General features: G+C 70.8%; 75 protein-coding genes and 4 pseudogenes. 38 read left to right on the forward strand and 41 right to left on the reverse strand.

From position 1 onward, the window contains the following. Positions 1-134 precede the first annotated feature (134 nt). Positions 135-359 (reverse strand): hypothetical protein, encoded by a 225-nt coding sequence (locus tag EAO75_RS27865; protein WP_147997748.1) that lies wholly within the window; start codon positions 357-359, stop codon positions 135-137. A gap of 245 nt (positions 360-604) precedes the next feature. Here EAO75_RS27865 and EAO75_RS27870 point away from each other — a divergent pair, with 245 nt between their 5' ends. From EAO75_RS27870 to EAO75_RS27880, 3 genes are all read left to right on the forward strand, one after another. Then, positions 605-1,525, forward strand: a complete 921-nt coding sequence (locus tag EAO75_RS27870) for an LLM class F420-dependent oxidoreductase (protein ID WP_147997749.1) — start codon at positions 605-607, stop codon at positions 1,523-1,525. A 184-nt stretch (positions 1,526-1,709) separates the two neighbouring features. After that, the gene (locus tag EAO75_RS27875) at positions 1,710-3,194 is read left to right on the forward strand and encodes a 3' terminal RNA ribose 2'-O-methyltransferase Hen1 (RefSeq protein WP_147997750.1); all 1,485 of its coding nucleotides are present in this window, start codon (positions 1,710-1,712) and stop codon (positions 3,192-3,194) included. Continuing rightward, complete coding sequence (locus tag EAO75_RS27880; RefSeq protein WP_147997751.1) at positions 3,191-5,731, forward strand: polynucleotide kinase-phosphatase; 2,541 nt, start codon at positions 3,191-3,193, stop codon at positions 5,729-5,731. The genes EAO75_RS27875 and EAO75_RS27880 overlap by 4 nt, the downstream gene beginning before the upstream one ends. A gap of 3 nt (positions 5,732-5,734) precedes the next feature. Here EAO75_RS27880 and EAO75_RS27885 read toward each other — a convergent pair whose 3' ends face one another. Continuing rightward, positions 5,735-6,634 (reverse strand): NAD(+)/NADH kinase, encoded by a 900-nt coding sequence (locus EAO75_RS27885; protein WP_147997752.1) that lies wholly within the window; start codon positions 6,632-6,634, stop codon positions 5,735-5,737. Further along, positions 6,631-7,668, reverse strand: coding sequence for an SPFH domain-containing protein (locus tag EAO75_RS27890; RefSeq protein WP_147997753.1), 1,038 nt, complete (start codon positions 7,666-7,668; stop codon positions 6,631-6,633). The genes EAO75_RS27885 and EAO75_RS27890 overlap by 4 nt, the downstream gene beginning before the upstream one ends. Positions 7,669-7,790: 122 nt before the next feature. Between EAO75_RS27890 and EAO75_RS27895 the strand changes: the two genes are divergently transcribed. Both EAO75_RS27895 and argF read left to right on the forward strand, forming a co-directional pair. Beyond that, the gene (locus EAO75_RS27895) at positions 7,791-9,014 is read left to right on the forward strand and encodes an arginine deiminase (protein ID WP_147997754.1); all 1,224 of its coding nucleotides are present in this window, start codon (positions 7,791-7,793) and stop codon (positions 9,012-9,014) included. A 100-nt stretch (positions 9,015-9,114) separates the two neighbouring features. Further along, positions 9,115-10,122 carry an ornithine carbamoyltransferase gene (gene argF, locus EAO75_RS27900; protein WP_147997755.1) on the forward strand — a complete coding sequence of 336 codons (1,008 nt, stop codon included), beginning with the start codon at positions 9,115-9,117 and terminating at the stop codon, positions 10,120-10,122. A gap of 15 nt (positions 10,123-10,137) precedes the next feature. Here the strand turns inward: argF and EAO75_RS27905 are convergent, their stop codons facing one another. Then, complete coding sequence (locus EAO75_RS27905; RefSeq protein ID WP_147997756.1) at positions 10,138-10,590, reverse strand: ATP-binding protein; 453 nt, start codon at positions 10,588-10,590, stop codon at positions 10,138-10,140. Between the two features lie 336 nt (positions 10,591-10,926). Between EAO75_RS27905 and EAO75_RS27910 the strand changes: the two genes are divergently transcribed. Together EAO75_RS27910 and EAO75_RS27915 are read left to right on the forward strand one after the other, a co-directional pair. Beyond that, complete coding sequence (locus tag EAO75_RS27910; RefSeq protein ID WP_147997757.1) at positions 10,927-11,754, forward strand: enoyl-CoA hydratase family protein; 828 nt, start codon at positions 10,927-10,929, stop codon at positions 11,752-11,754. A 4-nt stretch (positions 11,755-11,758) separates the two neighbouring features. Further along, on the forward strand, positions 11,759-14,152 hold the full coding sequence (locus EAO75_RS27915; protein ID WP_147997758.1) for a bifunctional salicylyl-CoA 5-hydroxylase/oxidoreductase: 2,394 nt from the start codon (positions 11,759-11,761) through the stop codon (positions 14,150-14,152). Positions 14,153-14,179: 27 nt separating this feature from the next. Here EAO75_RS27915 and EAO75_RS27920 read toward each other — a convergent pair whose 3' ends face one another. The 5 genes from EAO75_RS27920 to EAO75_RS27940 form a co-directional block, all read right to left on the reverse strand. Further along, on the reverse strand, positions 14,180-15,385 hold the full coding sequence (locus EAO75_RS27920; protein WP_147997759.1) for a sulfate adenylyltransferase subunit 1: 1,206 nt from the start codon (positions 15,383-15,385) through the stop codon (positions 14,180-14,182). Positions 15,386-15,387: 2 nt separating this feature from the next. Beyond that, on the reverse strand, positions 15,388-16,290 hold the full coding sequence (cysD, locus tag EAO75_RS27925; RefSeq protein ID WP_147997760.1) for a sulfate adenylyltransferase subunit CysD: 903 nt from the start codon (positions 16,288-16,290) through the stop codon (positions 15,388-15,390). Further along, positions 16,287-16,838, reverse strand: a complete 552-nt coding sequence (gene cysC / locus EAO75_RS27930) for an adenylyl-sulfate kinase (RefSeq protein ID WP_147997761.1) — start codon at positions 16,836-16,838, stop codon at positions 16,287-16,289. The genes cysD and cysC overlap by 4 nt, the downstream gene beginning before the upstream one ends. Positions 16,839-16,954: 116 nt before the next feature. Then, complete coding sequence (locus EAO75_RS27935) at positions 16,955-17,767, reverse strand: PaaX family transcriptional regulator C-terminal domain-containing protein (protein ID WP_147997762.1); 813 nt, start codon at positions 17,765-17,767, stop codon at positions 16,955-16,957. 15 nt (positions 17,768-17,782) lie between these two features. Then, a complete protein-coding gene (locus tag EAO75_RS27940) occupies positions 17,783-19,396 on the reverse strand; it encodes an AMP-binding protein (protein WP_261989429.1) in 1,614 nt (537 codons plus the stop codon). Positions 19,397-19,554: 158 nt separating this feature from the next. Between EAO75_RS27940 and EAO75_RS27945 the strand changes: the two genes are divergently transcribed. Then, a complete protein-coding gene (locus tag EAO75_RS27945; protein WP_147997763.1) occupies positions 19,555-20,724 on the forward strand; it encodes an acyl-CoA dehydrogenase family protein in 1,170 nt (389 codons plus the stop codon). Then, on the forward strand, positions 20,721-21,119 hold the full coding sequence (locus tag EAO75_RS27950) for a RidA family protein (RefSeq protein WP_147997764.1): 399 nt from the start codon (positions 20,721-20,723) through the stop codon (positions 21,117-21,119). Before EAO75_RS27945 ends, EAO75_RS27950 begins: the two co-directional genes overlap by 4 nt. A 7-nt stretch (positions 21,120-21,126) precedes the next feature. Here the strand turns inward: EAO75_RS27950 and EAO75_RS27955 are convergent, their stop codons facing one another. After that, a complete protein-coding gene (locus EAO75_RS27955) occupies positions 21,127-21,324 on the reverse strand; it encodes a DUF5999 family protein (protein WP_147997765.1) in 198 nt (65 codons plus the stop codon). 236 nt (positions 21,325-21,560) lie between these two features. Between EAO75_RS27955 and EAO75_RS27960 the strand changes: the two genes are divergently transcribed. Then, on the forward strand, positions 21,561-22,025 hold the full coding sequence (locus EAO75_RS27960) for a DUF6299 family protein (protein ID WP_147997766.1): 465 nt from the start codon (positions 21,561-21,563) through the stop codon (positions 22,023-22,025). Positions 22,026-22,117: 92 nt separating this feature from the next. Here the strand turns inward: EAO75_RS27960 and dmpG are convergent, their stop codons facing one another. From dmpG to EAO75_RS27975, 3 genes are read right to left on the reverse strand one after another with little or no spacing between them, the layout of a single operon-like run. Beyond that, positions 22,118-23,137 carry a 4-hydroxy-2-oxovalerate aldolase gene (gene dmpG / locus EAO75_RS27965; protein WP_147997767.1) on the reverse strand — a complete coding sequence of 340 codons (1,020 nt, stop codon included), beginning with the start codon at positions 23,135-23,137 and terminating at the stop codon, positions 22,118-22,120. Next, a complete protein-coding gene (locus EAO75_RS27970) occupies positions 23,134-24,075 on the reverse strand; it encodes an acetaldehyde dehydrogenase (acetylating) (RefSeq protein WP_147997768.1) in 942 nt (313 codons plus the stop codon). The genes dmpG and EAO75_RS27970 overlap by 4 nt, the downstream gene beginning before the upstream one ends. Next, the gene (locus EAO75_RS27975; protein WP_261989430.1) at positions 24,072-24,908 is read right to left on the reverse strand and encodes a 2-keto-4-pentenoate hydratase; all 837 of its coding nucleotides are present in this window, start codon (positions 24,906-24,908) and stop codon (positions 24,072-24,074) included. Before EAO75_RS27975 ends, EAO75_RS27970 begins: the two co-directional genes overlap by 4 nt. Before the next feature lie 158 nt (positions 24,909-25,066). On the opposite strand from EAO75_RS27975, the gene EAO75_RS27980 reads away from it, so the two are divergent. Continuing rightward, positions 25,067-25,789, forward strand: coding sequence for an IclR family transcriptional regulator (locus EAO75_RS27980; protein WP_147998110.1), 723 nt, complete (start codon positions 25,067-25,069; stop codon positions 25,787-25,789). Positions 25,790-25,855: 66 nt separating this feature from the next. After that, positions 25,856-28,081 (forward strand): SpoIIE family protein phosphatase, encoded by a 2,226-nt coding sequence (locus EAO75_RS27985; protein ID WP_147997769.1) that lies wholly within the window; start codon positions 25,856-25,858, stop codon positions 28,079-28,081. Positions 28,082-28,143: 62 nt separating this feature from the next. Here EAO75_RS27985 and EAO75_RS27990 read toward each other — a convergent pair whose 3' ends face one another. Genes EAO75_RS27990 through EAO75_RS28000 form a run of 3 tightly spaced genes read right to left on the reverse strand, consistent with a single transcriptional unit; the run spans position 28,144 to position 30,744 of the window. Further along, the gene (locus EAO75_RS27990; RefSeq protein ID WP_147997770.1) at positions 28,144-29,193 is read right to left on the reverse strand and encodes an amidohydrolase family protein; all 1,050 of its coding nucleotides are present in this window, start codon (positions 29,191-29,193) and stop codon (positions 28,144-28,146) included. A gap of 34 nt (positions 29,194-29,227) precedes the next feature. Next, positions 29,228-30,112 (reverse strand): 2-keto-4-pentenoate hydratase, encoded by an 885-nt coding sequence (locus tag EAO75_RS27995; protein ID WP_261989431.1) that lies wholly within the window; start codon positions 30,110-30,112, stop codon positions 29,228-29,230. Continuing rightward, on the reverse strand, positions 30,109-30,744 hold the full coding sequence (locus EAO75_RS28000) for a TetR/AcrR family transcriptional regulator (RefSeq protein WP_147997771.1): 636 nt from the start codon (positions 30,742-30,744) through the stop codon (positions 30,109-30,111). Before EAO75_RS28000 ends, EAO75_RS27995 begins: the two co-directional genes overlap by 4 nt. A 167-nt stretch (positions 30,745-30,911) precedes the next feature. Here EAO75_RS28000 and EAO75_RS28005 point away from each other — a divergent pair, with 167 nt between their 5' ends. The 4 genes from EAO75_RS28005 to EAO75_RS28020 all read left to right on the forward strand — a co-directional run bounded on the left by EAO75_RS28005 (position 30,912) and on the right by EAO75_RS28020 (position 38,508). Next, complete coding sequence (locus EAO75_RS28005; RefSeq protein WP_147997772.1) at positions 30,912-32,594, forward strand: bifunctional 3-(3-hydroxy-phenyl)propionate/3-hydroxycinnamic acid hydroxylase; 1,683 nt, start codon at positions 30,912-30,914, stop codon at positions 32,592-32,594. Beyond that, entirely contained in the window at positions 32,591-33,463 is an 873-nt protein-coding gene (locus EAO75_RS28010) for an alpha/beta fold hydrolase (RefSeq protein WP_147997773.1), read from the forward strand. The genes EAO75_RS28005 and EAO75_RS28010 overlap by 4 nt, the downstream gene beginning before the upstream one ends. Then, positions 33,460-34,494 carry a VOC family protein gene (locus tag EAO75_RS28015; protein WP_147997774.1) on the forward strand — a complete coding sequence of 345 codons (1,035 nt, stop codon included), beginning with the start codon at positions 33,460-33,462 and terminating at the stop codon, positions 34,492-34,494. The genes EAO75_RS28010 and EAO75_RS28015 overlap by 4 nt, the downstream gene beginning before the upstream one ends. A 450-nt stretch (positions 34,495-34,944) precedes the next feature. Further along, positions 34,945-38,508 (forward strand): SpoIIE family protein phosphatase, encoded by a 3,564-nt coding sequence (locus EAO75_RS28020; RefSeq protein WP_147997775.1) that lies wholly within the window; start codon positions 34,945-34,947, stop codon positions 38,506-38,508. A 155-nt stretch (positions 38,509-38,663) separates the two neighbouring features. Here EAO75_RS28020 and EAO75_RS28025 read toward each other — a convergent pair whose 3' ends face one another. From EAO75_RS28025 to argG, 3 genes are all read right to left on the reverse strand, one after another. After that, positions 38,664-40,193 carry a helix-turn-helix domain-containing protein gene (locus EAO75_RS28025; RefSeq protein ID WP_147997776.1) on the reverse strand — a complete coding sequence of 510 codons (1,530 nt, stop codon included), beginning with the start codon at positions 40,191-40,193 and terminating at the stop codon, positions 38,664-38,666. A 64-nt stretch (positions 40,194-40,257) separates the two neighbouring features. Further along, complete coding sequence (locus EAO75_RS28030) at positions 40,258-40,455, reverse strand: DUF4236 domain-containing protein (protein ID WP_147997777.1); 198 nt, start codon at positions 40,453-40,455, stop codon at positions 40,258-40,260. 168 nt (positions 40,456-40,623) lie between these two features. Then, complete coding sequence (gene argG / locus EAO75_RS28035; RefSeq protein ID WP_147997778.1) at positions 40,624-42,078, reverse strand: argininosuccinate synthase; 1,455 nt, start codon at positions 42,076-42,078, stop codon at positions 40,624-40,626. A 369-nt stretch (positions 42,079-42,447) separates the two neighbouring features. Here argG and acnA point away from each other — a divergent pair, with 369 nt between their 5' ends. The 4 genes from acnA to EAO75_RS28050 all read left to right on the forward strand — a co-directional run bounded on the left by acnA (position 42,448) and on the right by EAO75_RS28050 (position 47,359). Further along, entirely contained in the window at positions 42,448-45,162 is a 2,715-nt protein-coding gene (acnA, locus tag EAO75_RS28040; protein WP_147997779.1) for an aconitate hydratase AcnA, read from the forward strand. 146 nt (positions 45,163-45,308) lie between these two features. Next, on the forward strand, positions 45,309-45,443 hold the full coding sequence (locus EAO75_RS47670; protein WP_261989432.1) for a hypothetical protein: 135 nt from the start codon (positions 45,309-45,311) through the stop codon (positions 45,441-45,443). Beyond that, positions 45,440-46,936 (forward strand): HAMP domain-containing sensor histidine kinase, encoded by a 1,497-nt coding sequence (locus EAO75_RS28045; protein ID WP_147997780.1) that lies wholly within the window; start codon positions 45,440-45,442, stop codon positions 46,934-46,936. The genes EAO75_RS47670 and EAO75_RS28045 overlap by 4 nt, the downstream gene beginning before the upstream one ends. 180 nt (positions 46,937-47,116) lie before the next feature. Then, entirely contained in the window at positions 47,117-47,359 is a 243-nt protein-coding gene (locus EAO75_RS28050; protein WP_147997781.1) for a DUF397 domain-containing protein, read from the forward strand. A gap of 268 nt (positions 47,360-47,627) precedes the next feature. Here the strand turns inward: EAO75_RS28050 and EAO75_RS28060 are convergent, their stop codons facing one another. Next, positions 47,628-48,059 (reverse strand): hypothetical protein, encoded by a 432-nt coding sequence (locus EAO75_RS28060; protein WP_147997783.1) that lies wholly within the window; start codon positions 48,057-48,059, stop codon positions 47,628-47,630. A 46-nt stretch (positions 48,060-48,105) separates the two neighbouring features. After that, positions 48,106-48,966: a helix-turn-helix domain-containing protein gene (locus EAO75_RS28065; RefSeq protein ID WP_147997784.1), complete on the reverse strand. Its 861-nt coding sequence runs from the start codon at positions 48,964-48,966 to the stop codon at positions 48,106-48,108. A 604-nt stretch (positions 48,967-49,570) separates the two neighbouring features. Here EAO75_RS28065 and EAO75_RS28070 point away from each other — a divergent pair. Together EAO75_RS28070 and EAO75_RS28075 are read left to right on the forward strand one after the other, a co-directional pair. Then, positions 49,571-50,671: pseudogene (locus tag EAO75_RS28070) on the forward strand (lytic polysaccharide monooxygenase). 373 nt (positions 50,672-51,044) lie between these two features. Further along, positions 51,045-54,338, forward strand: a complete 3,294-nt coding sequence (locus EAO75_RS28075) for a GH92 family glycosyl hydrolase (protein ID WP_261989433.1) — start codon at positions 51,045-51,047, stop codon at positions 54,336-54,338. Positions 54,339-54,421: 83 nt separating this feature from the next. On the opposite strand, the gene EAO75_RS28080 is transcribed toward EAO75_RS28075, so the two are convergent. Beyond that, positions 54,422-58,222: a GH92 family glycosyl hydrolase gene (locus EAO75_RS28080; protein WP_187284591.1), complete on the reverse strand. Its 3,801-nt coding sequence runs from the start codon at positions 58,220-58,222 to the stop codon at positions 54,422-54,424. A 353-nt stretch (positions 58,223-58,575) separates the two neighbouring features. Here EAO75_RS28080 and ngcE point away from each other — a divergent pair, with 353 nt between their 5' ends. The 9 genes from ngcE (at position 58,576) to EAO75_RS28125 (ending at position 70,682) form a co-directional block, all read left to right on the forward strand. Beyond that, positions 58,576-60,039 (forward strand): N-acetylglucosamine/diacetylchitobiose ABC transporter substrate-binding protein, encoded by a 1,464-nt coding sequence (gene ngcE / locus EAO75_RS28085; protein ID WP_147997785.1) that lies wholly within the window; start codon positions 58,576-58,578, stop codon positions 60,037-60,039. Positions 60,040-60,096: 57 nt separating this feature from the next. Next, positions 60,097-61,023 carry a carbohydrate ABC transporter permease gene (locus tag EAO75_RS28090; protein ID WP_147997786.1) on the forward strand — a complete coding sequence of 309 codons (927 nt, stop codon included), beginning with the start codon at positions 60,097-60,099 and terminating at the stop codon, positions 61,021-61,023. Between the two features lie 3 nt (positions 61,024-61,026). After that, positions 61,027-61,950: a carbohydrate ABC transporter permease gene (locus EAO75_RS28095; protein ID WP_147997787.1), complete on the forward strand. Its 924-nt coding sequence runs from the start codon at positions 61,027-61,029 to the stop codon at positions 61,948-61,950. A 194-nt stretch (positions 61,951-62,144) separates the two neighbouring features. Further along, the gene (locus tag EAO75_RS28100) at positions 62,145-63,344 is read left to right on the forward strand and encodes an ROK family transcriptional regulator (protein WP_147997788.1); all 1,200 of its coding nucleotides are present in this window, start codon (positions 62,145-62,147) and stop codon (positions 63,342-63,344) included. A gap of 133 nt (positions 63,345-63,477) precedes the next feature. Further along, positions 63,478-64,581, forward strand: a complete 1,104-nt coding sequence (locus tag EAO75_RS28105) for a substrate-binding domain-containing protein (RefSeq protein WP_187284617.1) — start codon at positions 63,478-63,480, stop codon at positions 64,579-64,581. A 203-nt stretch (positions 64,582-64,784) separates the two neighbouring features. Beyond that, complete coding sequence (locus tag EAO75_RS28110; RefSeq protein ID WP_187284592.1) at positions 64,785-65,576, forward strand: ATP-binding cassette domain-containing protein; 792 nt, start codon at positions 64,785-64,787, stop codon at positions 65,574-65,576. Next, positions 65,573-66,865: a sugar ABC transporter permease gene (locus EAO75_RS28115; protein WP_147997791.1), complete on the forward strand. Its 1,293-nt coding sequence runs from the start codon at positions 65,573-65,575 to the stop codon at positions 66,863-66,865. Before EAO75_RS28110 ends, EAO75_RS28115 begins: the two co-directional genes overlap by 4 nt. Positions 66,866-67,087: 222 nt before the next feature. Next, a complete protein-coding gene (dxs, locus tag EAO75_RS28120; protein WP_147997792.1) occupies positions 67,088-69,016 on the forward strand; it encodes a 1-deoxy-D-xylulose-5-phosphate synthase in 1,929 nt (642 codons plus the stop codon). Positions 69,017-69,158: 142 nt separating this feature from the next. Next, entirely contained in the window at positions 69,159-70,682 is a 1,524-nt protein-coding gene (locus EAO75_RS28125) for an amino acid permease (protein WP_147997793.1), read from the forward strand. A gap of 19 nt (positions 70,683-70,701) precedes the next feature. Here EAO75_RS28125 and EAO75_RS47675 read toward each other — a convergent pair. From EAO75_RS47675 to EAO75_RS28140, 3 genes and pseudogenes are all read right to left on the reverse strand, one after another. Then, a pseudogene (locus EAO75_RS47675) lies at positions 70,702-70,800 on the reverse strand (NTP pyrophosphohydrolase); the annotation flags it as partial. A gap of 167 nt (positions 70,801-70,967) precedes the next feature. Further along, positions 70,968-71,243: pseudogene (locus EAO75_RS47680) on the reverse strand (NTP pyrophosphohydrolase); the annotation flags it as partial. A gap of 19 nt (positions 71,244-71,262) precedes the next feature. Continuing rightward, positions 71,263-72,156, reverse strand: coding sequence for an NAD(P)-dependent oxidoreductase (locus tag EAO75_RS28140; protein ID WP_147997794.1), 894 nt, complete (start codon positions 72,154-72,156; stop codon positions 71,263-71,265). Positions 72,157-72,254: 98 nt separating this feature from the next. Here EAO75_RS28140 and EAO75_RS28145 point away from each other — a divergent pair, with 98 nt between their 5' ends. Then, a complete protein-coding gene (locus EAO75_RS28145) occupies positions 72,255-73,271 on the forward strand; it encodes a hypothetical protein (protein WP_147997795.1) in 1,017 nt (338 codons plus the stop codon). A 279-nt stretch (positions 73,272-73,550) separates the two neighbouring features. Here EAO75_RS28145 and EAO75_RS28150 read toward each other — a convergent pair whose 3' ends face one another. The 5 genes from EAO75_RS28150 to EAO75_RS28170 form a co-directional block, all read right to left on the reverse strand. Further along, positions 73,551-75,680 carry a 3-hydroxyacyl-CoA dehydrogenase NAD-binding domain-containing protein gene (locus tag EAO75_RS28150; protein WP_147997796.1) on the reverse strand — a complete coding sequence of 710 codons (2,130 nt, stop codon included), beginning with the start codon at positions 75,678-75,680 and terminating at the stop codon, positions 73,551-73,553. After that, positions 75,677-76,897, reverse strand: a complete 1,221-nt coding sequence (locus EAO75_RS28155) for a thiolase family protein (RefSeq protein ID WP_147997797.1) — start codon at positions 76,895-76,897, stop codon at positions 75,677-75,679. Before EAO75_RS28155 ends, EAO75_RS28150 begins: the two co-directional genes overlap by 4 nt. A gap of 182 nt (positions 76,898-77,079) precedes the next feature. Beyond that, positions 77,080-78,369 (reverse strand): ribonuclease D, encoded by a 1,290-nt coding sequence (locus EAO75_RS28160; RefSeq protein ID WP_147997798.1) that lies wholly within the window; start codon positions 78,367-78,369, stop codon positions 77,080-77,082. Positions 78,370-78,559: 190 nt separating this feature from the next. Beyond that, on the reverse strand, positions 78,560-79,222 hold the full coding sequence (locus EAO75_RS28165; RefSeq protein WP_003997051.1) for a response regulator transcription factor: 663 nt from the start codon (positions 79,220-79,222) through the stop codon (positions 78,560-78,562). Between the two features lie 230 nt (positions 79,223-79,452). After that, positions 79,453-80,088, reverse strand: a complete 636-nt coding sequence (locus tag EAO75_RS28170) for a DUF3000 domain-containing protein (RefSeq protein WP_261989434.1) — start codon at positions 80,086-80,088, stop codon at positions 79,453-79,455. A 146-nt stretch (positions 80,089-80,234) separates the two neighbouring features. On the opposite strand from EAO75_RS28170, the gene hemE reads away from it, so the two are divergent. After that, positions 80,235-81,302: a uroporphyrinogen decarboxylase gene (hemE, locus tag EAO75_RS28175; RefSeq protein ID WP_147997800.1), complete on the forward strand. Its 1,068-nt coding sequence runs from the start codon at positions 80,235-80,237 to the stop codon at positions 81,300-81,302. 7 nt (positions 81,303-81,309) lie between these two features. Here the strand turns inward: hemE and EAO75_RS28180 are convergent, their stop codons facing one another. Beyond that, positions 81,310-82,134, reverse strand: coding sequence for a rhomboid family intramembrane serine protease (locus EAO75_RS28180; protein WP_147997801.1), 825 nt, complete (start codon positions 82,132-82,134; stop codon positions 81,310-81,312). Between the two features lie 125 nt (positions 82,135-82,259). On the opposite strand from EAO75_RS28180, the gene EAO75_RS28185 reads away from it, so the two are divergent. Next, the gene (locus tag EAO75_RS28185) at positions 82,260-82,589 is read left to right on the forward strand and encodes a hypothetical protein (RefSeq protein ID WP_147997802.1); all 330 of its coding nucleotides are present in this window, start codon (positions 82,260-82,262) and stop codon (positions 82,587-82,589) included. A 12-nt stretch (positions 82,590-82,601) separates the two neighbouring features. Here the strand turns inward: EAO75_RS28185 and EAO75_RS28190 are convergent, their stop codons facing one another. Continuing rightward, entirely contained in the window at positions 82,602-84,002 is a 1,401-nt protein-coding gene (locus tag EAO75_RS28190) for an FAD-dependent oxidoreductase (RefSeq protein WP_147998113.1), read from the reverse strand. A gap of 33 nt (positions 84,003-84,035) precedes the next feature. After that, positions 84,036-85,028: a DUF4349 domain-containing protein gene (locus EAO75_RS28195; RefSeq protein ID WP_147997803.1), complete on the reverse strand. Its 993-nt coding sequence runs from the start codon at positions 85,026-85,028 to the stop codon at positions 84,036-84,038. 160 nt (positions 85,029-85,188) lie between these two features. Here EAO75_RS28195 and hemG point away from each other — a divergent pair, with 160 nt between their 5' ends. Together hemG and hemQ are read left to right on the forward strand one after the other, a co-directional pair. Continuing rightward, on the forward strand, positions 85,189-86,649 hold the full coding sequence (hemG, locus tag EAO75_RS28200) for a protoporphyrinogen oxidase (protein WP_147997804.1): 1,461 nt from the start codon (positions 85,189-85,191) through the stop codon (positions 86,647-86,649). A 4-nt stretch (positions 86,650-86,653) separates the two neighbouring features. After that, positions 86,654-87,385 carry a hydrogen peroxide-dependent heme synthase gene (gene hemQ, locus EAO75_RS28205; protein WP_147997805.1) on the forward strand — a complete coding sequence of 244 codons (732 nt, stop codon included), beginning with the start codon at positions 86,654-86,656 and terminating at the stop codon, positions 87,383-87,385. Positions 87,386-87,474: 89 nt separating this feature from the next. Here the strand turns inward: hemQ and EAO75_RS28210 are convergent, their stop codons facing one another. The 5 genes from EAO75_RS28210 to EAO75_RS28230 form a co-directional block, all read right to left on the reverse strand. After that, a complete protein-coding gene (locus tag EAO75_RS28210; protein ID WP_147997806.1) occupies positions 87,475-89,094 on the reverse strand; it encodes an alpha/beta hydrolase in 1,620 nt (539 codons plus the stop codon). Positions 89,095-89,217: 123 nt separating this feature from the next. Beyond that, positions 89,218-90,015: a TIGR04222 domain-containing membrane protein gene (locus EAO75_RS28215; protein ID WP_147997807.1), complete on the reverse strand. Its 798-nt coding sequence runs from the start codon at positions 90,013-90,015 to the stop codon at positions 89,218-89,220. 101 nt (positions 90,016-90,116) lie between these two features. Further along, positions 90,117-90,905: a DUF4142 domain-containing protein gene (locus EAO75_RS28220; RefSeq protein ID WP_147997808.1), complete on the reverse strand. Its 789-nt coding sequence runs from the start codon at positions 90,903-90,905 to the stop codon at positions 90,117-90,119. 272 nt (positions 90,906-91,177) lie between these two features. After that, a complete protein-coding gene (locus EAO75_RS28225) occupies positions 91,178-92,515 on the reverse strand; it encodes a DUF692 domain-containing protein (RefSeq protein ID WP_147997809.1) in 1,338 nt (445 codons plus the stop codon). 225 nt (positions 92,516-92,740) lie between these two features. After that, positions 92,741-93,472 (reverse strand): aminoacyl-tRNA hydrolase, encoded by a 732-nt coding sequence (locus tag EAO75_RS28230; RefSeq protein WP_261989435.1) that lies wholly within the window; start codon positions 93,470-93,472, stop codon positions 92,741-92,743. A gap of 106 nt (positions 93,473-93,578) precedes the next feature. Here EAO75_RS28230 and EAO75_RS28235 point away from each other — a divergent pair, with 106 nt between their 5' ends. Beyond that, positions 93,579-94,451 (forward strand): ATP-binding cassette domain-containing protein, encoded by an 873-nt coding sequence (locus EAO75_RS28235; protein ID WP_147997811.1) that lies wholly within the window; start codon positions 93,579-93,581, stop codon positions 94,449-94,451. After that, positions 94,448-95,119 (forward strand): ABC transporter, encoded by a 672-nt coding sequence (locus EAO75_RS28240; RefSeq protein ID WP_147997812.1) that lies wholly within the window; start codon positions 94,448-94,450, stop codon positions 95,117-95,119. Before EAO75_RS28235 ends, EAO75_RS28240 begins: the two co-directional genes overlap by 4 nt. On the opposite strand, the gene EAO75_RS28245 is transcribed toward EAO75_RS28240, so the two are convergent. The 3 genes and pseudogenes from EAO75_RS28245 to EAO75_RS28255 form a co-directional block, all read right to left on the reverse strand. After that, on the reverse strand, positions 95,111-95,290 hold the full coding sequence (locus EAO75_RS28245) for a hypothetical protein (protein ID WP_147997813.1): 180 nt from the start codon (positions 95,288-95,290) through the stop codon (positions 95,111-95,113). The genes EAO75_RS28240 and EAO75_RS28245 overlap by 9 nt on opposite strands. Before the next feature lie 18 nt (positions 95,291-95,308). Further along, a complete protein-coding gene (locus tag EAO75_RS28250) occupies positions 95,309-96,169 on the reverse strand; it encodes a polysaccharide deacetylase family protein (RefSeq protein WP_147997814.1) in 861 nt (286 codons plus the stop codon). A gap of 90 nt (positions 96,170-96,259) precedes the next feature. After that, a pseudogene (locus EAO75_RS28255) lies at positions 96,260-96,755 on the reverse strand (serine/threonine protein kinase); the annotation flags it as partial.

Consider the following 96,755-nt stretch of genomic DNA (forward strand, 5'->3'; position numbering starts at 1 on the left):
CCCCCTGCTGGGGCTCGGTGAAGATGCGAAGATCCATGACTCCATCCTGCACGGCGGGACACCTGTCAACCGCACCGGTCCCCCTGGCCTCCACAAACCCGGTCGAGTGAATTCCGTCAACGCCGCAGCCGCCGTCAGCCCAGGCCAGTGACCGCCCCCGACGGTGATCGTTGGCTCGGTCGGAGCCGGAGCGCCCGGCCCTCGCCCCGGCCGGGACCACCGGTCGACTGCAGGTCCGCGTCCAGCGCCGACAGGTCCGCGTTGAGGGCGGCCATCAGCTCCTCCATCTGCTGGAGCAGCCCCTTCGGCTGGCCGCTGCCGCTGCCGCCGCTCTGCTGTGGCGCGAATTCCTCGGACATGACGGCCTCCTCGGGCCTCCGGCCCCCCCCAGTGGCAGTGGGCCGACACGGTGACGCTCCGGCGTTGACCGGCCGGGGCGAGGGCCGGGCGCTCCGGCTCCGACCGAGCCAACGATCACCGTCGGGGGCGGTCACTGGCCTGGGCTGACGGCGGCTGCGGCGTTGACGGAATTCACTCGACCGGGTTTGTGGAGGCCAGGGGGACCGGTGCGGTTGACAGGTGTCCCGCCGTGCAGGATGGAGTCATGGATCTTCGCATCTTCACCGAGCCCCAGCAGGGGGCCACCTACGACACCTTGCTCACCGTGGCCAAGGCCACCGAGGACCTCGGCTTCGATGCCTTCTTCCGCTCCGACCACTACCTGAAGATGGGTTCCGGGGACGGTCTTCCGGGGCCCACCGACGCATGGATCACGCTCGCCGGCCTCGCCCGTGAGACCAAGCGGATCCGCCTCGGCACCCTGATGACCGCCGGCACCTTCCGGCTGCCCGGCGTGCTCGCCATCCAGGTCGCCCAAGTCGACCAGATGTCCGGCGGCCGGGTCGAACTCGGTCTGGGTGCGGGCTGGTTCGAGGAGGAGCACAAGGCGTACGGCATCCCGTTCCCGACGGAGAAGTTCGGGCGGCTGGAGGAGCAGCTCGCCATCGTCACCGGCCTGTGGGCGACCGAGGCAGGCCAGACCTTCGACTTCCACGGCTCCCACTACGACCTCACCGCCTCGCCCGCCCTGCCCAAGCCCGCCCAGAGCAGGATTCCGGTACTGATCGGCGGCCACGGCGCCACCCGTACGCCGCGACTGGCCGGCAAGTACGCCGACGAGTTCAACATGCCGTTCGCCTCGATCGAGGACAGCGAGCGGCAGTTCGGCCGGGTCCGGGCCGCCGCGGAGGAGGCCGGCCGCAAGGGCGACGACCTCGTCTACTCCAACGCCCTCGTGGTGTGCGTGGGCAAGGACGACCAGGAGGTCGCCCGCCGCGCCGCCGCGATCGGACGTGACGTCGAGGAGCTGAAGGTCAACGGGCTCGCCGGCTCCCCGGACGAGGTCGTCGAGAAGATCGGCCGCTACCGGCAGGCCGGCTCGCAGCGGATCTACCTCCAGGTCCTGGACCTGGCCGACCTGGACCACCTGGAGCTGATCTCCTCCCAGGTGCAGTCGCAGCTGTAGTAGAGCGTCGCGCGGGGGACCGGAAGGGGTTTCGTCCGGCGGATCGGGCCGTGGCCTGCGATCCGCCGGACGGCCGGCTCGGCCGGCCGCCGGGAGGTTGGCGGAAATTCCCGAGTGCTGCCGATGCCCGCTCTGTACGGTGTGCGTATCCGCAGTTCAGACCCCTACTCCAAGGCCACTCACCGTGTTCCTGACCATCACCACCACCGGCACCCCGGAGCGTCCGGCCTCCGATCTCGGCTTCCTGCTGCACAAGCATCCCGAGAAGGCCCAGATGTTCTCCACCTCCTACGGCACGGCACACGTCCTCTACCCCCAAGCGGACGCCGAGCGCTGCACGGCGGCGCTGCTACTGGAGGTCGACGCGGTGGCGTTGGTCAGGCGCGGCAAGGGCAAGGGCCGGGGCGGCGCACCCGACGCGGCCCTCGCGCAGTACGTCAACGACCGCCCGTACGCCGCCTCCTCGCTGCTCGCGGTCGCGCTCAGCGCCGTGTTCTCCAGCGCGATGCGCGGCGTGTGCAAGGCCCGGCCGGAGCTTGCCGCCCAGCCGCTGCCGCTGCGCATCGAGGTGCCCGCGCTGCCGGCCCGAGGCGGCCCGGCGCTCGTACGGCGGCTGTTCGAGCCGCTCGGCTGGGCGGTGACCGCCGAACCCGTGCCGCTGGACGTGCAGTTCCCCGAGTGGGGCGACTCGCGCTACGTCGGTCTCGTCCTGGAGTCGCAGGCGCTGACCCTCGCCGAGGCCCTGCGCCACCTCTACGTCCTGCTCCCCGTCCTCGACGACGCCAAGCACTACTGGGTCTCGCCCGACGAGGTCGACAAGCTGCTGCGGGCCGGTGAGGGCTGGCTGCCGGGTCACCCGGAGCAGAAGGTGATCACCAGCCGGTACCTCTCGCGCCGTTGGTCGCTGACCCGCGAGGCGATGGAGCGGCTGGAGCTCGTGCGGCTCGCGGAGGCCGACGACAGCGAGGTCGAGGACATCGACAACGCGGTCGAGGCGGAGACCGAGGACGAGGAGAGGCCGACCCCGCTCGCCGTGCAGCGCCGGGACGCGATCCTGGCCGCGCTCAAGGCGTCCGGCGCCGGGCGCGTGCTCGACCTCGGATGCGGGCAGGGCCAGTTGGTGCAGGCTCTCCTCAAGGACCCGGCGTTCACCGAGATCGTGGGCGTGGATGTGTCGATGCGGGCGCTGACCATCGCCGGGCGGCGGCTGAAGCTGGACCGGATGGGGGAGCGGCAGGCCTCGCGCGTAAAGCTCTTCCAGGGCTCCCTCGCCTACACCGACACCCGGCTGAAGGGCTACGACGCCGCTGTGCTCAGCGAGGTCATCGAGCACCTCGACCTGCCGCGGCTGCCCGCCCTGGAGTACGCGGTGTTCGGCTCCGCCCGCCCGAGGACCGTCCTCGTGACGACCCCGAACGTCGAGTACAACGTCCGCTGGGAGTCCCTCCCGGCCGGGCACGTCCGGCACGGCGACCACCGCTTCGAGTGGACCCGCGAGGAGTTCCGCACCTGGCCGCGGGCGGTCGCCGAACGGCACGGGTACGGCGTGGAGTTCGTGCCCGTGGGCCCCGACGACCCCGAGGTGGGGCCGCCGACGCAGATGGCCGTTTTCGAGATGGGCACAGCCGTGGGACACGGCAACGACGAGAAGGAGGCGAAGGCCGCATGAACAAGGCAGCGAACGGGCGTGTCCTGCCCGTCACCGACCTCTCCCTCGTCGTCCTCGTCGGCGCCTCCGGCTCCGGCAAGTCCACCTTCGCCCGCCGGAACTTCAAGCCGACCGAGGTGATCTCCTCCGACTTCTGCCGCGGCCTGGTCTCCGACGACGAGAACGACCAGAGCGCCACCCGGGACGCCTTCGACGTCCTGCACTACATCGCGGGCAAGCGTCTGGCCGCCGGCCGCCGCACGGTCGTCGACGCGACCAGCGTGCAGCAGGACTCCCGCCGCCAGCTGATCGAGCTCGCGAGGCAGTATGACGTGCTGCCCATCGCCATCGTGCTCGATGTGCCGGAGGAGGTGTGCGCCGAGCGCAACGCGGCCCGCACCGACCGGGCCGACATGCCGCGCCGGGTGATCCAGCGGCACATCCGCGAACTGCGCCGGTCGATACGGCACCTGGAGCGCGAGGGCTTCCGCAAGGTGCACGTCCTGCGCGGTGTGGAGGACGTCGAGAACGCCTCCGTCGTCACCGAGAAGCGCTTCAACGACCTCACCCACCTCACCGGCCCCTTCGACATCGTCGGCGACATCCACGGCTGCGCCTCCGAACTGGAGTCGCTGCTGGGCAAGTTGGGCTACGTCGACGGCGTGCACCCGGACGGCCGCAGCGCCGTCTTCGTCGGCGACCTCGTCGACCGCGGCCCCGACAGCCCGGGTGTGCTGCGCCGCGTGATGTCGATGGTCAAGTCGGGCAACGCGCTGTGCGTGCCCGGCAACCACGAGAACAAGTACGGCCGCTACCTCAAGGGCCGCAAGGTCCAGCACACCCACGGACTCGCCGAGACCATCGAGCAGATGGAGGGCGAGAGCGAGGAGTTCCGCGCGGAGGTACGGGAGTTCATCGACGGGCTCGTCAGCCACTACGTCCTCGACGGCGGCAAGCTGGTCGTCTGCCACGCCGGTCTGCCGGAGAAATACCACGGCCGCACGTCGGGGCGGGTGCGCTCGCACGCGCTGTACGGCGACACCACCGGGGAGACCGACGAGTTCGGACTGCCGGTGCGCTACCCGTGGGCGGAGGACTACCGAGGCCGGGCGGCTGTGGTGTACGGCCACACTCCGGTCCCGGAGGCCACATGGCTCAACAACACCATCTGCCTGGACACCGGCGCCGTCTTCGGCGGCAAGATGACCGCGCTGCGCTGGCCGGAGCGGGAGCTGGTCGACGTACCGGCGGAGCAGGTCTGGTACGAGCCGACGAAGCCGCTGCGGACCGAGGCGCCCGGCGGGCACGACGGGCGGCCGCTCGACCTGGGCGACGTGCAGGGGCGCAGGATCGTCGAGACCCGGTACTCGGGCCGTGTCTCGATCCGTGAGGAGAACGCGGCCGCGGCCCTGGAGGTCATGAGCCGCTTCGCCGTCGACCCGCGCCTGCTGCCGTACCTCCCGCCGACCATGGCGCCGACGGCGACCAGTCAGGTCGAGGGCTACCTCGAACACCCGGCGGAGGCCTTCGCGCAGTTCGCGCAGGACGGCGTCGAGCGGGTCGTGTGCGAGGAGAAGCACATGGGCTCGCGGGCCGTGGCGCTGGTGTGCCGGGACGCGGAGGCGGCGCGTAAGCGGTTCGGGGTGGACGGGCCGACGGGATCCATCTACACCCGTACCGGACGCCCGTTCTTCGACGACGAGTCGGTGACGGAGACGATCATCGACCGGGTCCGCGCGGCGGTCGACGAGGCCGGGCTCTGGGACGAGCTGGAGACGGACTGGCTGCTGCTCGACGCCGAGTTGATGCCGTGGTCGCTGAAGGCGTCGGGCCTGCTGCGCTCGCAGTACGCGGCGGTCGGCGCCGCCTCCGGGGCGGTGTTCCCCGGTGCCCTGTCCGCGCTGGAAGGCGCCGCGGCGCGCGGCGTCGACGTCACCGACCTGCTGGCGCGTCAGCGCGAACGGGCCTCGGACGCCGCCGCGTTCACGGAGGCGTACCGCCGCTACTGCTGGACGACGGACGGTCTGGACGGCGTACGTCTGGCGCCGTTCCAGATCCTGGCCGTCCAGGGCCGCAGCCTCGCCGCTCTCCCGCACGACCAGCAGCTCGCACAGCTCGACCGGCTGGTGGAGCACGACGGCAGCGGCCTGCTCCAGACCACCCGGCGCCTGTACGTCGACACCGGCGACCCGGAGTCGGTGCGGGCCGGCGTCGACTGGTGGCTGGAGATGACGGGCCGCGGCGGCGAGGGCATGGTCGTCAAGCCGCTGGGTGCGGTGGTGCGAAGCGCGGAGGGCCGCCTGGTGCAGCCCGGTATCAAGTGCCGGGGTCGCGAGTACCTGCGGATCATCTACGGTCCCGAGTACACGCGCTCCGACAACCTGGCCCGGCTGCGGCAGCGGTTCCTCAACCACAAGCGGTCCCTCGCGATCCGTGAGTACGCGCTGGGCCTCGAGGCCCTGGACCGGCTGGCGGAGGGCGAGCCGCTGTGGCGGGTGCACGAGGCGGTGTTCGGGGTGCTGGCGCTGGAGTCGGAGCCGGTGGACCCCCGGCTGTGACGGTCAGTTGACGAGCAGCAGACGGTCCCGGCACACACCCACCCGGACCGTCTGCCCCCACGTCAGCTCGACCGCGTCCGTCTCCATCCCGTCCCCGAACGCCACGAGCCGCTCGGACTCGACGGTGAGGCGCAGGCGGGTCGCCGCGGCGAGTTCCCCGGCCACCAGTGACGTACCGGTGGCCGGGGACGGCCAGGCCTCGCGCACGAACCACAGGAGCCGTTCCTCGGTGGGGGAGGGCAACCGCAGTCGCTCTCCCCGCTCCTGCCACACCGACCGGATCCAGCCGGTCGCCCCCGTCCCGGTTCCGACGATCACCCCGGACGAAGCCTGGGCCTCGACGACACCCCCGTCGTCCTCCAGGCCCAGGCGGTATCGGGCCGTCCTGTGTCCGGCGGCGCCCAGGTAGATCTCGTTCAGCGCGACGAGGCGCTGTGTGTCGTCGGCGACGGCCTCGACCATGGTGAGTTCGTCGAAGTCGCCCCTTGCGGATTGCGTGGACGCGAACAACCTCGCCGCGTCCGCGGGACGGTGGCGCACCAGGACGCCCGGGTTGCGGCCGGGGTCGGTGTCGATGCCCAGCACCGGCTGCCCGGCCAGGTACTTGGCCACGTTCGCGACCAGCCCGTCCTGCCCGACCACGACCACCACGTCCTCCGGTCCGAACAGGAACCGGTCCAGGTCGGCTCGCTCCACCCGGGTCTGACGCCAGGTCAGGGGAATCGCGGAGGTCACCTCCGTCAGCGCCTGTCGCGTACGGCGATGGCGTTCGGCGACCTCCTCGATGTCCCGGCCCCGGGAGGACAGGAAGAAGGCGGCCTGGCCGTGCGTGCCGTGCCGGGCCACCAACTCCTCGTACTCCGAGGTGCGATGGACGAGGACGACCCGCGGGGCGAGGCTCACGCCTGCTCCTGATGGCCCAGCTTGGCGAGCAGGCCCGTCAGCACATCCGGGGACACCGTCAGGCTGTCGATCCGCGGCAGGTTCTCCGCCAGCCGGGTCCCGGTCAGGGCGTGCAGCGTCGCCACGTCCACATCGGCGTGCACCCGCAGCCAGGCCGCCTGGGCCTGCGCCCGCGCCTCGCCGACCTCACGCGCCCCCTCGGCCTCCGCCCGGGCCAGCCGTACGGACCGGGTGGCCTCCGCCTCCGCGAGGCGTACCGTCCGTGCCGCCTCCGCCTCGGCCCTGACCGCGTCCGCGGCGGCGTGCTCCTCGGCCTCCCGGCGCGCGTTCGTGCCGCGCTGGTCCACCAACTGCTCCTCGCGGCGGGCGAGTTCGATCTGGCTGGCCAGTTCGTTCTCGGCGATGGCCCGCTCCCGCTCGACGGCCACCGCCCGCCGCTCGTACGTCGCCCGGTCGGCCTCCTGCTGGATCTGCTCCCGGGCCGGGGTACGCAGGGCCCGCTCCACCTCCGGTTCCGGGCGCAGCGCCATGACGCGTACGGCGACCACCTCGATGCCGGTCGCGGGAAGTCTGGGCTCCCCGGCCAGGCCCTGCGCGATCCGCTCCCGCACCGCCGTCACGCCGTCCACCAGGGCCGCCGACAGCGGCGTACGGGACAGGACGTCCAGCGCGTGCTGCTGCGCCGTCTCGGTGAGCAGGGTGCCGAGCTGCTCCAAGGGCGCGGCGCGCCAGGCCCCCGAGTCCGGGTCGATCGAGAAGTCCAGGCGTGCGGCGGCCACGGCCGGGTCGCTGATCCGGTAGGTGACCGTCGCCTGGACGGCCACGTCCTGGAAGTCGGACGTACGGGCGTGGAAGGTCATCGCCAGTTCCCGGTCGTCGACCGGGACTTCGGAGATCGCGGCGGTCAGGGCCCGGAACCAGAAGCTGAGCCCGGGGCCGTCGTGCAGCAGCTTCGTGCCGCGGTGGTGGCGGATGTGCGCCGTGGGCGCGCCGCGCAGATGGCGCCAGCCCAGGCGCCGGGTGATGTCGGCCATGGAGCCCCCCTCTTTTTCGTCATGTGGACGATAATCGTCCGGCCTGCTTGTCGTCAAGGGGACGAAAAGAAGATGGTGGCAAGCAGGGGGTGAACAGGCCCCTCGATGGTCAGGATGGAGGCATGGGATTCCACGTCGACTCCGAGGCCGGGCGGCTGCGCCGCGTCATCCTGCACCGGCCGGATCTGGAGCTCAAAAGGCTCACCCCGGGCAACAAGGACGCTCTGCTCTTCGACGATGTGCTGTGGGTGCGCCGGGCGCGCGCCGAGCACGACGGGTTCGCCGACGTGCTGCGCGACCGCGGGGTCACCGTCCACCTCTTCGGCGACCTGCTCACCGAGTCCCTGGGGGTCCCGGCAGCCCGCAGGCTCGTCCTGGACCGGGTCTTCGACGAGAAGGAGTACGGGGTGCTCGCCACCGACCACCTCCGCGCGGCCTTCGAAAGCCTGCCGGCGCCCGAGCTGGCCGAGGCCCTGGTCGGCGGCATGACCAAGCGGGAGTTCCTGGAGGCGCACCCCGAGCCGACCTCCGTGCGCTTCCACGTCATGGAGCTGGACGACTTTCTCCTCGCGCCCCTGCCCAACCACCTCTTCACCCGGGACACCTCGGCCTGGATCTACGACGGCGTCTCCGTCAACGCCATGCGCTGGCCGGCCCGCCAGCGCGAGACGGTCCACTTCGAGGCGATCTACCGGCACCACCCCCTCTTCCGTGACGAAACGTTCCACGTCTGGTCCGAGGGGCAGGCCGACTACCCCTCCACCATTGAGGGCGGGGACGTCCTGGTGATCGGCAACGGCGCGGTTCTGATCGGCATGAGCGAGCGGACCACCCCCCAGGCCGTCGAGATGCTCGCCCACAAGCTGTTCGCCGCCGGATCGGCTGAGACGATCGTGGCCCTCGACATGCCCAAGCGGCGTGCGCTGATGCACCTCGACACCGTGATGACGATGGTCGACGGCGATGTCTTCACCCAGTACGCCGGGCTCGGCATGCTCCGCTCGTACACCATCGAACCGGGCGTCGGCGACAAGGAGCTCAAGGTCACCGACCATCCGCCGGAGCACATGCACCGCGCGATCGCCGCCGCCCTCGGCCTGAGCGAGATCCGTGTCCTCACCGCCACCCAGGACGTCCACTCGGCCCAGCGCGAGCAGTGGGACGACGGCTGCAATGTGCTGGCCGTCGAGCCGGGCGTCGTCGTCGCCTATGAACGCAACTCCACCACCAACACGCATCTGCGCAAACAGGGCATCGAGGTGATAGAGATCCCGGGCAGCGAGCTGGGGCGGGGGAGGGGCGGACCGCGGTGCATGAGCTGTCCGGTCGAGCGGGCGCCCGTATAGAAGACGCATGGAGGGCCCTGTATGGAAATGGCCTGTATAGAAATGCCTACTGTCGTATAGACTTCCAGAGTCCCTGTTCACGTACCTCTGGAGCGCCCCCATGGCGACTGTCCCGACCGCCCTCGCCGGCCGCCACTTCCTCAAGGAACTCGACCTCACCGGGCAGGAGTTTCTCGGGCTGGTCGAGCTGGCCGCAGAGCTGAAGGCCGCCAAGAAGGCCGGGGTCGAGATCCAGTATCTGCGGGGCAGAAACGTTGCGCTGATCTTCGAGAAGACCTCGACGCGTACGCGTTGCGCGTTCGAGGTCGCGGCCGCCGACCAGGGTGCCTCGACGACGTACCTGGACCCTGCGGGCTCGCAGATCGGTCACAAGGAGTCCGTGAAGGACACCGCGCGCGTGCTCGGGCGGATGTACGACGGGATCGAGTACCGCGGGGACAGCCAGGCGAAGGTGGAGGAGATGGCGGTGTACGCGGGCGTGCCCGTGTTCAACGGCCTGACCGACGACTGGCACCCCACCCAGATGCTCGCCGACGTGCTCACCATGACCGAGCACACGGACAAGCCGCTGACCGAGACCGCCTTCGCGTACCTGGGTGACGCCCGCTTCAACATGGGCAACTCGTATCTGATCACCGGCGCGCTGCTCGGCATGGACGTACGCATCGTCGCGCCCGAGGAGTACTGGCCGAACGGCGACGTCGTGGCCCGGGCCCGCAAGCTGGCGCAGGACAGCGGCGCCGTCATCACGCTGACCGAGGACGTCACCGAGGGTGTCCGGGGCGTCGACTTCGTGGCGACCGACGTATGGGTCTCCATGGGTGAGCCCAAGGAGGTCTGGGACGAGCGGATCGCGGCGCTCGGCTCCTATGCGGTGACCATGGGCGTCCTGCGCGCCACCGGCAATCCGAACGTCAAGTTCCTGCACTGTCTGCCGGCCTTCCACGACCTCGGCACGAAGGTGGGACGCGAGATCTTCGAGCGGCACGGGCTGGAGTCGCTGGAGGTCACGGACGAGGTCTTCGAGTCGGAGCACTCGGTGGTCTTCGACGAGGCGGAGAACCGGATGCACACGATCAAGGCGGTCCTGGTGGCGACGCTGGCCTGACGGCGGCCCCGGGCGTTACGACGGGCGGCGCTGAGCCGGTACCACCGGCAGTCTGAACCACACCGCCTTGCCCGAGCCCGTCGGGCGGTGGCCGCAGGACGAGCTGAGGGTGCGGATCAGCAGCAGGCCTCGGCCGTGCTCCTGCCAGGGGTCCGGGTCGCCCTGGGTGGGGAGGGTCAGGTTGCCCGGCGGGGCCGGGTCCGGGTCGTGCACCTCGACCTGGCAGCCGGACGGCAGCAGCTCCACCACGAGCTCTATCGGGCCGTTGCCCGCGGTGTGCTCCACGGCGTTCGCGACCAGCTCCGCCGTGAGCAGCTCCGCCGTGTCGCTGTCCGCGGCGTGGTCCAGCTCGGCCAGCGCGGTACGGACCAGTGCACGGGCGACGGGCACGGCCGCGGTGGTGTGCGGCAGCGCTATACGCCAGGAGGCGGAGGCTGGGGGGCGATCGTGCAAGGCGGGTCCGTTCATGAGCAGGCTGTCCTGCTTTCAACCTTATGAATGGTACGGCGCCACCCGGCGAAGCCGCTCGTCGGGCGCCGTTCGGGACCTTCGGCCCCGACTGACATGCGGCTTACCCAGGTGAACGGTCGGCCTCGCACGGCTGATCCCGTCGTTACGCGGGTGTCGCCGAGCCGTGACGGATGTGACGGGGCCAGGTCACGGATCAGGCCACGACGAACCGGCTTATTGCGCGGTCATGACGACAGTCAAAGATGAGTGATAACTTCGGGGAGTAGAGCTCGAAGGGCAGAGGTAGAGCTCACTGAGCCAGTGCCCGCCGTCCGCCCGAGGAGGCCGCACATCATGAGTCCCTTCACCGGCTCCGCCGCCCGCACCCCCGAGTGGAGGCACCTGCGGGTCGAGCACGCCGACGGGGTCGTCACCGTCACCCTCGCCCGCCCCGAGAAACTCAACGCGCTCACCTTCGGTGCCTACGCCGACCTGCGCGATCTGCTCGCGGAGCTGTCCCGGGAGAAGTCGGTACGAGCCCTCGTGCTGGCCGGCGAGGGCCGCGGCTTCTGCTCCGGCGGTGACGTCGACGAGATCATCGGCGCGACCCTGTCCATGGACACCGCCCAGCTTCTCGACTTCAACCGGATGACCGGGCAGGTCGTGCGGGCCGTACGGGAGTGCCCGTTCCCGGTGATCGCGGCCGTGCACGGGGTGGCGGCGGGTGCGGGGGCGGTACTGGCGCTCGCGGCCGACTTCCGGGTCGCCGACCCCACCGCCCGCTTCGCCTTCCTCTTCACCCGGGTCGGCCTGTCCGGCGGCGACATGGGCGCGGCCTATCTGCTGCCGAGGGTCGTCGGCCTGGGCCACGCGACCCGCCTGCTGATGCTGGGCGAACCCGTACGGGCTCCCGAGGCCGAGCGGATCGGCCTGATCAGCGAACTGACGGAGGACGGGAGTGCCGACGAGGCCGCCCAGGCCCTGGCCCGCCGCCTGGCCGACGGCCCGGCCCTGGCGTACGCCCAGACGAAGGCCCTGCTGACGGCCGAGCTGGACATGCCACTGGCGGCGGCGGTGGAGATGGACGCCTCGACACAGGCCCTGCTGATGAACGGCGAGGACTACGCGGAGTTCCACGCGGCGTTCACGGAGAAGCGCCCACCGAAGTGGCGAGGGAGGTAGCGGGATGCTCCCGACCGAGGGGACTGTGCCGACCGGAGGGGCGCGGGGCGGTGCTGAATCTGCGGCTACCGCCGCGTGGGCGCGACCAGCCCCCGCCGGCCCGCAGCCGCCGAACGACACGAGCCACCCCCTACGAGTCGCGATCATCGGCGGCGGCCCGGGAGGGCTGTACGCGGCGGCGTTGCTCAAACGCCTCGACCCGTCCCGCGAAGTCACCCTCTGGGAACGCAACGCCCCCGACGACACCTTCGGCTTCGGAGTGGTCCTCTCCGACGAAACCCTCGGCGGCATCGAACACGCCGACCCGGTCGTCTACGAGGCCCTCCGCGAGGAATTCGTCCGCTGGGACGACATCGACATCGTCCACCGAGGCACCCGCCAGACCTCCTCAGGGCACGGCTTCGCGGCCCTCGGCAGGAAACGCCTCCTGGAGATCCTGCACGACCGCTGCCACGATCTCGGCGTGGTACTCCGCTTCCGCTCCGAGGTCCCGGACCCGGCCCGGCTCGCGGACACATACGACCTGGTCATCGCCGCGGACGGTGTGCACAGCACCACCCGCGAGGCCTACTCCCATGTGTTCCGCCCCCATGTGGCCACCCACCACTGCCGTTACATCTGGCTGGCCGCCGACTTCGCCTTCGACGCCTTCCGCTTCGAGATCGCCGAGACCGAGCACGGCGTGATGCAACTGCACGGCTACCCGTACGCGGCCGATGCCTCCACCGTGATCGTCGAGATGCACGAAGAGGTCTGGCAGGCGGCCGGGTTCGCGGAACTCGACGAGCAGGAGTCCGTCGAGCGCTGCGCCAAGATCTTCGCGGACGCGCTCGGCGGGCGACCGCTGAAGTCCAACAAGTCGGCCTGGACCACCTTCCGCACGGTCGTCAACGAGCGCTGGTCGCACGGCAGCATCGTCCTGCTCGGCGACGCCGCCCACACCGCCCACTTCTCCATCGGCTCCGGCACCAAGCTGGCCGTCGAGGACGCCCTCGCCCTCGCCGCCTGCCTGGAGGAACAGCCCTCCCTGGAGCAGGCGTTGGCGGCGTACGAGGAGGAGCGCAAACCGGTCGTCGCCTCCACCCAGCGCGCCGCCCGGGCCAGCCTGGAGTGGTTCGAGAACCTCGGCCTCTACCTCGACCAGCCGTCCCACCAGTTCGCGTTCAACCTGCTCACCCGCAGTCGCCGCGTCACCCACGACAACTTGCGCCTGCGCGACGCCCGCTTCACCGAGGCCGTCGAGCGCGACTTCGGCTGCCCGCCCGGCACGCCCCCGATGTTCACCCCGTTCCGGCTGCGCGGCCTCACCCTGCGCAACCGGGTCGTCGTGTCCCCGATGGACATGTACTCGGCCGCGGACGGTGTCCCCGGCGACTTCCACCTCGTCCACCTCGGCTCCCGCGCCCTCGGCGGCGCCGGCCTGGTGATGACCGAGATGGTGTGCGTCAGCCCCGAGGGACGCATCACCCCCGGCTGCACCGGCCTCTACACCGGCCGGCAGGCCGAGTCCTGGAAGCGCGTCGTGCAGTTCGTGCACGCCCAGGCCCCCGGCACCGCCATCGGCGTGCAGCTCGGCCACAGCGGCCGCAAGGGCTCGACCAAGCTCATGTGGGAGGGCATGGACGAGCCGCTGGAGGACGGCAACTGGCCGCTCGTGGCCGCGTCCCCCATCCCCTACAAGTCGGACAGCCAGACCCCGCGCGAGCTCAGCCGCTCCCAACTCACCGACATCCGCGAGCAGTTCACGGCAGCCGCCTGGCGCGCCGCCCAGGCCGGCTTCGACCTGCTCGAACTGCACTGCGCGCACGGCTATCTGCTCTCCGGCTTCCTCTCCCCGCTCACCAACCTCCGCACGGACGCCTATGGCGGCTCCCTGGAGAAACGACTCCGCTTCCCGCTCGAAGTCTTCGACGCCGTACGCAGCGTCTGGCCCGAGGAGCGGCCCATGACGGTCCGGATCTCCGCCACCGACTGGGCCGACGGCGGCACGAGCGCCGAGGACGCCGTGGAGATCGCCCGCGCCTTCGCCGCGCACGGCGCCGACGCGATCGACGTGTCGACCGGGCAGGTCGTGGCCGACGAGCGGCCGGAGTTCGGGCGGTCGTACCAGACGCCGTACGCGGACCGGATCCGCCACCGCACCGGCCTGCCGGTGATCGCGGTCGGCGCCATCTCGTCCTGGGACGACGTCAACTCCCTGATCCTGGCGGGCCGTACGGACCTGTGCGCGCTGGCCCGCCCCCACCTCTACGACCCGCACTGGACACTGCACGCGGCGGCCGAGCAGGACTACGACGGTCCGGGCGTCGCCTGGCCGGCCCCGTACCGGGCGGGCAGCCGCCGCCCGCAGACGGGACGCACGGACGCCCCCAAGCCCCGCCTGACGCTCGGGACTTGAGGGCGCACGCCCAGGGGTGTGCGGGGGTTACAACTCGACCATCCCCGCGGTCAGCGTCGCCCCGTCCGCCGGGTCGATCAGGAGGAACGCGCCCGTGCGCCGGGAGACGGCGTAGTCGTCGAGTGCCAGTGGTTCTGCGGTGCGCAGGGCGATCCGGCCGAGATCGTTCGCGGTCAGCTCGGCTTCCCCGGCCAGGTCCTCCACGGTTCCCCTCACGGTCCGTGTCGTGTGCCGGACCAGCACGCGGTCCCCGACCCTGAGCGGCCGGTCGGCGAGATGGCAGACCGCCGCCCGCACCACCTGCGTGAGCGCCGGGACGTCGACACCCGCGGTGATCATGTCGCCGCGTGAGACGTCCCGCTGGTCGGCGAGGCGCACGCTGATCGACTGCGGCGCGTGGGCCTTCGCGACGTCCCTGCCGAGTACGTCGATCCCGGTGATCTCGGACGTCTCGCCCGACGGGTGGACGGTGACACGGTCGCCGACCCGGAGCGCTCCCGACGCCAACTGACCTGCGTAGTGGCGGACTTCGCCGTGCCGGATGACGTACTGGACGGGGAAGCGGGCGGGGGCGTCCGCCGGATCGGCGCCGACCGGGACGTTCTCCAGGACTTCCAGGAGCGCCGGGCCAGGGTACCAGTCCATGTGGGCCGAGCGCTCCACGACGTTGTCGCCGGCCAGCGCCGAGACCGGGATCGGGGTGAAGCCCGGCAGGCCCAGCGCGGCGGAGTGGCCCGCGAAGTCCTCGACGATGCGGTCGAACTGCTTCTCCTCGTACCCGACCAGGTCCATCTTGTTGACGGCGAGGACGACGTGGGGGACGCGCAGCAGAGCGGCGATCGCCGCGTGCCGGCGGGTCTGCTCGACGACGCCGTTGCGGGCGTCGACCAGGATCACCGTCAGCTCGGCTGTCGAGGCGCCGGTGACCATGTTGCGGGTGTACTGCACATGGCCGGGGGTGTCGGCGAGGATGAACCGGCGGCGCGGGGTGGCGAAGTAGCGGTACGCCACGTCGATCGTGATGCCTTGTTCGCGCTCGGCTCGCAGGCCGTCGGTGAGCAGGGCGAGGTCGGGGGCGTCCTGGCCGCGGCTCGCGGAGGCGCGCTCGACGGCCTCCAGCTGGTCGGTGAGGATCGACTTGGAGTCGTGCAGCAGCCGGCCCACCAGGGTGGACTTGCCGTCGTCGACCGAACCGGCCGTCGCGAAACGCAAGGTGTCGATGGTCGTGCTCATGCTTAGAAGTACCCCTCGCGCTTGCGGTCTTCCATCGCGGCCTCGGACATCTTGTCGTCGGCACGGGTCGCGCCGCGCTCGGTGAGCCGGGACGCGGCGATCTCGGTGATCACCTTCTCGATGGTGTCGGCGTCGGAGTCCACCGCGCCCGTGCAGGACATGTCGCCGACGGTGCGATAGCGGACCTGACGCTTCTCGACGACCTCGTGCTCGCGGGGCCCGCCCCAGTCGCCGGCGGTCAGCCACATGCCGCCGCGCTGGAACACCTCGCGCCGATGGGCGAAGTAGATGTTCGGCAGCGCTATGTGTTCGCGGCCTATGTACTGCCAGACGTCCAGTTCGGTCCAGTTGGACAGCGGGAACACGCGGACGTGTTCGCCGGGGGCGTGGCGGCCGTTGTAGAGGTTCCACAGTTCGGGGCGCTGCCGGCGTGGGTCCCACTGTGAGAACTCGTCCCGCAGGCTGAACACCCGCTCCTTGGCCCGTGCCTTCTCCTCGTCGCGGCGTCCGCCGCCGAAGACGGCGTCGAACTTCTCGGCCTGGATCTTCTCGGTGAGGGGCAGGGTCTGGAGGGGGTTGCGGGTGCCGTCGGGGCGTTCGCGGAGCACACCGCGGTCGATGTAGTCCTGTACGGAGGCCACATGGAGGCGGAGCCCATGTGCGGCCACCACACGGTCGCGGTAGTCGAGGACCTCGGGGAAGTTGTGGCCGGTGTCCACATGCAGCAGGGAGAAGGGGATCGCCGCGGGGGCGAACGCCTTCAGCGCCAGGTGCAGCATGACGATGGAGTCCTTGCCACCGGAGAACAGGATCACCGGCCGCTCGAACTCGCCCGCGACCTCACGGAAGATGTGCACCGCCTCGGACTCCAACGCGTCCAGGTGCGAAAGAGCGAACGCCGTCACACCAGCCCCCGCTCCGCCAGTACGGCGTACACGGCGTCCGCCGACTCCTGGGGCGTCTGGCGCTGGGTGGGCAGGACGAGTGACGGGTCCACCGGCGGCTCGTACGGGTCGTCGACGCCGGTGAGCCCGGTCAGCCGGCCCGCGGCCCGGCGGGCGTACAGCCCCTTCACGTCCCGCTCGCTGCACACCTCCACCGGGGTCGCCACATGCACCTCGATGTACGGCGTCTCGCTCGCGTCGTGCCGTTTGCGGACGGCCTCGCGGCTGTCGGCGTGCGGGGCGATGACCGGGACGACGGACAGCACACCGTTGCGCGCGAGCACCTCCGAGACCAGCCCGATGCGCTGCACGTTGGTGTGGCGGTCCTCCCGTGAGAAGCCCAGGCCCGCGGAGAGGAACCGCCGGATCTCGTCGCCGTCGAGGACCTCCACGCGGTGTCCCTCGGTCTTCAGACGGGCGCCGAGCAGGCGGGCGATCGTGGTCTTGCCCGCGCTCGGCAGCCCCGTCAGCCAGACCGTGGCTCCCCGGGTTCTTGGCGTGGTGGTCATGCGCAACAGTCCTCGTTCCCTACCTGTGGACGACCCGAAGGACGCTAGGTAAGGAACTTGAGAGGAGGCGCAGAGAAAGCTGAGGGTTCCGTTAGTGGCGCTCGGTGTGCCCGAGGTCACAGGCCGGCGTAGGTCGCTCCCGCGTCCCGCAGTCGCTCGTGCAGTCCCCGGAAGACGGCGGCCGAGCGCGCGCCCGGCCAGTCCGCGGGCAGCAGCCGGGCGGGCAGCCCGGGGTCGGTGTAGGGGAGGTGGCGCCAGGAGTCCAGGGCGAGGAGGTAGTCGCGGTACGCCTCCTCCGGCGGGGTGTCGTCCCGCCGCTCCCAGGCGTGCAGCACGCGCGCGTGCCGGTCCAGGAACGCGTCGTGCTCCTTGGCGATCGCGGCCAGGTCCCACCAGCGGGCCACGGCCTCGACGGTCGGCGTGAAGCCGAGGTGCTCGCCGCGGAAGAAGTCGACGTACTCCTCCAGGCGCAGCCGCTGAAGGGTGTGCCGCGCCTCCTCGTACAGCCGCGCCGGCGCGATCCACACGCCCGGAGCCGCCGTCCCGAAGCCGAGCCCGGCCAGCCGGGAGCGCAGCACATGCCGCTTCTGCCGCTCCGACTCCGGGACCGAGAACACCGCGAGCACCCAGCCCTCGTCGTCGGGCGGCCCGGTGGTGTAGATGCGCCGGTCGCCGTCGTCGAGCAACTGGCGGGCGTCCGGCGAGAGTTCGTACCCCGCCGCGCCCTGCGCCGTCCGGGCCGGCAGCAGCAGCCCGCGCCGCTTCAGCCGGGACACCGACGAACGCACGGAAGGGGCGTCCACGCCGATCGCGGCCAGCAGTCTGATCAGCTCCGCGACCGGCACGGGGCCGGGCATGTGGCGGCCGTACGCGCCGTAGAGCGTGACGATGAGAGACCGTGGTGCATGCTGGTCGGACACGTTGATCATCTTAGGTCGTACGGATCACTGCCGGTCACCCCGTGGGTCATCGCCGTCGCGCAGCCGGAACCGCTGGAGCTTGCCGGTCGCGGTGCGCGGCAGCGCGTCCAGGAACACGATCTCGCGCGGGGACTTGTACGGTGCCAACTCGGCCTTGACGAACGCGCGCAGGGCATCGGCGTCCCGTCGCGCACCCTCCCTGAGCACCGCGTATGCCACCACGACCTGACCGCGCGCCTCGTCGGGGCGTCCCACCACCGCCGTCTCCAGCACATCCGGGTGGCGCAGCAGGGCCTCCTCGACCTCCGGGCCCGCGATGTTGTAACCGGCCGAAATGATCATGTCGTCCGCGCGGGCGACGTAACGGAAGTAGCCGTCACTCTCCCGGACGTAGGTGTCACCGGTGACGTTCCAGCCGTGGCGCACGTAGTCGCGTTGCCGCGGGTCGGTGAGATAGCGGCAGCCGACGGGCCCGCGCACGGCGAGCAGCCCGGGCTCCCCGTCGGGCATCTCCCGGCCGTCCTCGTCGACCACGCGCGCGTGCCACCCGGGTACCGGCACGCCCGTCGTGCCGGGCCTGATGTGCTCGTCGGCGGCGGAGATGAAAATGTGCAGCAGTTCGGTGGCGCCGATGCCGTTGATGACGCGCAGCCCGGTCCGCTCGTGCCAGGCCTGCCAGGTGGCGGCGGGCAGGTTCTCGCCCGCCGAGACACAGCGGCGCAGGGAGGAGACGTCGTAGGAGTCGAGCTCGTCGAGCATCGCGCGGTACGCCGTCGGGGCCGTGAACAGCACCGACACCCGGTGCTCGGCGATCGCGGGCAACAGCTGCTTGGGGTGGGCCTGTTCGAGGAGCAGGGCGCTGGCGCCGGCCCGCATCGGGAAGATGACGAGTCCGCCGAGCCCGAAGGTGAAGCCGAGCGGGGGGCTGCCGGCGAAGACATCGCCCACATGTGGTTGCAGCACATGTGCCGAGAAGGTGTCGGCTATCGCGAGCACGTCCCGGTGAAAGTGCATGCAGCCCTTGGGCCGTCCGGTGGTACCGGAGGTGAAGGCGATGAGCGCGACGTCGTCGGACGCGGTGTCGGCGGCGGGGTAGGGCGTGTCGGGTGCCGGGCGGCGCAGGAGGTCGTCGGGGGCGTCGCCGCCGTACGTCGTGATGCGCAGGCCGGGTATCTCGGCCTTGGCGAGGTCGTCCACGGCACGGATGTCGCACAGCGCGTGCCGCACCTGGGCTATCTCGCACATGGTCCGCAGCTCGTGCGGGCGCTGCTGGGCCAGCACGGTGACGGCGACCGCGCCCGCCTTCAGCACCGCCAGCCAGCAGGCGGCGAGCCACGGTGTGGTCGGGCCGCGCAGCAGCACCCGGTTGCCCGGGGCGACGCCGAGGTGGTTGGTGAGCACATGGGCGAGCCGGTCGACGCGGGCCCGCAGTGTGCCGTACGTCCATGTGTCGCCGGACGGGGTGTGGAACACGGGCCGCTCGTGGTCGGGGCCGTCGAGCAGTTCGGCCGCGGCGTTGAGCCGTTCGGGGTAGTTCAGCCCCGGCAGGTCGAAACGGAGCTCGGGCCACTGGTCGGGCGGTGGCAGATGCTCGCGGGCGAAGGTGTCGACGTGGGCGGAGCGGTGCAGACCGGCCATGGCGGTTCGCCCCCTTGCCTTGTGGGCGTCGTGGTGGGCTCGCACAGGGAGCGTATCGTGTTGGTGACGACAGTCAATGGTGCGCGATATCGTCGAGAGGGTTCATCGAGGAGGTCCGTCGAGAGGGGCCGTCGCGGACGGTCCGCAGGAGGTCGGCAATGCCCGCATTCTCACTCGATCCGTCACAGACCGCCTGGTGTGCCGAACTGCGCGCCCTGGCGGCCGAACGGCTGCGCCCGCTCGCGGAGAAGGGCGAACCGGGGCACGTCAACCGCCCTCTCGTCGCCGAACTCGGACGACTGGGGCTGCTGAAGCGGCCCTTCACCTCCGGGGCGTTCGACCTGTGCCTGATGCGGGAGTCCCTCGCATACGCCTGCACCGAGGCCGAGACCGCGCTCGCCCTTCAGGGGCTGGGTGCGCATCCCGTCCACGCCTACGGCACCCCGGCCCAGCGGGAGCGCTGGCTGCCCCGGGTGGCCGAAGGGAGCGCGGTGGCGGCCTTCGCGCTGAGCGAGCCGGGGGCCGGATCGGACGCGGCGGCACTGGAACTGCGCGCTGAGCGGGACCCCGCAGCGCAGACGCAGCCGCCGGTCGCCGAACCCGACGGCCCCGCCCGGTGGCGGCTCACCGGCGAGAAGTGCTGGATCTCCAACGCCCCCGAGGCCGACTTCTACACCGTCTTCGCCCGCACCACGCCCGACGCCGGAGCCCGTGGCGTCACCGCCTTCCTGGTCCCCGCCGACCGCCCCGGCCTCACCGGAACGGGCCTGGACATGTTGTCCCCGCACCCCATCGGCACCCTCGCCTTCGACGCCGTCCCCGTCACCGCCGACGACATGCTCGGCGAGGCCGACCGCGGCTTCCGGGTCGCGATGGGCACCCTCAACCTCTTCCGGCCCAGCGTCGGCGCCTTCGCCGTCGGGATGGCGCAGGCCGCCCTGGACGCGACCCTCGCCCACACGGCCGAACGCGAGGCGTTCGGCGGCAAACTGAGGGACCTCCAGACGGTCGCCCACCAGGTCGCCGAGATGGCCCTGCGCACGGAGGCGGCCCGCCTCATGGTGTACGCGGCGGCGACGGCGTACGACGAGAAGGCCCCCGACGTGCCGGGGCGCGCGGCGATGGCGAAACTGCTCGCGACGGAGACCGCGCAGTATGTCGTCGACGCTGCGGTCCAGTTGCACGGTGCCCGTGCCCTGCGCCACGGCCATCTGCTCGAACACCTCTACCGCGAGGTGCGCGCCCCACGTATCTACGAGGGCGCCAGTGAGGTGCAACGCGGCATCATCGCCAAGGAGTTGTACGCGACCATGGAGGCCGGACAGTGAGTACCGAGCGCGTCAACCCGCCCGAACTCTCCCCACCCACCGGCTTCTCGCACGCGGTCGTCGCCACCGGCTCCCGCGTCGTCTTCCTGGCCGGGCAGACCGCGCTCGACTCCGACGGCAAGGTGGTCGGGGAGACACTGCCGGAGCAGTTCGAGCGGGCGCTCACCAATCTGCTGACCGCGCTGGCGGCGGCCGGCGGTACACCGGCCGACCTCGCCCGGGTCACCGTCTTCGTCACCGACGTCGTGGCGTACCGCGCCCAGGTCGCCGAACTCGGCCGTATCTGGGGCCGGTTGGCGGGTCGTGACTATCCGGCGATGGCGGTCGTCGGGGTCGTGCGGCTCTGGGACGAACAGGCGATGGTGGAGCTCGACGGGTTCGCCGTGCTGCCGTAGGCCGTGCTCACGCCGCCATGGCGAGGCGCTCGTTCGGTACCCGGTGCGGGGCGACGACACGGCCGTCGGGCAGCAGCTCACCGCTGTCGTCGAAGACGATGGCGCCGTCGCACAGCAGGCTCCAGCCCTGCTCGGGGTGTGCGGCCACCACATGGGCGCCGCGGTCGGCGGAGGAGGAAGGGCACGAAGGCTGGTGGGAACACATGGCGCACCTCCACATAGGCGGACGAGCCGTGTGGGTCGTCCATATGGGTAGACCATGCTCCCGCTGCGAACTCATAGGAACGGCCCGCCGTGAACCGTGACAACACGCGGACAACTCTCTGACCGATCCACGAAGGTCGGGGCGGACTCGCCACCGAAGGAGTGACGATCACGTCCCCGGACGCACCCGGCGGGTACCAGTGGGAGGCCCCACTCCACTCACCGGGAGGTCATCCCATGCCCCTGCGCCCCGCTCTCGCCACCGCCGCCGGCGCCGCGCTGCTCCTGCTGGTCGCCGCACCCTCGGCCCCCGCCGACTCCGACCGGACCGCCGACGTCAAGGAGGCCGTGACCGAGTCCGTGACCGTCGACGCCCCGGCCAAGATGGCCGCCGACGGCACCGTCACCGTCTCCGGCACCTACACGTGTGTCGACAGCACAGGACCCACGTTCGTGAGCTCCTCCATCGGCCGGGAGGCCTCCGCCAACCGGTACGCCATCGGCGGCACCCTCGCCGTGTGCGACGGCAAGGTGCACCGCTGGGAGAACAAGAGCAAGCCGTCCCCGTCCACCCTCAAGCACGGCAAGGCGGACGTCGAGGCCACCATCGTGGAACTGCGCCCCGTCGACGGCCTGGGCGGCCTGCCCCTGCCCCACTTCCACGCGGTGCTGAAGAAGAGCATGACCCTGTCGAAGGCGTGACGGCGACCGGCCCCACGCAGCACACTCCACGCAGCACACCGCGCGCCGCGCCATACCCGACCGAAGGGGGCGCGGCGCGCGGAGCGTCCGGGTCAGGACGCGGCGTCCGCACGCGCGACCAGGTCCAGCGCGATGTCCGTGATCATGTCCTCCTGCCCGCCGACCATCCGCCGCCTCCCCACCTCGACGAGGATGCTGCGGGTGTCGAGGCCATGGCGGGCGGCGGCCGTCTCCGCGTGGCGCAGGAAGCTTGAGTACACGCCCGCGTAGCCGAGGCTGAGGGTCTCGCGGTCCACGCGCACCTCGCGGTCCTGAAGGGGCCGTACGAGATCGTCGGCCGCGTCCATCAGAGGGAACAGATCACACATGTGGTCCCAGCCCATGAGATCGGCGACCGCGATGAACGCTTCGAGGGGACAGTTCCCGGCGCCCGCGCCCTGCCCGGCCAGCGAGGCGTCCACCCGAACCGCGCCGCTCTCCACGGCGACGACGGTGTTGGCCACGCCGAGTGCCAGGTTGTGGTGGGCGTGGATGCCCAGCTCCGTCGCCGGGTCGAGGACATCGCGGTAGGCGCGGAAGCGGTCGCGGACGCCGTCCATGGTGAGCCTGCCGCCGGAGTCGGTGACGTATACGCAGTGGGCGCCGTACGACTCCATCAGCTTGGCCTGGCGGGCCAGTTCGGCCGGTTCGGCCATGTGGGACATCATCAGGAACCCGGCGACATCCATGCCCCACTCCCGCGCGGCGGCTATGTGCTGGGCGGCTATGTCGGCCTCGGTGCAGTGTGTGGCGACCCGCACCGAGCGGACGCCCAGGGTGTGCGCCTGCCGGAGGTCGTGGAGCGTGCCGATGCCGGGCAGCAGCAGGGTGGTGGGCACCGCGTGCCGCGTCGCGTCGACCACGGCCTCGATCCACTCCCAGTCGGTGTGGGCGCCGACGCCGTAGTTGATGCTGGAGCCGGCCAGGCCGTCGCCGTGGGCGATCTCGATCGCGGCCACGCCGGCCGAGTCCAGCGCGGCGGCGATCGCGCGGGCCTGGCCGACGGTGTAGCGGTGCCGGACGGCGTGCATGCCGTCCCTCAGGGTCACGTCCTGGACGTACAGACGGGTCATCGCGAGGCCACCTCCGGGGCGATCGGGAGGGCGGCCATGCGTTCCGCGGTGCGCAGCGCGGCCGAGGTCATGATGTCGAGGTTCCCGGCGTACGCCGGGAGGTAGTGCGCGGCGCCCTCGACCTCCAGGAAGACGGAGACCTTCAGCGCCTTACCCGCGCCGGGCGCCAGGGTGCGCAGCGGGTCGTCGGACGCCACCCGCTCGAACTGCACCTGCTGTGCCAGCCGGTAGCCGGGGACGTACGCCTGCACCCGCCCGACCATCTCCTCGACGGCCGCGGTGACCGCCTCGGTCGCGCACTCGGAGACCAGGCAGTGCACGGTGTCCCGCATGATCAGCGGGGGTTCGGCCGGGTTGAGGACGATGATCGCCTTGCCGCGTGCGGCGCCGCCGACCCGCTCGATGGCGGACGAGGTCGTCTCGGTGAACTCGTCGATGTTGGCGCGGGTACCGGGTCCGGCGGAGCGCGAGGCGATGGAGGCGACGATCTCGCCGTAGTGGACCGGCGTGACGGCGTTGACGGCGGCGACGATCGGGATCGTGGCCTGGCCGCCGCAGGTGACCATGTTGACGTTCGGGGCGCCGAGGTGGGCGTCGCCGTTGACCGGCGGGACGACGTACGGGCCGAGGGCGGCCGGGGTGAGGTCGACCAGGGTGCGGCCCAGCGGGCGCAGCACCTCCTCGTGGTGGCGGTGGGCGCCGGCCGAGGTGGCGTCGAAGACGATCTCCACGTCGGCGAACTCGTCCAGCGCGACGAGCCCTTCGACGCCCTCGTGGGTCGTGGCGACCTTCAGGCGCCGGGCACGGGCCAGCCCGTCGGAGGCCGGGTCGATGCCGGCCATCGCCGCGATCTCCAGCGATTCCGACAGCCGTAGGACCTTGATCATGAGGTCGGTTCCGATGTTGCCGGATCCGATGACGGCGACCTTGCTGCTCACAGCCCGCCCCCTTCCCGCGCGAACCCGACCCGTACGGAACCCAGCCCCGAGATACGGGCCTCGAAGACGTCCCCCGGTGCGGCGGGCGCCATCGGGCCGAGCGCACCGGTCAGCACCAGGTCGCCCGCGCGCAGTGGATCGCCCCGCTCGGCGAGCGCGGAGGCCAGCCACACCGCCGCGTTGAGGGGGCTGCCGAGACAGTCGGCGCCGGTGCCCTCGGAGACGGTCTCGCCGCCCCGGGTCATCGTCATCGTCACCGTCCGCAGGTCCACGCCGGTCAGCGGTACGGGGGTCGCGCCCAGGACGTACAGGCCGCAGGAGGCGTTGTCCGCGACCGTGTCGACCAGGGAGATGTCCCAGCCCCGCACCCTGCTGTCCACGATCTCCAGCGCGGGCAGCGCGAAGTCCACCGCCCGCAGCACGTCGACGACCGTGCAGGCGCGGTGCGGCAGATCCCGTCCGAGGACGAGTGCCACCTCGGCCTCCACCTTGGGCTGGAGCAGCCGCCCGGCCGCCACCTCCCCGCCGTCCGGCACCGCCATGTCCGCGAACAGAGCCCCGAAGTCGGGCCGGTCCACGCCGAGTTGGCGCTGCACGGCCACCGAGGTCAGGCCGATCTTGCGGCCCACGATCCGACGGCCGGCGTCCAGGCCGCGGCGGACGCCCAGCTGCTGCACGGCGTACGCGGTCGCCAGGTCACCGCCCCCCTCGAACAGCTCACGCACCGGAGGGCAGGCGGCCCCGGTGCGGGCGGCCTCCGCCAACAGGTCGGCGGCCTTGACGACGGCCGGTGGGGCGGCGTCCGGGCGGACGCCGTCGGGTGGGGTCGACACGGGATACCTCCAGGGTGCGGGGTGCGGGGTGCGGGATGCGGGATGCGGGATGCGGGTGCGAGGGGCCTTCGGGCGCCGCAACCGCATCACCGGTATAGACACCGCCACCACGATCGGCCAACCTTTGTTCCGTGACACGGAACAACACGAGCGGCAGCATGCTGGACAAGGCCGCTGTCATCCTGGAGAGCTTCAGCCCGAGCGGCGGCCCGTACCGTCTGTCGGAACTCTCGCAGCACACCGGACTGCCCAAGCCCACCGTGCACCGGCTGGCGGCGGACCTGGTCCGGCTGGGCTGGCTGGAGCGCTCGGGCGCCCAGTACCGGCTCGGGCCGAAGCTGTTCGAGCTCGGCTCGCTGGTGCCGCACCGGCTCGATCTGCGCGAGGCGGCCCTGCCGTTCCTCCAGGACCTGTTCGAGGCCACCCGCGAGACCGTGCACCTCGGGATCCGCGAGGGCATGGAGGTGGTCTACCTGGAGCGCATCCACGGCCACGAAGCCCTCCAGCTGCCCTCCCGCATCGGCGGCAGCCTGCCGCTGACCTGCACCGGCGTCGGCAAGGCCCTGCTGGCGTTCTCCGGCGCCGAGCTGACCGAACAGGTGCTGTCCCGGCCGCTGCCGAGCCTGACGCCCCACTCGATCACCGACCCGGACCGGCTGCGCATGGCCCTGGAGAAGACCCGGGTCTCCGGCCTCGCCTACGAGGAACAGGAAGCCGCCCCCGGCGTCAGCTGCATCGCGGCCCCCGTCTTCGCAGGCGGCACCGCGATCGCCGCGCTCTCGGTGGCGGTGCCGCGCTCCCGCTTCAGCCCCGCCCAGCTGGCGCCCGCCGTACGGACGGCGGCCCTGGGGCTGTCCCGGGTCCTGCGCGGGGCGGGCTGACGGCGACCGGCGCCGGGGCGGCCGTACGGTCTGAGGGGTCCGCGAGAGCGGCGTACCGTCGAGTGTGTGGAGCCCACGGCCGGTGGTCTGGTGTCGCGCGCGGCGCACGAGCTCGGCTCGCGAGCGGACGAGCTCAGAGCCGACGTGGAACAGTGCCTGCGGCGCGAACTGCCCACGCTGTGGGAGGCCCCGGACGTGGCCCGGTTGACCGCCGACAGCCTCGTCGCGCACATCGAGGCCGCCCTGTTCGGGCTTGAGCACGCCATCGAACCGAGCCTGATCGAGCTGCCGTCCGCCGACGCGGAGCGCGCGCGGAGACTGGCCCGGCACGGCACGCCCCTCAGCGTGATGCTGCGGGCCCTGCGGCTGGGGCAGGGCGTCATCACCGAACGGCTGCTCGCGGAGATGCCCCGGCTCAGCGACGACGCCGGGCAGGTCAGCGCGGCGGCGCAGGAGCTGATGGCGATGTCGACGACCTATGTGGACCGGGTGTCGGAGCAGACCGTCGCGGCGCACCAGGAGGAGCGGGACCGGCGGCTGCGGTGGCGGTCGGCGATGGTGAACGCGGCCAGCATGCGCATCGGCACCACCCTGGACATCGCCCGCACCACCCAGGAGCTGGCGGACTTCGCCACCGAGCAGTTCGCCGACCTGGTCACCGTCGACCTGCTCGACGCCGTGCTGCCCGGACGGGACGTCGCGGGGGACAGCCCGCTGATGCTGCGCCGGATGGCTCAGGGGCCCGCGGGCGGGCCCGGCCCGCAGCCGGCGATCGCGCCGCAGCAGGTCCACGCCTGCCCGGAGGGATCGCCGTGCGCCAACGCCCTGAGCAGCGGGCGGCCCAGCCGGCAGCGCGACGGCAGCGCGTCGGGCGTCCCGCGGGCCCACTCGACCCTGGTCGTGCCGCTGCGCGCCCGGGGCACCACGCTGGGCGTCGCCGAGTTCCACCGGAACACCACGACCGCGCGCTACGACGACGAGGATCTGCTCCTCGCCCAGGAGATCGTCGCGCGGGCCGCGATCGCCGTCGACAACGCCCGCCGCTACACCCACGCCCGCACCACCGCCGTCACCCTCCAGCGCAGCCTGCTTCCCCGGCAGGCCCCGCCGCAGTCGGCCGTCGACGTCGCCTACCGCTATCTGCCGGCCGGTTCCGATGCCGGGGTGGGCGGCGACTGGTACGACGTCATCCCGCTGTCCGGCGCGAGGGTGGCCCTCGTGGTGGGTGACGTGGTCGGTCACGGCATCCGCGCCGCCGCCACCATGGGCCGGCTGCGGACCGCCGTACGCACCCTCGCCGACATCGATCTGCCGCCCGACGAGCTCCTCACCCACCTCGACGACGTCGTCATGCGCCTGTTCACCGAAGCGTGCTCGGACCCGGACGCCGAACCCGACGCCGACGTCGGCGGAGACATCGGTGCCACGTGTCTGTACGCCGTCTACGACCCCGTCTCCCGACGCTGCACCCTGGCCCGCGCGGGGCACGTCCCGCCGGCCGTGGTGGTCCGGGACGGCACGGCGGAGCTACTGGACCTGCCGTCCGGCCCGCCGCTCGGCCTCGGCGGGCTGCCGTTCGAGACGGTGGAGGTCGACCTGCCCGAGGGCAGCCTGATCGCTCTGTGCACCGATGGCCTGATCGAGGCGCGCGCACCTGAGGGCGGGGCGCGTGTTCCTGACGGTGAGCCTGACTCCCTCGACGGCGACGGGCGTACTCCCGTCGGCACCACGCGTATGCCCGACATCGACGCCGGCCTCGCGACGCTGCGGCAGGTCCTCGCCCGCCCGGCCCCCTCCCTGGAAGAGGCCTGTGACAACGTGCTGCAGGCCCTGCTGCCCTCCCGGCCGGACGACGACGTCGCCCTGCTCCTCGCCCGCACCAGGGCGCTCGGGGCCGACCGGGTCGTCACCTGGGACCTGGAGTCGGACCCGGCGGTCGTCGCCCGGGCCCGTACGGACGTCTCCCGGCAACTGACCGACTGGGGCCTGGAGGAACACGCCTTCGTCGCGGAGCTGGTGGTCAGCGAACTGGTCACCAACGCCATCCGCTACGGCCGTTCCCCGATCAGCCTGCGCCTCATCCATGACCGCTCCCTCCTGTGCGAGGTCTCCGACGCGAGCAGCACCACCCCCCACCTGCGCCGGGCCCGGGTCCTCGACGAGGGCGGGCGCGGCCTGCTGCTGGTCGCCCAGCTCGCCGGGCAGTGGGGCACCCGCCACGCCCGGCGCGGCAAGACGGTCTGGGCCGAACTGAACGAGTCCGCCGAGTTCCCGGCCCTCGCCTTCGAGTAGCCCCGGCCTGGGGCCGACGGCGATCAGGGAGGCGGACAGGGCGTCCAGGCAGCGGCAGTCGGTCATTCGGTGCCGGGCTGGACGATCTTGAAGAAGAGACGGGCACCGGCACGTTGCGCGGACTGCCGCAGCCGTACTGGGAGCGGTCGAGACGGGGCCGGCGCGGGGGCGACCTGGGCCAGGCGGGGGAAGAGCGCCTCGGCGTTGGTGCGGTTGACCGCCGCGAGGGTGCCGGGGTCGACGCCGTCGTCGAGCCCGTTGGCGAAGTACTGCCCCGCCGCGGCCGGCGCGAACGGCCAGTCGCTGCCGAACAGGACGTGCCCCGGGCGGGCGAAGGCCAGCAGCGTGGGCAGGGCGGCCGGGCTGGAGGACAGCGCGGTGTCGAAGTAGAAGCCCCGGAAGTCCTCCAGGATGTCGCGCGGACTGCGCCCGATGTCGGCGGCGATGGCGACGGCCATGCGGTGGGAGGCGTACGGCAGGAATCCGCCGCCGTGGCTGAGGACGAACCGGATGTTCGGGTAGCGGCGCGGGACGCCGCCTCGGACGAGCAGATAGGCGGCGCGGGTGGTGTCGAGGAGGAAGTCCGCGGCGAACGGCGGGATGCCCTCGACAGCGGGCGCGGGGAGGTCGGCCGGGTGGACGAAGACAACGCCGCCGTGCTCGTCGAGGACCCGCCACAGGGCGTCCTGCCCCTCGGCGCCCAGGTAGACGCCCTGGTTGTTGGCGAGCAGGGTGACTCCGTCCGCCCCCAGCCGGGTCAGCGCCCGCTCGGCCTCCCGCGCCGACGCGGCGACGTCGGGCATGGGCAGCGTGGCGAACCAGCCGAAGCGGGCCGGGTGTTCGGCGGTGAGGGCGGCGCAGTGGTCGTTGAGCCGACGGGCCAGGCCGGCGGCCTCGTCCGGGTCGGTGAGGAAGCCGGTGCCGGGGGTGGAGACCGACAGGACCGCCGTCTCGGTGCCTAGCAGGTCCATCGCCTCCAGCGCTGCCTCGGGGCTCCAGTCGGGCAGCGCGCGACCGCCCGCCTCGACGATGCCGGCCTTGGCGAGGGCGTCGCGGTAGAGGGGCGGGACGAGGTGCTGATGGACGTCGATCCGGCGGCGTGCGGTGGTCATGATGCGGCCTCTCGGCTGTCTCGGGGGAGTGGGCTTACGACGGCTTCAGGGTTGGGGTCGGAAATGGGAGTCGGCGTCGTCCGGTCGCGGCCTGTGGACCGCAGGCACACGCGCCCCGGGCGGTCGCCGTCGGACAAAGGTCACCGACACGGACCCGAGGCCGCCGTAGCGTCCCTCGACCTTGCGGCCGGCGCCGACGAACGGGGCGGTGGTCATGGCACCGGGCAGCACCACCTGGCCCGCTTCCGGAGCGGTGCCGAAGACGGCGAGGGCGTTGGCCGGCCAGGCGACCGCGGCGGCGGGGTGACCCAGCACCTCGCGCCCGCTGCCCGACGCGATCTGCGCCCCGTCCAGGATCGGGTCGGCGGTGACAGCGGTGAGGTCGGGCGGCGGCCCGCAGCGGGGTCCAGGGACCGCAGAGCGGTCCGGCGGCGTTCGCGTTGTCGGCGACGGTGTCGACGAGGGTGATCCGCCAGTCGCGGATCCTGCTGTCGACGATCCCCAGCGCGGGCGCCACGGCGTCGGTCGCCCGCAGCACGTCCTCGACGGTGATGCCGGGACCAGACAGCGGCTCGGCGAGGTGGAAGCAGACCTCCGGTTCGATGCGGGGCCGGCAGTAGTGCGCCGCGAAGACCGACGTACCGTCGCGCAGGACCGTGTCGTCCGGCAGATGGCCGAAGTCGGGTTCGTCGACGCCGAGAAGCCCCCGCAGGGCGGGCGCCGTCAGGCCGACCTTGGGCCCGATGACCGTCGCCCCGTCGGCCGGCCGCCAGGCGACGTTGTCCCGCTGGACGGCGTACGCGTCGGACAGGTCGAGGCCCGGCAGCAGGGCCGACAGCGGGTCGATCGGGGCCGCGTGGTGCTCGGCCTCGCGCAGCGGCCGTCCGGCCTCCTCGTGCTGGACGTAGGTGAGGCTCATGCCGTGCTCCCTGCCGCCGCCGCGCGGACGGCGGCCTCGTACACGAGCCGCGCGTGCAGCTCGAACATCGCCATCAGGTCGACGCGGTCGCCGCCGATCTCGCGGTGCACGAACAGGCCGTCGGCGCCCGCCATGGCGTAGGTGGTCAGCGTGCGGACGACGTCCTCGTCCAGGGCCGGGAACAGGGCGTGGATCATGTCCGTGATCCGCTGCCGCGAGATGTCGCGCACCTGGAGGAACACCGTCCGCCCCCGGGGCTCGGCGGGGCGCCGCTCCAGGGCCAGCATCAGGCCCAGACGCAGGAAGTCCGGCGCCTCGACCAGCGACCTCGCCACGTTCGCCGCCATCGCCGTCACCCGCTCCAGCGGGCTGCCGGTCTCCTCGCCGGGCAGCTCGACGGTCGTCAGCCAGGTCGCGAAGCTGCGCTCGATGACCGCGGCGATCAGGTCGTCCTTGCCCTCGAAGTGCCAGTAGATCGAGCTCGCGGGCAGTCCGCACTTGGCGCTGACCGCGGCGATCGACGTGCCCTCGTAGCCGCGTTCGCCCGCGATCTCGACGGCGGCGTCGAGGATGCGCTGCCGCGACTCCACGCCGTTCGCACGCTTTCTGCGCACCGTCCGTGGCCTGGTCATGGGCGCTGCCCTTCCCGTCGTCCCGGCACTTGACCGCCCCGGACACCGAGCTTACCGTAGCGTCCATTCCAATTGGAGTGAACGCTACAACAAAGAGCCGCGAAGAGCCGCGAAGAACCGTGAAGAGCCGTGAAGAGCCGCTACAGGGACGACAGTGAGGTGGCCTGATGAGTGAGATCAGCGCCGGGAACAGGGTCGGGGCCAGAGCCGAGGACGGGGCCGGCGACGCCGAGTACGACGTGGCGGTGATCGGGTACGGGCCCACGGGGGTGACCGCCGCGAACCTGCTGGGCGCGGCGGGCCTCAGGGTCGTCGTGCTGGAGCGCGACGCCGAGATCTTCTCCCGGGCCAGGGCGATCTCCACCGACGAGGAGGTCATCCGGATCTGGCAGCGGACCGGCCTGGCCGACCGGCTGAAGCGGGACATGCTGGCCGACCGGCCGCTCGACTTCGTCGACGCGCGCGGCCGCGCCTTCCTCAGCGCGCACCCCACGCCGCGCGGCCACGGCCACCCGCCGCAGATGTTCCTCTACCAGCCCGCGCTGGAGCAGGTCCTGCGCGACGGCGTCGACCGCTATCCGAACGTCGAGGTGTGGCTGAGACACGAGTGCCTGCGGCTGCGCCAGTCCGCAGACGGGGCCGGCGTGGAACTCACGGTGGTCGGGACGGCCGACGACTCCGTACGACGGCTGCGCGCCCGCTACGTCATCGCGGCCGACGGCGGCTCCAGCCTCACCCGCGCACAGCTCAACGTGGGCTACGAGGGACGGACGTACGAGGACCGCTGGGTCGTCATCGACACCAGGATCCTGAAACCCTGGCCCGACCACGACCGGCTGCGCTTCCGCTGCGACCCGGCCCGCCCGGCGGTGGACTGCCCGACACCGCTCGGCCACCACCGCTGGGAGTTCCCGATCCTGCCCGGCGACGACGAGCGGTATCTGACCTCCGACGACGCGATCCACGCGATGGTGTCGGGGTACGGGATCGGCCGGGACCAGATCGAGATCCTGCGGGCCACCGTCTACAGCCACCACGTCCGCTTCGCCGCCCGATTCCGGGTGGGCCGGGTCTTCCTCGCCGGTGACGCCGCGCACGCGATGCCGCCGTGGATCGGCCAGGGCATGGCCGCCGGCGTGCGCGACGTGGCGAACCTGTGCTGGAAGCTCGACGCCGTGCTGCGCGGGGAACTGCCCGAGTCGGTGCTCGACAGCTACGAGGCGGAGCGCAAACCGCACGTCAAGGAGGTCACCAGGCGGGCGGTGTTCGTCGGCCGGATCATCACCGAACGGCGGCTCGCGGTCACCCGCGTCCGCGACTCCGTGCTGCCGCACCTGAACCGGATACCGGGCTTCGGCGGCTGGCTCCAGGACTCCAACTGGATCCCCGTCGCCCACTATGCCGACGGCTTCCAGGCCCGCCCCCGCACCAAGGCCTCCGGCACCTCCCGTACCCGTGCCTCCCGCACCACGGCCCCCGGCCACCAGATCCCCCAGCCCTGGGTCACCGGCCCCGACGGCACCCGGGTCCGCCTGGACGACGTGCTCGCCGGGCGCTGGCTGCTCCTGCACGGCCCGCTGCCGACCGCGCAGCCCGCGTGGGAGCGCTGCGGGGTCCCCTCGCTGACCGTCCTGCCGGCCGGCTCACGTCCGGCGCAGGGCGCGGTCGTCGACTGCGACGGTGTGCTGCGGGCCTGGATGACCGGGCACCGCGCCGCCACCCTCGCCCTGCGCCCCGACGCCTACGTCTACGCGGCCGCCCCTGCCGGCGCCCAACTCCCGCCGCCTCCGGCAGGGTTCACGCCGGCCCCGCGTGCGACCACCCCGACCGCCGGCCAAGGAGTGTCATGAGCACCCACACCTCACCGCCGCCGATGCAGGAGTCGCTGCTCGACGTCCTCGGCAGGAAGATCTTCGTCGCGGAGACCGGCGACGGCCCGCCCGTCCTGCTGCTGCACGGCGGCGGCCCCGGCGCCTCCGGGGTCTCCAACTACAGCCGAAACATCGCCGAGTTGGCCAAGGACTACCGGGTCATCGTCCCCGACCTGCCCGGCTACGGCCGCAGCACCAAGGGCGTGGACGGCACGGACCCGTTCGGCGACCTCGCCACCGGCATCCGCGGACTCCTCGACGAACTCGGCCTGGACAAGGCCCACCTGGTCGGCAACTCCTACGGCGGCGCATGCGCCCTGCGCCTCGCCCTGGACACCCCCGACCGGGTCGACCGCATGGTCCTGATGGGCCCCGGCGGCATCGGCACCACCCGTGCGCTGCCCACCCCGGGCCTCAGCAGCCTCCTCAACTACTACTCCGGCGACGGCCCTTCGCGTCCGAAGCTGGAGAGGTTCATCCGCACCCACCTCGTCTTCAACGCCGCCGACGTCCCCGACTCGGTGATCGACGCCCGCTACGAGGCGAGCATCGACCCGGAGGTGATCGCGGCCCCGCCGCTGCGCCGCCCGTCCGGTCCGAACGCGCTGCGCACGCTGTGGCGGATGGACTTCACCCGCGACGCCCGCCTCGACCGCCTGCCCGTGCCGACCCTGGTCCTGTGGGGCGCGGCCGACAAGGTCAACCGCCCGTCCGGCGGCCGGATGCTGGCCGACCGCATGCCCAACTGCGACCTGTACGAGGTCGCGGGCACCGGGCACTGGGTGCAGTTCGAGCGCGCGGGGCTGTTCAACAGGATCTGCGCCGACTTCCTGGCGGGCCGCCGATGACCCCGTACAGCGACATTCGCGACAGCCGTGTTGCCCCGTCGGTCTTCGGCTCGGTGCACCTCGGCCACATCGTCATCGAGACGGAGAGGTTCGCCGACTGGCGCCGCTTCGGCACCGACGCGATCGGCATGCACCACGACGACCTGGACACGGGCCTGATGCGCTTCCGCCTCGACGGCCAGGAGTGCCGTTTCCTGCTGCGGCGCGGACCGGCCGAGGACGTCGTCGCCACCGGCTGGCACCTCGACGACCACTCCACGTTCGAGCAGATCGAGGCCCGCGTGCGCGCCCACGGGGTGCCGTGCGTCGAGGGCACCGCCGAGGAGGCGAGGATCCGCGGCGTCGAACGGCTGCTGCGCTTCCCCGGCCCCAAGGGCATCACCCAGGAGATCTACACCACCCCGGTCATCTCGCCGCGGCCCCTGAAGATGCTGGCGTCCGGCTGGGTCACCGGCGACTCGGGCATGGGCCACGTCGCCATCACCTCCGCCAAACCGGCCCTGATGCGCGGCTACTTCAACACCGTCTTCGACGCCCGCCTCACCGACTACATCGACGAGACGATCAGCGGCGTCAAGCTCAAGATCCGCTTCCTGCGCGTCAACGAACGCCACCACTCCATCGCCATCGCCGCCGTCCGGGGTCTGCCCATTGACCCCGTCCGCACCCGCGTCCAGCACCTCAACATCCAGGCCGCCACCCTCGACGACGTCGCCCGCAGCTACGAGCGCGTCCACGAACTCGGCTTCGACATGGCCCTGTCCGTCGGCCAACACACCAACGACAAGGAGCTCTCGTACTACGCCCGCACGCCCTCGGGCTTCGAATGGGAGGTCGGCTGGAACCCCGTCGTCATCGACGAGTCCACCTGGAAACCCAGCACCCACCAGGGCATCAGCGTCTGGGGCCACACCCCGGTCGGCCGGACCATCGTCAACAAACTCGACCAGTTCCGCCTCGGCGCCCGCTCCCTCGCCCGCCCCGAACGGACGGTCCCCGCCCTCAGCGGCACCGGCATCCCCGACGACTGACGACCCGCGAGACGCAACACAACGGGCCCGCCCACGCAATGCGCGGACGGGCCCGTGATACCGAGCGCTGGGCAGGCCTTGCACCTGCATCTCCCCGCAGGAAGCGGGACGTCTTTCCTTGGACCACCAACGCAACACCAGCCACCCGAACTTGCGGCGACCAGCTCGGGACCAACCTTAACCCACCCGGCCCCGTCCCCCTGCACGGCGGGGTCGAGCAAAGGGTGCCCGCCCAGTGCAGAAGTGCGCTCTGAGGGTCGCCGCTGCAAGCGTACACTTCTGGGCAAATCATAGTTTTGGCTATTCTTACCTTGTAATTCTGGTGGAAAGGTAGCCAGAATCCTCGGATCCGGCGTCCGATCTACCCGAAAGGTCCGCAGTGAGTGGCCGGCGGCAGCCTTGGGAGGGCGCGCGGGCGGATCACATAGGCGCCAGGAGGAACATTTCTCGATGACCCGGCCCGATGACCCGAGCACCGCGGCGGCCCGGATGTTCGCCGAGGCCGGCGCGTTCGGCGAGCTTCTGGCCGGGATCGAGTGGGCGGCGACGCCGCTCGGGCCCCCCGAGTCCTGGCCGGGGCCCCTGGTGGACACCCTGCGCCTCATGCTCACCTCTGAGCACGGGATGGCTCTGTACTGGGGCGCCGAATTCGCCACCCTGTACAACCTGGGCTCCTCACCCATAGTCGGCGCCAAACACCCCTGGGCACTCGGCAAGCCCTACAAGGACGTGTTCCCCGAAGTCTGGGCCCACCCCGTGAGCTCCCACTTCCACTATGTGACCGACACCCGCAAGTCCCTGCTGATCCCCGATGAGCCGCTCATCATGGAGCGCCACGGCTTTCCGGAACAGTGCTACTTCGACTCCTCCTTCCAGCCCGTGCTGCTGGACGACGGCACCTCCGGCGGCGTGCTGCAGATCATCACCGAGACCACCGGCCGGGTACTGGGCGAGCGCCGGCTGCGCCTGCTGAGCGAGACCGGCGCCCGCACCGCCGGGCTGCTCACCCCGGGCGAGGTCGCCCGCGTCGTCGCTCAGGTGCTGGGCTCCTATCCCGAGGAGATCCCGTTCCTGGGCCTGTACCTGGCCTCCGAGCCGGGGATGCTGCGGCCGGCGGCCTCCACCGGGCTCCAGCCCGCGCCCGAGTCCGTGTCCCCGAGTGCGGCCGACGGGTCGGAGGTCGCGGCCCTGCTGGCGCAGGTGGTCGCCGACGGCGCCCCTGCCACGCTGCCGGCCACCGCGTTCACCGGCGGCAACACGGCCGGGCAGCACGCCGCGGCCTCCCGGCTCCCGGTCGAGCAGGCGCTCGCTCTGCCGCTGGACTGTGCGGGCCAGGTGGGAGGCGCCCTGGTGGTGGGCGTCAACCCCTGCTTCCCGCCGGCCGGGGCCTACCGGGACTTTCTGGAGGTGCTCGCCGCCGCCGTGGCCGGGGCGCTGACGGCCGCACTCGCCCACGACGAGCAGCGCCGGCGGGCGGAAGCGCTGGCCGAGCTGGACCGGGCCAAGACCATCTTCTTCGCCAACGTCAGCCATGAGTTGCGCACCCCGCTCACCCTGCTCCTGGGCCCGCTCCAGCAGGCCCTGGCCGACGAGGACCGGCCCGAGCGGCACGAGCGGCTGGAGCTGGCCGAACGCGGCGCCCTGCGCCTGCTGAAGCAGGTCAACACCCTCCTGGAGGTCGCCAGGGCCGAGGCCGGGCAGCTACGCCCGGCCCTCGAGCCGGTCGACCTCGCCGGCGCCACGGCCGAGCTGGCCGGGGTGTTCCGCTCCGCCTTCGAGGCGGCCGGGCTGACGCTGGAGGTGGACTGCCCGCCGCTGTCCAGGCCGGTGTCGCTGGACCGGGAGATGTGGGAGAAGATCATCCTCAACCTGCTCAGCAACGCCCTGAAGTTCACCTTCACCGGCGGCGCCCGGGTGCAGGTGGCCGCGGTCGGAGACCTGGCCCGGCTGACCGTGACCGACACCGGCACGGGCATCCCCCCGGACGAGCTGCCGCGGCTGTTCGAGCGCTTCCACCGCGTCCGCGGCGCCCGCTCCCGCTCCCACGAGGGCAGCGGCCTCGGCCTGGTGCTGGTGAAGGACCTGGTGGAAGCGCACGGCGGCACCGTCGGCGTGGACAGCCGGCTCGGCCAGGGCACCGACGTCACCGTGAATCTCCCCTTCGCCGCCGCCCACCGGCCCCGTCCGGACCCGCCCGCGGCCGGCGCCGGATTCCCCGGGGAAACCCCCACGGAAGACGGAGGCGGCCGGTCCGGCCGCGCCACGGCCTATGTGGACGAGGCGCTGGGCTGGCTGGCGGCCGACCCTGTCCCCGCCGCGTCGACGTCCGCGGCACGCCCCCCGCGCGCTTCCGCGACCCACGATGCCCCGCACGGCCGCCCCGGTCCGCACGAAACCGAACGCCCCCACCCGGCCCGCCTGCTGGTCGTCGACGACAACGCCGACATGCGCGCCTACCTCACCCAGCTCCTGCAGCCCGACTACGACGTGCTGCTCGCCGCCGACGGCCGGGCCGCCCTGGAGATGGCCCTGGCCCAGCCGGTGGAGCTGGTGCTGAGCGACGTGATGATGCCCCGCATGGACGGCTTCGAGCTGGTCCGGGCGCTGCGTGCGGACCCGCGCACCGCCCGCCTGCCCATCGTCCTGCTCACCGCCCGCGCCGGCGAGGAGGAATCCGTGCAGGGCCGGGAGGCCGGCGCCGACGACTACCTGGCCAAACCCTTCTCCGCGCGCCAGCTGTTGGCGCGCGTCCGCGCCGGGTTGGAGCTGTCCCGGCTGCGCGAACAGGCCCTGACCGAGACCCGCAACCAGCTGGCCGTGCTGGACTCACTGGCCGAGGCGGGCCTGCGACTGTCCGCCACCCTCGACCCGGACCAGATACTCCAGACTGCCGGCCAGATCTTGCTGCCCGACTTCGCCGACCAGATCAGCATCCACCCCACCGCCGCAAGACCCGCCCCGGCGCAGTCGCCCCCGGCATACATCGCCGGCACCCCGCTTCTCGCCCGCGAAGCGCTGGCGACCGCCGCCACCCACGCGATCAACGGCACCGCCCCGGCCCCAGCCGGCCCGCACCCGCCCGCTGCCGTACTGGCCCTGCCGCTGCAGGCCCACGACCGGACACTGGGGGCCCTGGTACTGGTCCGGCACACCGACTACTCCGCGGTCGAACACAAGTATCTGGAGAACCTCGCCCACCGCCTGGCCCAGGCCTACGACAACGCCACCCGCTACCACAACGAGCGCCGCCTCGCCCTGACCTTGCAGCGCGCCCTGCTGCCCCACCGCCTGCCCGAGGTACCTGGGGTGCGCCTGGCCACCCACTACCGGGCCAGCGACCGCGGCGCCGAGGTCGGCGGCGACTGGTACGACGTGCTCGCACTGCCCGACGGCGGGGTGGGGCTGGCCATCGGCGACGTCATGGGCCACGACGTCGAAGCCGCCATCGTGATGGGCCAACTCCGCTCCGCCCTGCACAGCCTCGCGATGGAGGGCGCCGGCCCGGCCCAGGTGCTGGCCAGGCTGGACGCCTACCTGCAGTCGCTCGCCGCCGAGCGCTTCGCCACCTGCCTGTACGCGGTCTACGACCCACACCGCCACCGCCTGCGCTACGCCGCCGGCGGGCACCTGCCGCCCCTGCTGATAGCCACCGACACCGCCTATCTGGAGCTGCCCCCGGCGTTGCCGCTGGGACTGGGCAGCACCCCGGTCGACCGCGAGGTGGCGTTCCCGCCCGGCACCAGCCTGCTGCTGTACACCGACGGCCTGGTGGAAAACCGGGCGCTGTCCCTGGGCGACTGCCTGGAGACCCTGCGCCAGGCCTGCGGCACGCTGTCCGCCGCCGCCCGCACCGACCCCCGGCAGATCACCGAACGAGCCCTGGAGCTGCTGAACACCCCCGGCCGGGTCGACGACGACACCGCCTTGCTCGCCGCCACCGCCGAACCATCGCGTCGAACCGGCGCCCCGCAGGCTGACGGAGGTGCCGTCCCGACCGCCCCAGGGCCTGTCTGATGCGGCCGGGCCCGTAGGCGGGCTGCCTGCGGCCCATGGCCCGGAAAGGCCGGCCGCAGGCCCAAAGTCCCGGAGAAGTCCTCCGGTTGCCGCCGACCCCGGCTCTGCCCCGCTGAGTAGCAGGCAGCCGGACGGGATGCGGCGGCATTTGCGTATCAGATGTCCCGGAAGATCTCGATCTGCGCCCCAATGGAGTTAAGGCGCTCGGCGAGGTCCTCGTAACCCCGGTTGATGACATACACGTTGCGCAGCACGGACGTGCCCTCCGCCGCCATCATCGCCAGCAGCACGACCACAGCGGGGCGCAGGGCGGGCGGGCACATCATCTCGGCGGCGCGCCAGCGGGTCGGGCCCTCCACCAGGACGCGGTGCGGGTCCAGCAACTGGAGGCGGCCGCCGAGGCGGTTGAGGTCCGTGAGGTAGATGGCTCGGTTGTCGTAGACCCAGTCGTGGATCAGGGTCTTGCCCGACGCGACGGCGGCGATGGCCGCGAAGAACGGGACGTTGTCGATGTTCAGGCCCGGGAACGGCATCGGGTGGATCTTGTCGATCGGCGCCTCCAGCTTGGAGGGCCGGACGGTGAGGTCCACCAGCCGGGTGCGGCCGTTGTCGGCGAAGTACTCGGGCGTGCGGTCGTGGTCGAGGCCCATCTCCTCCAGGACCGCCAGCTCGATCTCCAGGAACTCGATGGGCACGCGACGTACCGTCAGTTCCGACTCCGTCACCACCGCGGCGGCCAGCAGGCTCATCGCCTCGACCGGGTCCTCGGAGGGGGAGTAGTCGACGTCGACGTCGATGGTCGGCACACCGTGGACCGTGAGGGTCGTCGTGCCGATGCCCTCGACCCGAACGCCGAGCGTCTCCAGGAAGAAACAGAGGTCCTGGACCATGTAGTTGGAGGACGCGTTGCGGATTACCGTGACGCCTTCGTGGCGCGCGGCGGCCAGCAGCGCGTTCTCGGTCACGGTGTCGCCGCGCTCGGTCAGCACGATCGGCCGGTCGGGACGTACGCCGCGGTCCACCACGGCGTGGTACTGGCCCTCGGTCGCCGCGACGTCCAGGCCGAAGCGGCGCAGCGCGATCATGTGCGGCTCGATGGTGCGCGTGCCGAGGTCGCAGCCGCCGGCATAGGGCAGCTTGAAGTGGTCCATGCGGTGCAGCAGCGGGCCGAGGAACATGATGATGGAGCGGGTGCGTACGGCGGCCTCCGCGTCGATCGCCCCCATGTCCAGCTCGGCCGGCGGCACGATCTCCAGGTCGACGCCGTCGTTGATCCAACGGGTGCGCACGCCGATGGAGTTGAGTACCTCCAGCAGGCGGTACACCTCCTCGATCCGGGCGACCCGGCGCAGCACTGTGCGCCCCTTGTTGAGCAGCGAGGCGCACAGCAGGGCCACGCAGGCGTTCTTGCTGGTCTTGACGTCGATCGAACCGGACAGTCGACGTCCGCCGACGACCCTCAGATGCATCGGACCGGCGTACCCGAGCGACACGATCTCGCTGTCCAGGGCTTCACCGATTCGGGCGATCATCTCAAGGCTGATGTTCTGGTTGCCGCGCTCGATGCGATTGACGGCGCTCTGGGAGGTGCCGAGCGCCTCGGCCAGCTGCGCCTGTGTCCAGCCCCGGTGTTGCCGGGCGTCACGGATGAGCTTGCCGATGCGTACGAGGTAATCGTCTGCCATGAGGTTGAGGCTATCTCAGATATGAGATGGCACATCCCAAGGGGTCCATTCGGGTGACGGCTCGTCAACGCCGCCTGGCGGTACGGGTACGACGCCACCCGAAAGGTCCGGGCAAATCAACCGATGTCGTACGACGTCCGGTGCTGCTGTGCGTGTGTCGCGGGCCGTGCCTGCCGCCCGTGGTGAGGGACCAGGAGCGCCGGTTGATGTTCAGCCGCACCCCGGGCAGGATCCGAAAACTCTTGCGAAACGTCAGGGGCATGGATGCCTCCCTTCGGAGTCGAGTACGTACCGGAGTCGAGTACGCGCTTCTCGGGTACCCCGCCCCGGCGAACTGATGGCATGTCGGAAAGCCGGAAGGGCCCGGTTCGACGCGCGCGGCGTCGAACCGGACCCTTCCGCGGTCCGTCCTCTGGTGGCCCGGTGGCCGTCAGTCTGTGCCCGCCTCCATCGCGGCGCGGTCCAGGGCCGCGTCCTCCTCGGAGACCTCGCCGCGCGAGGCGATCGCCTCGGCGCCGCCCTCGGGCAGCTCCGGCATCGTGCCGATCAGGCCGGTCGCGGCGGCCTGGGAGGCGCCGACGGTCGGGCTGCCGGTGCCGATCAGGCCGAGGCCGACGTACTGCTCCAGCTTGGCGCGGGAGTCGGCGATGTCGAGGTTGCGCATGGTGAGCTGGCCGATCCGGTCCACCGGGCCGAAGGCCGAGTCCTCGGTGCGCTCCATGGACAGCTTGTCCGGGTGGTAGCTGAACGCAGGGCCGGTCGTGTCGAGGATCGAGTAGTCCTCGCCGCGCCGCAGCCGAAGCGCCACCTCGCCGGTGACGGCCGCGCCGACCCACCGCTGGAGCGACTCGCGGATCATCAGCGCCTGCGGGTCCAGCCAGCGGCCCTCGTACATGAGGCGGCCGAGGCGCCGGCCCTCGTTGTGGTACTGGGCGAGGGTGTCCTCGTTGTGGATCGCGTTGACCAGACGCTCGTACGCGGCGTGCAGCAGGGCCATGCCCGGTGCCTCGTAGATGCCGCGGCTCTTGGCCTCGATGATCCGGTTCTCGATCTGGTCCGACATGCCGAGGCCGTGCCGGCCGCCGATGGCGTTGGCCTCCATCACCAGGTCGACGGGGGAGGCGAACTCCTTGCCGTTGACGGTGACCGGGCGGCCCTGCTCGAAACCGATCGTCACGTCCTCGGCGGCGATCTCGATGGACGGGTCCCAGAACTTCACGCCCATGATGGGCTCGACGGTCTCGACGCCGGTGTCCAGGTGCTCCAGCGTCTTGGCCTCGTGGGTGGCGCCCCAGATGTTGGCGTCCGTGGAGTACGCCTTCTCCGTCGAGTCCCGGTAGGGCAGGCCGTGGGTGACCAGCCACTCCGACATCTCCTTGCGGCCGCCGAGCTCGGTCACGAAGTCCGCGTCCAGCCAGGGCTTGTAGATCCGCAGGTTCGGGTTGGCGAGCAGGCCGTAGCGGTAGAACCGCTCGATGTCGTTGCCCTTGAAGGTCGAGCCGTCGCCCCAGATCTGGACGTTGTCCTCGAGCATCGCGCGCACCAGCAGCGTGCCGGTGACGGCACGGCCCAGCGGCGTGGTGTTGAAGTACGCCCGCCCGCCGGAGCGGATGTGGAACGCGCCGCACGTCAGCGCGGCCAGGCCCTCCTCGACGAGGGCGGCACGGCAGTCGACCAGACGCGCGACCTCGGCGCCGTAGGCCTTGGCGCGGCCGGGGACCGAGGCGATGTCGGGCTCGTCGTACTGGCCGATGTCAGCGGTGTAGGTGCACGGGACGGCGCCCTTGTCGCGCATCCAGGCGACTGCGACCGAGGTGTCGAGACCGCCCGAGAAGGCGATGCCGACGCGCTCGCCGGTGGGCAGGGAGGTGAGGACCTTGGACATAGGAAGAGTATGCATCACGTCGCATGGTCATGCAAAGCCCTTGCGTGAAGGTGCGAGAAGTCCGCGGAAGTGTGGGAAAGGGCAGGCCCGGGCGGGTGTGGCGGGGGCGATCGGGTGCGGCGGCGCGGCCGGGTGTGCGGAACGACACTGTTGAAAGGCGCGCGGCAAGGAGGCCGGGCATGACCATCCCGGCCCCATGTACTAGAGTTATCTCGACATCGAGATATCTGCCGGGGCGCACCGCAGCCGCACGTCATCGCCGGTCTGGCGGTAAGGCTTGCCTAACTTAGCCTTACCTTAGCGGATCGGCCAAGATGCCGGGGCGGCAGGATCGTGGTGAGTACGCGCACATCAATGAAGGAGACTGTCGTGTCGGCGAACAGCTTCGACGCCCGCAGCACGCTGCAGGTGGGCGACGAGTCGTACGAGATCTTCCGGCTGGACAAGGTCGAGGGCGCCGCGCGCCTCCCTTACAGCCTGAAGGTGCTGCTGGAGAACCTCCTCCGCACCGAGGACGGCGCGAACATCACCGCCGACCACATCCGCGCCCTCGGCGGCTGGGACTCCCAGGCCCAGCCGTCGCAGGAGATCCAGTTCACGCCGGCCCGCGTGATCATGCAGGACTTCACCGGTGTCCCGTGTGTCGTGGACCTCGCGACCATGCGTGAGGCCGTGAAGGAGCTCGGCGGCGACCCGGCGAAGGTCAACCCGCTCTCCCCGGCCGAGCTGGTCATCGACCACTCCGTCATCGCCGACAAGTTCGGTACGAATGACGCCTTCGCACAGAACGTGGAGCTGGAGTACGGCCGCAACAAGGAGCGCTACCAGTTCCTGCGCTGGGGCCAGACCGCGTTCGACGACTTCAAGGTCGTCCCGCCCGGCACCGGCATCGTCCACCAGGTGAACATCGAGCACCTGGCGCGCACGGTCATGGTCCGTAACGGCCAGGCCTACCCCGACACCCTCGTCGGCACCGACTCGCACACCACCATGGTCAACGGCCTCGGCGTCCTCGGCTGGGGCGTCGGCGGCATCGAGGCCGAGGCCGCCATGCTCGGCCAGCCGGTCTCCATGCTCATCCCGCGCGTCGTCGGCTTCAAGCTGACCGGTGAGCTCAAGCCCGGCACCACCGCCACCGACCTCGTGCTGACCATCACCGAGATGCTCCGCAAGCACGGCGTCGTCGGCAAGTTCGTCGAGTTCTACGGTGAGGGCGTGGCCGCCACCTCGCTCGCCAACCGCGCCACCATCGGCAACATGTCGCCGGAGTTCGGCTCCACCGCCGCGATCTTCCCGATCGACGACGAGACGATCAAGTACCTGAAGCTGACGGGCCGCGACGCCCAGCAGCTCGCGCTCGTCGAGGCGTACGCCAAGGAGCAGGGCCTCTGGCTGGACCCGGCCGCCGAGCCCGACTTCTCCGAGAAGCTCGAGCTGGACCTCTCCACGGTCGTCCCGTCGATCGCCGGTCCCAAGCGCCCGCAGGACCGCATCGTCCTCGCCAACGCCTCCCAGCAGTTCGCCCAGGACGTACGCAACTACGTCTCGGACGACTCCGAGGCCGGCAAGGAGTCCTTCCCGGCCTCCGACGCCCCGGCCGTCTCCAACGGCGTTCCGTCGAACCCGGTCACCGTGACCGCCCCCGACGGCTCGACGTACGAGATCGACCACGGCGCCGTCACCGTCGCCGCGATCACCTCCTGCACCAACACCTCGAACCCGTACGTGATGGTCGCCGCCGCGCTCGTCGCGAAGAAGGCCGTCGAGAAGGGCCTGACCCGCAAGCCGTGGGTCAAGACCACGCTCGCCCCGGGCTCCAAGGTCGTCACCGACTACTTCGACAAGGCGGGGCTCACCCCCTACCTCGACAAGGTCGGCTTCAACCTGGTCGGCTACGGCTGCACCACCTGCATCGGTAACTCGGGCCCGCTGCCCGAGGAGGTCTCGAAGGCGGTCAACGACCACGACCTCGCCGTGACGTCCGTCCTCTCCGGCAACCGGAACTTCGAGGGCCGCATCAACCCCGACGTCAAGATGAACTACCTGGCGTCCCCGCCGCTGGTCGTCGCGTACGCCCTCGCGGGTTCGATGAAGGTGGACATCACCAAGGACGCGCTCGGCACCGACCAGGACGGCAAGCCGGTCTTCCTCGAGGACATCTGGCCGACCGAGGCCGAGGTCAACGACGTCGTGGCCAACGCCATCGGCGAGGACATGTTCAACAAGTCCTACCAGGACGTCTTCGCGGGCGACGCCCAGTGGCAGGCCCTGCCCATCCCGACCGGCAACACCTTCGAGTGGGACGCCGAGTCGACGTACGTCCGCAAGCCCCCGTACTTCGAGGGCATGACGATGGAGACCACCCCGGTCTCCGACATCGCCGGCGCCCGCGTCCTGGCCAAGCTGGGCGACTCGGTCACCACCGACCACATCTCGCCCGCCGGTGCCATCAAGGCCGACACCCCGGCCGGCAAGTACCTCACCGAGCACGGTGTGGAGCGTCGTGACTTCAACTCCTACGGCTCGCGCCGAGGCAACCACGAGGTCATGATCCGCGGCACGTTCGCCAACATCCGCCTGCGCAACCAGATCGCGCCGGGCACCGAGGGCGGCTACACCCGCGACTTCACCCAGGCCGACGCGCCGGTGGGCTTCATTTACGACGCCTCGCAGAACTACCAGGCCGCCGGCATCCCGCTGGTCATCCTGGGCGGCAAGGAGTACGGCTCCGGCTCGTCCCGCGACTGGGCGGCCAAGGGCACGGCCCTCCTCGGCGTCAAGGCCGTCATCACCGAGTCGTACGAGCGCATCCACCGCTCGAACCTCATCGGCATGGGCGTCCTGCCGCTGCAGTTCCCGGCCGGCCAGACGGCCGACTCGCTCGGCCTGACCGGCGAGGAGACCTTCTCCATCGCGGGCGTCGAGGAGCTCAACAACGGCACCACCCCGAGCACGGTCAAGGTCACCACCGACACGGGCGTCGAGTTCGACGCGGTCGTCCGCATCGACACCCCCGGTGAGGCCGACTACTACCGCAACGGCGGCATCATGCAGTACGTGCTGCGCAACCTGATCCGCGGCTAGGCGATCAAGTACGCGGCAGCGCACGGCAGTTGAGGGCCGCATCCCCGAACAGCGGGGATGCGGCCCTCGTCGTTTTCGTCCCGTGACATCGGCAGAGCTCAGCCGGAACACAGGGTTCCCCCAGCGTGCGGGGGCAGGATCGGGACATGACTGGCACTGCTGGGTTCCGAAACGGACGCGTCCGTGTGCTCACCGACGTGCTCGACGGGCCGGGCGCCGGCGCCGACGAGTCCGTGCGTGTCCTCGGCTGCGCCGTCCGCCCCGTGGAGGACGGCAGATGAGCGCCCGGCGTCGCCTGCGGCCCCTGCGCACGCGCCTGCTCGTCCTCATCGGCCTCGCGCTCGCCGCCGTGTGCGCGGCGATGGCGCTCACCACCGTGTTCGTCCAACGCGCCTATCTGCTGGGCAACCTGGACGACCGGGTCGACACCGCCGCCGAGCGCAGCCTGGGCGGCGCGCGGCTGCACCCCGGGCCGGCGGACGACCTGAGCTTCCTCATGGACAGCGGCCACTCGACCGGCATGCTCGCCGCCCGGCTCGACGACGACGGCAGCATCCTCGCCGCCGAGGTCGTGAGCGCGAACGCCCCGCCGCGCGCCCTCACCGACGCCCAGCGGACGGCCCTGGCGGGCGTCAGGACCGACGGCTCGACGCACACCGCCGCCGTCCCAGGGCTCGGCACGTACCGTGTCACCGTCGCCGAGAGCGACGGGGTGCGCGTGCTGACAGGGCTCCCGATGGACGACGTACAGCACATGATCAGCGGCATGGTCGTGGTCGAGGCGGTCGTCGCGGTGGCCGTTCTCGCCGCGGCGGGCGGCCTGTGCGCCGTGGTCGTACGACGCCAGCTGCGCCCCCTCGGCAGGGTCGCCGCCACGGCCGCCGAGGTCTCGCGCGCACCGCTCGACCGGGGCGAGGTCACCGGCCTCACCCGAGTCCCGGCCCGGGACACCGACCCGGCCAGCGAGGCCGGCCAGGTCGGCGCCGCCCTCAACCGCATGATCGACCACGTCGAGTCCTCCCTCACCGCACGCCGGCGCACCGAGGAACGCATGCGCCGCTTCCTCGCCGACGCGAGCCACGAACTGCGCACCCCGCTCACCTCGATAGCCGGCTATGCGGAACTGATGAAGCGCGGCAGCGACGGCATCGAGCCGGTCCTTGCCTGGCGCCGCGTCTCCGCCGAGTCGGCCCGCATGACGGGCCTGGTGGAGGACCTGCTGCTCCTGGCCCGCCTGGACGAGGGACGGCCGTTGCAGTCCGCCGAGGTGGATGTGGCGGCGCTGGTCGCGGAGGCGGTGTGGGATGCGCGGGCCGCCGGCGCAGGCCACGACTGGGAGCTCGAACTCCATCTGGACGACGCCCCGTCGGTCCTCGGGGACGAGGCCCGGCTGCGTCAGGTGATGGCCCACCTGCTGGCCAACGCGCGGGTGCACACGCCGCCGGGCACGACGGTCGTCACCTCCGTCGAATCGACCGCCGACCGCTGCCTGATCCGTCTGCGGGACGACGGCCCCGGCATCCCACCCGCCCTCCTCCCGCAGGTCTTCGACCGCTTCACCCGCGGCGACACCTCCCGGATCCGTAGCGGCCCGCAGGACGGCGGGTCCGGCCTCGGCCTCGCCGTCGTGGCGGCGATCGTGTCGGCGCACGGGGGCCACATCGACGTCGAGAGCGAGCCCGGCCGGACCGAGTTCACTGTCGTCCTGCCGTCTACGGCCGGAGAGCATGCGGGTGACCGACGCGTGGACCTCATGTCCATGAACTCGCCGTGAAACAACGGAACTTGAGCCAACTGACGCACGACCCGGTTCCCGGAGGGCTAACTTGGGCAAGCAGTTGTTGGGTCATCTGGCTTGCGGAAACTGTGTGTCATCGCCCGGGTGCCGTGTGCGGTGCCGGGCCTGGCGCAGGGGTATTCGCCTGCGGTAGTGCACAACCGTCCACTAACATGGATGGGCACCATCCAGGCGCATCGGGGGAGCAGGGGGGCTGAGGTGGTGCATAAGGGGAAACCCTTGTGGCGCAAGAGCAGCCTGTGTGGCAATGAGAGTGAGTGCGTGGAGGTCGCCGTGGGGGAGGGCAGAGTACTCACGCGCGACTCCAAGAAGCCCAAGCGCGCGCCTCTGCGTTTCACCGGCCCTGCCTGGACGGAGTTCCTCCATGCCTTGGTGCAGGAGGAGTTGGACGGCCCGTGACGTTCTTGACAAGCCATCGGCGGTAGGTAGGGGGCCTCAATGGGTGCCGAGGCATCTGCAGTTCAGCATTCGGGCAACGGCGAACGGAAGAGGCCCGCGACCTTGAGCGGAGCCGTCACCTTCTCGCTCGGCGCAGGCGCGCTGGCGACGGTGACCGCGGCTCTCGCGTCCCTCCTCGTCGACAGCGTTCTCGCCAAGCGGATTCTGTGGGTGGCCGTGGCCCTGGCTGTCGCCGTCGGTGCGGGGGTGTGGCGGGCCGGATGTGCCGCTATGACGTCCCCACCTGATTCGGGTCGCCTTCCGCAGGGTTCGCGGACGAGTTCTCCGAGGTAGCGCCCGCCGACTGTCGGCGCGCGAGCAGCCGCTTCTTCCACCACCGGGTCACCAGGCCGGTGATGCCGGAGGCTCCCAGGACGGTGACGGCGATCGTGCCGATCCGAGACCAGGGCAGCTTCAGCTCACCGGCTGCCTGGACGACGACGATGATCACCGCGGCCACCACGATCAGCCCGACCAGGCCCAGCATTCCGACACGGGTCACGAGCCTGAGCTTCATGGCGCCGCGCGCGTTCTCTATCTCTATGAGGTTCTTCGTCTGCACAGGGTCCTGTATGGCCTGCGCCTTGACGTCATCGTCGTTCAGACCGGATGCTCCGCCGAGTACGCTCTGCAGGCCCTGCCATATCGACCTGAAGACCACGTTGGTCCTCCCCCTGGCTCCACCACCAGAAAAGGGCGCCGCAGATCTAGCGGGCCGCGAGGTCTTGCTTGATGCGACCGATGAGGTCGAGTGACTCGGTTTCGCCGAGCGCCAGATCCATGATCGCCTGGAAGCACTCCTGGTAACGGGCCAGCAGTTCCAGGTCTTCGCCGCCGGTCATGCTGCCCGCGGCATGCTCCAGATACAGCAGATCGTCGTCGTCGGGGAAACCCAACAGGACGAAGCTGCCCAGTGTGCTGTAGTGGGCCCCGGCCGCGAAGGGGAGTACGCGGATCGTGGTCCCGTCCTGTGCGCCGAAGTCGAGCAATTGCTGCAACTGCTCGTTCAGTACCGCCTTTCCGCCGATCTGCCGCCGGACCGCTGCCTCGTCCAGGACGAACGTCGCCTCGGGGCCGGCCGAACCGGCGAACATCCTCGTCTGCCGCTCCATCCGCAAGTCCACGACCCGGCCGATCCGTTGGCGTGCCAGGCCGCGCGGAGTGAGGAGGGCCTCGGCGTATGCGCGAGTCTGGAGATGCCCGGGAACGACGATGGGGTGATACGTCTGAAGAGACGTCGCAGCACTCTCGTACCCCAGGTACTGGGCAAACTGTGGCGTCACGACGTCGTGGTACCTGGACCACCAACTGGCCCCTTTGCTGCCCCGGGCCGCCTCCTCCAGCTCATGCACCGAGGCCGGGTCGGTGACGTCGTACAGGGCCAGCAGTGCTCGCAGGTCGCTCACGGACACACCGACGGTTCCGGTCTCCACGCGGATGAGCTTGGACTGCGACCACTCCACCCGCTTGGCAGCCTCACGCTGGGTCAGGCCCGCGCGCTCGCGCGCGTGCCGCAGAGCAAGGCGCAGCTTGCGCCGGTTGAGGCTGGGGTCCACGGGGGGTGTCATCGCCGCTCCTTCGTCCGTGCACGTACCCTGAAGTCGGTCGGCCATGCACAGAAAGTTCCTAGCTCTTGGCATCCTTCATTATGCAGAGAGCAAAAAGGATAGAGCTGATTGATGCCGACTGACCGCGGCACGGTACGGGCGATGCGCGGACGGGCTGCCGGGGCGGCGTGAGCTGCACCGCTGTCACGACTCCCATTCACCACAGGAACGTCCGAACGGGCGCTTGTGCTCCGAGGAGACGTTCTCCGGTTCCGAGCCGTCGAAGCAAGGGGGGCTCAGCGGGCGCACGAAATGTCTTGCCGGCGCGTCGTATTGCGCCGGGCGCAAGGGCGCCGGAGGCGTGCGGTCCAGCTGCAACGGCGACGACCACGGCTCTGCGCCGGTGCGACAGCATCTCGTGACACCGCCCGGACACGGCCCTCCCGCGACAGCCGTTTACATCCCCGCCTCACAGCGCTACCTTCCGCAACAGACGGGGTGGGAGCGCTCCCATTGCGATGGACCGGAACCCGTCGCCCGGACCGCTCCCGCCCCGCGCGCGGCACACGCACCCCATACATCCGCATCCGAACGGCCCGTACCCGAAGGAACGGACACGACTGTCATGATCCTGACAAGCAACCGGGAAGGGGCGCCCGTACGACCGCCCCGCCGATTAACCCACGCCACCCGCACCGGCGCCCTCTTCCTCGTCCTGATCTCCCTCCTCGCCACCATCCCCGCCGTCACCCTCGTCATGACCGCCGGAGGCAAGGCGGAGGCCCACGGCACCCCCATGAAGCCCGGCAGCCGCACCTTCCTGTGCTGGCAGGACGGCCTCACCGACACCGGTGAGATCAAGCCGGTCAACCCGGCCTGCAGGGTGGCCGGGCGGGTCAGCGGCACCACGCCCTTCTACAACTGGTTCTCGGTGCTGCGCTCCGACGGCGCCGGCCGCACCCGCGGCTTCGTGCCCGACGGTGAGCTGTGCAGCGGCAGCAACACCAACTTCACCGGCTTCAACGCCCCCAGCAAGGACTGGCCGCTCACCCACCTCACCTCGGGCGCGACCGTCGACTTCTCCTACAACGCCTGGGCCGCGCACCCGGGTTGGTTCCACGTCTACATCACCAAGGACGGCTTCGACCCGACCCGGACCCTCACCTGGGACGACATGGAGGAGGAACCCTTCCTTACGGTCGACCACCCGCCGCTCAACGGCTCACCGGGCACAGTCGAGGCCAACTACTCGTGGACATGAAAACTTCCTGACGACAAGTCGGGCCGCCACCTCGTCTACATGGTCTGGCAGCGCTAGGACAGTCAGGAAACCTTCTACTCCTGCTCCGACATCGTCTTCGACGGCGGCAACGGCGAGGTCACCGGCATCAAGGAGCCCGGCAACCCGACCGACCCGGTGCCCGGCGAGTGCTCCGCGGCTCGTCGTACGACCGGCAGTTGGTCCGGCGGCTACCAGTCCGAGGTGACCGTCACCAACACCGGCGACGTCCCGATGCTCGGCTGGATGGTCGACTGGACGCTCCCGGCCGGCCAGAAGGTCGAGAGCCTCTGGAGCGGCAACGCGACTTACACCGGCCAGAACGTGATGGTCCACAACGCCGACTGGAACGGCTCCCTGGATCCGGGTCGGAGCGCGACGTTCGGATACGTCGTCTCCGGATCCGGTGGCGACGGTACGGCCGCCTTGCCCTGTCGAGTGGGCTGAATCGTCGCTCCGGGCGGACCCGGTGGGCGTGAGCCGCCGTCCACCGGGTCCGCGAGCCGGACGAGCCCGAGGGGGGGAAGTGGGACCGTCCGGTTGGTGAGTGGCTTGTGCGAGGTTGCGATGCGACAACGTTGTCGAATGGTATGCACATGACTCTATCGCCTCAACGGACAACGATGTCAAGCCAGTTGGGCACCAAGTGACCTCCGCCATCCCGGACGCCCGGCCGACTCGCTGCCCCCGTCCGGGTGATCACCCCGCGTGCCCGCCCATCGGAAGGCGCTCTTCCGTGGTACCGGTGACACACGCTACTGTCCCTGCGGCTTGTGCGACCTGTGGTGCGCGACCCGTCCGAAGGAGGAGGGGCCGCGTCATGCGTTTGTGTCCCAGACTGTCTCCCCGACCGAGTCGTACGGCCTTGCTGCTGGCCGCCGTTCTCGCGATCGGCGGCGCCACACCCGCCGTCGCGGCCTCCAGCGCGCCGCCGCCCGAACTCGTCGACGACCCCACCTCGTACGTCGACCCGCTCATCGGCACGAAGAACGGCGGCAACGTCTTCCCGGGCGCCGTCACCCCGTTCGGCATGCTCTCCTTCAGCCCCGAGAACACCCGTGGCGACGCCACCCGCACCGCCGCGCCCGGCGGATATCACCACGACGCCACCCGCATCCGCGGCTTCAGCCTGACCCACATGTCCGGCACCGGCTGCGCGGGCGGCAGTGGTGACATCCCGTTCTTCCCGTACGCGGGTGAAGTCACCTCGTCGCCCGCGAGCGACACCAAGGACGCCGTCTACGCCTCCGACTTCAGCCACGCCGACGAGACCGCCGAGCCCGGCCGCTACCAGGTCCGCCTCGCGTCCGGAGTCACGGCCGACCTCACCGCGACCACCCGTACCGGCTCGGCGCGCTTCACCTTCCCGTCCGACAAGCCCGCCTCGCTGCTCGTCCGCACCGCCAACTCCGAGGTGGGGTCCGCCGATTCGACGGTCCGGATCGACCCCGACAAGCGCACGATCTCCGGGTCCGTCACCTCCGGGAACTTCTGCGGGTACCTCGACCCCGAGGGCCAACGCGCCTACTACACCGTCCACTTCACCGCCCGCTTCGACCGCGCCTTCAAGGCCACCGGCACCTGGCAGGACGACAGGCTGAACCCCGGCGCCACCTCCGCGAGCGGCGGCACGGGCGGGTTCGCGAACGGCGGACGCCCCGTCGCCGGCAAGGGCGCCGGCGGATACGTCGAGTTCGCTCCCGGCACCGGACCGGTGAACGTCAAGGTCGGCATCTCCTACGTCAGCCAGGCCGGAGCCGAGGCCAACCTCGCCGCGGAGAACCCGCCGCACCGCTCCTTCGACGCCGTACGGGACGCCGCCCGCCGCGCCAGGCGCGAGCGTCTGTCCGCGATCCGGGTCGGCGGCGGCACCGACGCCGAGCGCACCACCTTCTACACCGCGCTCTACCACGCCCTCCTCCACCCGAACGTCATCAGCGACGCCGACCGCCGCTACCGCGGCCCCGACGGCGAGGTCCACACCGTCAGCCGCGGTCACCAGGCCCAGTACGGCACCTTCTCCGGCTGGGACGTCTACCGCGACCAGGTCCAGCTGCTCACCCTCCTCAACCCGCGCGTCGGCTCGGACATCGCCCAGTCGCTGTACGAGCTGGCGGAGCAGAACGGCGGCGTCTGGGACCGCTGGCTGCACGGCGCGAGCGGCACCCACGTCATGAACGGCGACCCCTCGCCCATCGCCCTGGCCGGCATCCGCGCCTTCGGCGGGACGGACTTCGACCTGCGCGGGGCACTGGCCTCGCTCGTGAAGGCGGCGACCGTACCCACCGACAAGGACCTGTCCTCGGCGGGAAAGCCCGTGCTCTCCGTCGGGCAACGCCCCTCCCTGGACAAGTACTTGAAGCAGCACTACATGCCGTCGGTGTCGAACGCGTGGGGTGGTGCCGCCGAGACGCTGGAGATGTCCGGCGCCGACTTCGCGCTCTCCCAACTCGCCACGGTGGCGGGGCGTAAGGACACGGCCGCCACCTTCGGGGACCGGGCCCAGTGGTGGCAGAACAACTTCAACATCGCCGCCACCCAGGCCGGCGGCTACATCGCCAACCGCAAGGCCGACGGCAGCTGGGTCACCGGCTTCACCCCGGCCACCGGCAACGGGTTCGTGGAGGGTACGGCGGCCCAGTACACGTGGATGGTCCAGCACAACCCGGCGGGACTCTTCGCCGCCATGGGCGGTCGTGACGCGGCCTTGAAGCGCCTCGACGCCTTCTTCCACGACGCCGACGGCAACTGGGCCTTCACCGGCAGCGGCGGCGAGAAGTCGGAGCTGGACAACGAGCCGTCCATCAACGTGCCCTACCTGTACGCCTACGCGGGTGCCCCGCACAAGGCGCAGGAGACGGTCCGGGCGGCGATGCGCGAGCTGTGGTCCACCGGGCCCGGCGGCATTCCCGGCAACGACGACCTCGGCGCCATGTCGTCCTGGTACGTCTTCTCCGCGCTCGGCATGTACCCCCAGGTGCCCTCCCGTGCCGAACTGGTCCTCGCCTCACCGCTGTTCCCGCGCGTGGAGATCGACCGGCCGGGCGGCGGCGACATCTCCGTGCGCGCGCAGGGCGCGGCCGCCGACGCCCCGTACATTCGTTCCCTGAAGGTCAACGGCCGTACGAGCGAGCGCCCTTGGCTCCCGTCCTCCTTCGTGCGGGACGGCGGCCGGCTGGACTACACCCTGTCCGCCGCGCCCGACCCCGCCTGGGGAGCCTCCGAGGCGCCGCCGTCCTTCCGCGCGGGCGAGCAGCCGTACCAGATCGGCGTCGGCCCGACGACGGCGACCGTCGCGCCCGGCGGGAGTGCCAAGGTCGGCATCCGCGCCCTGTCGATGAGCGGAGGCCAGGGCCCCGAGGTGCGCTTCCGGGTCGACGTGCCCGACGGCATCACCGCCACGCCCGCCGAGGGCACGGTGACCGACGGCTCGCAGGAGATCACGCTGACCTCCGCCGAGGACACGACCCAGGGCTTCCACGCCGTCGAGGTCACCGTGACCTCGGGCGACACCTCGTACGCACAGCCCGTGTCCCTGACCGTCGCGGCCCCGGGCACCCTGCTGGCCGCCTACAACAACACCGGCATCTCCGACGACACCGGCGACCACGACGAGGCCGACTACGACGGCGGCGGCTGGAGCTACTCCCGCCAGGCCCTCTCCGACGCCGGTCTGACGCCGGGCAAGCAGGGCACGGCGGGCGGCCTGACCTTCACCTGGCCCAGCTCGCCGAACGGTCGCCCGGACAACGTCACGGCAGCTGGCCAGACGATTGAACTCGCCGTCCCTGCAGGCCAGTTGTCCTTCCTCGGCAGTGGCGTCAACGGCAATCAGCAGTCCAAGGCCACCGTCACCTACACCGACGGCACCGCCGACACGATCGACCTCGCCTTCACCGACTGGACCGTCGGCGGGGGCGCCGGCACCGTCCAGTACGGCAACGAGGTCGTCGCCAGGGCCGCGTACCGGAACGTCGCGGGCGCGGACCGGGATCCGGTCGACACCTACGTCTTCGCCACCAAGCCGTTCGCGGCGCCGGCGGGGAAGACGATCGCGCGCGTGAAGCTGCCGGACGACGGCGACCTGCACGTGTTCACGCTGGCCGTGGGCTGAGGCCCGAACGCGCCGGACGCGGTGACGGTCGTACAGCCGTCACCGCGTCCGATCGACTTGAGCCGTGGCCCCAATGCCGCTGCTCAGGCGAGCAGCTCGACCTCCGACACCACCGCCTCACCGTCGAGCACCAGGCGGTACTTCGCGTACGTACCCGGTGACCCCACGGAGAACGCCCGTGTCTGCCGGTCCCAGGTGAAGGACTGCCCTGAGCGCTCGTCGAGGGTCTGCCATGTGGTGCCGTCGTTCGACCCCTGGAGCTTCCAGCCGGTCGGCGCCTTCGTGCGGTCCGACGGGGAGGTCAGGGTGTACTGCACGGCCTTGGCGGACTCGGACACCGGCAGATCCAGCGAGGTGACGCTCTCCTGGGTCGCCGAGGTGTTGTCGAACAGCGCCCCGACCCCCTTCAGCACGTCCGCCCTCGGTGTCGGCACCTTGTCGTCCTTGGCGATCGACACGGGCGCCGCGTTCTTGCCCGTACCCCACGAAGAGGGCCGCGGACCCATGTCGAACTCCAGGACCCCGCCCTTCGCGATCAGCTTGTGGGGGAGCGAAGTCGACTTCCACGGAACGCCGTTGACCTTCAGGCCCTGGACGTACACATTGCGGGTGCTGTTCCTCGGCGCCTTGACGACCAGCTCACGGCCGTTCTCCAGATGGACCGTCGCCTTGGTGAACAGCGGCGATCCGATGGCGTACTCGCCACTGCCCATCACCAGCGGATAGAAGCCGAGCGAGGAGAACAGGAACCAGGCCGACTGCTCGCCGTTGTCCTCGTCGCCGTGGTAGCCCTGCCCGATCTCGCTGCCCGTGTACAGCCGCGACAGCACCTCACGGATGCTCGACTGTGTCTTCCACGGCTGCCCGGCCGCGTCGTACATGTAGAGGGCGTGGTGGGCGACCTGGTTGGAGTGCCCGTACATGCCCATCCGTACGTCTCGCGCCTCCGTCATCTCGTGGATGACACCGGGGTACGAGCCGATGAAGTCGGGCGAGGCCGTCTCCGGGGTGGCGAGGTACTCGTCGAGCTTGTCCGCGAGCCCGCCGCGGCCGCCGTAGAGGTTGGCGAGGCCGCGGCTGTCCTGCGGGGCGGTGAAGGCGTAGCCGTAGCCGTTGGTCTCGGTGTAGTCGTAGCCCCACACGCGCGGGTCGTACTTGGACGACTCGACCCGCCAGTCGCCCTTGGCGTCGCGGCCCTGGAAGAACCCGGCCTTGGAGTCGAACAGGTTCACGTAGTCCTGGGCGCGGTTGAGGAAGTACGCCGACTCCTCCTTGTAGCGCTTCTCGCCGGTCTCCTCGTACAGCTTCCGGCCCATCTGCGCGATGCCGTAGTCGTTGAGGTAGCCCTCCAGCGCCCAGGACAGGCCCTCGTGGGTCTCGGTGCTGGTGTAGCCGAGGAAGGGCGAGGTCTCCATGCCCTTGCGGCCCACACCGGACGACGGGGGCACCACGGTCGCGTTCTTCACGGCCGCGTCGTACGCCGACTTCGCGTCGAAGTCGACGCCCTTGACGTAGGCGTCGGCGAACGCGACGTCCGACGAGGTGCCAGTCATCAGGTCCGCGTATCCGGGCGACGACCAGCGCGAGGTCCAGCCGCCGTCCTTGTACTGCTGCACGAACCCGTCGACCATCTCACCCGCCTGACTCGGGGTCAGGAGCGAGTACGCCGGCCAGGTCGTCCGGTACGTGTCCCAGAAGCCGTTGTTGATGTACACCTTGCCGTCGACGATCTTGGCGCCGGTGTGCGTCGGGGTGTCCTGACCCGTCATCGGCGAGAACGGAGAGGCGTACTGGTACTTCGAACCGACCTTCTCGAACCCGGAGTTGGGGTACAGGTACAGCCGGTACAGGCTGGAGTACAGCGTGGTCAGCTGGTCCGGCGTGGCGCCCTCCACCTCGACCTTGCCGAGCAGCTTGTCCCACTGGCGCTGGGCCCGGTCCTTCACCGTGTCGAAGGAGGTGCCGTCCGGGATCTCCTGGCGCAGGTTGTCCTTCGCCTGGTCGAGGCTGATGAGCGAAGTGGCGATGCGCAGCGTGACGGTCTTGTTCGCGGGCTTGAACCGCAGATAGCCCTTGACCCCGCTCGACGACCCCTCTTCCACCGGCGCGTCGAACACGCCGTAGACGAACAGCCGGGTCGCCCCCGTCGACAGGCCCGACTTCACGTCGGAGTAGCCGGTGAACGTCCCGCTCTCCTTGTCGAGCGTCAGCCCCGCCTGGTCGGTGACGTTGTCGAACAGCACGCTCGCGTCGTCGCCGGGGTAGGTGAAGCGCATGACGGCCGCGTGGTCGGTCGGCGCCATCTCCGTCTTGAGACCGTTCTCGAACCGCACGCCGTAGTAGTACGGCCGAGCCGTCTCGCTCTCGTGCCGGAAAGCCAGCTGCCGTGCCTCACGGCCCAGGTCGGGCGTGCCGGACGCGACGGACGGCATCACCTGGAAGGTCTGCCGGTCGCCCATCCAGGGGCTGGGCTCATGGCTGGCGCTGAACGCCTGGATCGTCGGCAGGTTGTCGTCGTTGTTGGCGCGGGCGTAGTCGTACAGCCAGCTCAGCGAACCCGCGTTGGTCACCGGCGTCCAGAAGTTGAATCCGTGCGGCACCGCCGTCGCGGGGAAGTTGTTGCCGCGCGAGAAGCCGCCGCTGGAGTTGGTGCCGCGGGTCGTCACCGCGTAGTCCGACAGATGGGCCTTCGGCTTCTCCCGCGGCACGGCCTTCAGCGCCACGTCGTCCAGCCAGCCCCGGAACTTCGCCGGGCCCTTGGGGGAGTCGTACGCCACCAGGATCCGGTCGACCGTCTTGCCGGCCGCGACCGACCCGATCCGCGAGGCCACGTTGTTCCACTGGTTGACGTAGAGGACCTTGGCCGCCCCCTGCCCCTGCGGGGTCAGCGCGAACCCGTGCTGGTCGGTCGCCTTCAGGTCGCTCAGATACGTCCCGTCCGTGAAGGCGAGGTCCACGGAGACGTTCGTGGCGTCGTAGTCCCGGTCGCGGTCCGCCATCGACGGGAAGATCCGGTACGACAGCTGCGTATCGCGTCCTACGGCCACATCGACGTCGAAGACCTTGTTGTACGAGTACGCCCGGGCGTCGGCGGTGTGCCGCCCGGCGTAGCGCAGTGCCCGCTTGCCGGTGAAGCCGGCGCCCGCCTTCGCCGTCGGCGAGCCGCTGGGGCCCTTGTCGACCAGCGAGAGCATGTCCTGAGGTATCGGGTTGGCGCTGCCGCCCTTGGAGAACTGGACGTCGGCGAGCTGGAGGATGTCGCCGCCGTTGTTCTTGGAGATCTCCAGCCGGAAGTGCCGGTACTCGGCCGGCTCGGCGATGTCGTACGTCTTCGTCTGGAACGGTTCGGAGAAGGACTCCCCGGTGCGGGTGTCCAGGGTGGTCCAGTTCGAACCGTCCGTGGAGCCCTGCAGGGTCCAGTCCTGCGGGTTGCGCTCGTCGTGGTCGTTGGCCGACGTGAGCGCGTAGGTGACCACCTTGACCGGCGCGGCCAGGTCGAACTCCGCCCAGCCGGTGGGGGCGAACGTCAGCCACTTGGTGGTCGGCTCGACGTCGACGAGGTTCTCCTTCACCTCACGCGCGCCGGCGTTCTCGCCGCTGGCCCGGACGTCCGTGACCTGGTCGGTCACATTGCCCGGAATGCCCGTGCTGTATCCGCCGTCCACGCCCGCGGTGCGTCTGCTGCCGTCCGCCGCGGTGTCGACGGTATTGAGCCAGTCGGGTGCCGGGTCGCCCGCCTCGAACGAGGAGGCGAACTCCCGGTCGGCCGCCGCGGGTGCCTGAGGCAGGGCGACGACCACCCCCTGTGAGCCCACTGCCAATGCAAAGGCGGCCGCCGACACGACCGCCGTTCCACCCCATCTGTGCCGAGCTCTCTGCTGCATAAGCCGGTACCCTCCCTGCGCACGGACAACGTTGTCAGCATCGCTGCGCAAGGACCAGTTGTGGCTCAAGTGCTAAGTATTGTCAAGGGTGTTGGGTGTGGCATTCGGGGCTTATGTCGCGGATTTTTCGGGCAAGCCGCGCACAGGCCCCTCATATTTCCGGGAGGTCTCAACTCGGAAAAGACCACCGGCCAACCTTGCATTCGATCTTGCTCCGCTGGCGGGAAGTGGACTATACCTGTCGGCACTTCACATGATTCCGCACTTCCTGCACGAACCCAGCTTGACCCGATCGCGGTGCCGGGGAGGATCCGGTTCACCGCCTGAGTCCTGGAGAAGGCGAGGACTTGAGCATGGGATCCACTTCTGCCCAGAATCCCGGTAAGAACGGCTCCGCGGGTGTCGGACGCCGCGATCTGATCAAGCGGTCCGCCGCGCTCGGCCTGATTTCCGTGCCCACGATGAGCTTCCTGTCCGCGTGTGCGAGCAGCGGGGGCGGCGGCAACGGCGACAAGGCCAAGGAAGGCAAGAAGACCGAGAAGAACCCGCTCGGTGTCAATGACACGGCGCAGATGGAGTTCGTACTCTTCGACGGCGGATTCGGCAAGGAGTACGCCGAGGACGCCGTGAAGATCTACGAGAAGAACTTCCCGGAGGTGACGGTGAAGTTCGCCGCCACCCAGAAGATCCAGTCCACCCTCCAGCCCCGCTTCAACCAGGGCACCCCGCCGGACCTCATCGACAACTCCGGCGCGGAGCAGATGGACATGGGCGTCCTGGTCGGCAAGGACCAGCTCGCCGACCTCACACCCCTGCTGGACGCCCCGTCCTTCGACGACCCGAGCAAGAAGGTCCGCGACACGCTGCGCCCCGGCATCGTGGAGATGGGCCAGTTCGACGGCGACCCGGTCTGGATCATGTACTACGCCTATACGGTCTACGGCGTCTGGTACTCGCAGAAGGCCCTGGACTCGCTCGACGAGCAGTACCCCGAGACCTGGGACCAGATGCTCGCGGTCTGTGCGAAGGCCAAGAAGAAGGGCATGGCGGGCTGGACGTACGCGGGCAAGTATCCGTACTACCTCCCCTTCTCGCTCTACCCGATGATCGGCAAGGTCGGCGGTGTCGAGGTCCTCGACGCCATCGACAACCTGGAGGCGAACGCCTGGAAGCACCCGGCGGTCAAGGCGTGCTTCGAGGCCTACTACGAGCTCTACAAGAAGGGCTACGTCCTCAAGGGCACCCCGGGCCTGGACCACATCCAGTCGCAGACCGCGTGGGCCCAGGGCAAGGCGCTGTTCATCCCGAACGGCTCCTGGGTGGAGAACGAGTCGGCGAACGTCATCCCGAAGGACTTCGGCCTCGCCGTCTCCGCGCCGACCGGTATCGACTCCTCCGACAAGATGCCCTTCGGCACGATCTGGGCCTCCGGCGGTGAGCCGTTCATCGTCCCGGCCAAGGCGAAGAACACCGCCGGCGGCATGGAGCAGCTGCGGATCATGCTGAGCGAGGCGAGCTCCAAGAACTTCACCAGCAAGGTCAAGTCGCTGACCGCGTACAACGGCGGCACCGACGGCATCACCCTCACCCCGGGCCTCAAGTCCGGCGTCGCGGCGCTCGACAAGGCCGGCCAGAACGTGGTGAACCCGCGGCTGCAGGACTGGTACGTGCAGCTCCAGAAGGAGAAGATCGGTGTCTCCGGTCTCGGCGAGATGATGGCCGGGCGTCTCACCCCCGCCGAGGCCATCAAGAAGATCCAGGCCTTCGCCGACGAGGCCGCCAAGGACTCGTCGATCAAGCACTACAAGCACCAGTAGTCCGGTGAGGATCCGTCACCAGCGGCGGCACCCGCGCGCAGATCGGGGTCGATAGCAATGCAGCACGGCAAGTACCGGTTCATCGTGGGGTTCCTCGCGGTGCCCCTGGGGTTGTACGCGCTCTTCGTCGTCTGGCCGTTCATCCAGTCCATCTACTACTCGTTCACGGACTGGACCGGGCTGAGCCCCGAATTCAAAATGGTCGGCTTCGACAACTACGAGAGGATGCTCGACGACGACATCTTCTGGAAGTCGTTGCAGCACAGCCTCTTGTTCGCGTTGCTGCTGCCGCTGGTGACACTCAGTTTCGCGCTGTTCCTCGCCTTCATGATCAATGTGGGCGGGCGGCGGAGAAAGGGCGGCCCGGCGATCACCGGTGTCCGTGGGTCCGGGTTCTACAAGATCGTCTATTTCTTCCCGCAGGTGCTGTCGATCGCGATCGTCGCGTTGCTGTTCGCCTTCGCGTACAACCCCGACAGCGGAGCGATCAACTCGATCCTGCGCGGGATCGGGCTCGACAGCGTCCAGCCGCTGTGGCTCGGCGATCCGAACCTGGCGCTGTGGGCCGTCATGGGCGTGATCGTCTGGTCCACGGTCGGATTCTTCGTGGTCCTGTTCTCCGCCGGTATGGCCTCCATCCCGGCGGATCTGTACGAGGCCGCGCTGCTCGACGGCGCCGGCCGCGCCGCCACGTTCTTCCGGATCACCCTGCCGCTGCTGTGGGACACCGTGCAGTCCGGCTGGGTCTACATGGGCATCCTCGCCCTGGGTGCCGAGTCCTTCGCGGTCGTACACATCATGACGACCGGGCCCGGAGGCCCCGACTACTCGACCACGGTCATGGTCCTGTACGTGTACCAGAAAGCGTTCCGTGACGGGCAGGCCGCCTACGCCACCACGATCGGTGTGGCCCTGCTCATCGTCACGCTGGCCTTCGCCGCGATCATCATGCGGCTGGGACGGCGCGAGCGGCTGGAGTTCTGACAGATGAAGACGACCGAGACCACCGCCCCCGTACCGGCCGAGTCCGGGATGCCCATCACCAAGACCGGGGTGCCGGCAAAGGCGCCGGCCAAGGAGAGGAAAGAGGGCACCGTCCTCAACGTCTTCTCCCACGGCGTTCTCGTCATCTGGGCGTTCATGGTCGCCATGCCGCTGCTGTGGGCGGTGATGACGTCCTTCAAGGACGACGCCTCGATCTTCGGCTCGCCCTGGTCGCTGCCGGACAAACTGCACTTCTCGAACTGGTCGCGGGCCTGGACCCAGGCCAATATGAGCGACTACTTCCTGAACACCATCCTGGTGGTGGGGGGTTCGCTGATCGGCACCCTGGTGCTCGGCTCGATGGCGGCCTACGTCCTCGCCCGCTTCGACTTCCCGGGCAACCGCTTCATCTACTTCCTGTTCATCGGCGGCATGAGCTTCCCGATCATGCTCGCGCTGGTCCCGCTCTTCTACGTCGTGAACAACATGGGACTGCTGAACACGATCCACGGGCTGATCCTGGTCTACATCGCGTACTCGCTGCCGTTCACCGTGTTCTTCCTCACGGCGTTCTTCAGAACGCTGCCGACATCGGTGGCCGAGGCGGCCTTCGTCGACGGTGCCTCGCACAGCCGTACGTTCTTCCAGATCATGCTCCCGATGGCCAAGCCGGGACTGATCAGCGTGGGCATCTTCAACTTCCTGGGCCAGTGGAACCAGTACATGCTGCCCACGGTGCTCAACACCGACCCCGACAAGCGGGTACTCACCCAGGGCTTGGTGCAGTTGGCCGTCAGCCAGGGCTACAAGGGTGACTGGTCCGGCCTCTTCGCCGGCCTCGTGATGGCGATGCTGCCGGTGCTCGCGGCCTACATCATCTTCCAGCGCCAGGTGGTCGCGGGGCTGACCGCGGGGGCGCTGAAATAGCCCCGGGGTAGCGCTCCGAAACCGCTCGCATGCACGCCGTTCCCACGCTCGGGAACGGCGTGCACAGGTGTGTGCACGTACCCGGATCCGGTTCAACCTCTTGACGGGAGGCAACCCGAACGGCTCAGCTTAGAGTTCACTAGTTGGACACGAACGGGGCCCCATCGATGCGGTCCCGCGCGCAGGAGGTCGTCGTGGAGACTCCGGGGTCGCAGTCGTCGCTGCACCGAGCCAACCTGGAGCGGGTCGTGCGGGCCGTACGGCTGGCCGGATCCCTCACCCAGGCGGAGATCGCTAGGACCACCGGTCTGTCCGCGGCAACGGTCTCCAATATCGTCCGTGAACTCAAGGACGGCGGAACAGTCGAGGTCACGCCGACCTCGGCGGGTGGCCGCCGGGCCCGCAGCGTCTCGCTGAGCGGGGACGCCGGCATCGTCATAGGGGTCGACTTCGGCCATACCCATTTGCGCGTCGCGGTCGGGAACCTGGCCCATCAGGTGCTGGCCGAGGAGTCCGAGCCGCTGGATGTGGACGCCTCCTCGACACAGGGCTTCGATCGCGCGGAACAGCTGGTCAACCGGCTGATCGGGGCGACCGGCGTCGACCGTTCCAAGATCGCCGGGGTCGGTGTCGGCGTGCCCGGCCCGATCGACGTCGAATCCGGCACCCTCGGCTCCACCGCCATCCTGCCGGGCTGGACCGGCACCAAGCCCGCCGAGGAGCTGCGCGACCGCCTCGGGGTGCCCGTGCACGTCGACAACGACGCCAACCTGGGCGCCCTGGGCGAGCTGGTCTGGGGCAGCGGGCGGGGCGTGCGGGACCTGGCCTACATCAAGGTCGCCAGCGGTGTCGGCGCCGGTCTGGTCATCAACGGCAAGATCTACCGGGGCCCGGGTGGCACCGCTGGAGAAATCGGGCATATTACTCTTGATGAATCCGGCCCGGTCTGCCGCTGTGGAAACCGGGGCTGCCTGGAGACCTTCGCGGCCGCGCGCTATGTGCTCCCGCTGCTCCAGTCCAGTCATGGCACCGATCTGACCATGGAGGGCGTCGTACGGCTGGCCAGGGACGGAGACCCGGGCTGCCGTCGGGTGATCGCCGACGTCGGCCGACATATCGGCAGTGGAGTCGCGAATCTCTGCAATCTCCTGAACCCGAGCCGCGTGGTCCTGGGCGGTGATCTCGCCGAGGCCGGTGAGCTGGTCCTCGGGCCCATCCGGGAGTCTGTCGGCCGCTACGCGATCCCCAGCGCCGCGCGCCAACTGTCCGTTCTTCCGGGGGCACTTGGCGGCCGTGCCGAGGTGCTCGGCGCACTGGCGCTCGCGCTCAGCGAGATGGGTGATTCAACCCTTTTGGACAGTACGCTGCACGCGGCCGCTCCTGCCTTCACTTAGAGAACGGATGGCACCGTTGCCAACCCGTTAAGGATTTACTTCTTGACGTCGCACGTGTGGCCGAGTTGACTTCCAGCCACCTCGGCCGCAACGACGCGGCCTCGTCAGGGAGGTTTCTGAAGTGAACACGCGTATGCGTCGTGCCGCCGTTGCCATTGCCGCAGGTGCGATGGCCGTCTCGCTGGCTGCCTGTGGCAGCGCCGAGGAAGCCGGTGGCGGCAGCGACTCCACCGCCAGCGCCGGCAAGGGCGACAACATCAAGGTCGGTCTCCTGCTCCCGGAGAACCAGACCGCCCGGTACGAGAAGTTCGACCGGCCCCTGATCGAGAAGAAGATCAAGGAGCTGACGAACGACAAGGCCACGATCGACTACAACAACGCCAAGCAGGACGCCAACCTGCAGGCGCAGCAGGTCGACACCATGATCACCAACAAGGTGGACGTCCTCATCCTGGACGCCGTCGACGCCAAGGCGATCAAGAACTCCGTGCAGAAGGCCGTCGACGCCGGCATCAAGGTCGTCGCCTACGACCGCCTGGCCGAGGGCCCGATCAGCGCCTACACCTCGTTCGACAACGTGGCGGTCGGCAAGACCCAGGGCGAGGCCCTGCTGACGGCGCTGGGCGACAAGGCGACCAAGGACTCCAAGGTCGTCATGATCAACGGCTCGGTCACCGACCCGAACGCCGCGCAGTTCAAGGAAGGCGCGCACTCCGCCCTCGACGGCAAGGTCACCATCGCCAAGGAGTACGACACCAAGGAGTGGAAGCCGGAGAACGCCAACTCCGAGATGGAGGCCGCGATCTCGGCCGTCGGCAAGAACAACATCGCCGGCGTCTACTCCGCCAACGACGGCATGGCCGGCGGTATCATCACCGCCCTCAAGGCCGCCGGCATCGACGTCCCGGTCACCGGTCAGGACGCCGAGCTGGCCGCCGTGCAGCGCATCGTCACCGGCGAGCAGTACATGAGCGTCTACAAGCCGTACGCCCCCGAGGCCGACGCCGCCGCCGAGATGGCCGTCGCGCTCGCCCAGGGCAAGTCGCTCGACTCCATCGCCAAGGACAAGGTCGACAGCGGCAGCGAGCAGGGCATCCCGTCCGTGCTGGTGCCCGTCACCTCGCTGACGAAGGACAACATCAACGACACCGTCATCAAGGACGGCGTCTACACCGCCGATGAGATCTGCACCGGCAAGTACAAGGCCGCTTGCGACAAGGCCGGCGTCACCGGCTGAGCCGAATCGGCGAAAGCAGCCCCAGGTCCCTTTCCAGGTGCGGGAATTCGTCCTTGAATTCCCGCACGGGACATGACTGCAAGCCAAGACTCCTCCGGCGCCCCGCGTATACGTCAGCCCCGCAAGCTCGGCGCGGGGCGCCGGACGGAACCCCCCCAACTTCTCTCTGTACAGCCCTTCCGCCGGGTCAGGCGGCGAAGGAGATGGTTCACGTGTCCGCTACGCCCGTGCTGGCGTTGCGCGGGGTCTCCAAGCGGTTCGGTGCCGTTCAGGCGCTCACCGACGTAGAGCTTGAGGTCCACGCCGGTGAAGTGGTCGCCCTGGTGGGCGACAACGGCGCCGGAAAGTCCACGCTGGTCAAGACGATCGCCGGCGTGCACCCCATCGATGAGGGCGTCATCGAATGGGACGGCAAGGCCGTCTCTATCAACCGGCCGCACGACGCCCAGAGCCTGGGCATCGCGACGGTCTACCAGGACCTCGCGCTGTGCGACAACATCGACGTCGTCGGCAACCTCTTCCTGGGCCGCGAGCTGAAGAAGCGCGGCATCCTCGACGAGGTCGAGATGGAGCGCCGCTCGCGCGAGCTGCTCCAGACGCTGTCGATCCGCATCCCCAGCGTGCGCATCCCGATCGCCTCGCTGTCCGGCGGTCAGCGCCAGACCGTGGCCATCGCCCGCTCCATGCTCGGCGAGCCCAAGCTGGTCATCCTCGACGAGCCCACCGCCGCCCTCGGCGTCGAGCAGACCGCCCAGGTCCTCGACCTGGTCGAGCGGCTGCGCGAGCGCGGCCACGCCGTGATCCTCATCAGCCACAACATGGCCGACGTCAAGGCCGTGGCGGACAAGGTCGCGGTGCTGCGGCTCGGCCAGAACAACGGCGTCTTCGAGGTCAAGACGACCTCGCAGGAGGAGATCATCTCCGCCATCACCGGCGCCACCGAGAACGCCGTGACCCGCCGTGCGGCGCGCACGAACGGGGAGGTTTCCAAGTGAGCATCGACAAGACCTCCGCCACGGCGCAGGACCACGAGGTCCTGAACACCGAGGCCGCCTCGGCCGCGGTGACCGCCGTCGACCCGCGCCTGCTGGTGCAGGAGCAGGGCCTGGCCGGCTACCTCACCGAGTTCCGGCGCAAGCTGAAGGCCGGTGAGCTGGGCTCCCTGCCCGTCATCCTCGGCCTGGTCGTCATCTGCGTCATCTTCCAGAGCCTGAACTCGGCCTTCCTGTCCGCGCAGAACATCAGCGACATCACCGTCACGATGGTCGGCACGGGCATGATCTCCGTCGGCATCGTCTTCGTGCTGCTGCTCGGCGAGATCGACCTGTCCGTCGGCTCGGTCAGCGGCGCGTCCAGCGCCATCGCGGCCGTCCTCGCGGTGAACCAGGGCTGGCCCGAGTGGGCGGCCGTGCTCGTCGCCGTCGCGGCGGGTGCCGTCATCGGCGCGGCGCACGGCTTCTTCTTCGCGGTGCTCGGCGCACCGGCGTTCGCCGTCACGCTGGCCGGTCTGCTGTTCTGGCTCGGCTTCATGCTCCAGACACTGGGCGAGAACGGCACGATCAACCTCGACAGCGACGGTCTGATCGGCAAGCTGACGACGTACTTCTTCACGGACGTGGCGGCCGCGTACGCCCTGGCGGCCGTGATCACCGCGGTGTTCTTCATCACCTCGTTCCTGGGCAACCGCCGCCGCGAGGCCGCGGGCATCCCGTTCCGGCCGATGAGCGACACCATCCTGCGCACCGTGCTGCTGGGCGTCGTCTCCTTCGCCGCGGCGATCATGTACAACCAGTACAAGGGCCTGCCGATGGCCACGGTGATCTTCCTGGTGTTCCTCTTCGCCACGGACTTCGTGCTGCGGCGTACCTCGTACGGCCGCAAGATCTTCGCGCTCGGTGGCAGCGTCGAGGCCTCGCGCCGTGCCGGTATCAACGTCACCGCGGTGCGCATCACCGTGTTCGCGATCTCGGGTGGCTTCGCCGCCATCGGTGGTCTGTTCCTGGCCTCGAAGATCGCGTCCGCCAACCAGAGCGCCGGTACCGGTGACCTGCTCATGAACGCCATCGCCGCTGCCGTGATCGGTGGTACGTCGCTGTTCGGTGGACGTGGCCGCACGTGGAACGCGCTGCTCGGTGTGCTCGTGATCGTCTCGATCCAGTACGGCCTCCAGCTGGAGTCCATCGCCGAGCCGGTGAAGTACATGATCACCGCGGGTGTGCTGTTGACCACGGTCGTGATCGACTCGATCACCCGGAAGACGCAGAAGACCGCGGGTCGCGCATAGCGCGGAACGCCGTAGCGCCGCAGGGGCGTGGGTGAACTGGCGGGTGCCGGTCCGTTGTGGCCGGTCGCGCAGTTCCCCGCGCCCCTTTGCGGCGTTGTAGTACAGCGTGTTGTCGGGTAGAGCCGTATGCGTGACCTACGACGGGTGGGGCGGGAACCTTCCGCTGAGGCGGAACATTAGACTCGACAAGCCCGGCAACAGCTCTACTGCAAGGAGGCACGGGTGCCGCTGCTGACCCGCATCACGGGACCGCGCGATCTGGACCGGCTCAGCCCTGAGCAGCTGGACCAGCTGGCCGAGGAGATCCGGACCTTCCTTGTCGAGGCGGTTTCCAAGACAGGCGGCCACCTCGGCCCCAACCTCGGTGTGGTGGAGCTGACCATCGCCCTGCACCGGGTCTTCGAGTCGCCGAAGGACAAGGTGCTCTGGGACACGGGCCACCAGTCCTATGTCCACAAGCTGCTCACCGGCCGTCAGGACTTCTCCCGGCTGAAGATGAAGGGCGGCCTGTCGGGCTATCCCTCGCAGGCCGAGTCCGAGCACGACGTCATCGAGAACTCGCACGCCTCGACGGTCCTCGGCTGGGCCGACGGCCTCGCGAAAGCCAACCAGCTGCGCAAGCGCGACGACCATGTCGTCGCCGTCATCGGTGACGGCGCCCTGACCGGCGGCATGGCCTGGGAGGCGCTGAACAACATCGCCGAGGCCAAGGACCGCCCCCTCGTCATCGTCGTCAACGACAACGAGCGGTCGTACGCGCCGACGATCGGCGGCCTCGCGAACCACCTGGCGACGCTGCGCACCACCGACGGGTACGAGCGCTTCCTGACCCGCACCAAGGAGATCCTCGACCGCACCCCGGTCGTCGGCAAACCCCTCTACGAGACCCTGCACGGCGCCAAGAAGGGCCTGAAGGACTTCATCACGCCGCAGGGCATGTTCGAGGACCTCGGCCTGAAGTACGTCGGCCCGATCGACGGACACGACATCGAGGCCCTGGAGTCGGCGCTCGCGCGCGCCAAGCGCTTCGGCGGCCCGGTCATCGTGCACTGCCTCACCGAGAAGGGCCGCGGCTACCAGCCCGCCCTCCAGGACGAGGCCGACCGCTTCCACGGCATCGGTCCGATCCACCCCGACACCGGTCTTCCCATCAAGGCCTCGGGCGCCGACTGGACGTCGGTCTTCGGCGACGAGATGGTCGAGCTCGGCAAGGAGCGCGACGACATCGTCGCCATCACGGCCGCGATGCTGCAGCCCGTCGGCCTGAAGAAATTCGCGGACACCTTCCCTGACCGCATCTACGACGTCGGCATCGCCGAGCAGCACGGCGCCGTGTCGGCCGCCGGCCTCGCCCACGGCGGGGTGCACCCCGTCTTCGCCGTGTACGCCACCTTCCTCAACCGCGCCTTCGACCAGGTCCTGATGGACGTGGCGCTGCACAAGTGCGGCGTCACCTTCGTGCTCGACCGGGCCGGCGTCACCGGCACCGACGGCGCCTCCCACAACGGCATGTGGGACATGTCGATCCTCCAGGTCGTGCCCGGCCTGCGGCTGGCCGCGCCGCGGGACGCCGACCAGGTGCGGGCGCAGCTGCGCGAGGCCGTCGAGGTCAAGGACGCGCCGACCGTCGTCCGCTTCTCCAAGGGCGCCGTCGGCCCCGCCGTACCCGCCGTGGGGCGTGTGGGCGGCATGGACGTGCTGCGTGAGCCCGGCACCGACACCCCGGACGTGCTGCTGGTCTCCGTGGGCGCCCTCGCGCCGATGTGCCTGGAGATCGCGAACCTGCTCGACAAGCAGGGCATCTCCACCACCGTCGTCGACCCGCGCTGGGTCAAGCCCGTCGACGAGGCCATGGCCCCGCTCGCCGAGCGCCACCGCGTGGTCGTCACCGTCGAGGACAACTCCCGCGTCGGCGGCGTCGGCTCGGCGGTCGCGCAGGCCCTGCGCGACGCGGGCGTGGACGTACCGCTGCGTGACTTCGGCATCCCGCCGCGCTTCCTCGACCACGCCTCCCGTGGCGAGGTCCTGGTCGAGATCGGCCTCACCGCCCCCGACATCGCCCGCCAGGTCACCGGTCTAGTCTCCCGGCTGGACGGCCGGTTCGACCGTGCGGCGGCCGAGGTCGACTCGGTGGAGCCCGCGCGCGACTGACCGCCGCTGACGGCCGGATGGGCCGGTTTCACCACCCATGACGGTGGTGAAACCGGCCCATCTGTATGAATCCGCCCATGCCGGGGCACGCGTATCACGCCCCCTCTCGATCATGTCGAGGACGACAAGCGTGGGAGGAACCGTGAGCAGCACACTCTTCCGGACGAAGAGAGTCGAGCAGTCCATCCTCGATACCGAGGAGCCAGAGCACGCGCTCAAGAAGTCCTTGTCCGCGCTGGATCTGACCGTCTTCGGTGTCGGCGTCATCATCGGCACCGGCATCTTCGTGCTCACAGGCACAGTCGCGAAGAACAACGCCGGGCCAGCGGTGGCCCTGGCGTTCGTCGTGTCCGGCGTCGCCTGCGCACTGGCCGCCCTCTGTTACGCCGAGTTCGCCTCCACCCTCCCGGTCGCCGGGTCGGCGTACACGTTCTCGTACGCCTCCCTCGGCGAACTACCCGCCTGGATCATCGGCTGGGACCTGGTCCTGGAGTTCGCGCTCGGCACGGCGGTGGTGGCCGTCGGCTGGTCCGGCTACATCCAGTCGCTCATGGACAACGCGGGCTGGGAGATGCCCGTGTCCCTGGGCAGCAGAGAGGGCGCCGACGCCTTCGGCTTCGACATCCTCGCCGCCGCGCTCGTCCTCATCCTCACCTTCATCCTCGTACTCGGCATGAAGCTGTCCGCGCGGATCACGTCCCTGGTCGTCGCCATCAAGCTGGCCGTCGTCCTGACCGTGATCGTCGCCGGCGCCTTCCTGATCGACGGCGACAACTACGACCCGTTCATCCCGAAGACCCAGACGGTGGACGCCGCCAGCAATCTCGACGCCCCGCTGATCCAGCTCATGTTCGGCTGGGCGCCCTCCAACTTCGGCGTGATGGGCATCTTCACCGCCGCCTCGGTCGTGTTCTTCGCCTTCATCGGCTTCGACGTCGTGGCGACCGCCGCCGAGGAGACCAAGAACCCGCAGCGCGACATGCCGCGCGGCATCATCGGCTCCCTGCTCATCTGCACCACGCTGTACGTCGCCGTGTCGATCGTCGTCACGGGCATGCAGCACTACACCAAGCTGTCCGTGGACGCCCCGCTCGCCGACGCGTTCAAGGACACCGGGCATCCCTGGTTCGCGGGCTTCATCAGCTTCGGCGCCGCGGTCGGTCTCACGACGGTGTGCATGATCCTGCTGCTCGGCCAGACCCGCGTGTTCTTCGCGATGAGCCGCGACGGACTGCTGCCGCGCTTCTTCTCCCACGTCCACCCGCGGTTCCGGACCCCGCACCGGCCGACCATCCTGCTCGGCGTGATCATCGCGGTCCTCGCCGGCTTCACCCCGCTGACCGAACTCGCCGCCCTGGTGAACATCGGCACCCTGTTCGCCTTCGTGGTCGTGGCCATCGGCGTGATCATCCTGCGCAACACCCGCCCCGACCTGCCCCGGTCCTTCCGCACCCCATGGGTGCCGTTCCTCCCGATCCTGTCGGTGTGCGCCTCGCTGTGGCTGATGATCAACCTGCCCGCCGAGACCTGGCTCCGCTTCGCCATCTGGATGGTGGCGGGCTTCGGTGTGTACTTCCTCTACGGCCGCTCCCACAGCCGTCTCGGACTGCACGAGGAGACGACCGAGGCCGAGGTGGAGAAGGGGGAGGGCGGAAACACCGCCTAGCCCGACGACGCGGGGCCGCCTACGGCCGTACCGTACGCGGCCCTGCCACGTCCGCCCCCAACTCCGTGACCCGCCGCCGCAGTTCCCGGTCCGCGGTCACCACCAGGCAGGGCCGCGTACGGTACGGCCGTAGGCGGCCCCGCGTCGTCGGGCTAGGCGGTGTTTCCGCCCTCCCCCTTCTCCACCTCGGCCTCGGTCGTCTCCTCGTGCAGTCCGAGACGGCTGTGGGAGCGGCCGTAGAGGAAGTACACACCGAAGCCCGCCGGTCACCACCAGGCAGGGCCGCCCGCCCGCCCCCGCGACCAGCTCGACCATGTGGTCGTCGCCGCTCCCGGCAGCGGACTCCACCCGCACCCCCGGCACGCTCTCCACACCACGAGCGGCCCCCTCGACCACGAGCACGATCTCCACGGGCCCCGCATGCCCCGGCACCCCGTCCGCCGCCAGCCGGTCCCGCAGCCGCTCCGCGGCCCCCCGCCGATCCCGCCACCACCCGTCGGGCACCGACCCGACGACGTTCGCGGCGTCGACGATCACCAGCAGGGGGACGTCCTCAGTCATGGAGCAAGCCTCGCACGGCTCACTGCGCGGCCTTGCCCTCCTCGAAGCTGGCGAAGTACGCGGCCGCCATGTCCTCGTCGCCGTGCCCCAGCTCGGCGGCCCGCTCGAAGCGCTCCGCGCTCGCCTCTGCGACATCCAGACGTACGCCGTGCCGCTCGCCCGCCTCCACGATGAGCCGCGCGTCCTTCGCGGCCGTGGTCACCGCGAACGCGGCCGGGGTCAGCCCGTCGTTCAGCACCAGCCCCGTCTTGGCCCGCAGATACCCCATGTCGAGCGGCCCGCCGTCGATCACCTCGAAGAACCGCTGCGGGTCCACGTCGAGGGCCTTGGACAGCGCCAGCACCTCACCGGCTGCGTTCGTCACGGCCAGCACCCAGCTGTTGGCGACCAGCTTCAGCCGCGTCGCGGTCCCCGCCCCGCCGTCCTCGCCGGTCCACACCGTACGGGCGCCGACGGCGTCGAACACCGGCGTCACCGTCTCCCGCCCCTCGACGGGCCCCGCCGCCAGCACCGTGAGCTGACCGGCCTCGGCGGGCTGGCGGGTGCCCAGGACGGGGGCGTCGTAGAAGACGAGACCGTGCTCGCGCGCGAACGCGGCCAGGTCGGGGACGGCCTCGATCCCGGCGGTCGTCGACTGCATCCACACGGCACCGGACCGCAGTGCGGGCGCCGCCTCACGCATGACGTCGAGCGTCGCGGGACCGTCGTACAGCATGGTCAGGACGACGTCGGCGTCCCGGACCGCCTCGGCGGGGGTGTCGGTGACGCTCGCGCCGTCGTCGGTCAAGGGCTCGGCCTTGGCACGGGTGCGGTTCCAGGCGCGGACGGTGTGCCCTGCCCTGACCAGGTTGCGGGCCATCGCGGCGCCCATGATGCCGGTGCCCAGGACGCTCACGGTGAGCTTGTCGGTCATGACGTCGACTTCCTGTTCTGGTGCGGACGTTGCTGCTCTGATCCAGCTTGCCCGGGGTCGGGGCACTGAGACGGCCCGCCCCCGAATAGAGTGAACCGGTGAACGGCGACTGGCTCATCCGCGGCCGCGACGGCCGCCTCGGCGTCTATCTGCCGACCGAGGACGCTGTCCTGTGCCGGGCGGAACTCGGACCCGGCGGCCCCTGGGAACCCCCGCGCAAGGTCGGCGGCGACCAGAAGCTGCGCCCCGGCGCCGGTATCGGCCAGGGCGCCGACGCGTACGCCCATCTGGCCGCCTGGCGCCCCACCAAGGAGGGCGAGGCCGGCCTGGTGCACTCCACGCACTTCCGGCCGCGTCTTGCCCCGCTGGACTGGATGTCCATCGGCCACCCGGACAAGACCGGCGACCGCACCGGCACGCCCGCCGTCACGGTCGACGCGCAGGGGCGGGCGCATGTCTTCGTGCGCAACCGGGAGGGTGGCGTGAGCATGCGCGGCCAGAAGGAGGTGGGCGGCTGGGGCCCCTGGCGCGACCTCAAGGGGCGTGAGGTCGAGGACCGGCTGGCCGCCGTGACGGGGGAGTCGGGGCGCGTCGAGCTGTACGCGGCCGTGCCCGGGGCCGTCCTGCACTGGCGGCAGGAGAAGCCGGGCAGCGTCCCGGTCCTGGAGGAGGCGATGGAGACGCCGGTACGCGCCGGCACCCTGCAGGCCCTGGCCACCTCCCCGGAGAACACGACCCTCTTCTACGCCGACGACTCCGGAGACCTGTGCGTCTGGCGCCCCGGCACCAAGCCGGTGACCCTCCTGACGTCCGCGGGCCCCGGCCCGGTCGCAGCGATCCGCTGCCAACTCGACGGCCACGACTGCACACTGCTCGCCCAGCGCTCGGCGAGCGGCCGCGTCGCCTTCGCCGCGTACCCGACCGAACAGGAGTCGGCAGGGGCGTGGTGGACGGAGTCGGGGCCACAGCTCCCGTCGGACGCGCTGGTGGCGCTGGCGGTCGACGAGGACGAGCGGGTCGTGGCGGCGACACTGTCACCGTCGACGGGCCAACTCCTGGTCACCCGACGCAAGGACGAGCCGGGGCTGGCACTGGAGGCCTGGCGAGAGGTCTGACCTGAACGCCGGGCCAGGCAATATCAGCCCGTCCGGCGTTTGAGGACGAGGCCGTTGAGGCCGAAGCGGGGGTCTGGGGGCGGAGCCTCCAGGTACCTGGGGACAACGCCGGTGCCCCGCACACCGGGCCAGGCAATATCAGCCCGTCCGGCGTTTGAGGACGAGGCCGTTGAGGCCGAAGCGGGGGTCTGGGGGCGGAGCCCCCACGTACCTACCGACAACGCCGGTGCCCCGCACACCAAGTCGGCATGCAGGGCACCGGCGTTCACAGCGGAGCGCTTACGCGGGGACGCTCGCCACGCCCGGTGCCAGGAACTTCTTGCCGTTCACGCGCTCCGAGACGCCCTCGCTGTCCAGGTACGGCGTGATGCCGCCCAGGTGGAAGGGCCAGCCAGCGCCCGTGATCAGGCAGAGGTCGATGTCCTGGGCCTCGGCGACGACGCCCTCGTCGAGCATCAGGCCGATCTCCTGGGCCACCGCGTCCAGGACACGGTCGCGGACCTGCTCCTCGGTCAGGACGACATCGCCCTGCTTCAGGAGCGCGGCGACCTCCGGGTCCAGCTCCGGCTTCCCGGAGTCGTAGACGTAGAAGCCGCGCTTGCCCGCCTTGACGACGGCCGCGAGGTTCGGGGAGACCGTGAAGCGGTCCGGGAAGGCCCGGTTGAGGGTCTCCGAGACGTGCAGACCGATCGCGGGACCGACCAGCTCCAGAAGCACCAGCGGCGACATCGGCAGACCCAGCGGCTCGACCGCCTTCTCGGCGACCTCGACCGACGTGCCCTCGTCGATGACGTTCTGGATCTCGCCCATGAAGCGGGTGAGGATGCGGTTCACGACGAACGCCGGGGCGTCCTTCACCAGAACCGCGGTCTTCTTCAGCTTCTTGGCGACGGCGAAGGCCGTGGCCAGGGAGGCGTCGTCCGTCTTCTCGCCGCGGACGATCTCCAGCAGCGGCAGGATCGCGACCGGGTTGAAGAAGTGGAAGCCGACGACCCGCTCGGGGTTCTTCAGCTTCGACGCCATCTCCGAGACGGAGAGGGAGGAGGTGTTCGTCGCGAAGATGGCGTGCGCCGGGGCGACCGCCTCGACCTCGGCGAACACCTGCTGCTTGACGCCGATCTCCTCGAACACGGCCTCGATGATGAAGTCCGCGTCCGCGAAGCCCTCGGCCTTGTCCAGCACACCGGTCACCAGCGCCTTGAGGCGGTTGGCCTTGTCCTGGTTGATACGGCCCTTGCCGAGCAGCTTCTCGATCTCGGCGTGGACGTAGCCCACACCCTTGTCGACGCGCTCCTGGTCGATGTCGGTCAGGACGACCGGCACCTCCAGACGACGCAGGAAGAGCAGGGCGAGCTGGGAGGCCATGAGGCCTGCACCCACGACACCGACCTTGGTGACCGGACGCGCCAGGTTCTTGTCCGGCGCACCGGCCGGACGCTTGCCGCGCTTCTGCACCAGGTTGAAGGCGTAGATGCCGGCACGCAGTTCGCCACCCATGATCAGGTCGGCGAGCGCCTTGTCCTCGGCGTCGTAGCCCTGCTGGAGGTCGCCGTTCTTGGCGGCGGCGATGATGTCGAGGGCACGGTAGGCGGCCGGAGCGGCGCCGTGCACCTTGGAGTCCGCGATGAAACGGCCCTTGGCGACAGCCTGGTCCCAGCCCTCACCGCGGTCGATGACCGGGCGCTCGACCTCGACGTCGCCCTTCAGGACGGACGCGGTCCAGATCAGCGACTGCTCCAGGAAGTCGGCGCCCTCGAAGATGGCGTCGGCGATGCCCAGGTCGAAGACCTGCTGGCCCTTGAGCTGCTTGTTCTGGTTGAGGCTGTTCTCGATGATCACCTGGACGGCCTTGTCGGCGCCGATCAGGTTCGGCAGGATCGTGCAGCCGCCCCAGCCGGGGACCAGGCCGAGGAAGACCTCGGGGAGCGAGAACGCAGGGAGCGCCTTCGAGACGGTCCGGTACTTGCAGTGCAGACCGACCTCGACGCCACCGCCCATGGCGGCGCCGTTGTAGTACGCGAAGGTCGGGACCGCGAGGCCCGACAGCCGCTTGAAGACCTCGTGGCCGCCCTTGCCGATGGCCAGCGCGTCCTTGTGCTCCTTCAGCAGCTCGACGCCCTTGAGGTCGGCGCCGACGGCGAAGATGAACGGCTTGCCGGTGATGCCGACGCCGACGATGTCACCGGCCGCGGCCTCCGCCTCGACCTGGTCGATGGCGGTGTCGAGGTTGGCCAGCGACTGCGGGCCGAAGGTGGTCGGCTTGGTGTGGTCGAAGCCGTTGTCCAGCGTGATGAGCGCGAAGCGCCCGGCGCCGAACGGCAGGTCGAGGTGGCGTACGTGCGCGGACGTCACGACCTCGTCGGGGAACAGCTCGGCCGCACCCTTCAAAAGCTCAGCGGTGGTGCTCACTTGCTGCCTCCGTCGAAATTCGGGTTCTCCCAGATGACCGTCGCGCCCATGCCGAAGCCGACGCACATGGTGGTCAGGCCGTAGCGGACCTCAGGCTGCTCCTCGAACTGACGGGCCAGCTGCGTCATGAGACGCACGCCCGACGAGGCCAGCGGGTGACCGAAGGCGATGGCGCCGCCGTACTGGTTGACGCGCTCGTCGTCGTCCGCGATGCCGTAGTGGTCGAGGAAGGCCAGGACCTGGACGGCGAAGGCCTCGTTGACCTCGAAGAGGTTGATGTCCTCGATGGACAGGCCCGCCTTGGCGAGGGCCTTCTCCGTGGCCGGGATCGGGCCGTAGCCCATGACCTCCGGCTCGACGCCCGCGAAGGCGTAGGAGACGAGGCGCATCTTCACCGGGAGGTTGTTCTCGCGGGCGAAGTCCTCGGACGCGATGATCGAGGCGGTGGCACCGTCGTTCAGACCGGCCGCGTTACCCGCGGTGACCCGGCCGTGGACGCGGAACGGCGTCTTCAGACCGGAGAGGTTCTCCAGGGTGGTCCCCGGGCGCATCGGCTCGTCGGCGGTCACGAGACCCCAGCCGGTCTCACCGGCCTCCGGGTTCGTACGACGCACCGAGATCGGCACCAGGTCGGCCTGGATCTTGCCGTTGGCGTACGCCTTGGCGGCCTTCTCCTGCGAGCGCACCGCGTACTCGTCGGCGCGCTGCTTGGTGATGTGCGGGTAGCGGTCGTGCAGGTTCTCGGCGGTCATGCCCATGAACAGGGCGGACTCGTCGACCAGCTTCTCGCTGACGAAGCGCGGGTTCGGGTCCACGCCCTCGCCCATCGGGTGGCGGCCCATGTGCTCGACACCACCGGCGATGACGGCGTCGTAGGCGCCGAAGGCGATGGAGCCCGCGACCGTCGTGACGGCGGTCAGGGCGCCGGCGCACATACGGTCGACGGAGTAGCCGGGCACCGACTGGGGGAGACCCGCGAGGATGCCGGCCGTGCGGCCGATGGTCAGGCCCTGGTCGCCGATCTGCGTGGTCGCGGCGATAGCGACCTCGTCGATCTGCTTCGGGTCGAGACCCGGGTTGCGGCGCAGCAGCTCCCGGATCGCCTTCACGACGAGGTCGTCGGCGCGGGTCTCGTGGTAGATGCCCTTCGGGCCCGCCTTGCCGAACGGGGTGCGGACGCCGTCGACGAAGACGACGTCCCTGAGGCTACGAGGCACGATGGCTCTCCTCCAGAAGTGCGGGACGCTGAGCGCTTGCTCATGGCCATGCTACTTATGAGTAACGTAGCTGCACAGTCCTGGCGAGGGGAGCGGCGAAGGTCACATCCTTGGGTGCATGCTCTCGGAAGATCTTGGCGCGATCTCGACGTAGACGCCCCCTTGGGGGCGCAGGGAACCTCTCACGACGACTGGGCGGTCAAGGCAGCCACCAGAACCGGCGTGACCTGCTCGACCTGCCAGGCCCGAGCCCCGTAACCGGCCAGCGCCTGCGCGACCGACTCGGCGTCGACCACCTTCGGCGGCTCCCAGCAGACCCGCCGCACGGTGTCGGGAGTGATCAGGTTCTCCTGAGGCATGTTGAGCTGCTCGGCCAGCGTGGACACGGCGGCCCGAGCCGCGGACAGCCGAGCCGCGGCAACAGGATCCTTGTCGGCCCAGGCCCGCGGCGGCGGAGGCCCGGTCACCGGCTGCCCGGGCGCCGGCAACTGCGATTCGGTCATGGCCTTCGCGCGGTCGACGGCTGCCTGCCACTGCTCCAGCTGCCGCCGGCCCATGCGGTGCCCGAAGCCATTGAGCGCGGCCAGCGCATGCACATTGCCCGGCACGGCGAGCGCGGCCTCGACGATCGCCGCGTCGCTGAGCACCTTGCCCGGCGACACGTCCCGCTTCTGGGCGATCCGGTCGCGTGTCTGCCACAGCTCCCGCACGACACCGAGCTGCCGGCGTCTGCGCACCTTGTGCATCCCGGACGTCCGCCGCCAGGGATCCTTGCGCGGCTCGGCGGGCGGCGCCGACGCGATCGCGTCGAACTCCTGCCGCGCCCACTCCAGCTTCCCCTGCCGGTCCAGCTCCTTCTCCAGCGCGTCGCGCAGATCCACGAGCAGCTCGACGTCCAGCGTCGCGTAGCGCAGCCAGGGCTCGGGCAGCGGCCGGGTCGACCAGTCGACGGCCGAGTGCCCCTTCTCCAGGACGAACCCGAGCACGCCCTCGACCATCGCGCCGAGGCCGACCCGGGGGAACCCGGCGAGCCGACCGGCCAGCTCGGTGTCGAACAGCTGGGTCGGCACCATGCCTATTTCGCGCAGACAGGGCAGATCCTGGGTGGCGGCGTGCAGCACCCACTCCACTCCGGACAGGGCTTCGCCGAGGCCGGACAGGTCGGGGCAGGCGACGGGGTCGATCAGCGCGGAACCCGCGCCCGCGCGGCGCAGCTGCACGAGATAGGCACGCTGGCCGTAGCGGTAGCCGGACGCGCGTTCGGCGTCGACGGCGACGGGGCCCGATCCCGCGGTGAAGGCGGCGATCACCTCGGCGAGCGCGGCCTCGTCGGCGATCACGGGCGGAATGCCCTCACGGGGTTCCAGCAAAGGGGTCGGCGCCTCCGTAACAGAAGATCCGTCGTCTTCCGGAGGGGCGCCTCCGGTGGTTCGCAGTGAACTGTCTGCTGCGGTTTCTTGGGCGTCGGTCACATGTCAAGGGTATCTGTGTATGGACAGCGCCCGCCGATGGAACGTTCCGTCGGCGGGCGCCCGAGGGTCGTAAACCAGTCAGTCAAGTGAAGGATCCGGCTCACGGTGGGTGGGGGGACGAGCGTGGGATCAGCGGCCGATCCCGTTCACGTCAGTGAATGATCATGCGTTCCATCGATGTCGGCTGGACTCAGTGGATGATTCCGGTGCGCAGCGCCACGGCGACCATGCCGGCGCGGTCACCGGTGCCGAGCTTGCGGGCGATCCGGGCGAGGTGGCTCTTGACGGTCAGGGCGGACAGGCCCATCGAGACGCCGATCGCCTTGTTCGACTGGCCCTCCGCCACCAGCCGCAGCACCTCGACCTCGCGGCCGGACAACTCGCGGTAGCCGCCCGGGTGGCTCGGGGCACCCGGGTGGCGACGGTGCATACGGGCGGCGGCGGCGCCGATGGGGGCGGCACCGGGCCGGGTGGGGAGCCCGACGTTGGTGCGGGTGCCGGTGACGACGTAGCCCTTCACACCGCCCGCGAGGGCGTTGCGCACGGCGCCGATGTCGTCGGCGGCGGACAGGGCGAGGCCGTTGGGCCAGCCCGCGGCGCGGGTCTCCGACAGGAGGGTGAGGCCGGAGCCGTCGGGCAGGTGGACGTCGGCGACACAGATGTCGCGGGGGTTGCCGATGCGGGGACGAGCCTCCGCGATGGACGAGGCCTCGATGACATCGCGCACACCGAGCGCCCAGAGGTGACGGGTGACGGTGGAGCGGACGCGGGGGTCGGCCACGACCACCATGGCGGTGGGCTTGTTCGGGCGGTAGGCGACCAGGCTTGCGGGCTGCTCGAGGAGAACGGACACCAGGCCTCCTGGGGTGCGGGGACGGCTTTCAAGGTCACAGTCGTCTTCGGCACCAAACCCGTGGCCCTTTAGGGAAAGATCACGATTTAGTGAGTAACAATCAGGGCAATTCGGACGCGTGGTCGATCGATAGGCGAGTAAATCGCGTCGATCAAGGACTGTTTCCTGACCGAAAGTGGCCGTATCGACAAAGTGATGGTCAAGCTTGCGGCCGTCGGGCGAGGAGCGGTTTAGCGGGACTGCGGGTCGCGGCGCTGAGGCAGCGTCACCACCGACGCGTCCCCCGGGCCGGCCGGCGGCAGGCCCGCGATCTGCGCCAGCAGATCGCACCAGGACGCCAGATGACCTGCGGTGTCCGGGACCCCGCCCAGGCCCTCACGCGGGGTCCAGGACGCACGGATCTCGATCTGCGAGGCCGCCGGGCGCTCGGACAGGCCGCCGAAGTAGTGGGAGCTCGCCCGGGTGACGGTGCCGCTCGGCTCGCCGTACGACAGCCCGCGCGCCTGGAACGCGCCGGTCAGCCAGGACCAGCACACCTCGGGCAGCAGCGGGTCGGCGGCCATCTCCGGCTCCAGCTCCGCCCGCACGAGGGTCACCAGCCGGAAGGTGCCCCGCCAGGCGTCGTGGCCCGCCGGGTCGTGCAGCAGCACCAGGCGGCCGTCGGCCAGGTCCTGGTCACCGTCGACGACCGCCGCCTCCAGCGCGTACGCGTACGGAGCCAGGCGCTGGGGCGCCTTGGTCTGCTCGACCTCGATCTGCGGCCGCAGGCGGCCCGCACGCAGAGCCTCGACAGCGGCCCGGAAAGCCGCTGGAGCCGTACTGTGCGAATGCCGCTCCCCCTCCCCGGCCTCCTTCGCGTCATCCATTCCGCCAGTGCCGTCCGACAGTCTTCCCTGAGCCGCAGCCATGCCGGGAAGATTAAGGGGAACCGGAGCTTCGTGCAGGGAGAGACACCCGGACAACACCCCAACCCCGGCGCCGGGCCCTGTGCGGCCGTGCGAGACTTGCCCCCGTGAGTGCCAACCAGACGCCGCCGTCAGCCACGCCCGACGCAGTCAAGAATTCCGCCTTCCTCAAGGCGTGCAGGCGCGAACCCGTGCCGCACACCCCGGTGTGGTTCATGCGGCAGGCCGGGCGCTCCCTGCCGGAGTACCGCAAGGTGCGCGAGGGCATCGCGATGCTCGACTCCTGCATGCGGCCCGAGCTGGTCACCGAGATCACCCTCCAGCCCGTGCGCAGGCACGACGTGGACGCGGCGATCTACTTCAGCGACATCGTCGTGCCGCTGAAGGCCATCGGCATCGACCTCGACATCAAGCCGGGCGTCGGCCCGGTCGTCGAGCGCCCGATCCGCACCCGCGCCGACCTGGCCCAACTGCGCGACCTCACCCCCGAGGACGTCTCGTACGTCACCGAGGCCATCGGCATGCTCACCGGCGAGCTCGGCGCCACCCCGCTCATCGGTTTCGCCGGCGCGCCTTTCACTCTCGCGAGTTACCTCGTCGAGGGCGGTCCGTCGCGCACGTACGAGAACGCCAAGGCGATGATGTACGGCGACCCCGAGCTGTGGGCCGACCTGCTCGACCGCCTCGCCGACATCACCGCGGCCTTCCTGAAGGTGCAGATCGAGGCCGGCGCCTCCGCCGTCCAGCTCTTCGACTCCTGGGCCGGCGCCCTCGCCCCCGTCGACTACCGCCGCTCGGTGATGCCCGCCTCCGCGAAGGTCTTCGACGCCGTCGCCGGGTACGGCGTCCCGCGCATCCACTTCGGCGTCGGCACCGGTGAGCTGCTGAAGCTCATGGGCGAGGCCGGCGCGGACGTCGTCGGCGTCGACTGGCGCGTCCCGCTCGACGAGGCCGCCCGCCGTGTCGGCCCCGGCAAGGCGCTCCAGGGCAACCTCGACCCGACCGTCCTGTTCGCCACCCCCGAGGCGATCGAGGCCAAGACCCGCGAGGTGCTCGACACCGCGGCCGGTCTAGAGGGCCATGTCTTCAACCTCGGCCACGGCGTCATGCCGTCCACCGACCCGGACGCCCTGACCCGGCTCGTCGAGTACGTCCACACGCAGACGGCCCGATAGAGAACGCTCACCACGTCTGCCGGGGCCGTGCCCGCCTGCCGAACAGCAGGCCGCGGGGCTCCGGCGGCGGTGTGGTCCCCGGTTTGAGCGGCCAGGCGAGCAGCATGCCCGCGAGGAAGCCGGCGACGTGCGCCGCGTACGCCACCGTGCCGGCGTCGGAGACGCCCTCTCCGGACGAGTACACGGCCTGCAGCACGAACCAGAAGCCGAGCACCAGCCAGGCGGGCAGCCGCAGCGGCAGGAAGATCAGGAACGGCACGAGGACCCACACCCTGGCCCTCGGATACAGCACCAGATAGGCGCCCAGGACGCCCGCGATGGCCCCGGACGCGCCGATCAGCGGGTCGGCCGAGTCGTCGTTGAGGAACGCGAAGCCGTACGACGCCGCGTAGCCGCAGACGACGTAGAAGAGGAAGTACCGCACGTGGCCCATGCGGTCCTCGATGTTGTTGCCGAAGATCAGCAGGAAGAGCATGTTGCCCAGCAGGTGCAGCCAGCTGCCGTGCAGGAACATCGCGGTGAAGACCGACAGCGCGGGGGACTTGTCGTAGCCGGGCCGGCCGATCACACAGCCGGGGCCGTTCGGGCCGACGGCGACCTCGCCCGTAGGGACCACTCCCGGCAGCTGATCGTGGATCAACTCCCTTGGCACCGCCGCGTAGTGGTCCAGGAACGCATGCAGATGGCACAGCTGGGCCAGGCTGCTCTCACCGGACACGGAGCCGGCTATCCCGGGCGTGGACAGGAAGACGAGGACGTTCGCGGCGATCAGCGCGTATGTCACCCAAGGGGTGCGGCGCACCGGGTTCACGTCATGGACGGGGATGACCACGACTGGTATCTGCCCGGGATCGGTGCGGCGAATCGGTGAACGTGGGTGGGGGCGCGTGCGTATGACTCGGCAACCGCCCGCGGCACGGGGAAGGCGGGTCGCGGGGTCTACGTGAGGAACAGGCGATGAACGACCGAGTTACTCCTCCGATTCACGCGTTGCCCGACGGTGAGGCCGAGATCGCCGTGGTGGTGCGGCTGCCGTGGGAAGACGTCGCGCGGCTGGGTCAGGAGGCGGGGCGGCTTGCCGCGCAGATGCAGCGGCCGGTGACGCTGGACGAGGCGGTGAGCCATCGGTTGCGTTCCCCGCGGGGGGCTGCGCACGCGAAGCCGGCGGGGGAGCAGCCGGTTGCTGCCGCCGCTGTGCCGACCAGTGCGTCCGTGTCTTCGTTGCCCCCTCGGGCGCCTGCCGAGCAGGCTCGGCAGGCCATTGAGAGGATCAACGGCAGCGCGTGAGCGCCGCGGCCCCTAGGCGGGTTGTCCTACCGCCTTCACAGCTTTACGGGCCGCTACCAGTACCGGGTCCCAGACCGGGGAGAACGGTGGGGCGTATCCCAGGTCCAGGGACGTCATCTGTTCCACCGTCATCCCCGCCGTCAGGGCCACCGCCGCGATGTCGACCCTCTTGGCCGCGCCCTCGCGGCCCACGATCTGTACGCCCAGCAGGCGTCCCGTGCGGCGTTCGGCGAGCATTTTGACCTTCATGAGGGAGGCACCCGGGTAGTAGCCCGCGCGGCTCGTCGACTCGATCGTGGCGGTGACGTACTGCAGGCCCGCCCTGCGTGCGTCCTTCTCGCGCAGGCCCGTGCGGGCGATCTCCAGGTCGCAGACCTTGCTGACGGCCGTGCCGACCACGCCGGGGAACGTGGCGTAGCCGCCGCCGGCGTTCGTGCCGATGACCTGGCCGTGCTTGTTGGCGTGGGTGCCGAGGGCGATGTGGCGCTCCTGGCCGGAGACCAGGTCGAGGACCTCCACACAGTCGCCGCCCGCCCAGATGTCCTCGTGGCCGCGCACGCGCATGGCGAGGTCGGTCAGCAGGCCGCCGTGGTCGCCGAGGGGGAGGCCGGCGGCTCGCGCGAGCGCCGTTTCCGGGCGGACGCCGATGCCCAGGACGACCACGTCCGCCGGGTACTCGGCGTCCTGCGTGGCCACCGCGCGGACGTTGCCGTCCTCGCCGGTGAGGATCTTGGTGACCTCGGTGTCGTTGACCATGGTGATGCCCAGGCCCTCCATGGCCGCGTGCACGAGGCGGCCCATGTCGGGGTCGAGCGTCGACATGGGTTCGCTGCCACGGTTGACGACCGTCACCTCGTAGCCGCGATTGATGAGCGCCTCGGCCATCTCCACGCCGATGTAGCCGGCGCCGACCACCACCGCGCGACGGCCACGCGTGCGTGCCAGCGTGTCGAGCAGGGCCTGGCCGTCGTCGAGGGTCTGCACGCCGTGGACGCCGGGCGCGTCCACGCCCGGCATGTCGGGGCGGATCGGGCGGGCGCCGGTCGCGATCACGAGCTTGTCGTACGACGTCCAGGACTCGGCGCCGGAATCGACGTCACGCGCGCGTGCCCGGCGGCCGGCCACGTCGATCTCCACGACCTCCGTCCGCATGCGCAGGTCGATGTCCCGCGCGCGGTGCTCCTCCGGCGAACGGGCGATCAGCTGGTCCCGCTCGGGCACGTCGCCGCCCACCCAGTACGGGATGCCGCACGCCGAGAAGGAGGTGAAGTGGCCGCGCTCGAAGGCCACGATCTCCAGCTCCTCGGCGCTCCTCAGGCGTCTCGCCTGCGACGCCGCGGACATCCCCGCGGCGTCGCCGCCGATCACCACCAGCCGTTCCCGCTTGCCCGGCACACCCGTCGTAGCGCTCATGGTCATGCGAACACGCTACGGGCGCAGGGAATTTCAGTCCTGCTCGCCGCCCTGTCCGTCTCCCGCGCGCGTGGGAGACGGAGCGGGCCGGGCGGCCGGCAGCGGGCCGAGCGGGGTGGTCGCGGGCGCGGTCGCCGGCCGGCGCGGCAGCCGGGGGCGCAGCACCTTCAGCCACAGCAGCACGAGCAGCGCCGCCACCGCCGCGAACGGCAGCACCGCGCCGAACGCCACCGCGAGCCAGCGCACCATCGTCACGAACGCGTTCCAGCCACCCGCGAGCGCGTCCACGAAGCCTGGATCGTCGTCCTTCGCGGCCTTCTTCACCGGCGTCTCGGACAGGGACAGCGTGATCGTCGCCAGGCTGGTGCGGTCCTTCAGGGACGCCTGCTGGGCCAGCAGCGACTCCAGGTCGGCCTGCCGGCTGCTCAGCTCGCCCTCCAGCGTCACCACGTCGCTGAGCCTCGTCGCCTGGTCCATCAGCTCGCGGATCCGGGCCACGCTGGCCCGCTGCGACTTGATGCGGCTCTCCACGTCCACGACCTGGTCGGTGACGTCCTGCGCCTTCGCGCTGCGCTCGATCAGCTTGCCCGCGCCCTCCAGGTCCGCGAGGACCTCGGCGTACCGGTCGACGGGCACGCGCAGGACGACGCGGGTGTGCTCGTGGCCCTCGTCGTCGCGGGTGGTGGTCTCGTCGCCGACGTAGCCGCCCGCGTTCTCGATGGTCGTACGGGCCTCGTCGAGGGCGTTGGGTACCTCCTTGACCTGCACGGTCAGCGAGGCGGTGCGGATGATGTGGGTCGCGGGGACCTTGACGGGCGCGGTGGCCTTGCCAGCGCCGGAGCCGCTGTCGGGGGCTCCCTGCTGCGCACCTGCCTTGGAGTCCGCCTGGGCGGCCTCGCCCTTGGCGGCGGAATCACTGGCGCCGCCCGAGTCGTTCGCGCCGCTGCATCCGGTGAGCGCGAGTGCGGCGGCCAGCATGAGGCCCACCAGGGCCTGAGCGGGTCGTGCGGAACGTCGTGTGCGCATGTGGGCGTACCCCCGAGGGTCGTCGTGACGACTGACGCTTCTTCGACGCCCGGGTCCTGCGGAACGTTGGCGGGAAACGGTCCCGATGCGGTCACGGTCGGGACTCGTGAAGGACACCGGGGCGCGGAGGGGTGTCAGTGGGGTCTGAGAGGCTGTGGACATGCGCGAAGTGGAGACTCGTACGGAAACGGGCCAGGTCGTCGTCATCGGGGGCGGTATCGCCGGGCTCGCCGCGGCCCATCGCCTGCTGGACGCCGGCCGGCACGTGACCGTCCTTGAGGCGTCGGACCGGGTCGGCGGCAAGCTGCTGCCCGGCGAGATCGCCGGCGTGCGCGTGGACCTCGGCGCCGAGTCGATGCTGGCCCGCCGCCCCGAGGCGGTCGCCCTCGCACGCGAGGTGGGCCTCGACGAGCGGCTCCAGCCGCCCGCCACCGCGACGGCCTCGATCTGGACCCGCGGTGCCCTGCGCCCCATGCCCAAGGGACACGTGATGGGCGTCCCCGGCACCGCCGCCGCCCTCTCCGGCGTCCTGTCCGACGAAGGGCTGGCCCGCATCGAGCGCGACGCCGACCTGCCCCGCACCGAGGTCGGGGACGACGTGGCGGTCGGCGAGTTCGTGGCGGCCCGCCTCGGCCGCGAGGTCGTCGACCGCCTGGTCGAGCCCCTGCTGGGCGGCGTCTACGCGGGCGACGCGTACCGCATCTCGATGCGCTCGGCGGTCCCGCAGCTCTACCAGGCGGCGAAGACCCACGACTCGCTCACCGAGGCCGTCCGCGAGATCCAGGCCAGGGCCGCGGCGAACCAGCAGACCGGGCCGGTGTTCATGGGCATCGAGGGCGGCGTGGGCCAACTACCGCTCGCCGTCGCACAGTCGGTGCGCGCGCGGGGCGGCGACATCGTGACCGGGGCGCCGGTGACGGAGCTGCGCCGCGAGGCGTCCGGCGGCTGGCGCGTCGTCGCCGGTGACCGGGTGCTGCGCGCCGACGCAGTCGTCGTCGCCGTACCCGCCCCGGCCGCCGCTGCCCTGCTGCGCGCCGAGGCCCCCGAGGCCGCCGCCGAGCTGGCCGGCGTCGAGTACGCCTCCATGGCCCTGATCACCCTCGCCTACCGCCGAGCCGACGCCGACCTCCCGGCGGGCAGCGGCTTCCTCGTGCCGCCGGTCGACGGGCGCACCATCAAGGCGTCGACGTTCGCCTCCCAGAAGTGGGGCTGGATCGGCGACGAGGACCCGGACACCCTCGTCCTGCGCACCTCCGTCGGGCGGCACGGCGAGACGGAGATCCTGGGCCGCGAGGACGACCACCTTGTCGACGTCTCCCGCCGGGACCTCAAGGAGGCCACCGGCCTCGACGCCACCCCCCTTCAGACCCGCGTCACCCGCTGGACCGACGGCCTGCCCCAGTACCCGGTCGGCCACCACGCGCGCGTGGCCCGCGTCCGCGAGCACGTCGCCAAGGTGCCGGGCCTCGCCGTGTGCGGCGCGCAGTACGACGGCGTGGGCATCCCGGCGTGCATCGCCAGCGCGTACGCCGCCGCCGACCAGCTGGAGGGTGATCTGCGCGGTGTGGAGGAGCTCACCGCCAACCCGGTGCAGAGTCTGCACGGCGGAGCGGGAGAATAAGGGCATGAGTGACGACGCCTCCACCACCGAGTCCGGCAGGATCCCGAACAAGGGCAAGCTGGCCAAGGACCTCAACGAGGTCATCCGCTACACCCTCTGGTCCGTCTTCAGGCTGAAGGACGTGCTCCCCGAGGACCGCGCGGGCTATGCCGACGAGGTCCAGGAGCTGTTCGACCAGCTCGCCGCCAAGGACGTGACGATCCGCGGCACCTACGACGTGTCCGGGCTGCGCGCCGACGCCGACCTCATGATCTGGTGGCACGCGGAGACCGCCGACCAGCTCCAGGACGCGTACAACCTCTTCCGCCGCACCAAGCTCGGCCGCGCGCTCGAGCCGGTCTGGTCGAACATGGCGCTGCACCGCCCGGCCGAGTTCAACCGCTCGCACATCCCGGCGTTCCTCGCCGACGAGACGCCGCGGAACTACGTCAGCGTCTACCCCTTCGTGCGCTCCTACGACTGGTACCTGCTGCCCGACGAGGACCGCCGCCGCATGCTCGCCGACCACGGCAAGATGGCCCGCGGCTACCCGGACGTGCGCGCCAACACGGTCGCCTCGTTCTCGCTGGGCGACTACGAGTGGATCCTCGCCTTCGAGGCCGACGAGCTCTACCGCATCGTCGACCTCATGCGCCACCTGCGCGCCTCCGAGGCCCGGATGCACGTCCGCGAGGAGGTGCCGTTCTACACCGGCCGCCGCAAGTCCGTTGCGGAGCTGGTGGCCGGGCTCGCCTGAGCCGTTGGTCGAAGTGTGACGCAGCCCCGCACCCCGAAAGGGGCGCGGGGCTGCGTCACACCGCGGCTCCGCCGCGCGGGCGCGACCGGCTACGGACGCCGGGCAGCCGCGGTCTTGTGCCGGCGCTTGTCGGCAGCGGTCGGCTTCGGCTCGGGGTGCCCCTCGCACGCCGCGCGCCGCCCCGGCAGACGGCCCTCCAGCAGATACGCGTCGACGTGGCCGTTGACGCAGGCGTTCGGGCCGTACGCGATGCCGTGCGTCCCGGCGTCCCGCTCGGTCACCAGGACCGAGCCCGCGAGCCGCCGGTGCATCTCCAGCGCGCCCTCGTACGGCGTGGCGGCATCCCGCTCGGCGGCCAGGATCAGCGTCGGCGGCAGCTCACCCGGCCCGGTCCGCACGTCCACAGCCTTCTGCCGGGGCGCCTGCCAGAAGGCGCACGGCAGGTTCATCCACGCGTTGTCCCAGGTCTCGAACGGCGCCACCCGTGCCAGCCGCGTGTTGTCCCGGTCCCAGACCGCCCAGTCCGTCGGCCAGGGCGCGTCATTGCACTCCACGGCCGTGTAGACCGCGTTCGTGTTCTCCTCCTCGGCCGCCGCCTCCGTCACCGGCGAGGCCAGCTCGACCAGCGGCTTCGCATCGCCCTTCAGATACGCCGAGAGCGCCTGCGCCCGCGAGGGCCAGTAGTCGTCGTAGTAGCCGGCCTGGAGGAATGCCTCCTGCAACTGCCCCGGCCCGATCTTCCCGCCGGCCGGCCGCGCCGCGAGCCGCGCCCGTACCTTCTCGTAACTGGCCAGCACCTCGTCGGCGGTGACGCCGAGCCCGTACACGTCGTCGTGCTTGGCGACCCAGTCCCGGAAGTCCGTCCAGCGCCCCTCGAACGCCGCCGACTGGGCCAGGTTGCTGTGGTACCAGATCTGCTTGGGGTCCGGGTTCACCGCCGAGTCGAACACCATCCGCCGTACGTGCTGGGGGAAGAGGTGTGCGTACAGCGCGCCGAAGTAGGTGCCGTACGACGCGCCCATGAACGTCAGCTTCTCCTCGCGCAGCGCGGCGCGCAGGACGTCCAGGTCACGGGCGTTGTTGAGGGAGTTGTAGTACTGAAGCGCGCTCCCGGCACGCTCGGCGCAGCCGCGCGCGTACGCCTTCGCCCGCTCGACGCGCTCCTTCTTGTACGCCTCCGAGGGGAACGTCGGCGCGAGGGAAGGCCCCTTGGCGATGTGCTTGGGGTCCTGGCAGGACAGCGGGGCGGAGGGTCCCACTCCGCGCGGGGCGTAGCCGACCAGGTCGTAGGCGGCCGCCAGCCGCTTCCACGCCGGGATGACCCCGATCAGCGGGAACTGCACGCCGGAGGCGCCCGGTCCGCCCGGGTTGTAGACCAGGGCACCCTGCCCCGGCACCCGGCGCTTGCTGTTGTGCGGGTCCTTGTGCGTGGCCGTGGCCCGGCTGACCAGGAGCCGGATCTGCTTGCCGTAGGGGCGGGAGTAGTCGAGCGGGACGGACACCGTGCCGCACTGCACGTTGCCCGGCAGGCCCTGCTCCTTGGGGCAGCGACGGAAGGCGATGCCGGCCGCCTTGGCACGCGCGGCGGCCACCGCCGTACCGTGCCGCTCGTCCGTCCTCGGGGCCGCCCCGGCGTTGCCGGCCGGGGCCAGGGAGAGTGACGACAGGAGCAGGGCCCCCGCGGCCGAGTAGAGGGCGGCAGCTCGCATGGCATTTCCCTTCGGTGCACGGCAGCAACAAAAGGGATATTTGGTTCGTCTGTTGATGAAGGCAAGCACCGCCTCGCCGAAGTCGCCGCAATGCCCCCTATTCGTCATCGACTTATCGCGTCGTCACTCGCGCCAGTGCATCTCCTCATGGTGCTGCTCGCGGTGCGCGAACGCCGCACGCAGGTCCGGCTCGCCGATCGCGCGCACGCCCCGTACGGCGACGGAGGTGAGATACGTGCGGTCGCCGCCGCCTCCGGAGTGCCGCACCAGGGCGCTCAGCAGCCGCTGCCCGGCCGGGGAGGCCCACCGCGTGTACGGGTGGATCTCGATGCGGGCGATGGCGAGGCAGCTCAGGGTGAGCACGAACGGCAGGGCGAACCACAGCGCGACCAGATGCGCCGGCATCTCGGACCGGTCGGGCGCCAGCAGGGCGATCGCGCCGAGCGCCGCCACGGCAGCCGCGGCGAGCCGCACCTGACGGACCGCGGCGCCTATGTCGTCGCGCGCCGCGTCGGGCACGGCGAGGCCCGCGCTGACCAGCCGGTCGGCGAGGCTGCCCACCGCGTCGGCGGCGGCCGCGGCGTCCCGCACCGGCTCGATCCGGGACTGGCCCTGCGGCCCGATGGCCCCTATCACCGAGCGTTCCATCTCGTCGCGCCCGCGCGGATCGACGACCGTCGCCCAGCCGGTGCGCGCGAGCAGCAGCCGCTGCTGGCGCGCCATGGAGACGAGGGTCAGATCGGCGACCCGTCGGGGGCCGCCGGACAGGAAGGCGGCCTCGTACAGCGTCAGATCGTGGTCCGGGGCCGCGGTCGACTCTTTCGTGTCCATGGCCGCGGTGTGTACGGCGGCCAGGCACAGCCGCGTGCACGCCGTGCCGGCGACGGCCCAGGCCAGCAGTAGGAGAAGGACCCAGAACATGCCGCGTTTCTATGCCAAAGGCTCTGTGCACGCCATGGGTCGTTCACGATACGGACCGAGAGTTGCCGGGATGTGACGTTCCGGATCGGGGCGTACGGCCCTCAGGAGCCCTCGGTGTCGTCCCCGCGCGGGCTGGCGGCGGCCGGCGGCAGGGTGTACGTCGGCGACGGCGGTGGGGTCATCGGCACGGCCGGAGCGGGGTCGGTCGTCGGACCCGGCGGGGCGGGGGAGGGCGTGAGCGGAGGGGTGCTGTTCGCGACCATGTCCCGGGCCAGGGCGTCGAAGTCGACGTAGCCGGTGGCCTCCAGGACCGTGATGTGGTCCAGCACGGTGGTGTTGGCGTCGTCGGCGAGTTTACGCACGAGGGAGTTGCGCGTACTGGCCCGGACCTGGGCGACGACGGAGAACACCTTGCCGTGCGCCAGCCGCAGGATGTTCGCGAACTGCCGGTCGTACTCCACACCCTGGGCCGCGTTCAGGGTCGCCAGCCATCCCTGCTGCTGCTCGGTGGGCTCGTTGGGCAGTTGGAGGCTGAGCCTGGCCGCGACGTCACGCACCCGCTCGTCCAGGAACGCGTGCCCCTCGATGAGGTGCTCTCCGGCGGTCCGTACGGCCGCGGTGGTGCCCTTCTGCCGGGCCTGCCGGCCGGCGGGCAGCTCCCACAGCCCGGCCAGCCGGACCTTCGTGACGAACTCGCGGTCGAGGGCGGACAGCGGCCCGTAGCCGGTCGAGACGGTGTCGGCGTTCAGTACGTCCAGACCGGTCCCGGACCGGTCGGCGTACGACCAGATCGGGAAGATCATCGCCAGCAGCGTCGCCACCAGGCCCGTGATGATGATCCCGGTGCCGCTGACGATGCCTCTGCCGGTGATGGGGGGTCGCGGTCGCATGGTGCCTCCTGTTGCGGCACCGCACGTTAGTGCGCTTCGAGGGTTAGGTTGGCATATTACTTCGGCGCCTACACCAACCTCCGTACAGGAGCGAATGGTTGCAACCAGGGTGGTTACGGGCGAAAGGGGAGCTTCGGGGGCGGGCTTACGGTGTCATACGCGGACCAAGCGGACGCGTGGAGGGTGCTGCGGGCCCGGGTGTTAACCCCGGCACACTCGGCGGCCGCGGTCGCGTCCACGAGGGAGCGGGGTTCGGCGTAGGCCGCCCCCGCTCACCGTCGCAGCAGCACTCGGCGCGTGGCCCGCGCCAGCCGCACCCCGGGCCGCCGGGAGCGCGGCTTCGGTCCCGACCGCTCCAGCCACCACTCCCGCAACTCCGCCCGCACCCGCGCGTCCTCGCAGCGGCCCTCGGCCAGCAGATACCCGGCGAAGTCCAGCGCGTCGCGCCGGTAGCCGTCGCTCATCGGGTGACCGTGCGTGTACCCGAGGAAGGCCCGCCGGTACCGGTCGCCGAGGATCACCGGCAGCTCGGGCGCGACCTTCGCCACGACGTCCGCCCGCTTCCCGGCGAGCGCCCGCGCCTGAACCCCGAGCCGCACCCGGTCGAACCCTTCCGGCACGGGCGTCCCCGCGACGAGCGCGGAGAGCAGCGCGGCCTGCGCGAGGGCGAGCCGCTGGCGGGCGGGCTCGACGGCCTCGCCGGTGGGAGCCGCACCCTCCTCGGGCGCCGTCGCCCGCGAGGTGCCCTCGGTGGTGGCGCCCTGCCCGGCGGCCGTCCGCTGCTCGGCGCCCTTCTCCAAGGCCCCCCGGATCGCCCCCAACTCCCGCTCCAGCTCGGCCGGTTCGGGGAAGTTCTCGTCCCGCTCCAGCAGCACCCCCGGCGGGGACACACGGGAGGCGAGGTCCGTCAGGACGTCGAGGACCGGCTGGGGGACGGGGTGGGCGTGGCTGTCGTGCCAGACGCCGTCGCGTTCGAAGCCGCCCGCGACATGGACGTACGCGATGGCCTCCAGCGGCAGCTCGGCGAGCGCCTTGGCCGGGTCCTCGCCCCGGTTGACGTGGTTGGTGTGCAGGTTGGCCACGTCGATGAGCAGCCGTACGCCCGTGCGGTCGGCGAGCTCGTACAGGAACTGCCCCTCGGTCATCTCCTCGCCCGGCCAGGAGATCAGCGCGGCGATGTTCTCCACGGCGAGGGGGACGGGCAGCGCGTCCTGCGCGATCCGGACGTTCTCGCACAGCACGTCGAGGGCGTCCCGGGTGCGCGGCACGGGCAGCAGATGCCCCGCCTCGAGGTGCGGCGACGCCGTCAGCGGCCCGCCCGCCCGTACGAACGCGATGTGCTCGGTGACCAGCGGCGCCCCCAGCGCCTCCACCCGCTCGGCGAGCGCCGCCAGCCGCCCGGCGTCGGGCCGCTCCGCCCCGCCGAGGCCCAGCGAGACGCCGTGCGGGATCACGGTCACCCCGCGCTCCCGCAGCCGTACCAGGGACTCGGGGAGATGCCCGGGGCAGACGTTCTCGGCGACGGCCTCGACCCAGTCGATGCCCGGCATGCGTTCCACGGCGTCCGCGATCTCCGGACGCCATCCGATTCCCGTACCCAGTCGCTCCATCGTCCCCTCCTCGGCCTCTCCCGTACCCGCTGCCCCGTCTCGTCGGACGGGTCGGACGTGACGGGGGTATGGCCCCGCGGGCCCCGACCGAACCCCTCGGGGGACACCTTCAGAGCAACATTTGAGGTTGGGACCCACGCCCCGCACCCCCCGCACGACCACCACAAGGTCGTACGCGCGAGGCGCCGGGGATGTTCAGATGCCGGGAATTCCGGGCGGCCGGGCTCAGACGCCGGGCGTCCGCCGCAGCGCCGGATGGTCGGCGACGACAGTGCACGAGCCGGGCGCGATCTCCGTGAACCCCGCGTCCCGCACCAACGGCAGTCGGCCGCTCGTCAGCTCACCCCAGCGGGCCGGGTCCGCGGTCCGCACGGCCAGCGCGAACCCCGCGTCGCGCCAGGCGGCCCGCTCCTCGTCCGACAGCTCCCACCAGGCGAGCTGCGCCGCGTGCCCGGTCTGGGCCATCGCCTTGCCGGCCGACATGTCGAGCTCGGGGTTCAGCCACAGCACCGGCGCCGAAGGGTCGGCGTCCTCGGGCGGTTCCGGGTCGTCGAGGTCGGTCCCGGACACCTGGAGCTTCGCCAGCTCCTTGGGCCAGCCGTCCAACGGCACCGGCGGGAACACCCGCACCTCGGCCGACTTCCCGGTGACGGTGATCCCCGGCAGCTTCTCGGCCCGCCGCCACTCCGCCCCGCGCGCCCGCCGCACGACCTTGCGGATCCGCGCGTCCTGCCAGTCGCGCATGGTCTGAGCCCACTCGCCCTCGCCGAGCGACCGCTCATCACCGAGGATCGTCAGCACGGCACGGGCGGAGGTCTCCAGCGCGTCGGTGCGGGCGGGAGGGGCGTCCCGCTCGATGCGGACGACCAGGGGCAGCACGAACTGCGGTGCCTCGTCGCGTGCACTGGGCTCGGACCGGAACGGACTGTCGCCGCCGGCCGTCGAATCATGGCTCACGAAAGCCAACCCTAAGGGGCGCGGGGCTGTGTCGATTTGGCGGCTCCGCCGCGTGGGCGCGACCGGCCCCGAGTGAGCCGCACTCGCCATGGGACAAGATGTCCCCATGCAACGCGATCTTCGTCTGGACAACGTGGGCCGCCGCTACGGCCTACGCGGCCCATGGGTCTTACGCGGCATTCACCTCACCGTGCAGCCCGGCACACTCATCCGCATACAAGGCCCCAACGGCACCGGAAAGTCCACCCTCCTGCGCCTCCTGGCTCGCATAGACGCCCCTTCGGAGGGCCGCATCAGCGGAGCGCCCCGCACCGCGTACGTCCCCGAACGCTTCCCCACCGCCCTCCCCTTCACCGCCCTCGGCTATCTGACCCACCTCGGCACGGTCCACGGCCTGTCCCGGCCGGCGGCCACCCGCGCCGCCCTGGAGTGGCTCGACCGCTTCGGCGCCGCCCCCTACGCCCGCACCCCCATGGCCCAGTTGTCGAAGGGCAGCAGCCAGAAGGTCGCCGTCGTGCAGGCCCTGCTCGCCGAGCCGGAGCTGCTCGTCCTGGACGAGGCCTGGACCGGCCTCGACACCGACGCCCGCGCCGAGCTGGAGCGGGCCGTCGCCGAACGGACCGCGGGCGGCACCACCGTGGTCTTCGTGGACCACGACCCGCGCCGCCTGGCGGGGGCGCCCGACGCGACGTACACCGTGCGGGACACGGGACTTGAGCAGCGCGGCGACCGAGCGCCCGCGGAATCCGACGGCCCGCGCGTGACCGTCGTCGTCCGGGGACCGACGGGCGGGCAACTCCCCGCCGACACGACCCGCACGCTCGTCTCGGCCGAGGAACCCACGCCCGGCACCCACCGTCTCACCGTGCCCGCGTCCCACTCGGACATCCTTCTGCGTGCCCTGCTGACCGCCCGGCCGCCCTGGCACGTGGTGAGCGTGAGCCAGGAGCCGACCCCCGACCACGAGAGCCGCCGATGAACGCCCTGCTCAGATACCAGGCCGCCCTGCTCGCCCGCTCACAGCGCTGGCTGCCGCCGTTCATCCTGTACGTCGTGTTCCTCGGGATCGGTGTGCAGAGCGGCCAGCCGATCCTCGACTCGCTCGGCTACGCGGCCGCGGCCCTGCTGCCCGTGGCCGCCTGGCTGGTGCGGATCTGCGTCACCAACGAGCCGCCCGCCGCCCGCAGTTGTGTCTCCGCCGCGGTCGGCCCCGGACGGGCGCACCTCGCCGCGCTGCTGGTGGCACTGGCCACCGCCGTGGTCCTGGGCACGGCCGGGACCGTCGTCGTGACGCTGATCAGCGCTGCCGCGAGCGCGGATCACCAGACGCGGGTGCCACGGCTCGCCGCCGGTGCGGCCGGGCTGCTCGCCGCGCTGGCCTGCGCCCTGCTCGGCACGGCCGTCGGCGCCCTCACCACCTGGCCGCTGTTGCGCTCGACCGGCCGCGCGGTGCCGACGATGCTGCTCGCGGCCCTGCTGTCGGTGGTGGTGACGGGCTCCCCGGCGCAGGCGGCGGTCAGCGGCCTGGTCACGGGCTCACGCTCGGGTACGGTCCCGATGCCGGTGCTGCCCCTGGTGGCGGCGACCCTGCTCACGGCGGCGGCGACCACGGCGGCCTGCGCGCTCACGTCCCGACGATCACCCTGAACAGGCGGTGCGCTGCGCTTCTTGCCATTCACACACCGGGCAGAGCGTGATCCCCTTGTACGACTCCGGGTACTCGGTCGGCTCCCGGCACAGCACACAGTCCGCGTACGGCGGCCCGTCGGCCTTCGGCGGCTTCACCGCGTCCCGGATCGTGCAGTAGTCGTCGCTCATGGCTCCAGCGTAGGACGCTCAGAGCCGCCCGCTCGCGGCCCGGATCAGCTCGGACACCTTCACCAGCCGGAAGCCCTTCGCACGCAGCTGCGGCACGACGCTGCGGACCACCCGCTCGGTCGTCGGAGCCGCGCTGCGCGTGCAGTGCAGGACGACCACGGACCCGGGCCGCACCCCGCGCCGCACCTCCCGGGCGACCGCGCCGGCGTCCGTCGCGAACGCGTCCCCGCTCACCACGTCCCACTGCACGGCCGTCACACCGACCGGGGTCAGCGCCTTGAGGGCCCGCCGGTCGTAGCACCCGCCGGGAAACCGGAAGTACGGCATCGCGGCACGGATCCCCACCTTCCGGAACACCGTGTACGCCCGCTCCACGTCCGCCCGCATCCGCTCCTCGCCGATGGTCGGCAACCCGTAGCAGTGGTCGGTGAAGGCGTAGTGGCTGTAGGAGTGGTTGGCGACCTCGAAGAGCGGATCCCGTCCGATGGACCGGGCCTGCTTGGGGTACTGCTCGGCCCACCGCCCCGTCATGAACACGGTCGCCGGCACCTTCAGCTCCCGCAGCGCCGCGATCAGCCCCGGATTGTCGAACCGCTCGCCCTGCGCCGCCCGCGGCCCCTGATCGGCGGTCATGTCGGCGTCGAAGGTCAGCGCGACGGTTCGGCCCCCGTTCCGGGGCCCGTGCTCGAAGACGGGCGTCATGCCCGCGGGGCCGGGCGCGAGGGTCGGCGGCTCGGCCCCGGGGGAGACGGCGGCCGTGGCGCTGGGCGCCGGACGCGGGGCGCGGGTCGTGTCCTCGGGCGCCGTACACGCGGCGAGCGCGCTGAACGCCGCGCCCAGGGCGCAGACGGCGGTGACGCGTCGTACGAGAGTGATCACCGCATGAAGATATGAGGATCACATGCTCATTTCGGTCCACCGAGGGGTGTGCCGGACCTCAGTCACCCGCCCGGCGGGCCGGGCCTTCTCTCAGTCGGTGCGCGTGCAGGAACCGGTCGGCGCGGTGGCCGGAGGGCGGCACTGGAGGTTGTACTCGGTCGGGTCCGTGCTCAGGTAGCGGCCCATGCAGGTGTTCACCGTCGTTCGGCCGCGCTCGGCGCAGAACGTCAGGGCGGCGCGGCCGTCGGTGAAGGGGCCGGGGGCGTAGAACACCCAGTAGCCGCCGCGCAGGGAGGCGTAGTCGTCGCTGCGCAGGACGGCGGCCTCCGGGACCGACTCGCGGAGGGTGGCGAGGCGGCTGTCCCGGTTGGCGGTGCCCGCGGAGACGGGTTCGGAGTGGAGCTGGGCGATCCAGTGGCCGGCCGGTGTGGGTGTGGCGCTGGGTGTGCCGGGGCTCGGCTTCTGCTTTGCCGGACCGGGCGTGGATGCCGTGGCCGGAGGGTTCGGGGTGGCGTCGGCCTTGTCGTCGCCGTCCGTGCCGCCGGGGCGCAGGGCGAACACCAGGGCCGTGGCCGTGGCGATCACC

The organism is Streptomyces sp. UW30 (assembly GCF_008042075.1).
Classification (GTDB): Bacteria; Actinomycetota; Actinomycetes; order Streptomycetales; family Streptomycetaceae; genus Streptomyces.

What these genes read in the sequence shown, in the direction of transcription:
- EAO75_RS28080 (WP_187284591.1), bottom strand. Translation starts at nt 58,222, where the DNA reads ATGCAGCAGAGAGCTCGGCACAGATGGGGTGGAACGGCGGTCGTGTCG.
- EAO75_RS28025 (WP_147997776.1), bottom strand. Translation starts at nt 40,193, where the DNA reads ATGGCAGACGATTACCTCGTACGCATCGGCAAGCTCATCCGTGACGCC.
- argF (WP_147997755.1), top strand. Translation starts at nt 9,115, where the DNA reads ATGGCGACTGTCCCGACCGCCCTCGCCGGCCGCCACTTCCTCAAGGAA.
- EAO75_RS28195 (WP_147997803.1), bottom strand. Translation starts at nt 85,028, where the DNA reads ATGCGCACACGACGTTCCGCACGACCCGCTCAGGCCCTGGTGGGCCTC.
- EAO75_RS28005 (WP_147997772.1), top strand. Translation starts at nt 30,912, where the DNA reads ATGAGTGAGATCAGCGCCGGGAACAGGGTCGGGGCCAGAGCCGAGGAC.
- EAO75_RS27890 (WP_147997753.1), bottom strand. Translation starts at nt 7,668, where the DNA reads ATGGCCGACATCACCCGGCGCCTGGGCTGGCGCCATCTGCGCGGCGCG.
- EAO75_RS27980 (WP_147998110.1), top strand. Translation starts at nt 25,067, where the DNA reads ATGCTGGACAAGGCCGCTGTCATCCTGGAGAGCTTCAGCCCGAGCGGC.
- EAO75_RS27945 (WP_147997763.1), top strand. Translation starts at nt 19,555, where the DNA reads ATGCCCGCATTCTCACTCGATCCGTCACAGACCGCCTGGTGTGCCGAA.
- EAO75_RS28170 (WP_261989434.1), bottom strand. Translation starts at nt 80,088, where the DNA reads ATGGATGACGCGAAGGAGGCCGGGGAGGGGGAGCGGCATTCGCACAGT.
- EAO75_RS28030 (WP_147997777.1), bottom strand. Translation starts at nt 40,455, where the DNA reads ATGCCCCTGACGTTTCGCAAGAGTTTTCGGATCCTGCCCGGGGTGCGG.
- EAO75_RS28110 (WP_187284592.1), top strand. Translation starts at nt 64,785, where the DNA reads ATGGTTCACGTGTCCGCTACGCCCGTGCTGGCGTTGCGCGGGGTCTCC.
- EAO75_RS28105 (WP_187284617.1), top strand. Translation starts at nt 63,478, where the DNA reads ATGCGTCGTGCCGCCGTTGCCATTGCCGCAGGTGCGATGGCCGTCTCG.
- EAO75_RS28190 (WP_147998113.1), bottom strand. Translation starts at nt 84,002, where the DNA reads ATGAGCGCTACGACGGGTGTGCCGGGCAAGCGGGAACGGCTGGTGGTG.
- EAO75_RS27935 (WP_147997762.1), bottom strand. Translation starts at nt 17,767, where the DNA reads ATGATCAACGTGTCCGACCAGCATGCACCACGGTCTCTCATCGTCACG.
- cysC (WP_147997761.1), bottom strand. Translation starts at nt 16,838, where the DNA reads ATGACCACCACGCCAAGAACCCGGGGAGCCACGGTCTGGCTGACGGGG.
- hemG (WP_147997804.1), top strand. Translation starts at nt 85,189, where the DNA reads ATGCGCGAAGTGGAGACTCGTACGGAAACGGGCCAGGTCGTCGTCATC.
- EAO75_RS28220 (WP_147997808.1), bottom strand. Translation starts at nt 90,905, where the DNA reads ATGCGACCGCGACCCCCCATCACCGGCAGAGGCATCGTCAGCGGCACC.
- dmpG (WP_147997767.1), bottom strand. Translation starts at nt 23,137, where the DNA reads ATGACCCGTCTGTACGTCCAGGACGTGACCCTGAGGGACGGCATGCAC.
- EAO75_RS28015 (WP_147997774.1), top strand. Translation starts at nt 33,460, where the DNA reads ATGACCCCGTACAGCGACATTCGCGACAGCCGTGTTGCCCCGTCGGTC.
- EAO75_RS28235 (WP_147997811.1), top strand. Translation starts at nt 93,579, where the DNA reads ATGCAACGCGATCTTCGTCTGGACAACGTGGGCCGCCGCTACGGCCTA.
- EAO75_RS28045 (WP_147997780.1), top strand. Translation starts at nt 45,440, where the DNA reads ATGAGCGCCCGGCGTCGCCTGCGGCCCCTGCGCACGCGCCTGCTCGTC.
- argG (WP_147997778.1), bottom strand. Translation starts at nt 42,078, where the DNA reads ATGTCCAAGGTCCTCACCTCCCTGCCCACCGGCGAGCGCGTCGGCATC.
- EAO75_RS28095 (WP_147997787.1), top strand. Translation starts at nt 61,027, where the DNA reads ATGAAGACGACCGAGACCACCGCCCCCGTACCGGCCGAGTCCGGGATG.
- EAO75_RS28185 (WP_147997802.1), top strand. Translation starts at nt 82,260, where the DNA reads ATGAACGACCGAGTTACTCCTCCGATTCACGCGTTGCCCGACGGTGAG.
- EAO75_RS28020 (WP_147997775.1), top strand. Translation starts at nt 34,945, where the DNA reads ATGACCCGGCCCGATGACCCGAGCACCGCGGCGGCCCGGATGTTCGCC.
- EAO75_RS28140 (WP_147997794.1), bottom strand. Translation starts at nt 72,156, where the DNA reads ATGACCGACAAGCTCACCGTGAGCGTCCTGGGCACCGGCATCATGGGC.
- EAO75_RS27870 (WP_147997749.1), top strand. Translation starts at nt 605, where the DNA reads ATGGATCTTCGCATCTTCACCGAGCCCCAGCAGGGGGCCACCTACGAC.
- EAO75_RS27920 (WP_147997759.1), bottom strand. Translation starts at nt 15,385, where the DNA reads ATGAGCACGACCATCGACACCTTGCGTTTCGCGACGGCCGGTTCGGTC.
- EAO75_RS47670 (WP_261989432.1), top strand. Translation starts at nt 45,309, where the DNA reads ATGACTGGCACTGCTGGGTTCCGAAACGGACGCGTCCGTGTGCTCACC.
- hemQ (WP_147997805.1), top strand. Translation starts at nt 86,654, where the DNA reads ATGAGTGACGACGCCTCCACCACCGAGTCCGGCAGGATCCCGAACAAG.
- EAO75_RS28245 (WP_147997813.1), bottom strand. Translation starts at nt 95,290, where the DNA reads ATGAGCGACGACTACTGCACGATCCGGGACGCGGTGAAGCCGCCGAAG.
- EAO75_RS27865 (WP_147997748.1), bottom strand. Translation starts at nt 359, where the DNA reads ATGTCCGAGGAATTCGCGCCACAGCAGAGCGGCGGCAGCGGCAGCGGC.
- EAO75_RS28225 (WP_147997809.1), bottom strand. Translation starts at nt 92,515, where the DNA reads ATGGAGCGACTGGGTACGGGAATCGGATGGCGTCCGGAGATCGCGGAC.
- EAO75_RS27915 (WP_147997758.1), top strand. Translation starts at nt 11,759, where the DNA reads ATGCTCCCGACCGAGGGGACTGTGCCGACCGGAGGGGCGCGGGGCGGT.
- EAO75_RS27895 (WP_147997754.1), top strand. Translation starts at nt 7,791, where the DNA reads ATGGGATTCCACGTCGACTCCGAGGCCGGGCGGCTGCGCCGCGTCATC.
- EAO75_RS28075 (WP_261989433.1), top strand. Translation starts at nt 51,045, where the DNA reads ATGCGTTTGTGTCCCAGACTGTCTCCCCGACCGAGTCGTACGGCCTTG.
- ngcE (WP_147997785.1), top strand. Translation starts at nt 58,576, where the DNA reads ATGGGATCCACTTCTGCCCAGAATCCCGGTAAGAACGGCTCCGCGGGT.
- EAO75_RS27940 (WP_261989429.1), bottom strand. Translation starts at nt 19,396, where the DNA reads ATGGCCGGTCTGCACCGCTCCGCCCACGTCGACACCTTCGCCCGCGAG.
- EAO75_RS27990 (WP_147997770.1), bottom strand. Translation starts at nt 29,193, where the DNA reads ATGACCACCGCACGCCGCCGGATCGACGTCCATCAGCACCTCGTCCCG.
- EAO75_RS27995 (WP_261989431.1), bottom strand. Translation starts at nt 30,112, where the DNA reads ATGAGCCTCACCTACGTCCAGCACGAGGAGGCCGGACGGCCGCTGCGC.
- EAO75_RS28215 (WP_147997807.1), bottom strand. Translation starts at nt 90,015, where the DNA reads ATGTTCTGGGTCCTTCTCCTACTGCTGGCCTGGGCCGTCGCCGGCACG.
- EAO75_RS28000 (WP_147997771.1), bottom strand. Translation starts at nt 30,744, where the DNA reads ATGACCAGGCCACGGACGGTGCGCAGAAAGCGTGCGAACGGCGTGGAG.
- EAO75_RS27910 (WP_147997757.1), top strand. Translation starts at nt 10,927, where the DNA reads ATGAGTCCCTTCACCGGCTCCGCCGCCCGCACCCCCGAGTGGAGGCAC.
- EAO75_RS28010 (WP_147997773.1), top strand. Translation starts at nt 32,591, where the DNA reads ATGAGCACCCACACCTCACCGCCGCCGATGCAGGAGTCGCTGCTCGAC.
- EAO75_RS28210 (WP_147997806.1), bottom strand. Translation starts at nt 89,094, where the DNA reads ATGCGAGCTGCCGCCCTCTACTCGGCCGCGGGGGCCCTGCTCCTGTCG.
- EAO75_RS28065 (WP_147997784.1), bottom strand. Translation starts at nt 48,966, where the DNA reads ATGACACCCCCCGTGGACCCCAGCCTCAACCGGCGCAAGCTGCGCCTT.
- EAO75_RS27905 (WP_147997756.1), bottom strand. Translation starts at nt 10,590, where the DNA reads ATGAACGGACCCGCCTTGCACGATCGCCCCCCAGCCTCCGCCTCCTGG.
- EAO75_RS27880 (WP_147997751.1), top strand. Translation starts at nt 3,191, where the DNA reads ATGAACAAGGCAGCGAACGGGCGTGTCCTGCCCGTCACCGACCTCTCC.
- EAO75_RS27955 (WP_147997765.1), bottom strand. Translation starts at nt 21,324, where the DNA reads ATGTGTTCCCACCAGCCTTCGTGCCCTTCCTCCTCCGCCGACCGCGGC.
- EAO75_RS27960 (WP_147997766.1), top strand. Translation starts at nt 21,561, where the DNA reads ATGCCCCTGCGCCCCGCTCTCGCCACCGCCGCCGGCGCCGCGCTGCTC.
- EAO75_RS28090 (WP_147997786.1), top strand. Translation starts at nt 60,097, where the DNA reads ATGCAGCACGGCAAGTACCGGTTCATCGTGGGGTTCCTCGCGGTGCCC.
- EAO75_RS28240 (WP_147997812.1), top strand. Translation starts at nt 94,448, where the DNA reads ATGAACGCCCTGCTCAGATACCAGGCCGCCCTGCTCGCCCGCTCACAG.
- EAO75_RS28050 (WP_147997781.1), top strand. Translation starts at nt 47,117, where the DNA reads ATGGGCACCATCCAGGCGCATCGGGGGAGCAGGGGGGCTGAGGTGGTG.